Here is an 82,485-nt window from a genome sequence, read left to right on the forward strand (position 1 = left end):
GCGTGTTCACCGCCTGGTGATACGCCGCATAGACCTTGTGCGGATCGTGGCCGCCGCGGTTCAGGCGCCAGATGTCGTCGTCGGACAGGTTCGCGACCAGTTCGCGCGTCTCCGGATACTTGCCGAAGAAATGCTCGCGCGTGTAGGCGCCGCCGAACGCCTTGCAGTTCTGGTATTCGCCGTCGACGGTTTCCATCATCAGCTTGCGCAGCTTGCCGCTGGTGTCGCGCGCAAGCAGCGGATCCCAGTAGCTGCCCCAGACCAGCTTCAGCACGTTCCAACCAGCGCCGCGGAAGTTGCCTTCGAGTTCCTGGATGATCTTGCCGTTGCCGCGCACCGGACCATCGAGGCGCTGCAGGTTGCAGTTGATCACGAAGATCAGGTTGTCCAGACCCTCGCGCCCGGCCAGCGAGATCGCGCCGAGCGATTCGGGCTCGTCGGTTTCCCCGTCGCCGAGGAAACACCAGACCTTGCGATCGCTCTTCGGGATCAGGCCGCGATGTTCCAGGTACTTCATGAAGTGCGCCTGGTAGATCGCCTGCAACGGACCGAGGCCCATCGACACGGTCGGCACCTGCCAGTAGTCCGGCATCAACCATGGATGCGGATACGAGGACAAGCCCTTGCCGTGGCCGGCGACTTCCATGCGAAACAGATCGAGGCGGTCCTCGCCAATGCGGCCTTCGAGGAACGAGCGCGCGTAGATGCCTGGGCTCGAATGGCCCTGGTGGAACACGAGATCGCCCGGGTGCTCGGACGAAGGCGCGCGCCAGAAATGGTTGAAACCGACGTCGTACAGGGTCGCGCTCGAGGCGAAGCTCGCGATATGCCCGCCGAGTTCGCCCGGCTTGCGGTTCGCGCGCACGACCATCGCCATCGCGTTCCAGCGGATCAGGCAGCGGATGCGCCATTCCATGTTCGCATCGCCCGGCATGTGCGCTTCGCGCTGCGGCGGAATCGTGTTGACGTATTCGGTGGTCGGATCGAACGGCAGGTAGCCGCCGGCGCGGCGCGTCTCGCCGACCATGCGCTCGAGCAGGTAGTGCGCGCGATCCGTGCCATCGGCAGCGATCACGCCCTTGAGTGCATCGGTCCATTCCTGCGTCTCGACCGGGTCGAGGTCCTGGTCGAGGATGTCGTTGAGCTGGTTCATGCGATTCTCTCGATGGCGCCGCAGCTTGCCGCGACGCATTTTTGCGGCGACGTGCGGAGACGCCGTCGCGCGGAAGGGAGAGTTTAGTCGGCCCGCGCAATATCTGCATGTTGCACAGCCATGCCGGCACGGGATCCGCCCATTCCGGCATCGCCTCCGCGGGTCGCGCGATTGGGCATCGCTGGGCAAATCCGGCACGAATTCCCGTGTAGAGTCCGCGCCTCCGGGAGAAACGCCATGCGTGATTCGGTCATCGCCCTGCTCTGCGGAGCATCGCTGTCGGGTATCGCTTATGCGGCCGTCGCCGATAGCATTTTCGCGGATGGTTTCGAAGCGCGGCGCTGGGTTGCAGGCTACTACGTGGGTTACGAGCGCCAGCAGTACCCGATCGGCGAGGTGGATTTCTCCACGATCACGCATCTGATGGTCGGTCGCGCGCGACCGCTCGCGGACGGCAGCCTGACCACGGACTTCGACATCGATGCGGTCAACGGCCCGGCCTGGGCGCATACCAGCGTCGATGCCGCGCACGCGGCTGGCCGCAAAGCCGTGCTGATGATTGGGGGCGCTGGCGAGATCGCCGGCTGGCGGGGTGCTGCCAGCGCGGCGAACCGCGCGTCGTTCGTGACGAACCTGCTCGCCGCGGTCGACCAGTTCGGTTTTGATGGGCTGGATCTCGATTGGGAACCGCTCGAAACAAGTGATCGCGGGAATTTCCAGGCGCTGGCCACCGCTTTGCGCGCGGCCCGACCGGAGCTGATCCTCACCGTGCCGATCATCTGGATGAATTCAAATTTCGCCAATCCGCCCGATCCGTTCTGGGGCCAGATCGCGCCGCTGTTCGACCGCATCGACGTAATGACCTACGACATGGCCGGCCCGTGGAGCGGCTGGCAGAGCTGGCACAATTCCGCCCTGTACGGCGAAACCCCGACCACGCCATCCTCGGTCGCGAGCAGCGTCGCGTTCTATCTCGCCTCAGGCGTACCCGCGGCGAAGCTCGGCGTGGGGACCGCGTTCTATGGTTACTGCTGGCGGGGTGTCACCGGCCCGCATCAGATCGGCGGCACCCCCGCCGCCGGCGATGGCACGATGAGCTACGCGAACATCATCCAGAACTACTACACGCCGCCGGCGCACATCTGGGACGCCACCGCGCGCGTGCCGTACCTGTCGTCGGCGACGCCGCTCGGCAGTGCCGGCTGCACCTTCATCAGCTATGACGATGCGCAATCGATCACCGAGAAAGGTGCGTACGCGCGCGCGCAGGAACTCGGTGCGCTGATCATCTGGACGATCAGCCAGGGACACCTGGCAAGCGAGCCGGTCGGCCACCGCGATCCTCTGCTCGATGCGGTGCGCACGACATTTCTGGAGTAGCGCGCCGCTCACTGCCTGCGCGCAACGAACCGTTCCTATGAGAGCAATTTCGGCAATACGCCACCGCTTGCCGACCGCTACGCTGCGCCTTAAGATTTATATTTAATATTGTATACTTGTAAAAGTATTTTAAATATAAGTTTTCGCTCAATGACTCGTGTTCGACATCTGGCGGTCACCCTGATCGCTGATGGTATGTACCGAAACGCACTCGCGCCACGCTCCATGGAATGACTTGGGCGTCAATACATTCGGTCTCAAGGAGGATAGAACATGCAGACACCCAGATCCGCCGCGCCTGCCGCCGGAATCCGCTCCACGCTCCGTGGAATCATCCCAGTACTGTTCTTGCTTGCCACCTGCGCCGCCAACGCGGCATCCGTCGGGCAGGCGACCAGCGTCGGCGGCAACAACGAACAGGTCGTGGTCGTGAAGGGAGCCGTGATCAACACCGCCACGACCGGCGGCACCGCGCGGATCAATGTCGGATCAGTCGTGAACAGCCGCGTCGGTGGCAGCAACAAGCAGCACGTCGTCGTCGGCGGAGCGATCGTGAACAGCGCGAGCGGACCCGGCTCGAAATCCGAGATCAACATCGGTTCGGTGAGCACGGGCAAGGAGTAACACCACTCGTCAGCCTGAAACGACGGGTGTCCCCGGGGTGGACGCGCCGCGTCCGCCCTCAACGCAAGACGTGGTTCCACCAACAAGGAGTTGCACAAATGGTCAAGAGTGCGTTTGCCATCCTTGCAATCGGCGCCTTCGTGTTCTGCGGCTCGGCCATGGCCGAAGTCAAGATCAAGGGCAAGAACGATCAGAGCACGACCGTGCAGGGTGCGGTGCTCAACGCCGCGATCGGTCCGGGCGCTTCGGCGAAGCAGAACCTGTCCTCGAACAAGGGCAAGGTCAACATCGGCGGCGACAACAAGCAGTCGACGAAGGTGCAAGGCGCGGTGCTCAACGCCGCGATCGGCCCGGGCGCCAAGGCCGAGCAGAACCTGTCGTCGAACGACGGTAAGTGATCCGCGCTGTAGTCTCGTGTCGCGACCCGAAAGGGTCGCACACGCTGCGGGGGAGCTATCGGCTCCCCTGCTGTTTCATTCCCTGGAGAACAGTCATGAGCAAGCCGACGAACCGAGTTCTCGCCCTCGCCCTCGTCCCGCTGTTTTGTGGTTGTGCAGTGCCCGCATTCGCAGGCGGCGAGCTGGCTCAACGTCGCGACATGAGTCCGCTCGATCGCGCCAAGGTCTTGAACGTGGAGTCAAAGCGCTGGCTCGGCTACGGTTCGACGGGCCAGACAACGAGCACGACCATGGTGCCCTCGACCGTGGGTGCGCGCGTATGCACGACCAATGTCGGCGTTCCCGCGAATACCGCACCGGTCGGCCAGTACGGACCACAACAGAATGCTTACGGACCGCAGAGTCGCAAGGACAACATCGTCGTGGTGAGCGGCGACATCATCAGCCTTTGCAAGTAAGCACAGGCAAGCTGGCATCGCCGACACCGCAGCGCCCCGTACCCGCACGCGCTGCGATGCCGCGCCGCCGGACCGCGTGATTCCTGCGCGGCGCGGTCGCTCGCGCGACCGGCGCTCGTGACCAATCCAAAGGTTCGCAGCCACCCGGCAACTGCATTCATCCACGTGCAGGTACCGGACATCCCCCCACCCAGCCCCGACTGCTCATGACCAAATTTCTTTCGCTGCCGCCAATTCTGATCGTTGCCGGACTCACCCTGCTGGCGGGATGCACGCCGAATATCCGCCGCGACCGGCCCTACATCGAATCGTCGACCATCGAAAGCCGGCCGATCTCGGAACCGGTGCGCGCGATCAGCAGCTTCAGCGACGGCCTGTCCTGCATGGACGAGATGCTGAAGCAGAACCATGTGCCGACCACGCTGATCACCAGCAAGCTGATCGGCGATCCTTCCGGCAAGGCGTCGGTCGCGACCAAGGAAATAATCATCACCGCGCTGTCACAGATGTCGCGCACCAGCAACGCGTTCCGTGTCGTCGACTTCGAAATCGATCCGCTGCGTCAGGACACGGTGCAGACCCTGACCAGCCTGATGCTGCCGTCCGGGCAGATGGCGATTCCGAAGCCGGCCATCTATGTGTCCGGCGCGATTTCCTACGTCGACCAGAACGTGTTGATCCACAACGCCGGAATCGGCGCTTCGGCCAAGAACTGGGAGTTCGGCTATTCCGATGACCTCATCACGACCGTGCTCGGGCTCGAACTGCATCTCGGCGATTTCGGCACGCGCACGCTGCTCACCGGGGTCGACTCCGCCAACGAATTGGTCGCCGGCAACAAGGGCACCGGCCTCGATGCCGGCGCGCGCATCAAGAAGGCTGGCGTGCAGTTCACGTTGGGATCGACGTTGTCGCAGGGGGTGGGACCGGCGATCCGCACGCTCGTCGATCTGGGCATGATCGAACTCGCGGGGAAGTGGGCGCGCGTGCCGTACTGGCAATGCCTCGCGCTCGACCAGACGCATCCGGAATTCCAGCGCCAGCTGCGTGCGTGGTACGACGACATGGACGAGACCGAGCGCGTGCGCGTGTTCGAGACCGGCCTGCGCAGTCTCGGCTACTACAAGGGCGAGGTCGACGGACGCCCCTCTCCGGCATTGCACGATGCGCTGAGCCTGTATCAGGCCGATCACCTGGCCACCGCCTCCGGCAACCTCAATTTCGAAACCTACGAACGCCTGATGAAAAACTATGTTGCCAGCGACGGCAACAACCATTTCCTGCGCATCGGCTGGGGTGGTCCCGCGACGGCCGGCGCGCTTACAACGCAGCCGCGCAACGGCCAGGCAGAGTTCGCGACCGCCCAGGCCAAGCCGATCCGCGTCGACATCACGCTTGGCCGCAGGGAACCGAAGTTCACGCTCGGCGAAGCGCTCCTGCTCAACGTCAGCACGGATCAGTCCGCCTTTCTCTATTGCTACTACAGGGACGCCAAGGGTGCGCTGAGTCAGATCTATCCGAATCCGTTCCAGCACGCCGCAATAGTGCAGGCGCACCGCTCCGTGCTGATCCCGGACATCTCCAATCCGCAGAGCTTCACGATCGAGATGACCGCCGCTGGCAAGGAGAGCGCCTCCTGCTTCGCCGCAAGCAACGACATCACCAGCGAGTTGACCAAGGCATTGGGCGCGGGTCCATTGGAACGGATCAAGGGTGTCGCCGACATGGAAGCGCTGAAGCAACGCGTCCTCGCTGTCGCGCAGGATGCACACACCGGCACGCAGGCGCTGCAATGGGAAGTGATGCGATGACGCGGGGTCGCGCGCTCCCGATCGCTGTGCTCGACGCGGAACGCAGGACTGTCAGCCGCCCCGGCGCCGCCGTCCTTCAGCGCGCCGTGCTGCTTGCTCTGCTCGCCTGCGGCGCGTTGGCCCACGCCGAAGTGGTGCTGAAGCCGGCACCACCTCCCGCTGCGACGTCCACCGAGCCGGGAGCCGCAGCGACCGCACCGCTCGGGGATGCGCCCGTTGCGAAGAAACTCAGCGCGCGCATGCGTCAGCAGCTGGCCGCGCTGAGCCGCCAGGCAGACGCAGGGGACGTCGCAGCGATGCTGCGCCTGGGCTGGATCTACCATAACGGCGAAGACGTCGCGCGCAGTGACGGCGAGGCATATCGCCGCTTCCGCCAGGCCGCCGACCTCGGCGACCTGCGCGCGATGATGGCTGCGGGTTTCCTGCTAGCCAAGGGCTGGGGCGTTGCGCGCGATCCGAATCGCGCGCGCAGCTACTTCGACATCGCCCAGCAAGTCGGCTATGCGCGCGCGTTCTATCTGCAGAGCCTGCTCGAGGACGACATTGGCGGCGCGCGCGCGACGCAGGCCGCACGCGACCTGCTCGAACGAGCCGCCAGCGCGGGCGACCCGATCGCGGCGAATGCGCTCGGTGTCACCTACGAGCGCAACGGCCAGGCCGCCACAGCGCGGCTCTGGTACCAGCAGGCCGCAGCGCGCGGCAGCCGCGCCAGTACCCGTAATCTCGCGCACCTTGACGAGTCCGCGCAGGCGGCGCTGCAACGCGGCGATTCATTGCAGCGCCAGCGCGCCGATTCGGCGGCCGGCGACGCCGGCGCAACGTATGCGCTGGCCGGCCACTATCACCGCGGCGACGGCGTGCAGGTGGACTACGGCGAAGCCGTGCGGCTGTACCGGCTCGCCGCGCACCAGGGCAGCGCGCCGGCTCAACGCATGCTGTCGCTGATCCTGTCGCGCTCGACGCCGGCCGAGCCGATCAGCTCGGCGTGGATGCTCGAGTTGTCGCACATGGCATTGCCGCAGAACGACGGCGCGCTGCCCGATGCGGCAGGTTACGACGAAGCGCTGGACGGCTTGCTCGATCTCAAGCCACAGATTCCTGCCGGCGGCACCGCTGCGCCCGCACCACCCCAGCAACATGCCAGCGCACTCGCCGACCCACAGCTGACGATCGGGGCCGGTGCCTCCGTTGCGCCCTCTGCCGGAACGACCCCCGCCGCCCAGCCACCGGCCAATGCCGACGCGCTGCAACGAGCGCGCGGCCTGCGCGACCGCGGCAGCCACCTGCCTGATTGACCCATTGTTCCTGCTCGCAAACCCTAAAGGAGTGCTCGTCATGAAACTCAATACGATCCTCTTCGCGCTGATCGGCGCGGCACCGACCGTGATCAGTGCGCAATCCATCGAGGTGAACGGTGGCGACGTCAGCATCCAGGCCGGCGACACCGAGATCTCCAGCAAGGCTGGCGCGGCCAAGGTGATTACCGGCGATACGAATCACCAACCCGTGCGGCATCCCGCGCAGAAGCCGCATCGCGCGCCTTCGGGCAATACCCAAACGACCGTGGTGGACGGTACCGTGATCAACCATGCCGAGGGCGCGGGCGCGGTTTCCGAGCAGACGCTCGGCGCCGACACCACGGTTGTGCGTGACGAAACCGTGGTCACGCACAACGGCAAGACCACCGTGTACACGCACCCGAATGTCGCGTCGGGCACGAACACCTACGTCAATGCCGACCTGCAGGACACCGATTTCTCAGGCAAGCGCCTTCGCGGCATCGCCTTCACCAACGCGAATCTGGCCGGTGCGAATTTCAGCGCGACGGACTTGCGCAATGCCGACTTCACGAATGCAGACCTGAGCCGCGCACGCCTGCAGAGCGCGAACCTCGCCGGCGCCGACATCACCAACGCGCAATTCGACGACGCAGTGCTCGACGATGCGACCTGGGTCGACGGACGCATCTGCGCGAAGGGCTCGCGCGGCAACTGCCGCTGAGAACGGCACCCGCTCAGGCCGCCGAGCCGGCGGCCTGAGTGACGCGTGATCAGATCGCGATCGCGCCCAGCGCGGGCCGCATCACACCCCAGCGTGCGCGCGGATCTGCGCCTCGACGCATGCCAGCGCGGTCATGTTGAACACGCGGCGCACGGTCGCGGCCGGCGTCAGCACGTGCGCGGGTTTGGACAGGCCCATCAGGATCGGACCGATCACGACACCGTCGGTCATCACTCGCGTCATATTGAACGCGATGTTCGCGGCATCGAGGTTCGGGCAGACGAACACGTTCGCCGAACCGGTCAGGCGCGAGTTCGGGAACAGCTGGTCGCGCACGTCCGGGTTCATGGCGGTATCGGCGTGCATCTCGCCCTCGATCTCGACCCGCGGCAGATGCTCGCGCAGCAGTTCGACGACCTTGCGCATCTTCATGGCGCTCGGGTCCTCGTGGCTGCCGAAGTTCGAGTGCGAGAGGATCGCGACCTTCGGCGTGATGCCAAACAGCTTCAGGCGCAGGGTTGCCTGCGCGGTCGCCGCGGCGATGCGTTCGGCGTCCGGATCGAGCGCGACATGCGTGTCGAGGAAGAAGAACGCGCCGCGGTCGTTGAACACCACGCTCATCGCGGACGGCGCATCGACGCCTGGATCAAGAGGGATGATCCCGCGCAGATAGTTGAGCTTCTTGTGGTAGCGCCCGACCAGGCCGCAGATCAGCGCGTCGGCCTCGCCGCGGCGGACCATCAGCGCGGCGATCACGGTCGCACGCGAACGCACGATCGCCTTCGCGCTGTCCGGCGTGACGCCGCGGCGCTGCATCAGCTCGTGGTAGAGCGTCCAGTAGTCCTTGAAGCGCGGGTCGCTCTCGATGTTGCACAACTCGAAGTCGATGTCAGGCCGGAGGCGCAGGCTGAGGCGCTGGATGCGCGACTCGATGACCGCGGGGCGGCCGATCAGGATCGGTCTGGCGATGCCCTCGTCGACGACATGCTGCACCGCGCGCAGCACGGTTTCCTCCTCGCCTTCCGCGTAGACGACGCGTCTCGGATCGGCCTTCGCGCGCGCGAATACCGGCTTCATCAGCAAGGTGGTGCGGAATACGAATGCGCTGAGCTTTTCCGAGTACGCGCGCAGATCCGCAATCGGCCGCGTGGCGACGCCGGATTCCATCGCGGCCCTGGCGACCGCCGGCGCGAGCTGCACGATCAGGCGCGGATCGAACGGCTGCGGGATGATCGAATCGGGGCCGAACGATGTCGTCTTGCCGCCATACGCGCGCGCGGCGACGTCGCTGGCCTCGCGCCGCGCGAGTTCGGCGATCGCATGCACGCAGGCGACCTTCATCGCCTCGTTGATCACGGTAGCGCCGACATCGAGCGCGCCACGGAAGATGTATGGGAAACACAACGCGTTGTTGACCTGGTTCGGGTAGTCCGAACGGCCGGTCGCGATGATCGCATCGGGGCGCACCGCCTTGGCCTCTTCCGGCAGGATTTCCGGGGTCGGATTCGCCAGCGCGAGAATGATCGGCCGGTCGGCCATGCGCGCGACCATCGCCGGCTCCAATACGCCCGGCGCAGACAAGCCGAGGAAGATGTCCGCGCCGTCGATGATTTCGTCGAGCACGCGCGCGTTCGTGTCGCGCGCGTAGCGGCACTTGTTCGGATCCATCTCCTCCTTGCGGCCCTTCCAGACCACGCCGAGGCGGTCCGCGACCCAGATGTTCTCCGGTTTTACGCCGAGGCTGACCAGCATGTCCAGGCAGGCGATGCCCGCCGCGCCAGCGCCGGTCGAGACCAGCTTGATCTCACCGATGTCCTTGCCGGCCACGCGCAGCGCGTTGACGACCGCGGCGCCGACGATGATCGCAGTGCCGTGCTGGTCGTCGTGGAAGACCGGGATCTTCATGCGCTCGCGCAACTTGCGCTCGACTTCGAAGCACTCGGGCGCCTTGATGTCCTCGAGGTTGATGCCACCGAAGCTCGGCTCGAGGCTGGCGATGATCTCGACCAGCTTGTCCGGGTCGTTCTCGGCGATCTCGATGTCGAACACGTCGATGCCGGCGAACTTCTGGAACAGCACGCCCTTGCCTTCCATCACCGGCTTGGCCGCAAGCGGGCCGATGTTGCCGAGGCCGAGCACCGCAGTGCCGTTGGTGATCACCGCGACCAGGTTGCCACGCGCGGTCAGGTTGGCGACCTCCGCCGGATCGCGCACGATCTCCTCGCACGCGGCGGCGACACCGGGCGAATACGCGAGCGAGAGTTCGCGCTGGGTTACAACGGACTTGGTCGGGGTGACCTTGATCTTTCCGGCCGGCGCCCGACGGTGGTATTCGAGCGCGGCTATCTTGAGTTCTTCGATGGTCGACATGTTCGCTGCGACAGGGAAAAACGCCGCAGGCGACCGCATGCGGCAACGCGGGCGACTATAGCATCGCGCTTGCGCCGACCGGATGTTCCCTCGCCCTCGAAGGAGACGCGCTGACACGTGACCCGTGCGCGACGGTGTTGAGCGTTTCCCGCTTGCTATATTCCGCTCGCGGAGTCGTTCGACCCAACTGTTCCAATGGGGCCGCGAAGGGTCATTGCGACTCCCCTCAGCCTCGTGCGGCGTGTCAACCCAAGCCTCAGGCCCACTCAAGATGTTTCACGCAGAACTGACTTACACGCCATCACTGGTTGTCGGCGCGTGGTTCCTGTTTCCAGAAAATAGAGTCGGCGCCGTCTCGATTGCCGTGGTTATCGCTTATTCGGTTTCTGTCTGGCGATTGAGCCAAATGCATAGAAAGCATCAGCCCGGCAATTCGTCGAAGGCGACCGTCCTTGTCGGCCCATTGCCTTAGTTCAGGCGCTAGTCATCAGAAAATCTGTTTGCGAGGAGTAGTGTTATGAAAATCGGTGTGATCGGATCGGGCGACGTGGCCAAGGCACTGGCCAGTGGCTTTCTCAAACATGGCCATGACGTCGTGATCGGAACCCGCGATCCCGCGAAGCTGAAGGATTGGGCTGCGCAGAACTCAAAAGCTCGCGTCGGAAGCTTTGGCGATGCCGCAGACTATGGAGAAGTCGTCGTCTTGGCCGTCAAAGGCACGATCGCCGCAGATGCTCTGCGTATCGCTGGCGCGGCCAATCTGGCCGGCAAGCCCATCATTGATGCAACCAATCCCATGGCCGAAGCGCCTCCACACAATGGCGTGTTGAAGTTTTTCACCAACCTCGACGAATCCCTGATGGAACGGTTGCAGCGTGAGTTTCCAGATGCACACTTCGTGAAAGCTTTCAATTCCGTTGGCAACACGCGCATGGTGAATCCGACGTTCCAGGGCGGCAAACCCACGATGTTCATTTGCGGCGCCAATGAGACGGCGAAGAAAACCGTTGAAGGCATTCTGGATCAGTTTGGGTGGGAAACGGCGGACATGGGCAAGGTTGAGGCGGCCCGTGCAATCGAACCGCTGTGCATGCTGTGGTGCATCCCCGGCTTTCTACGCAACGAGTGGACGCATGCTTTCAAGTTGCTCAAGTAAAGCGGGTACCCGGCAAGTCGCTGCAGCCAGCAGTCCGGGAACCGCCTTGCATTGGCCGGGCCGTCAGCAAAGCGAGGTCGGCAGGCGCAGGACATGAAACGTCATGTCGCATTGCTACGCGGCATCAATGTTGGCCGAGCCAAGCGCGTGGCCATGGCTGATCTGCGCACGCTGCTCGGCTCGCTCGGTTACGCGAATGTGCGCACGCTACTGAACAGCGGCAACGCGGTGTTCGACTCGGCCTCGGGTTCGCCCAAGTCGCATGCGAATCGAATACACGAGGCTCTCGCCACGGAGTTGGACGTCAACGCGCAGGTCGTCGTCAAGTCGGCTACCGAGTTCGCCTCGGTAGCCTCCGGTAATCCACACGTGGACCTTGCTACGGATCCCTCTCGCCTTCTCGTCGTCTTCACTCAACAGAGTTCGGCGCTCTCCGCCCTGGCGGATTTCGCCAAGACGAGCTGGTTGCCTGAGGCGCTCGCCGTCGGGCAACACGCGGTCTACATGTGGTGCCCCAACGGCGTCATCGAAAGCAAGCTTGCCCAAGCAGTGCGTCGAAACTTGGGCGAACTCGGAACGGCACGCAACTGGTCCACTGTCGAAAAACTGAGCTTGCTGCTGCAGGACGACAGCGCCTGACGACACACCAAGGAAAGGACCTCAATCCGTTTTTGAGTGTACGTTTCCGTCCGGCTGCACATTCCGCGTCGATAGCACCTTCCGGCCGACCCGGCCGGAAGGTTGCGACAGGTCGGCACGAATCGCCCGAGCCGGCGGGTGTCCTCAGCCTGCGTAACCGAGGTAGTCGAGCGCCGCCTGCAACATCGACTCACTGCCGACTGCCAGAGCGCCCTCGTCCAGGAAGAACTTCGGCGAATGGTTGGTCGGTGCGATTGCCGGGTCCGTTCCGGGCAGTGTCGCGCCGACGAAGAAGTACACGCTCGGTGCCGGCACGCTCATGGCCAGCTGCGGGAAATCCTCCGACGCGGTCCAGCGCTGCGCCTCCTCGACATGTTCCTTGCCGAGCACCTTCTCGAGGCTGGCACGCACGCGCGCGGTCAGCGCCGGATCGTTGGTATTGACCGGATTGCTGCCCGGAGTCGGGATCTCGGTGTCGACCGTCGCGCCGTTCGCTGCAGCGACGTGCTCGGCGATGTTCTTCAGGCTCGCCAGGGTCTGCTTGCGCATGTCCTCGTCGAACGTGCGAACGGTACCCTCCAGGTGCACGGTATCGGGCACGATGTTGAAGCGCTGGCCGCCGTTGAAGATGCCGAAGGTGACGACCGCCGGGTCCTTGTTGATGTCGAGCTGCCGACTGACGATGGTTTGCGCGCTGGTCACGATCTCGGCGGCGACCACGATCGAGTCGACGCCCTTCCACGGCACCGCGCCGTGACTCTGCCTGCCGTGCACGGTGATGCGGAACGTGTCCGAACTCGCCATCGCACCGCCGGGCCGCAAAGCCACTACGCCCACCGGGAATGCGCTGACCACGTGCATGCCGAACACCGCATCCGGCTTGAAGTTCTTGAACACGCCGTCCTTGACCATCAGCGGCGCACCGCCCTCCTCGCCCGCGGGAGCCCCTTCCTCGGCCGGCTGGAAGATGAACATCACTTCGCCCGGCAAGTCCTTGCGGATCTTCGCCATCGCCGCGGCGATGCCGAGCGTCATCGCCGTGTGCGCGTCATGGCCACAGGCATGCATCACACCGACCTGCTTGCCGAGATACTCGCCCTTCGCCTTCGACGCGAACGGAAGGTCGACTTCCTCGGTCACCGGCAACGCGTCCATGTCGGCACGGATCGCGAGCTTCGGTCCCGGCTTGCCGCCCTTGAGGATGCCGACCACACCGGTGTGCGCGATGCCGGTATGCACCTCGAGGCCGAGCTTCTTCAACTCGTCGGCGACGACCTTCGAGGTGCGTACTTCGCGATTGCTGAGTTCGGGATGCTGGTGCAGATCGCGCCGCCAGGCGGTAATCCCGGGCAGCAGCGGCTGGATCATCTGCGGCGCGGTTTCAGCGGCATCGGCGCTCGCACCGGCGAGCGAGAGCAACATCGCGGCGGCGATCACATTCTTGCGCACGGGCAATTTCCTGTCGGAAGCGAAGGATGCATGGAAGCGCATCGCCGGCCACAGCGCAAGCGCTTAAACAACACTTCATGCGAAGCGTGCAAGGCGTCACAGGCCGAGCACGAGATCCTCCGCCTCGACGCGATCCAGCCGGATCCGGTTCGCGAACAGCGAGAATGCGAGGATGCCGGCGAGACCGTGCGCATGCTGCACCCACGGCGGCAGGTAGCGCGGCTGCGCGATGTAGCCATTGTCGAAATACGGTTCCAGCGCGATCACATCATGCAGCGCCAGCTTGCCGGCGAACAGATTGCGGCACAGCGCCATGCGCTGATTCTTGAGCGCCCAGCGGAAGAACGTGTGCACCGAGAGCAGGCCGTGCAGGTACACCGCATCCTTGGTGAATGCGGCGCCGCCGGTCACCGGCGCGCCACGGAACACGCGCTGCGCGGATGCGAAGCTGTCGGCCTCGTTCTGGCCCGAGTCCATGAAGAATCGGAACACGTCGATGAAGTCGGCGCCCCTGATCGCCATGTCGATGCCGAGGATGCGCAGGGAAATGCGCTTCATGCGCGAGATGTCGATGGAGCCGGACATCAGCTCGGCGAACACCGCGAGCCCTTCCTGCGTCGCAGTGATGCGTGGCGACGAGCGCGCCAGCGACTTCAGGTGCGGCTGCGCGCGCCCGTTCAACGCGGTCAGCGAATGCACGAAGGCCTCGTGTGCGAGCAGCTGGTCGCGGTCGTAGTCGGAGAAGTTCGTCGCCGAGCGCAGGCGGATCCGTGTCGCCCCGGCCGCGGCCTTCGCGATCAGGTCCGGATCGGTCTCGACCTTGACCACCGCCGCGCCGAAGAACGCGTCGAGCTTCTGCTGCAGTTCGCCCTGCAGCGATTCGGCCGGGATCTCCGCCTCGATCTCGTCAAGCGGCGCGCCGCTGTTGTACTCGTCGGCGATCGCGATGAAGTGGTGCGCGGCATCGAGATTGGTCAGCGTCGCGCCCGGCACGCGGTCATCGGGCCGACCGTACAGCTTCGCCGAGTGCTCGGTGATCCCCGACGTGCCCATCGCCTCGAGCAGTTCGGTCGCGATACGCCAGGATTCGGCGGTGCGCCGGATGTAGTCACCGAGCGGATGTGCGGGATCAGCGGCACCCGCAATCCCGTCGAGCGCCTCGCGCGTCGCCGCGTAGTCGCAGGCCGGATAGGTGATCTGCGGCAGGCTCGCGTTGCCCGCCTTCCACGCCGCGATGAACTCGAGCTCGGCCGATGCGGGCCAGCTCACCGACGCGAGCAGGCCGATGCCGCGCGTCGCCGCGACGAGGCGCTGGTCCAGCTCGGCATTGTGATCGGCGGATTCAGCGACGGGCATGCGCAAGTACGTTCGTGGCTGGGCACGACAATAGCAGAGCGATCGCGGCGATGGAGGATGTCGGCCCGCGCCCGCGCCCGTGTCGATCGCGGCGTTTGCATGTCACCAGCGATGCCGCGCACCACCACTGCTGGCCGGCGCATTCCGGGGAATTCGCCCAGATCCCATCACCGGAATCACCTGCATGTCGGCTTTCATCTGCTCTTCCCGTATGGGAAGGAACGACGGCCTGGTTCAAGAGCAACGCAGATCTCAGGCCGTTGTCTCTGTTTTCAGGCAAAGGAGAGGGCAATGCGATCTTCACGTGCAGCGATCTGGTTCGCCGCTGCGGCAGTCGGCCTCGGCAGCGCAGCGCCCGCGTTCGCGCAGGACGGCGGTTACGACGGAGGTTTCGGCGTCGGCGGACGTCTGCTGATCGATGTTTCGCCGGAAAGCAACGACAGGGCGGCCGTCATGCGGGTACTTCCGAACGGCTCCCTATTGATGGCCGGGACCTGCACGAAAGCCGAGCCCGACCCCAACGGAGGTACCTATTACGCACCGACGTTCTGCGCGACACAGCTCACACCCGATGGGAGTTACGACGGAAATTTCGGTCCGGGCGGAGTCGGCTATCTGCGCTTTGATCGCTTCAACGCGTGGCCCAACAACTCCAGGGTTGCGGACGTGCTGCGCCTCAACGATGGCCGCCTCCTTTTCATGGGCTCGGGAACCGATGGTCTCAAGGCATTTTTTGCATTGCTCACGGCGGACGGCAGTGCGCTGGACCCGTCGGTGGGCAGCGGTTATGGCTTCTTTGAATTCCAGTACAACGGCACCCGCAGTTCAGTCGTCAAAGGGTTGCAGCAGGCGGACGGGAAGATTCTGGTGGCGGGCAGCGCGATCGGCCCGAATGGCAATACGGATATGGCCGTGGCACGTTTTCTTGCCGATTTCAGCGCGCTCGATCCGGCGTTTGGAAACGGCGGTTACCAGACGGTCGCGTTCGATTTGGGCGGCCCTACCGGTGACAACAGCGACGCGGCTCTTTCGATGACGCTGCAGCGCGACGGCGCAATCGTTCTCGCCGGATACGCCGCAACCGGGACAACGGCCGCTCCCGCCGTCAATCTGGCAATCACCCGCCTGCGCCCCGATGGTCAACGCGACATCACATTCGGACCCGCGCACGATGGCCGCGTGCATTTGGCGCTCGCCCCCCAAAGCGCCGTCTATGACATCGTGGAGGACCGCCACGGCCGCCTCGTGATCGCAGGCGTCGCAACCGATCCGACCAACACAAAAGCGCTCTGGATGATGGACCGGCTATTGTCCGATGGCAGCCAGGATGCTGCTTTCAACAGCGGTGTCGCGCAGAAATTCTTGATTCTCGACGCGATTACGGGTGGTTCACAGGCCGCTACCCGGCTCGCCTTGCAATCGGACGGGCGCATCCTCGCCGGAGGCACGGTGGCAAGGGACAACAGCAACGGACCCAACCAGTTTTTCGGCGTCGCCCGACTCAACCAGGACGGCAGTTTCGATACCGGCTTCGGTGCCGGCAATGGCCGTTCGTACGGGTTGTTCGGATTCTCCAGCTACACCGACAACATGGTTGACATTGCGATCGCCAATGGCGGCCTGATGCTCGGCGGATGGGCCGGACAAACCCTTGGGAGCGGTGACGACAAGCGTTTCGGCCTGGTCAGGCTAAAGCTTGATCTCATTTTTCACGACGACTTCGAGTGACAACGCATCGCAGTGCTCGCCGATGACGTGTCTGCGGGGAGGACACGCCGCGGCGATGATGGGTCCGTCCCGGCAAATCCGTGACCCGTTCAGCGCTTGCCGTACTTCTCGCCGAGCCGCTTGCCCAGCGCCTTGGTCAGCACGCGCGATTCGCTCTTGCGCCGCATCTGCGCCTCCAGCGTGTCCGCGGCGGCGGCGAGTTCGTCGCGCAATTTCAGGTAGTTGCGCCAGCGCGCCGGGTCGAGGCGACCGTCGGCGAGCGCGGCCTGTACCGCGCAGCCCGGTTCGCTGACGTGGCCGCAGTCGCCGAAGCGGCAGGACTGCGCGAGTTCGTCGATGTCGGCGAACTGGCTCTGGTCGAGCTCCTCCTCGCCGGTAAGCTTGAGTTCGCGCATCCCGGGCGTGTCGATCAGGCAGCCGCCGGACGGCAGCGGGATCAGCGCGCGATGCGTGGTCGTGTGACGGCCACGGCTGTCGTGCTCGCGCACCGCCTTGGTGGCCTGGCGCTCCTGTCCAAGCAGGGTGTTGGTCAGGGTCGACTTGCCGACGCCGGATGAGCCGACCAGCACCGCGGTGTGGCCCGGTCCGAGCCACGCCAGCAGCGGCGCGACGCTGTCCGCGGATTTCGCGTTGATCGCGAACATTGCAACGCCAGGGATGCGCCGATGCAGCTCGGCCAGCGCGGTCTTCGCATCGGTCGCCTTGTCGGCCTTCGTCAGCACCAGCACCGGCGTCGCGCCGCTGCCCTGGATCAGCAGCAGGTAGCGCTCGATGCGCGCCGGATTGAAGTCGCCATCGAGGCCATTCAGCACGAGCACGGCGTCGATGTTCGCGGCGATGATCTGGCGCTGATGGCTCTCGCCAGCCGCACCTCGGCGCAGTTCCGTGCGGCGCGGCAGGATGCGCTCGATCGTCGGCGGCGTGCCGGGCGCGACCAGCACGAAATCGCCGACCGCAGGGCGTTCGGTCGGGTCGAGGTCGCGTTTCAGGAAGCGCGCGGCCGGCTGCGCATTGAACATCGCCGCGCCGTCGTGCAGCTGGTAGCCGGCGCGGTGCTGCGCGACCACGCGCGCGATCGCGAGATCCGCCTCGATATCGGAGGGCAACGGCTGCGCGCGCCAGCCGATGCGGGCAAGACGCGGTTCGAGGTCGGCGACGGGCGGCATCGGACGGATTCTAGCCGGCCCCGACGACCCGATGGGGGTGTGCGGATTCCGTGGCCGGGTCGCGTGCAGCGTCGCACGCGCGCTGCTAGCATCGCGCGAAATTTTGCGAGAAGCGTTTCATGCAGAACCAGGCCATCGCGGTCGGCCGCCGCCTCGATCAAGTGCGCTATGACATCCGGGGCCCGTTGAGCCGGCGCGCGCACGAGCTCGAGGCCGAAGGCCATTCGGTCCTGCGCCTCAACATCGGCAACCCCGGCCTGTTCGGCTTCCGTGTGCCGCAGCACCTGCGCGATGCGATCGCGAACGCATTGCCGAAGAGTGAGGCGTATTGCCACCAGCAAGGCCTCGTCGAGGCGCGCGAAGCAGTCGCTGCGCAGCATCGGCGCAACGGCGCCGCGGCCGTGGCCGAGCGCGTGTTCATCGGCAACGGCGTCAGCGAGCTGATCGACCTCAGCCTGCGCGCGCTGCTCGATCCCGGCGACGAGGTGCTGATCCCGGCGCCGGACTATCCGCTGTGGACCGCGGCGACGCGCCTCAATGGCGGCCAGCCGGTTCATTACCCGTGTCCGCCGGAGCGCGCGCATCTGCCCGATCCGGACGAAATCGCCGCGCTGGTCACGCCGCGCACCAAGGCGTTGGTGATCATCAATCCGAACAATCCGACCGGCGCGGTGTATCCGCGCGAGATCCTCGAAGCGCTGGTTGCGGTCGCGGCACGCCACGGACTGGTCCTGCTCTGCGACGAGATCTACGACAGCGTGCTCTACGACGGCGCGCACTTCGAACCGCTCGCACCGCTTGCGGGCGAGGTGCCCTGCATCAGCTACGGCGGCCTCTCGAAAGTGCACCTCGCCTGCGGCTACCGTGTCGGCTGGCTCTCGGTCACCGGCGCCGCGCGTCGCCTCGGCGATCTGCTGCATGCGCTCGACCTGCTCGCTTCCTTGCGCCTGTGCAGCAACGTCACCGCGCAGTGGGCGATCAAGCCTGCACTGGAAGGGCCGAACGAGATCGGCGCGCTGACCCAACCCGGCGGACGCCTGCACGCGGCGCGCGAGGCGATCTGCAACGGCGTCGCGCGCAGCGCGTTCCTCCAGCTGGTGCAGCCGCAAGGCGCGCTGTATGCGTTCCCGAGTGTCGATCCGGAGCGCTTCCCGGACTTCGACGACGAGGCGTTCGCGCTGGCGCTGCTCGAACACGAGCACATGATCCTGGTGCCTGGATCGAGCTTCAACATCGCCGCGCGCAATCATTTCCGCGTGACCCTGCTGCCGGAACCGGTGGTGCTCGACGACGCATTTGCACGCATCGAGCGCGAACTGGTGCTCACCGCGGAGCGCGCGGCTTCGAAGCGGCGCGTGGCCTGATCCACCGATGACGGATTGCCGCTTCCTCGCACTTGGTGATTCCTACACGATCGGCGAAGGTGTCGCGCCGCAAGAGCGCTGGCCGGTGCAACTCGCGCACCGGCTGCGCGCGGACGACATCGCGATCGGCGAGCCCGAGATCATCGCGAAAACCGGCTGGACCACTGACGAGCTGTCTGCCGCGATGGATGCCGCGGCGTTTTCGCCGCCGTACGCCTTGGTCACCTTGCTGATCGGCGTGAACAACCAGTACCGCGGCCGCGACCTCGACAACTACCGCGCGGAATTCGGTGCCTTGCTCGCTCGCGCGATCATGCTCGCGGGCGGTCGCGCCGATCGCATCCTCGTCGTCTCGATTCCGGACTGGGGCGTGACGCGGTTTGCGCGCGAGCCCGGGCGCGATCCGGAGCGGATCGCCGCACAGATCGACGCGTTCAACGCGGCCGCGCGCGCGATCGCCGCGGAACGCGAAGTTGCCTTCGTCGACGTGACCGGAATCTCGCGCGAAGCCGGCGACGCGGACGACCTGCTGGTCGGCGACGGCCTGCATCCGTCGGCGCTGCAGTACACACGCTGGACCGCGGCGATCCACGACGCGGCGAAGCGCTCGCTCGCCCCAGGCTGAGCGAGCCGCGCAGGATCCGCACCGCGCAACCCAAACCGGTAACTGGTTGAACTACAACGGCTTCAGGATACCGGCTGCCCGCCGCCAGCATAGCCGCGCGCGCGATTCCGTAACACGGTGCGCAGGCAGGACCGGTACCGAATCACAAATTCTCCCGAAATCAGCGCCGGCTTAACGCAAGCCAAACAACTCCCCAAAAATCCTTTGCTAAGTTCGCCGCTCCTCGAGGTCGGCCAGACAGCCGGCGGCCTCTTCGCGGTCCCAAAAGGGGAGCACCACCGATGCCATTCAAACGAATGACAGCCTTGTTTTTGCTCGCTTTTTTGGCGACTTGCAGTACATATTCGTTGGCCGTGCCCGCGTCAGGCGTCGATATTGGCGCTTGGGGAATGGATGCTTCGTCCGCGATCGCCTCGACCGCGATGCCGGCGTCCGGCGCATTCCTGCCTTCCGAGGAATCCGCGCAACCGGCGCAGGCCGCCACGGCGTCGACCGAGCCGGCTCCTGCCGGTACGCGCCTGCGCAAGCTGCTGACCGACTTCGCCGTGACGCTGCGCGACATCCGCTACCGCCGCGGCGGCCGCGAACCCTCGACCGGCTTCGATTGCAGCGGTTTCGTCCATTACGTGTTCCGGCACAGCGTCGGCCAGGACCTGCCGTCCGACTCGGCCAGCCAGTTCGCCGCCGGCGCCAAGGTCGACCGCGCCGACATGAAGACCGGCGACCTGGTGTTCTTCCATACGCGCGGCAAGCGCGTCTCGCACGTCGGCATCTATCTCGGTGACGGCCGTTTCATCCATTCGCCGTCGACCGGCAAGCGGGTCAGCATCGACCGCCTCGACGAGTCGTACTGGTCCCGGCGTTTCATCGGCGCGAAGCGGCCGAACGGGCTCTCTTAGAACCGGCGCTTCGGTTTCCATCCCCCCGGACGCGTTGCACGTCCGGGTGCGCGGGCGCTTTTGAGTTCATCGCACTGCCCGCATATTGAAGCGACCCCTCATGGGAGCATCGCGCGATGGGCAAGCATCACCTCGGCCGATCCGGCATTCCCGTGCAGCCACTTGCACTCGGCGGCAACGTGTTCGGCTGGAGTGCCGACGAGCCGACTTCGTTCGCGGTGCTCGATGCGTTCGTCGACACCGGCCTGAACCTGATCGACACCGCCGACGTCTACTCGGCCTGGATACCCGGCAACCACGGTGGCGAGTCCGAAACGATCCTCGGTAAATGGCTCGCAAGGAGCGGCAAGCGCGACCAGGTCGTGATCGCGACCAAGGTCGGCAAATGGCCGAAACATCGCGGTCTCTCGCCCGCGAACATCCAGGCAGCCGTCGACGAATCGCTGCAACGCCTGCGCACCGACATGATCGATCTCTACTTCGCGCATGAGGATGATCCCTCGGTGCCGCTCGCGGACACGCTCGGCGCGTTCGCGCGACTGATCGAACAGGGCAAGGTGCGCGCGATTGGTGCGTCGAACTACAGCGCCGCGCGGCTCTCCGAAGCGTTCGCGACCAGCGCAAAACACGGACTGCCGCGCTACGAAGTATTGCAGCCCGAATACAACCTGGTCGCTCGCAAGGACTACGAAAGCGAGCTGGAACCGCTGATCCGCAAGGAGCAGATCGGCGTGACCTGCTACTACGCGCTCGCGAGCGGCTTCCTGACCGGCAAATACCGCAGCGAGGCCGACCTCGGCAAGAGCGCTGCGCGCGCGAAGTCGGTCGGCAAGTATCTCAATGGCCACGGACTGCGCGTACTCGCCGCGCTCGACGATGTCGCGCGACGCCACGCGGCGACGCCAGCGCAGGTCGCGCTGGCCTGGCTGATCGCACGCCCCGGCATCAGTGCGCCGATCGCGAGCGCGACCAGCGTCGCCCAGGTCAAGGAACTCGCCGGTGCGACGAAACTGAAACTGGCGCCCGACGACATCGCACACCTCGACCAGGCGAGCGCCTGATCCGCAACGGCGCACCGCGCGCTCAACTCAACGGCTTGCGCCCGACGAAGCGGTAGTACGGCACGCGTGCAAGTGGCAGGTACGGCACCGGCGAACGCGCCTCAACGACTTCGCTTTGCGGCAGCATCGTCCGCAATGCCGGAAGATGCCCGGCGTCCAGGCGCACGCCGTCGTGCGCGAACCAGGCCGGCCAGAAGCGGCGCGTCAACGCACCGTGACGCACGCCATCACCGGCCTCGCGCGACGCCGGCGACACGTAGAAGTCGACGACGCCGAGTACGCCGCCGGGCTTGAGCATCGCAATGGCATTTGCGATCGCGCGGCGCCAGTCCGGGATCATCGTCAGCGCGTACGAGAGGATGACCGCATCGACCGGCTGCGCGGGTTGCCAGGTCGTGGCGTCGGCCTCGATCGCACACAGCTGCGGAATGTGGCGTGCACGCTCGCGCGCTCGGGCAAGCAGCGGCGCGCACAGGTCGACGATCGTGATCGATTCGATCTGCGCAAGCCGTTCGCCGAAGAACTCCGCGTTGCGGCCGGTGCCACCGCCGAGTTCGACGACGCGCGCGCGTTCCGGCAACGGCAGGCCGGCGATCAGTTCCGCGCGGCCTGCGAGCAGGCGTTCGCGAAAGCGGTCGTACTGGTCGGACTGCGGGCCGTAGAACGCGGACAGCGCCTGCGCATGCGAATCCCCGCGCGGCATCCCGCGCAGCAGGCGCGCCAGCACCGCGGCATCGCCGCGCAGAGCTTCAAGCCGGAACATCGGCGATCACGAACCCTGCGTAGGTATGCACACGATCGCGTGGCTGCAGCGAGTCGGCTTCGGCGTCCATGAAGCGGAACGCATCGCGCAGTCGCACGTGATCCAGACCGATGCGTATCTCATCGAGATACGTCGGCCGCGCCTGCGCACTGCGCAGCAGGATGCGTGCACCGGGCGCCGCGCGCGTGCGGATTGCTTCCCATTCCTCGACCAGTGCGGCCGGATGGTAGGAGCTCATCCAGTCCATGTGGTCGAGCAGCACGAAACGCGAGACCGGTTCGTCGTGCTCATGCAGGAATTCCGTCACCGTCGTCGTGTGCACCTCGATGCGATCGACCAGCCCTTCCTTCAACCGCGCAAAGTTCGCCTCCTTGAGATATTCGGGACAGCAATCGCGACGGTAACGGCCGGTCATGTAGACGTGCCAGAAATAGTTGTCGGCGAGCGGCAGCTGTCGGAATACGTATTGCACCGCGCTGCGGATGAAGCCGGAAACGCCATCGTCGTGCTGTGCTTCGACCAGCTTGCGCTGCGGATACGGCACGCCGAGCAGACTCATCACGAACTGTCGCGAGATCACCCAATTGACCGGCTTGCTCCAGAGCTGCGGCGCGATGCGCTCGTCATAGATCGCCTGCTGCTCGGCGACATCGCGCGCGCGAAACAGGTCCGCCATCGCGGTACGCAGGCGCGGACGCGTCGCGAAGTAGGCACGCACGCCGCGCGCGACCAATCCGGAGAGGCCATGAAAATAGAAACTGCCGCGCTTGCTGGTGAACCAGTTGCCGTGGCGGTCCCACCAGGTCTGCGCGAACTCCGACAGCTCGCTGCGCAGGTGCCCGCGATACAGCTCCGCGAAGCGCGCGTGATAGCCCTCGCCGAAGATCGCGAAATAGTCGTCGAACGCGAGCTTGCGGATGCCGGCGATCTTGAGTTCGAGCAGCGCGTTCTGGCGCGGGTTCGCGTCGACCGCATAAATGCGCCGCGGCGCTTCCAGTGCGTAGTCGAGCGCATTGCAGCCGGCACTGGTGATGACCAGCACGGTGTCGTCCGCACCGAGTGCGAGCGCGCGGCGATCGACCGCGGGATCTTCCCAGCAGGTGTTGTAGACCAGACTGCGCGAGTAGATCGCGTCGAAGATCTTCTGGTCGAGCTTGTCGCGCAGATTCGGAGTGGACATCGGTTGAGATTCGCGGCGATCCGAGGCGATCGTTCCCGTGCGGACGCTAGCCTTTGGATATGACAGCCATGTGTTCGACATACGCGCTTTCCCGAAGCGCCTGACTCGCGGCGACGTTGTCACCGTGATGCAACGCCAGCGCAACCGGGGCGAGATCGAAGTGACCTACGCTTAGGCAGGCTCCCAGCGAGGATGCGTGATGACGCGACTCTCGTTTCGCAGCGTGTTCGTTTCCGATGTACATCTCGGCCTCGCCGATTGCCAGGCCGTCTATCTGCTCGACTTCCTGCGCTCGATGCAGTGCGAACGCCTGTACCTGGTCGGCGACATCGTCGATCTCGAGAACATGGCGAAGCGGCCGTTCTGGCACGCCAGCCACAGTGCAGTCGTCGCCGAGATTCTCGCGATCGCCGCACGCGGTACCAAGGTCACCTATATCCCCGGCAATCACGACGCCGAACTGCGCCGTCTCGCCGGACAGCGCATCGCCGGCATCGAATTCGCGCTCGATGCGGTGCATGTCGGCGCAGACGGACGCCGCTACCGGGTCAGCCATGGCGATGAATACGACAGCAGCACCGCGACACCGGCGTGGCTGCTCAGGCTTGGCGACGTGCTGCAGGGCTTCATCTGCGCGACGAACCGGCGTTGCAACGCGCTGCTGCGCCGCTTCGGGCTGCGCTACCGGCCGCTGTCGATCATGATCAAGCGTCGCATCGCGACCGCGTGGCGCTTCATCCAGGGCTTCGAGACGAGGGTCGCCGAACACGCGCGCGCGAACGGCTTCGACGGCCATATCTGCGGGCACATCCACTACGCGCACATGCACGACCATGACGGCGTGCTCTACCTCAACGACGGCGACTGGGTCGAGCACTGCACGACCCTGGTCGAGCATCGCGATGGCGCGCTCGAACTGCTGCACTGGACGGAGCAGCGGCTGACGCTGGCGCACCGTGCGGCGGACATCCCGGCATCGATTGCGTTGCCGGTGGCGGCCTGAACGCGCTGAAGACGTGCGATCATGCGGGCCATGGAGGGCTCGCTCCCCAAGCAACCATGATCTGCGCGACTCCGCCGGACCCTCCCCCTCGTTCGACAGGCTCAGGACAGGCCAAGCCCTCTCCCCGAGGGAGAGGGGCTTTCAGGCATACGGCCTAAAACGGCGGCGGCAGTTCGTACACGTAGACCGAGACGGTTGCGGTCGCTGTGCCACCGCGACCGTCGGACACCGTGTACTCGAAGTAGTCCTGGCCGAACCAGCCGTGGATCGACTGGTAGTGCACGGTGCCGTCCGGATTGATGCTGACCGTGTTCACCGGGATCTGGCCGGTGTGCTTGACCGAGACCACCGTCAGCGGATCGCCGTCCGGATCGGACGCGGCCTGCAGCACCGGGATGTCGATCGACGAACCCTTGAGCACGCGTACCGACAGCGGACCGGCAACCGGTACCAGGTTCGGCGTGACCACCGTGATGTGGACCGTCGCGGTCGCGGTGCCGCCACGTCCGTCGCTGATCGTGTAGGTGAAGCTGTCCGCACCGAGATAGCCGGTGGCCGGCGTGTAGGTGACGCCGTTCGCGGCGACGGCTGCGCTGCCGTGCGCGGGCGTCGATACCGCGGTCACGGTCAGCGTATCGCCATCCGGATCGCTGTCGTTCGCAAGCACATTGATCGGGTTGTCGACCGAGTTCTGGTTGACCGTCGCGCTGTCGTCGCGCGCGACCGGCGGTTTGTTGAGGTACTGCTTCGGGCCGAGCGTGGTCGTGCGGGTGGTCTTCTCGAAGCGGTACACGTCGACCGTGCGCTTGTGCTCGGCCGGATTGCGCAGCGCACGCTCGATCCATGCCGGCGGCGCCTTGACCGGTTCCTTGACCCACTCCATGACCGATTTCGGCGGCGGCGCCGGTGGCGGCGTGGTCGTGGTTTCCTCGATGGTCAGGAACTCGATATCGACGCGGCGGTTCTTCTGCCGGTTCGCCGCGGTATCGTTCGGATAGGCGGGATGCAGCTTGCCCTCGCCACGCGCATCGATCTGGTCGGCTGCGATGCCATGCGCAACGAGATAACGCTTCGCACTGTCCGCGCGACGCTCGGACAGCTTCTGGTTGTACGCGACCGAACCGACCGAATCGGTGTGGCCGACCACGCCGACGCGGCTCACGCGGCTCGGCGATTTCAGCTTCGCGATCAATTCATCGAGTGCCGCGATCGCATCCGGCCTCAGGTTGGAGCGGTCGAAGTTGAAGAACGCGTCGCCGTCGAGTTTGACCTCGTTGCGCATGACCTGCGGTTCGGCCGGCACCGGCGCCGCGTCCGGCGCACGCCGTTCGACCTCGACCATCTTGTAGGGCTCACGCGGCCGGGCATTCTGGCCGATGTCATAGCGCAGCAGCAGCCAGCCGCGGGTGTCGTTCTTGTCGATCTCGAAATCGCCGCTCTTGTGCAGGCTCTCGCCGAGCAGCGACACGCTGAAGCCGCTGTTCGCGAAATACTTGTCGAGGCCGAGCGACAGCGTCCACTGGTCCGAGCTGTACTTGCCGCGCTCGTAGTCGAGGCCACCGCGCAGACGCAGCAGCGGTTCGTCGAAGTACTTGCCGAAGCGCGCGCCGATGCCGTTCTCGTACGGATGCTCGAACGCGCGGGTCAGCGTGTCGATGGTCTGCGTCTGCGTGTAGTCACCCTGCGCGTCGCTGCCGGTGAGCTGCGTGATGTCGGTGGTCAACCGCGTGTTGACCAGTCGCGTGCCCGACGTCGCATGCATCAGGTAGCCATCGACCGAGAAATCGTTCTTCTCCCAGCCCAAGCCTAGCGAAACCTTGCGGTCCTTCCAGGCGTTCTGGTCGAACGCGCCGAACACCTTCAGCACGCTGGGACGGTCGGGATGCTCGATCGCATCGTCGATGCTGCCGCGCAGCCAGTGATAGTCGACCTGCGCACCGCCGGCACCGCCCTGGCCGAGCCAGAGCTCACCCAGCCAGGCGTGCTCATCGGTCTTGCCGAAGATGCCGAGGACTTCACCGAGCACGTCGCCGTGCTGGTCGACGCCGAGCGAGACGCGCGCATTCGATCCGACATACGTGAGCGGAATCGTCGTATCGACGGGCGGTGGCGGTGCGCTCGATTGCGCGAATCCGGTGGACGACAACGCGAAGCCGATCGCGATCGGCAGCATTTTACGACGAGCCATGACACCCTCCCGAGCCAGTGCGGTCTTCCCTTCGCAAGCTTCCGGACAGGATCTGCGCCTTCGCCCAGCGGCAGCTCGGAATCGAGTGCCCCGGAATGCGTCCGCAGCGCTGGATTCCGGCATTCGCCGGATGACGGTCAGTTCGGAATTCCCCTTGCGCCGCGGATTATTGCCCATAACTCCTTGGCGACCAAATCCCGCCGCCGCCACTGCGGCGTATCATTCGCAATCCACCCCACGGAATCCGCCATGTCGCTTGCCCCCGCCACGCGCGCCCGCATCGAGGCGCTGCTCGCCAGCCACCGCGTCGTCCTGTTCATGAAAGGCTCGCGCGACGCGCCGCAATGCGGCTTCTCGGCGGCTGCAACGGACCGCTTGAACGCGCTGCTCGACGACTATGCGACGGTCGACGTGCTCGCCGACGAGGAAATTCGCGCCGGTATCAAGGAGTTCGGCAACTGGCCGACGATCCCGCAGCTCTATGTCGACGGCGAACTCGTCGGCGGCGCCGACATCGTGCAGTCGATGTTCGATTCCGGCGAGCTGCATCGCGTGCTCGGCGTCACCGAACCGGACCGCACGCCGCCGGCGATCACGATCTCGGACACTGCGGTCGCCAAGGTTCGCGCCGCGCTGGCCGACGCGGGCAAGCTGAAGCTGTTCCTCGTCGTCGACGGCCGCTTCCAGCCGCAGTTCCAGCTGCGCGAGCCGGGCGATCACGACATCATCGTCGTCGCGAACGGCCTCGAGATCCATTTCGACGTCGCCAGCGCGCAGCGTGCGCGCGGCGCCAGCATCGACTGGGCGAACACCCCGCACGGCGAGGGCCTTGCGATCCACCTGCCGGCCGCGCCGCAGGCGGTGAAGTCGCTCGACGTGCACGCGCTGAAGCGTCGCCTCGACTCCGGCGACGTCACTGTGATCGACGTGCGCCCGGATGCCGACCGCGCGCGCGCGCCGTTCGCGCAGGCGGAGGTGCTGACGCCGGACACGCACGCACGCCTGACCGCACTACCCAAGGACACCCCGCTCGCGTTCCTGTGCCACCACGGCAATTCCAGCCGCAGCGCGGCCGAGCACTTCCGCGAGCACGGCTTCACCGACCTGTACAACGTCGAGGGCGGTATCGAGGCGTGGGCGGTCGAGATCGATCCGTCGGTGCCGCGGTATTGATGCAGTAGCCCCATGCTTTCGCGCGCACGCTTTCGTAGGAGCGGCTTCAGCCGCGATGCTCTTCAAGCCCTCCCCTTCAAGGGGAGGGTTGGGTGGGGATGGTGTTCACCACGCTGCGTGAAGCATCGCGGCTGAAGCCGCTCCTACAGTTCCTTGCAAGCGCGCCCGGCGCTACTCGATGTCTTCCTCGAAGCGCAGATGCTTCACGCTGCGCCCGTTGCGGCGCACGAGTTTCAGCGCCTCGATGCCGACCTTGATGTGCGCCTCGACGAAGTTCGCGGTGATCGCACGGTCGCTGGCCTCGGTCTTCACGCCCTCCGGGATCATCGGCTGGTCGGACACCAGCAGCAGTGCGCCCGTCGGAATGTGGTTTGCGAAGCCGGCCGCGAAGATCGTCGCGGTTTCCATGTCGATCGCCATGCTGCGCGTCTTGCGCAAATACTCCTTGAATGCGCTGTCGTGCTCCCAGACGCGGCGGTTGGTCGTGTAGACCGTACCGGTCCAGTAGTCGTGGCCGAGGTCGCGGATCATCGTCGATATGACGCGCTGCAGCTGGAACGCGGGCAGCGCCGGTACCTCGGGCAGCAGGTAGTCGTTCGAGGTGCCCTCGCCGCGGATCGCCCCGATCGGCAGGATCAGGTCGCCGAGCTGGTTCTTCCTCTTGAGTCCGCCGCACTTGCCGAGGAACACGACCGCCTGCGGCGCGATCGCCGAAAGCAGGTCCATCGTGGTCGCCGCATTCGGGCTGCCCATGCCGAAGTTGATCATCGTGATGCCGTCGGCGGTCGCGTTCGGCATCGGCCGGTCGCGGCCCTGCACCGGCACACCGTGCCATTCGGCGAACAGATCCACGTAGTGGCCGAAGTTGGTCAACAGAATGTGCTGGCCGAATGCGTCGACGGGCGTGCCGGTATAGCGCGGCAACCAGTTCTGGACGATCTCGCTCTTGCCTTTCATGACGTCGATTTTCGCAGTTCGCCGGGCCAGCGCGCAATGCGAACCCGATCAGTGCGCGAACAAGGTCCACAGCGCCCACAGCACGAACGCGCCATAAACCACGGCACCGATCGAACCGAGCGTTCCCGCCGCCACCGACCAGCGCTCGTAGATGACGTCCGGCCGCGGTCGCAAACGCATCGCACGCCAGTCCGACAACGGCGCGCGCAGCGACCACGCGAGCGCAGCGAGGCCGAAGCAGGCAGCCAGCCACAGCAGCGAGCGCCACAACGGGAACGGTTGCACGTCGCCGCCAGCCGCGACGAGCACGCGCGCGCCGGCATTCAACGTACTGAGCAGCGCGAGCAGCACCGCGATCGCGAAGGAACGGCCGAGGCTGCCCGCGGTCACGCATACGCCTAGCGCGGCAAGCGCCCATGCGAACGTCGCACGCCAAAGGCCGGTGCGATCGAACATCTCGCGCGTGCAGGTGCCACGTTCGAAGCAGCTGCGCTCGCCTGCGCGATGACGCGCGAGTTCGGCGCCATGGTCGAGCTCCGGCGTGCGGTATTCGTTGCCGCCACGGCGTACGGCGAGGTCGAGCGCGGGGATCGCCAGCGAAGATTCCGCCGCGACGAGCTCGAGGCGATGGTCGTCGTTGCCGCGACCGCTGCGGATCCAATCGATCGGTTCCGCATCGGTCTTCCAGCCGAGATCGGCCATGCTCACGCACCATAGCGTCACCTCAATGCCCGGCTCGAAGCGGGAGCCGCCTCGGGACTCGCAACGCAAGCTCTTGTCGCGCTCGCCGTCCCAGGACATCACCAGTCGCACCGGCGCCAGTGCGGTCGAGGTGATCGTCGCGGAAGTGAGGTTGCGCACCTTCACCGCAGCCCTCAGGTCGTGGTAGCGGTCGATGTCGATGCTCCACAGGCCCGAGGCGACCGCGTTGAGCTTTCGCCCGCGCGACATGTCCTCGCCCGCGACGAACAGCTCGAGCATTGCCGGCGCCAACGCAGTGTCGATGCGCACGGCGACGGTTTTCGCGAGGACATCCGCACGCAGCGCGGCCAGCTCCGCCGCGTTGCCGCGGCCGGCTTCGATCGCCTCGCCAACGGTTGCGAGCGCCACGGGTTCGTCACGACCGAGGAAGCGGCGCCATGCACGCGCCTGCATCCAGCGTGCATAGGCGGCGGAGTCTTCCATCTGCTGCAACGCATAGAGCTCGGCGAACACATCCGCGTCGCCCGTATCGTCGCCGGGCAGCGGGCGCGCGCGCAGCGCACGCATGGCCGGGCTGTCGGCCGCGGCCGGCGGCACGTAACGCGGCCCTTCGTAACGCGCCGGCCAGAGCAGGCCCGCGCCGAAGTAGAGCGCCAAGCCCAGCAGCAGAACGGTGACGATGCGCATGCGATTCCCCTATCGACCAGCGCATTCTATCCGCGCGCTCATCCTCAGTGAGGGCGCGTAGCGGGCATAATCGGACACTCGACCGGAGGTGGCGACATGCCGTGGATCGTCCTGCTCCTTGCACTGGCGGTGTTTGCCGTGCTCGCGTTCCGCGGCCTCGGCTTCCTCGCCTGGGTCGCCGCCGCTGGCACGCTGCTGCTTGGCTGGCGGCTCGCCGGTGTCGCGCACCCGTACCTGTTCGGCGCGTGCGTAGTCGCCGCGATCGCGCTGGCGCTGCTGTCCGGCCTGCCGCCGCTGCGCAGACAACTGGTCTCGCGCTTCGTGATGCCAATGTTCGCGAAAGTGCTGCCGCGGCTCGGCGACACCGAGCGCATCGCGCTCGAGGCCGGCACCGTCTGGTGGGATGGCGACTTGTTCGGCGGCATGCCGGACTGGCAGAAGCTGCTCGATTTCCAGCCGCCGCCGCTCAGCGCCGAGGAGCAGGCGTTTCTCGACGGCCCGACCGAGGAACTGTGCCGGCGCATCAGCGACTGGGACATCTACCAGCAGCGCGATCTGCCAGCGCCGATCTGGGACTTCATCAAGGAACAGCGCTTCCTCGGCATGATCCTGCCGAAGGAACACGGCGGCCTCGGTTTCTCCGCGCTCGCGCATTCGCGAGTGGTCACGCGTATCGCGAGTCGCTCGGTCACCGCCGCAGTCACCGTAATGGTGCCGAACTCGCTCGGCCCCGGCGAACTGCTGCTGCATTACGGTACCGCTGCACAGAAACAGAAATATCTCTCGCGGCTCGCGCGCGGCGAGGAGATTCCGTGCTTCGCGCTGACCGGTCCCGAAGCCGGTTCCGACGCGGCCGCGACGCAGTCCGATGGCATCGTCGAGAAACGCACGATCGACGGCCAGGAAGTGCTGGGCCTGCGCCTGAACTGGAAGAAGCGCTACATCACGCTGGCGCCGGTCGCGACCTTGATCGGACTCGCGTTCCGCCTCAAGGACCCGAACAAGCTGATCGGCGACCGTGAGGACCGCGGCATCACCTGTGCACTGATCCCGCGCGCGACGCCGGGCGTCGAGATCGGCCTGCGCCACGATCCGATGGGCGTGCCGTTCCAGAACGGCCCAATCGTCGGCAAGGATGTGTTCGTGCCGCTCGACGAGGCGGTGATCGGCGGCCGCGAGCAGATCGGTCATGGCTGGCGCATGCTGATGGAATCGCTCGCCGCCGGGCGCTCGATCTCGCTGCCAGCGCTGTCGATCGGCGCCGCGCAGCTCGCGACGCGCATCTGCGGCGCCTACGCCACGGTACGTGAGCAGTTCGACACGCCGATCGGCCGCTTCGAGGGTATCGAGGAGCCGCTCGCGCGCATCGCCGGACTCACCTACGTGATGACCGCGACGCGAAATCTCACCTGCGGCGCGCTCGATGCCGGCGAGAAGCCTGCGGTAATCGGCAACATCGCGAAGGCGTACCTGACCGACGCGATGCGCCAAGTCATCAGCGATGCGATGGACATCCGTGCCGGCTCGGCGATCCAGCGCGGCCCGCGCAACACGCTCGCACGCGCCTGGGACGCGGTGCCGATCGGCATCACGGTCGAAGGCGCGAACATCCTCACGCGCTCGATGATCGTCTATGGCCAGGGCGCGATCCGCTGCCATCCGTTCGTGCAGAAGGAGATCGATGCGATCGCGAAGAACGATCTCGCCGCGTTCGACCGCGCGATCTTCGGCCACGTCAACCTGTTCGCGACGCGCGCGATCCGCGCCAAACTGCTCGCGTTGACCGGCTCGCGCCTGGCCGACGTGCCGCGAACCGAGGACACGCACCGCTACTATCAGCACCTGTCGCGCTTCTCGGCCGCATTCACCATCGTGTCGGACACCGCGATGGGCACGCTCGGCGGCTCGCTGAAGCGCCGCGAGAAATTGTCGGGCCGCCTCGCCGACGCGCTCGCGTACCTGTATCTGGCGAGCTGCGCGCTGAAGCGCTACCACGACGAACCGAAGACGCGTCCGAACCATGCGCTCGCGTGCTGGTCAGCGGAGCTGTGCTTGTACCGCATCCAGGAAGCACTGCTCGGGGTACTCGACAACCTGCCGGTGCGCTGGGCCGCGGTGCTGCTCAAGCTCGCGATCTTTCCGCTCGGTGCGCGCTTCCGGCCGCCCTCGGACCGGCTTGGCACGGAAGTCGCGCGCGATATCCTCGAGGACCGCGAGGCACGCCGCACGCTGACCGCCGACGTATTCGTGCCGCCGCCGGATGAACCGGGCCTCGGCGCTCTCGAGGCCGCACTCGACAAGGCGGTGCGCGCGATCCCGATCGAGACCAAGCTGCGCGACGCGGTGCGCGCCGGCCGACTCGACCGCGCGCCGGGCTACATGCTCGACGACCTCGGCGTCGCCGCGGGCGTGATCTCCGGTGTCGAATACGACCTGCTCAACGAGGCGCGCGACGCGCGTGACGAGGTGATCGCGGTCGACGCGTTCGATCCGGAGGTCTACAAGACATTGCATTGACCGGTGTGCAGGCGCGGACCCCGCAAGTACCGGCCAGGCATGCCGGCACAGCATGGCCGCCTCCATGTTCTTTCCGGCACCGAAATGCACGACGGTCGCGCCCCTGTGTCATGGCGCCGTACACAGGTGGAGTGAGCCGCCGCCACGATGCCCGATGAATCCCGGGTCGCACTATGCTGGTGCGCCCCTGACCTGCAGCCTTACGCCATGACCGCCACCTGGTATTTCGATTTCATCTCGCCGTTCGCGTACCTGCAGCTGCCGAAAGTGCTCGCGTTGCGTGCGCGTCTCGACATCACGCCGAAGCCGATCGTGTTCGGCGCGGTGCTGTCCCATCACGGTCAACTCGGCCCTGCCGAAATTCCCGGCAAACGCGAATTCACCTACCGCTTCGTGCAGTGGCAGGCGGACCACGACGGCGTGCCGCTGCGCTTTCCGCCTGCGCATCCATTCAATTCGCTGGCCGCGCTGCGGCTGTGCATCGCAGCCGGCGCGAGCTGGGACGCGGTCAGCGCGATCTTCGATCACCTCTGGCGCGACGGACACGGCGGCACGAACGCCGTTGAGCTCGCCAATGTCGGCCGCATGCTCGGCATCGGCGATGTCGCCGCGGCGATCGCCGACGAAGCGGTCAAATCCAGCCTGCGCGCGAATACCGACGCGGCGCTTGCCGCTGGCGTGTTCGGCGTACCGACCCTGCGCGTGGGCGGCGAGCTGTTCTGGGGCAACGATGCGAGCCCGATGATCGATGCGTTTCTCGACGACCCCGACCTGTTCCGGTCGGCAGCGTATCAACGTATCAACAGCCTGCCGACCGCTGTCAGCCGCACACGCTGACCGCAGCGCCTAATGCTCGGGAATCAGTGCTCCAGTAATTCCCGGATGCGTGCTGACCAAGTTGCGGCCACCCGATTTCGCGCGATACAGCGCGGCATCGGCGCATTCGATCAGGTCCTCGGGCGTCTGCATCCGGGCGTCGAGCGCGGCGACGCCGATGCTCGCGGTCAGCGCGATGTGCGTGTCGGAAACTTGCATGCGCATCTCCTGCAGGCGTTGACGGATGCGTTCGGCGACGACTTCCGCGTTCGCCGCGGCCGCGCCCGGCAGCACGACCAGGAACTCCTCGCCACCGTAGCGGCCGAGCGCGTCACCCTGGCGCAGCTCGCTCGCGATCGGAGCTATCACCGCGCGCAGGCACTGGTCGCCGGCCCGATGGCCGTGGCTGTCGTTGACGCACTTGAAATGGTCGAGGTCGAGGAACAGCAGCGACAGCGGCTCGTCGCTGTCGCGGGCGTGCAGGAACGTGGCACGCAGCCGTGCGAGGATCGCGCGCCGGTTCAGCGCGCCGGTCAGCGCATCGCGCTCGGCGAGCCGGTGCGCGAAATCGCGCTCGTGTCGCATCGCCAGCGTGTGATCGGCCAGGCCGAACGAGAGCACGATGCTCGCGAACGTGAACGCCGCGGGCAATCCGAACTCGAGCCACACCGGCAATGGCCAGTGCAGCAGCAACTGCAGCACGCGCACGATCACGAACGTCAACCCCGGAATCCAGGCGCACAGATAGAAGCCGCCGCGGCGGCTGCCATGCTGCCAGGCGAGCACACCGGCAACGGCCAGGAGCGGTGCCGCGACCAGCAGGATCAGCGCCAGCGCGTCCTCGACCCACCATCCTGGCGAGAACTTCGGAATTGCCGCGCAGATCGCCAATGCACCGAGCGGCCAGCACAGCGCGCCGAGGAACCGATTGAGCCGCGGCGCGAATTGCGCGAGATCCAGGAACACGCTCGAGAACAGGAACAACAGAATCGCCGCGAGCGATGCGGCCAGCCATGCCGGGCGCGCCTGCAGTGGCGCGAGCAGGTCGAACAGCGGCAGCTCGTAGCCGATGCCGAACGCATAGAGCTCGTAGAGCACAAGGAACAGGACGTGGCCGACGAAATACCCGTACATGCGTTCGCGCATGACGAGGAAGAAGCAGAGCATGACCAGCAGGGTCGCGAGCTGGATCGCCGGAAACAGCACGTCGAGCCGGCCATGCGCGAGGTCGACGATGCGCGCTTCGGTGATGTGATTGAGCTCGACGCGACGCGGAATCGCGCGTTCGGGTCCGACATGCAGATAGATCGGCGTGTTCGACTTCAGCTTCCGCGACAGCACGAACGCGAGTGCGTGCCGTGTGAAGCCGTTGTTTGCCTGCGTGTCGTAGATGCCGTACGTCACCGCCGCGTACCCCGGCGGTGCGTAGACGGTGACCTCGAGGCCCTGCGGATCGGCGATGCTGAGCAGGGCCGGACGATCGTCGTTCCAGTCCTCGGCCAGATTCAGGCGATACCAGATGTCACGGTCCCGCAAAGGCGTGATCACCGCATAAGGCTGGGGCACGAAGGTGTTCGCATAGGCACCCGCGATGATCTCCGCCGGGGCGATGGCAGGGCCGTCCGGAACGAAACGCCCGACCGCGAGCGGCACCCCTGGCGCGCGGGCGCACCCGCCCACCCATGCCAGCAACAGCAGGATTGTCACTCTCAACCAGGCGCGTTTTGCTGAATTCAGCCGCTTCACCGTGGTGATCCGGGACCTTCCCGCATGCAAAGCAAGTTGCGCGCCATGGCCGTTGCACTCGTCAAGACATGTTAAGCACGCGCTCCACGACCTCCGCCCAGGATCCGCAACGCGCGATCGATCGCCTGCGCATCGGCATCCAGATGCGTGACTGCACGCACGCGCGTCGCACCCATCTCGGTCATGCGCACGCCGCGCGTGGCGAGGTCGCGGACGAAGGTCGCTGCGTTCCGGCCCGTGCCGGCCACATCGAAATACACGAGGTTGGTCTCGACCTCGGCGACATCGATCGCGATGCCCGGCAATGCCGCGAGCCCTTGCGCCAGCCGGCGCGCATTCGCATGGTCATCGGCGAGCCTGGCGATGTGGTGGTCGAGCGCGTACTCGCAGGCCGCGGCGATGATGCCGCCCTGGCGCATCGCACCGCCCCAGCGCAACTTCAGCCGGAACGCTTCTTCGCAGAACGCGCGGGTACCGGCGAGCACCGCGCCGCCCGGTGCGCCGAGGCCCTTGCTGAAATCGATCCAGACCGAATCGAAACCGTGCGCGTAGTCGGCCGCGGAGAAGCCGCTGGCGACGCAGGCATTGAGCAGGCGCGCGCCATCCATATGCGTCGAGAGAGCGACCTCGCGCGCGACCGAAGCGACTTCATTCAGGACCGGCAATGGCCAAACCGCGCCGCCGCCGAGGTTCGAGGTCTGCTCGACGACGACCAGACGCTGACGCGGCGCGTAGGGCCGGTCCGTGCGGATCGCCGCGCGCAGCTGCACCGCGTCGAAGATGCCGCGGCGGCCGGCCAGCGGCTGGATCATCACGCCGGCGAGCGCGGCAGGGCCGCCGCCCTCGAAACCGATAATGTGCGAGGTCGCATCGCAGATCACTTCCTCGCCGGGCCGGCAGTGCACGGCGAGCGCGATCTCGTTCGCCATTGTGCCGGACGGCAGGAACACCGCGGCCTCCTTGCCGAGCAGCTCGGCACAGCGAACGAGCAGCCGATTGACGGTGGGGTCTTCGTGCGCGCGCTCGTCGCCAACTTCGGCGGCGGCCATGGTCGCGCGCATCGCTGCAGTGGGCCGTGTCTTGGTGTCGCTGGCGAGATCGATCAGCTCGGCCGGCATGCGCGGCGCCCCTGGAGTCTGTTGACCAGAGCGCATCGTAGCCCGCGCGGGGCGCGACGGGTGAAAGCCCGGCGGGCAGGTACGCCGAACGGCACGGCGCTTTGAACCTGCTTCAGTTCAAATGGGCATCGACCAGCACGCGTGCGGCTTTCGCGATCGCCGCGACCGGCCCCGTGTTGTTCGGAAAGGTCAATCGCGTCTGATAGCCGCCTTCCATCAGCAGCATCAGCGCGTCGCCGAGCGCTTCGGGCTCGCGCGCGCCGGCCTCGCGCGCCAGCTTGCGCAGACGCTTGCGGATCTCGGACTTGTAGCTGTGCACGATTTCACCGAGCGTCTGGTTGTCTTCAGGTATCTCGACCGCCGCATTGCCGAGCGGACAGCCGCGGCTTACCTTGCAGCCGCAATCGGATGACGCCCTGATTCGCGCGAGATCGAGGAACGCATCGAACAATGCCTCGATCTGCCGGCGCGGATGGCCCGCGTCGGCCACGACCGCTCCGTCCCACCAGGCCCAGTATTCCTTTTCCTGATCGCGCAGGTATTCGGCAACGAGGTCGTCCTTGGACGGGAAGCTCCGGTAGAAGCTCATCTTGTTCGTGCCCGCCTCGCTTGCGATCGCGTCGACGCCGACCGCACGGATGCCGTGGCGATAGAAAAGCTCGCAGGCCGTATCGAAGATGCGGTCGCGAACACGCGGTCTGCCCGGCACCGCGCCTTTCGCGGCGGGACCGGCGGAAACCCTGACGTTCATCGAAACCTCCTCTTGACACGTTACTTACCGGTAACTATTCTAATGTTACTGACCGGTAACGCACGCATTGTGCGGCAACCGCCATCAATGTCAAGCCGCAGTGCCGCACCGGATTCGCTGATGTCCAGCAACCGGAGCCGCTGCTCCACATCAAGAAGTCCAGGGACGCCATCATGCGCATCGAACGATATTCGGCCCTTCTCATCGTACTTATCGCCCTGCTTTCCGGCTGCGCGCGCTCCACGGCCACGCCGAACGCGGCCGCGGCGCCCGCTCCGGAGGTGTCGGTGGCGACCGTCATCTCGAAGCCGCTGCGCGACTGGGAGGAATTCAGCGGCCGGCTGCAGGCGGTGGACACCGTCGAGATCCGGCCGCGCGTCAGCGGCTTCATCGACTCGGTGAGCTTCACCGAGGGAGCGCGCGTCAAGAAAGGACAGTTGCTGTTCCGCATCGACCCACGCCCGTTCCGCGCCGAAGTGAATCGCCTCGCGGCCGCACTCAAGAGCGCGCGCGCGCAGCAGCAGCTCGCCGCCTCGAACCATGAGCGCGGCAAGCGCCTGCTCACCCAGCACTGGATCTCGCAGCAGGCGTTCGACCAGCTTGCGACGAGCGAGTCCACCAACTCCGATGACGTGGGCGCCGCCGCCGCCGCGCTCGAGGCGGCGCAGCTCAACCTCGAATTCACCGAGGTGCGCTCGCCGATCGAAGGCCGCGCATCGCGCGCGCTGATCACGCCCGGCAACCTCGTTTCCAACGCCAGTCTGCTGACGACCGTGGTCTCCGACGATCCGGTCTACGCCTACTTCGATGCCGACGAGCAGACCTACCTGAAGTTCGCGCGCGGCGCAGCGCGCGACGGCGATGCGCACCGCGCGCAGAGCCCGGTGTTCCTGGGCCTCGTCGACGAGCAAGGCTATCCGCATGAGGGTCGCCTCGATTTCCTCGACAACCAGGTCGATGCGCAAAGCGGCACGATCCGTGGCCGTGCGGTGTTCGACAATCGCGATGGGCGTTTCACGCCCGGCCTGTTCGCGCGGATCAAGCTGGTCGGCGGAGAAAGCCGCAACACCATCCTGATCGACGATCGCGCGGTCGGAACCGATCTCGGCAAGAAGTACGTGCTCGCGCTGAAAGCCGACAACACGCTCGAATACCGGCTCGTGCAACTGGGCGCGGCGATCGACGGCCTGCGCGTGGTCAAGGCCGGTCTCGCCGCGGGCGATGTGATCGTCGTGAACGGCCTGCAGCACGTGAAGCCCGGCATCGCGGTGACGCCGACCAAGGTCGAGATGGCAACGAACAACGTCGGCCTTGCGCAGATCGCCTCGCCGCAAGCGCCGGCCGCAGGCGCGCAGACCGCGTTGACGAACACCCACGCGCAGCGCTGATCACCCACAACAAGAAGAACGCCCCGAACGGAGGCACTCCATGAACCTCTCGCAATTCTTCATCACGCGCCCGGTATTCGCCGGCGTGCTATCGGCTCTGATCCTAATCCTGGGCCTGATCTCGATTCCGGCGCTGCCGATTTCCGAATACCCGGAAGTCGTGCCGCCGACCGTCGTCGTGCGCACGACGTATCCGGGTGCGAATCCGAAAGTCATTGCCGACACCGTCGCCGGCCCGCTCGAACAATCGATCACCGGCGTCGAGGACATGCTCTACCAGTTCTCGCAGGCGACCGCCGACGGCGTGATGACGCTGACCGTCACCTTCAAGCTGGGCACTGACGTCGACAAGGCGCAGGTGCTGGTGCAGAACCGTGTTGCGCAGGCGACACCAAAGCTGCCGCAGGACGTGCAGCGCATCGGCGTGACGGTGAACAAGTCCACGCCCGATATCACGATGGCCGTGTTCATCACCTCGCCGGACGGACGCTACGACCTGAACTACCTGTCCAATTTCATGGTGCTGCACATCAAGGACGAGCTCGCCAAGATCGACGGCGTCGGCGACGTGCAGCAGTTCGGCGGCGGCAACTATTCGATGCGCGTCTGGCTCGATCCGGACAAGGTCGCCGCGCGCGGCTTGACCGCCACCGACATCGCCAACGCGATCCGCGAACAGAACGTGCAGGTCGCCGCGGGCCAGCTCGGCTCGCCGTCGACGCCGACCACGACCGACGGATCGAACAAGCCGAACTTCCAGATCGCGGTGAACACCAAGGGTCGCCTGGTCGATGAGGAGGATTTCGCGAACATCATCATCAAGACCGGCAACGCGGGGCAGATCACGCGCCTGCGTGATGTCGCGCGGGTCGAACTGGGTTCGGACAACTATGCGCTGCGCGCGATGCTCAACAACAAGACCGCGGTCGGCGTCGGCATTTTCCAGCGCCCGGGCAGCAACGCGATCGCGATCTCCGATGCGGTACGCGCGAAGATGGCAGAGCTGAAGAAGTCCTTCCCCGACGGCATCGACTACGACCCCGCCTATGACCCGACCGTGTTCGTGCGAGGCTCGATCGAGGCCGTGTCGCACACACTGCTCGAAGCGATCCTGCTCGTCGTCATCGTCGTCATCGTGTTCCTGCAGACCTGGCGTGCCTCGATCATTCCGCTGCTCGCGGTGCCGGTTTCGCTGATCGGTACGCTGGGCTTCATGCACTTGTTCGGCTTCGGCCTGAACACCTTGTCGCTGTTCGGTCTCGTGCTCGCGATCGGCATCGTGGTCGACGATGCGATCGTTGTGGTCGAGAATGTCGAACGCAATATCAGCGAAGGCCTCGCGCCGGTCGCGGCGACGATGCAGGCGATGAAGGAAGTCACCGGCCCGATCGTCGCGACCGCCTTGGTGTTGTGCGCGGTGTTCCTGCCGACCGCGTTCATCAGTGGTCTCTCCGGCGAGTTCTACAAGCAGTTCGCGCTGACCATCGCGATCAGCACGGTGATCTCCGCGTTCAATTCGCTGACCTTGTCGCCGGCCTTGTCGGCCCTGCTGCTGAAAGCGCATGACACGCCGCCGGATCGGGCGACGCGCGTGCTGAACGCCTCGCTCGGCTGGTTCTTCCGCCCGTTCAACCGCTTCTTCACACGCGCCTCGAACGGCTACGTGCGCGGTGTCGGGCGCGTCCTGCGCGCGAGCTCGATCGCGTTGTTCATCTACGTCGGCCTGATCGGGCTGACCGCGTTCGGTTTCGCGCACACGCCGACCGGCTTCGTGCCGCCGCAGGACAAGCAATACCTGGTCGGCTTCGCGCAGTTGCCGGATGCGGCGACGCTCGACCGCACGACGGACGTGATCAAGCGCATGGGCGATATCGCGCTGAAGACACCGGGCGTCGAATCGGTGCCGGCGTTCCCTGGCCTGTCGATCAACGGTTTCACGAATGCTCCGAACATGGGCATCGCGTTCACGCCGCTGAAGCCGTTCGCCGAACGCCGCGATCCGTCGAAGTCGGCCGGCGGCATCGCGATGGCGATGAACGCACAGTTCGCGAAGATCCAGGATGCGTTCATCGCGATCTTCCCGCCACCGCCGGTACAGGGCCTGGGCACGATCGGCGGCTTCAAGCTGCAGATCGAGGATCGCGCCAACTTCGGCGCCGACGAGCTCTACAAGCAATTGCAGAACGTGATCGCGAAGGCGGGCAAGCGGCCAGAACTCGCCGCGGTGTTCTCGGGGTTCCAGGTCAACGTGCCGCAGATCGAAGTGGATGTCGATCGCGAGAAGGCGAAGTCGGCCGGCGTGCCGCTGCAGAACATCTACGACACGATGCAGATGTATCTGGGCGCGTTGTACGTGAACGACTTCAACCGCTTCGGCCGCACCTACCAGGTCAATGCGCAGGCCGAGCCGGGCTTCCGCCTGCATGCCGACGACATTGGCCGTCTGAAAACGCGCAATGCACGCGGCGACATGATCCCGCTGGCGAGCTTCGTGACCACGCGCGAGACCTCGGGTCCGGATCGCGTGCCGCACTACAACGGCTACCTCGCCGCCGAGATCAATGGCGCCGCCGCACCCGGCTACAGCAGCGGCCAGGCGCAGAAGGCGATCGAGGAAGTGCTCGCGCAGGAATTGCCGAACGGCATGGCCTACGAATGGACCGACCTGACCTACCAGGAATTCCTCGCCGGCAACACGATGGCCTGGATCTTCCCGCTGGTCGTGCTGCTGGTGTTCCTCGTGCTCGCCGCGCAGTACGAGAGCCTGTCGCTGCCGCTCGCGGTGATCCTGATCGTGCCGATGTGCCTGCTCTGTGCGCTCCTCGGTGTGACCGTTTCCGGCGGCGACAACAACATCTTCACGCAGATCGGCCTGATCGTGCTGGTCGGCCTCGCCTGCAAGAACGCGATCCTGATCGTCGAATTCGCACGTGATCGCGAAGCACTGGGCGAATCCGTCTGGCAAGCCGTGCTCGATGCCTGTCGCCTGCGCCTGCGCCCGATCCTGATGACCTCGCTCGCGTTCGTGATGGGCGTGATCCCGCTGGTCACCTCGAGCGGCGCCGGCTCCGAGATGCGTCGCGCGATGGGCGTGGCGGTGTTCTCCGGCATGCTCGGCGTGACCTTCTTCGGCCTGCTGCTGACGCCGGTGTTCTATCTGCTGCTGCGCGGACGCCGCCGCAAGGATGTACCAGCGCAGGACACGGAACGTCTTGCTATTCCCGCAACCCACCACTGATCCCTCGTTCCGGCCGATGCCGGAACGATCCCCCTTACAGGAGAACGCAAACATGACAAGCAAGATCGCTCTCGTCACCGGCGCCACGCGCGGCATCGGTCTCGAAACCGTACGCCAGCTCGCGCAGAACAACGTCCACGTCATCCTCGCCGCGCGCGATCACGGCAAGGGCGTCGCCGCCGCACAGGCGCTGCAAGGCGAAGGCTTGAAGGTCGAAGCGCTCGCGCTGGACGCAAGCGATGAGAAGAGCATCGCCGCAGCCGCGCAAGAAGTCGAAAAGAAGCACGGTCGCCTCGACATCCTCGTCAACAACGCCGGCGTCCTCTTCGACGACCTCGCGAAGAAGCCTTCCGAACAGACGCTCGATGTCTGGCGCAAGACGTTCGACACCAACGTGTTCGGCCTCGTTGCCGTCACCCAGGCGTTTCTGCCGTTGCTCAGGAAGGCGCCAGCCGCGCGCATCGTCAATGTGTCGAGCATCCTCGGCTCGGTCGCACTCAACGCCGACCCGACGTCGCCGATCTATGACTTCAAGGTGCCGGCGTACAACGTGTCCAAGAGCGCCGTGAACGCCTGGACCGTGCAGCTCGCCCACGAGTTGCGCGACAGCACGATCAAGGTCAACGCGATCCATCCGGGCTCGGTGAAGACCGACATGAACAGCCACGGCGATATCGACGTTGTCGAGGGCGCGAAGACCAGCGTCGAACTCGCCCTGATCGGCGCGGACGGCCCGAACGGCAGCTTCTCGCATCTCGGCCAGACCCTGCCCTGGTAAGCGCCGGAGGTCAATCGCAGCTTGCCGGCACGCGGCGTAGACTGCCGCAATGAGTCGAGCGGCGGTTTGCCTGGTTCTGTCGCTCGCCGCCGTCGGCGTTGCCGACGCGGCGAGCGCGTACAGGTGCGTCGGAGCCGACGGTGCGCTGAGTTTCCAGGATCGGCCCTGTCACGCCGGGCAGTCGCAACAACGCATGTACCTGCCCGACACACTGCCGGTCAACGCGACGATTCCGAAGCAGAATGCGGATGCGTCGCCCGCCGAGGAGCCCGTCGTATCTTCCGCACCGCAGGCTCCGCTCGTGTCGCCACCGAGCTTCTTCCTCTGCACGCGCTACGACGGCAGCCGCTATCTCAGCGACGACGGCATCGGCAGTCGCAGCGCGGTGCCGTACGGCATGCTCGGCGGATCGGGCCAGAGCCTGGCGCAGGCCTATGGCGGCCCCAATGGCATCGGCGTTTCCGCACCGGGGTTGCGAACGATTCCGGATATCCCTGCCGCGCAGGCTCCGCTCGCCGGTGCGTATGTCTGGGTCGACGATGAATGCCATCACGCCGATCCCCAGGAAGCGTGTGCCTACCTGCGCAGCCGGATCGACGACGTCGAACACAAGTTGAAGCGCGCATTCAGCGATACCGAAGCGCAACTCAAGGATGAGCGAACTGCGTTGCGCGAACGCATGCGCGGCTGTTGACAAACGCATCGCCACGCGCACGCGGACGCGTTGGCGAATTTCGCGCCAGGGTGCACGAAAGCCAGGCGTGGCGCGGTCTGCGCGACTTGCTCCACATACTTATCCCGAACTCTGTCCACAGCGACTGTGGATAACACGCATACCGCGCGCGTTGACAACCGACGCGCTCATGTTGCACGACGTGATGCGCGCAAATCGCGAGCGCAAAGTCGCAATCCGGGGTTGACGACTCTTCACGCGCATGATCCGCCACCGTGTTGGCAATCCTTGCAACAAAGCGTGCGAAAGCAAGGCGTGGCGCGGTCTGCACGGCTCGCTCCACAGACTTATCCCGCGAGATGTCCACAGGCGCTGTGGATAACGACGCGCGAAACGTGCACAAAACTTACGACAGTGCAAACGCGGGTCGCGGTGCATGTCGCCGCTCGTGCTCGAGCAGCCACTGCTTGGTCGGCAGGCCGCCACCGAAACCGGTCAGCTTGCCGTTTGCGCCGATCACGCGATGGCAGGGCACGATGATCGGCAACGGGTTCGCGCCGTTCGCGGCGCCGACCGCGCGGCTCGCGGAAGGATCACCGATGCGGCGCGCAAGTTCGCCGTAACTGATCGTCTCGCCATACGGAATCCGTGCGAGTTCGTTCCATACGCATCTGCGGAATTCGGTGCCACGCGCGGCCAGTGCGAGATCGAACGTGTGCAAGCGCCCGTCGAAGTACGCTTCGAGCTGCTCGATCGCCGCGCCGAGGTTGCGGCGATCGCGACGCCAATCACGCTTGATGCGCTCGCCCTGGTCTGCGCGAGGGAAATCGATATGGCGCAGGCCGTGTTCGTCCGCGACCAGCAGCAACGGACCGATCGGCGTGTCGAGGTAGTCGTAGTCCATCGCCCCGGAGTCGGTTTCATCAGCGGCAACGAAATCGAACGGCATCAGGGTGTCATGGGCACTCATGAACTTCTCCACAGCAGCATCACTGCGTACGCACGCCAGGGCCGCCATTCTTCGCTCAAGCCCTCGAGTTCGCGCGTGCCCAAGGTCCGTCCCTGCCCGGCCGCGCGGCGCAGGATCAGGTCCGCGGCAGGAAATGCGTCGGGTTGCGCGAGCGCGCGCATCGCGATGTAGTGCGCGGTCCACGGTCCGATGCCGGGCAGCGCGACCAGATCGCGTTCGAATGCAGCCAGTGGCTGCTCGGCGCGGAACTGCACACGGCCTTCCAGCACCGCTTGTGCAAGGCCGCGGATCGTCGCCGCGCGCGCGCGCGTGATGCCCTGTTGTTCAAGCGGCGCGTTCGCGAGCGCCTCCGGCGCCGGGAACAGCGCTGTCAATCCGACCGGCGTGCCTTCCGCGAATGGCGTTCCGTAAGTCGCGGCCACGCGCGCGGCCAGCGTGCGTGCGGCCGCGACGCTGACCTGCTGGCCGAGCACCGCGCGCACCGCGAGTTCGAAACCGTCCCAGGCGCCCGGCAGACGTTGACCGGGCCAGCGCCGGATCAGCGGCTTCATCAGCGCGCTGCGTTGGAACGCGGCCGTGAGGGCGCGCGGGTCCGCGTCGACATCGAACATGCGCTTCACGCGTGCTGCGATCGTGCCGAGCACGCTGCTTTTTGGATGATGCACACGCAACGCGAGCGCGGAGTCGCCCGCGAGCGGCGCGACCGCGAACCAGCCCGGCACGCCATCGATCACGACGCTGCGCCGATAGCCGTCCGCATCAACGACCTCGACGCCAGGAATCGTGCGCCGAGCATAGAATTCCAGTAGATGCACGAAATCGTAGGGCGCGCGATACGGCAGACGCAGCACGAGTTCGTCAGCGGAAGAAGCGGCCAAGGCGCGCCCGCGCCGGATCTCACGCGGCGGCTTGCCGTAGGCCTCGCTGAACGCCGCGTTGAAGCGACGCAGGCTCGCATAGCCGGACGCCTGCGCGATCGCGGTCATCGGCAGCGCGGTTTCGCCGAGCAACTGCTTCGCGAACAGCAGTCGACGCGTCGCCGCGACATCGAGCGGACTCGCGCCGAGTTCCTCGGCGAACACGCGACGCAGATGGCGCTCACCAACGCCCACGCGTGCGGCGAGCTCAGGCAATGACCCATTGTCCAGCGCACCCTGCTCGATCAGGCGCAACGCACCAGCGACCAGCTCGCTCTTCGCCCGATGCAGCGGCGAACCCGGCGCGGCCTCGGGCCGGCAGCGCAGGCACGGCCGGAAGCCTGCCGCGGACGCTGCCGCCGCGCTGTCGTAGTAGCGGATGTTCTGCTGCTTCGGTGACGGCGCGGGACACACTGGCCGGCAATAGATCCCGGTCGAGGTGACCGCGATGAAGAACAGTCCGTCGAAACGCGGATCGCGGGTCAGGCGCGCGCGGTCGCAGGCGCGGTGGTCGAGGTTGCTGGTGTGGGCGGATGGTTGCATGCGCACATGCTAACGCCGATCGAGGGCGCGGACTCGCCGTTTTCGGCTGTCGATGCATCGCCATCCCTGCGCAGGTGTTGGGAGTCGCCCCCGACGCGTGCTTCAAAACCCGTAACGCAAAAATCCGCCATCCACCGCAATGCACTCTCCCGTGATGTAGCTCGCCGCCGGCAGGCACAGGAACGCGACTGCTGACGCGACTTCCTCCGGCTCGCCGATGCGGCCGATCGGCGTGCGCTCCAGCACTTCCTCGAGATAGTCGGTGTCGGCGAGCGGGCCTTCGGTGCGCTGCGTGCGGATGTACCATGGCGCGACCGCGTTGACGCGGATGCCGTCGTCGGCCCATTCGCAGGCGAGATTGCGCGTGAGCTGGTGCAACGCGGCCTTGGCGAGGCCGTACGGCGCGCCGGTGCGCACGTGCGTGAGGCCCGACACCGAGCCGACGTTCACGATCGCCGCGTTGCCGTGTTCGGCGAGGGAGGCATGCGCGAGCCGACACATCTCGAACGCGCTGAGAACGTTCGTCTCGACCAGCGCGCGCACCTCATCAAGCGTGTAGTCGAGCGCCGGCTTCGAGATGTTGGCGCCGACGTTGTTGACCAGCAGCGAGAGTTCGACGTCGAGGTCGGCGATCCAATCGAATATTTCGAGGCGTTGCTCCTGCACGGCAAGGTCGGCATCACAGACGAAGATCTCGCGCTCGGGAAATTCCTCGACCAGTTCGACGCGCGCCTGTTCGAGATGGATTTCGTCGCGCGCTACCAGCAGCAGGTTCGCGCCGAGCGCGGCCAACTCACGCGCGCAGGCAAGGCCGATCCCTTTGCTCGCGCCGGTGACCAGCGCGGTCTTGCCATCGAGCCGCCAGCGTGACGGGTTCGTCATCAGCGCATCCTCCCGCTTGTTCCGATCGACTGTGCGGCGCAGACTTTAGCGGATACCGACGCGCCTGGAGCACGCCATGTTCCGTTCCACTCTGATCAAAGCGGGCTCGATCAAGGCCGGCCTCATTCTCGCCAGCCTGCTTGCGCTCGCCGCCTGCGGAAGCCACAAGGCGGCGGACACCGACGCGGCGAACCCCGCCCCTGCCGAACAGCCCGCACAGGCGAAGCAGAAGACCGTGTTCGATGACCAGCTGAAGGCGCTGGAAAAGGCGAAAGCGGTCGAGAAGCAGCTGCAGGAAGACAAGGAAAAGCGGGACAAGGCGATGCAGGAGCAAGGCGGTTAGCCATCTGCGCCGTCCCCACCCAGCCGTTCCTGGCAGGGGAGGACTTCAAGACAACGGCTGGTCGTAGGAGCGGCTTCAGCCGCGATGCCTTTGCATGACCTGCGCACGGTGTTGGCCGTAGAGAAAGAGCATCGCGGCTGAAGTCGCTCCTGCGGTTTCTCTTTTGGTGCAGTGCCCCTTTGCGTCGCGACGACGCAAGGACTAGGCTGGCAGGCAGCAGTTCCTTCGGTCTCAGCCAGGAGCCTGTAGTGCAGCCGACTGATATTCGCGATCCCGCGTATTTCCACAAAGTCGTCGATTGCCAGTGGGCCTGCCCGGCCCATACTCCGGTCCCCGAATACATCCGCCTGATAGCGGCCGGCCGCTATTCCGACGCGTACATGGTCAACTGGAAGTCGAACGTGTTCCCGGGAATCCTCGGGCGCACCTGCGATCGTCCCTGCGAGCCGGCCTGTCGGCGCGGTCGCGTCGAGGAAAGCGGCGGCAAACCCGAGCCGGTTGCGATCTGCCGACTGAAGCGCGTCGCGGCCGATCTCAAGGACGACATCCGCGATCGCCTGCCGAAACCGGCGACAACGAAGAACGGCAAGCGCGTTGCCTGCATCGGTGCCGGACCGGCTTCGCTGACCGTCGCGCGCGATCTCGCGCCGCTCGGCTACCAGGTCACCGTGTTCGAGGCCGATGCGAAGGCCGGCGGCTTCATGCGCACGCAGGTGCCGCGCTTCCGCCTGCCCGAGGAAGTCATCGACGAGGAAACCGGCTACATCCTCGATCTCGGCGTCGAGTTCGTCGGCGGACGCCGCATCGATTCGATGCGCGCGCTGCTCGCGGAGAACTACGACGCGGTGTTTGTCGGCTGCGGCGCACCGCGCGGGCGCGATCTCGATCTGCCAGGGCGCCAGGAAGCGGCCGAGCAGATCCATATCGGTCTCGACTGGCTCGCCTCGGTGTATTTCGAGCACGTCAAGAAAGTCGGCAAGCGCGTGATCGTGCTCGGCGGCGGCAATACCGCGATGGACTGTTGTCGTTCGGCGCGCCGGCTCGGTGGCGAGGACGTCAAGGTCATCGTGCGCTCGGGCTTTGAGGAAATGAAGGCCTCGCCGTGGGAGAAGGAGGATGCGATGCACGAAGGCATCCCGATCCTCAACTACATGGTGCCGAAGACTTACGTACACGAGAACGGCCGGTTGACCGGCATGACCTTCGAGCACGTGCGCGCCGAGCACGATGCGAACGGGCGGCGCTCGCTGGTGCCGACCGGCGAACCCGACACGCTGGTCGAATGCGACGAGGTGCTGATCGCGGTCGGCCAGGCGAATGCGTTTCCGTGGATCGAACGCGACCTCGGTATCGCGTTCGACGCGAAGTGGGACATGCCGGTGGTCGACAAGACCACGATGCAGTCGAGCCTGTCGAAGGTGTTCTTCGGTGGCGACGCCGCGTTCGGCCCTAAGAACATCATCTGGGCCGTCGCACACGGCCACGAAGCCGCGGTGTCGATCGACAAGCTGCTCAATGGCGAGGACGTGCACGACCGACCGCCGCCGATGACCAATCTGATTTCGCAGAAGATGGGCATCCACGAGTGGAGCTACGACAACGACATCGCGCCGGACCAGCGCTACAAGGTGCCGTGGGCCGACGCCGGCAAGACGCTGAAGAGCATCAAGCTCGAAGTCGAACTCGGCTTCGATGCGGAGACGGCGTGGAAGGAAGCGCAGCGCTGCCTGAACTGCGACGTGCAGACCGTGTTCACCGACAAGCTGTGCATCGAATGCGATGCCTGCGTCGACATCTGCCCGATGGACTGCATCACGTTCACGCAAAACGGCGACGAGGCGGACCTGCGCCAGCGCCTCTCCGCACAGGCGCTGAACGCGGAGCAGGATCTCTACGTGTCCGGCACGCTCAAGACCGGACGCATCATGGCCAAGGACGAGGACGTCTGCCTGCACTGCGGCCTGTGCGCCGAGCGCTGCCCGACCGGTGCCTGGGACATGCAGAAGTTCCTGCTCGAGATGACGGATGCAGGTCCGGCCTGTCACAAGGCCGTGGCGAGGACGAAGGCCGCATGAAGACGATCGCCGCCACCAACGACTTCGTCATCAAGTTCGCGAACGTCAACGGCTCGGGTTCGGCCTCGGCGAACGAGCTGTTCGCGAAGGCGATCCTGCGCATGGGCGTGCCGGTCAGTCCGCGCAACATCTTTCCGTCGAACATCCAGGGCCTGCCGACCTGGTACGAGGTGCGCGTCAACGAAAACGGCTGGCTCGGCCGGCGCGGCGGTGTCGACCTGATGGTCGCGATGAATCCGCAGACCTGGGACGCGGACCTCAAGGAAATCGAGCCAGGCGGCTACCTCTTCTACGATTCCACGCGGCCGCTGCCGAAATCGAAGTTCCGTGACGATGTGCAGGTCATCGGTGTGCCACTGACCGAAATCTGCAACCACACCTGGAGCGACCCTCGCCAGCGCCAGCTGTTCAAGAACATCATGTATGTCGGCGCCCTGTCGCTGCTGCTCGACATCGACATCGCGGTCATCGAGCAATTGATCGGCGAGCAGTACAAGGGCAAGGAGAAATTGCTCGACGCGAACAAGCAGGCGCTGCATCTCGGCCGCGACTATGTGCAGTCGCGGCTCGCGCATCCACTCGGGTTGCGCGTTCGCAGGGCGGACGCGGTCGGCGACCGCATCTTCGTCGACGGCAACAGCGCTGCCGCGCTCGGCTGCGTGTACGGCGGTGCGACCGTGTGCGCCTGGTATCCGATCACACCGTCCTCGTCGCTGGCCGAAGCGTTCCAGAAGTACTGCATGAAGTATCGCGTCGAGCCCGGGACGGGTCCGAACGAGCACGCCGCGAACAAATTCGCGGTCGTGCAGGCCGAAGACGAGATCGCCTCGATCGGCATGGTTGTCGGCGCCGGTTGGAATGGCGCGCGCGCGTTCACCACGACCGCGGGGCCGGGCATCTCGTTGATGACCGAATTCATCGGCCTCGCCTATTTCGCCGAGATCCCAGCCACGATCATCAATGTGCAGCGCGGCGGTCCGTCGACCGGCATGCCGACGCGCACCCAGCAGTCGGATCTGATCGCCTGCGCCTACGCCTCGCACGGCGACACCAAGCATGTGCTGCTGTTCCCCGAAGATCCGCACGAGTGCTTCGAGTTCGCCGCGCAGGCGCTCGATCTCGCCGACCGGCTGCAGACGCCGATCTTCGTGATGAGCGATCTCGATATCGGCATGAACCAGCGCCTGTGCGCGCCATTCACGTGGGACGACACGCGCCAGTACGATCGCGGCAAGGTGATGAGCGCCATTGAGCTTGAGGCCGGCAAGGACTTCGGCCGCTACAAGGACGTCGACGGCGACGGTATCCCGTACCGCACCTACCCGGGCGCGCACCCGAGCCGCGGCGCGTATTTCACGCGCGGCACCTCGCGCGATCCGTACGCGCGCTATTCCGAGCGCGGTTCGGACTACGTCTACAACATGCAGCGCCTGCTGACGAAGTTCGACAGCGCGAAGGCAATGGTTCCGCAGCCGCTGCTGCGCGAAGCGAAGCACAAGACCCGCTACGGCGCGATCCATTTCGGCTCGACCGGGCCGGCAATGGACGAGGCGATCACCGTGCTGGAAGCCAGCGGCATGCATTTGGACACGCTGCGCATCCGCGCATTTCCGTTCGCCGATTCCGTCGCGGGCTTTGTTGCCGCACATGAGCGCGTATTCGTCGTCGAGCAGAACCGCGACAGCCAGTTGCGCTCGATGCTGGTCAACGAGTTCGGCATCGATCCTGCGCGACTGGTGCCGATCCTGCACTACGACGGCACGCCGATCACCGCGCGCTTCATCGCGGGCGCAATCGGCGCGCACATGCGCGCGCCTCACGTCGAATCGATCCAGCCAGGCAAGGTGGCGCACGCATGACCTACATTGCCAAACCCAAGCTGCACCATCCGAACCTCGGCTGCAACGCAATCGGTTTCACGCGCCGCGACTACGAGGGCAAGATCTCGACGCTGTGCGCCGGCTGCGGCCACGACTCGATCTCGGCCGCGATCATCCACGCCTGCTGGGAGCTTTCGATCGAGCCGCATCGCATTGCCAAACTGTCCGGCATCGGCTGCAGCTCGAAGACGCCGGATTACTTCCTCGGCCAGTCGCACGGTTTCAACACCGTGCACGGGCGCATGCCTTCGGTCTTGACCGGCGCGAGCCTCGCGAACCGCGATCTGGTCTACCTCGGCGTGTCCGGTGACGGCGATTCTGCGTCGATCGGCATCGGCCAGTTCGTGCACGCGATCCGGCGCGGCGTGAACATGGTCTACATCGTCGAGAACAACGGCGTGTACGGGCTGACCAAGGGCCAGTTCTCCGCGACCGCTGACCAGGGTTCGATGTCGAAGAAAGGCGTCGCCAACACCGATGCGCCGATCGACCTGGTCGGCCTGGCGATGCAGCTCGGCGCAAGCTTCGTCGCGCGCGGCTTCTCGGGCGACAAGCAGCAGCTGGTGCCGCTGATCAAGGCCGCGATCGCGCACCAAGGCGCCGCGTTCCTCGACGTGATCAGCCCCTGCGTCGCGTTCAACAACCACGCCGGCAGCACCAAGAGCTACGAATACGTGCGCGAGCACAACGACGCGGTCAACCAGCTCGACTACATCGCGCCGCGCGCGGAAATCAGCATCGACTACGCGCCGGGCGAGGTCGTCGAGGTCGAACAGCACGATGGCAGCGTGCTGCGCCTGCGCAAGCTTGACGCCGCCTACGACCCTGGCGACCGCATCGCCGCGATGAACTACGTGCATGCGCACCAGGCGCGCGGCGAGGTCGTCACCGGCCTGCTCTACGTCGACAAGGACCCGCACGACCTGCACCAGCACCTCAACACGGTCGCGACGCCGTTCAATGCGCTGTCGGCGAAGGAGCTCTGTCCGGGCAAGGCAACGCTGGACAAGATCAACTCGGCTCTGCGCTGACAAAAAATTTATTTATCGATGTCCTTCTTCCCTCCGCCAATCGAACCATTGCCGGCTGGATTTCTGCTTCCTGCGTTCGATGCTGTCGGCAATCCAGTTCGAGCCGGTCAGTTGGTGCGCATTCCCATGATCCCTGAGTCGTTGATACGCGATCTGCCAGCGCAAGATGTCTCTCGGCTCAAAGTCGTCGAGGGCAAGGCGATGCCTATACTGGAACTGGATGACTACGGCTACGTCTGGTTCGGCGAGGATGGGCCTTGGTTCTGCGTTCGCCCATGCGAGGTGGTCGCGGTCCAAACTGACCAGCAGACGCTTGATGCTTAGTCCGCCGTCCCGGCGAAAGCCGGGACCCAGCGTCTCGGCGTTTTTGTTGGAGCCACTGAACCCCTTTCGCCGGGATGACGACCCATCTTGTTTGGCGCGCGCCGATGTACTCAGCGCAACTCGCAGAAACAATGCGCAAACGCGCCATAGCGCTTGCCATGCAATGACTCGACGACGCCGGCGACCTGCTTCACATCCGCGCTGTCGAACACGCCGGCCGGCAGCGTGAAACCGGCCCAGCGCGCGACGCGCACCATCGCGTCGCTGTTGCTGAAGCTCAGCGCGAGGCGTTCCCAGGTGCTGAGTTCGCGTTCGACGTAGCGCACCTGGTAGTCCTTGCCGAGCTTCGCGCGAGCGGCGGCGGCGGCGATCGCGTCGTTGAGGCCACCGAGCTTGTCGACGAGTCCGCGTTCCTTGGCCTGGCTGCCGTCCCAGACGCGCCCTTGCGCGATCGTGTCGATCTGTTCCGGTGTCTTGCCGCGTGCCTTCGCGACCTTGCCGATGAATTCGCTGTAGCCGCGCCGGATCACGCTGGTCAGGATCGCCTCCAGCTGCGGCGACAGCGGGCGGCGGATATCGAGCGTGCCGGCCAGCGGCGTGGTGCCGACGCCGTCAGTGTGGATGCCGAGTTTCGCCAGCGTATCCGGCACGGTCACGAACAGGCCGAAGATGCCGATCGAACCGGTAATCGTGGTCGGCTGCGCCCAGATCTCGTCGCTGTCCATCGAGATCCAGTAGCCGCCGCTCGCGGCGACATCGCCCATCGAGACGATGACCGGCTTGTTCGCCTCGCGCGCCTGCGCGAGTTCGCGTCGAATCAGTTCCGACGAGTACGCATCACCACCGGGCGAGTTCACGCGCAGCACGATCGCCTTGACCTTGTTGTCCTCGCGCGCGGCGCGCACCAGCTGCGCGGTCGACTTGCCACCGATCAGACCGGGCGGCTGCTCGCCGGGCACGATCTCGCCCTGCGCGACGACGACCGCGACCTGCGAACCGTGCAGCGGCAGGCCGTCGATGCCGAGCGTCGCGAGATATTTCTTGTAGTCGACCTGGCGGAAACTGTCGCTGCCCTCGGCGACGCCCTGGGCGCGCAGCAGCGCGCGCGCCTCGGCGCGCGTCGCGAGCTGGTCGACCAGCTTCTGATCGAGCGCCAGCTGGGCCAGATCGCCCTGATGCGTGGCGACGCGCTCGTCGTAGTGTGCAATGTCGTCGCTGATCGTCGCCGCGTCGATCTTGCGCAAGGAGGCGATCTCGGCGAGGTATTCCTGCCACAGCCCGCCCATCCAGTAGCTGTCGGCTTCCTTCGCGGCGTCCGAGGCCTGGTTGAGGATGTACGGTTCGGCCGCGGACTTGAACGTGCCGACCTTGATCAGGTGCACCTGCACGCCGAGCTTGTCAAGCGCGTCCTTGAAGTAGCTGCGGTAGTTCGCGAAACCTTCGAGCAGCACCGCGCCGTCCGGATCGAGCAGGATGCGGTTTGCATGCGCGGCGAGGAAATACTGGTTCTGTCCCATGCCGCCGGAGACCGCGACGATCTCCTTGCCGGTCGCACGGAAGCGATCCAGCGCGGCGCCAAGGTCACGCAAGGTCGACAGACCCGCGCCATCGATCTCGTCCGGCACCAGCACGATGCGCTCGATGCGTGCGTCCTTCGCGGCGGCGTCGATCACGCGCAGCAGGTCGCGCAGCTGCACTTCCTTGACCTCGTTGCCGGCCAGGTTCGTCAACGCACGCTGCGCCGGATCGCTGCTGTACTGCTCGACGATCAAACCGATCGGATCGAGCACCAGTGCGGTGCGCGGCGCCAGTGTCGGGCGTCCGGCGAAGAATGCGCCGATAAACCCGATCAGCAGGAGCAGGAAGATCAGGTTGAAGACGAGCCGGCGTGTGAAGTTCAGCGCATTCCACAAGCCGTGGAAGAAGCGGCGGATCACGCCAGGTTGTTCGGTGGACATCATGGGTTCCTCGGCGCTGGTGCGCCGCGATTCATTGCGGATCAGCGTACTCGAAATTGCCGGTATGCGGCATCCGGCTTTGGTCATGCCCGCGCGGGCGTGGACGGCAGTCGTGCGAGTTTCCAGAACCGTCGCGACAGCAGCACAGCGGCCATGCTGAGACCGGCGATCAGCCCCATCCACATACCGCGTGCGCCGAGCCCGTGCGGGAACGCGAGCCACCAGCCGACCGGCATGCCGACGCCCCAGTACGCGAACGTGGTGATGACCATCGGGATGCGCGTGTCCTTGAGACCGCGCAGCGCGCCGTTCGCGGCGACCTGGATGCCGTCGGAGAACTGGAACAAACCGGCCAGTACGAGCAACTGCGCGGCCAGCGCGGCGACGTCTGCGTCGGTGGTGTACAGCGCGGCGATCCGGTGCGGCACCAGCAGCATCAGGCCAGCGGACACGCTTTGCGCGACCAAGGTCAGACCGATGCCGACGAGCCCGGCATCGCGCACGCCCTGTGCGTCGCCGCGGCCGACCGCGTGGCCGACACGAACGGTGGTCGCCATCGCGACTCCGAGCGGCACCATGAACGCGACCGAGGCGACGTTCAATGCGACCTGGTGGCCGGCGACGACATCGGTGCCGAGCGTGCCGATGATCAGTGCGACCGCGACGAACAGGCCGGCTTCCATGAGCAGGGTCACGCCCATCGGCACGCCGATGTGCAGCAGGCCAGCGAGCGCGCGCAGGTCCGGTTTCTCGAAATGCGCGAACAGGTGCAGGTCGCGATAGTGGCGGCGCCGGGCGACATAGCCGAGGAACGCGAGCATCTGCAGCCACAGCACCAGCGCGGTCGCGCTGCCGCTGCCGAACGCGCCGAGCCGCGGCACGCCAAGCCGGCCGTACATCAGCGCGTAACCGATCGGTCCGAGCAGGGCCAGACCGAACACGCTGAAGTACATCGTCGGCCGGGTCAGGCCGATGCCCTCGCCGAGTCCGCGCAGGGCAAAGAACATGGTCAGTGCCGGCGCTCCGAACGCAACCGCGTGCAGGAAGCGGATCACATCCGGCACCAGTTGCGGGTCGATGCCGATCTCCGCGACCAGCAGCGCGCCGCCGAAGCGCACCACGAGACCGAGCACGAGGCCGAGGCCCAGCGCGAGCCACAACGCCTGGCGGAACAACGGACCGATCGCGTCGCGCCGGCCGGCGCCGTTGAGCTGCGCGACCGACGGCGGCAACGCCATCATCACGCCAATGATGGTGACGATCGCCAGCGACCACACGCTGGTGCCGATCGCGACCGCGCCGAGCGTGTGCGCATCGAGGTGGCCGGCGAGCAGCGCGTCGATCACGTTCATGCCGACCGCGGACAGCTGGCCGAGCACGAGCGGCACCGCGAGGCGCAGCGTTTCTTGCAGCTCGCGCGCGAGACGCGGCTGTCGGCTATGTAGAATGAGGGACATTCGGGGGGACCTGTGTGCGGAATCTTATCCGAGCACCGCGACCTCGCGCACGATGGAGCCGCACTCATCGCATGACCAGCGAATCTGCCCAGCCTGCCACCGCAACCGAAGCGCCCACTGCTCCACCCGCCACCGCCCGCGCCACGAAAGCCTGCGCGAACTGCGGCGCGCCGATGCACGGCCCGTTCTGCTATGCCTGCGGTCAGCCCGAGAAGGGCATGATCCGCCACCTGGCGAGCGTGCTGGCCGATGCCGCGGACACGATCTTCAACGTCGATTCGCGCATCTTCCGCAGCATCTTTCCGCTGTATTTCCAGCCCGGCTACTTGACCACCGAGTACTTCGTCGGGCGGCGCACGCGCTACGTGACGCCGTTCCGGTTGTTCTTTTTCCTCTGCGTGATCTCGTTCTTCGCGATCCAAGCCAGCCTCAACGTCGGCGACTTCCATTTCAATCTTGGTGACGACGAAGGCAGCATCGACCACGCTCAGAACGAAGCCGACCTGCAGAAACGCACGCAAAAGGCGTTGGAGGGCATCGAAAGCGCGAAGAGCGCGCCGAACATGCCGGCCTCCGCGCAGGCCGGGCTGCAGAAGGCCATCGACGCGGTGCGCAGGAAATCCGACAAGCGCCTCGCCTACCTGAAGGCGAGCGACGAGGCCAAGGCCAAGGGTCTGACGCCGCCACCGGACCCGAACGACGACGAAACGCTCTCGTTCGACGGCAAGCCTTGGGATCCCGTCGCGCACCCGGTCCGCGTCGCCTGGTTGCCGGTGTTCGCGAACACCAAGCTCAACGAGGCCATCGGCCACGCCAAGGACAACATCATCGCGGCCAAGCGCGACCCGCGCCATCTGGTCGCCGGCGTGTTCTCGGTGCTGCCGCAAACGTTGTTCGCGCTGATGCCGCTGTTCGCGGTGCTGTTGAAGATCGCCTACCTCTTCAAGCGACGGCTCTACATGGAACACCTGATGGTGGCGCTGCACAGCCATGCGTTCATCTGCCTGTCGCTGCTACTGGTCGCGATCGCGCAGCTGCTGCTCGGCTGGGCCGCGACCGACGCGCAATGGCTGCTGTCCCCGCTGCGGCTCGCGCGTGGCCTGATATGGACCTGGATTCCGATCTATCTGTTGCTGATGCAGAAGCGCGTCTACAAGCAGGGCTGGTTCATGACTACGCTGAAATACGGCTTCGTCGGCTTCTGCTATGTGATGATGCTCGCTTGGGGACTCGCAGCCGCGCTCGTCGTCAGCCTCGCGATCACCTGAGCCTCGGGCTGGAGAGCGAAACCTTGCTCACCGCGCGGGATCAGGGACACGGCAATCAGCAAGGTCGCCGCGCAGCCTGTCACTTCGACCGCGCAGGCTTGCCGGTCGCGGCACCGCTGCGCGGCGGCGTTGAACGCGGATGCGGCCGCTGTGCCGGTGGCACCCGCTCGTAGCGCTGGCGCAGGGCCTGACGCTGCGCCGGTGGCAAGGATTGGAAACGCTGCGCCGCGCGGCGCAATTCCTGCTGGCGGTCCGGCGGCAGGGCACGGAATTCATCGGAGCGCGCACTGAATGCGGCGCGCTGTTCCGGGGTCATCGAAGCCAGGCGTCCCAACCGTTCCTGGATCGCCTGACGCTGCGGTGGCGGCGCGGACTGCCAGCGCGCCGCCACCTGGCGGAAGCGCTGCTGCTGCGACGGCGGCCATTGCGCCCATTGCTCGCGCAATGGCGCCAACGCCTGTTGCTCCTGCGGCGAAAGCTGCGACCAGGCGATGTGCGGCGGCTGTGCCGTAGCAGCGGGTGGCGTCGAATTCTGTGCAAACGACGGCACCGCGTACGCCAGCACGCAAACGAACAGCGCGACGCATGGCCTCGACAGCAGCCGTGCCTGGCGCGTCGTCACGCGGTTAGTCATTACCGTTCGGTTGTTCGGCATCGAGCCAGACATAGAAATCGAGATTCTCATACAGATCGAGATTGTCATCGGTCGCGAGCGCGTCTGCATCGGCGCCCTGTTCGACCGCCGCAGGGTTCAACATATGCTGTGGCGCGACGCGATGGCCGATCCCGAGCGCGATCAGCAGCGCCAGCGCGGCGCCGGCGAAACCGCTGCCGATGACCCAGCCGCGCCAAGCGACATGGCGCTGCGCCAGCGCGGCCTGGCGCGCGCGGTTCAGACGTGACAGCGTGGCCGCGTCGAGCGATTCGGTGGACTTGTCGAGCAGCGTGACCGCACGCTCGATCCACGGTTCTTTCTGTGAAGTGTTCATCGATGCGCCTCCAGATGACTGCGCAGGTTCGTCAAAGCGCGCGACAGATGGGTCTTTACGCTGCCCTCACTGCAGCGCATTGCCGCGGCGGTCGCGGCGACGTCGAGGCCTTCCCACATACGCAGCAGGAAGGCCTGGCGCTGGCGCAGCGGCAGTGCGCGCAGCGCGACGTCGAGCGCCGCGGTCGCCTCGCCGTCGGCCAGACGTGCCAGCGGGCCGGGTTCGCCGGGGTCCGCGACGGCCGCGATCGGATCCTCGTCATCCGCGCTGTCACCACGCTCGAACCAGCCCAGCCAGCGGCCGCGCACGTTGCGGCGACGATGCCAGTCGTTGATGCGGCTGTCGAGCACGCGCCAGAACAGCGGCGACCATTCGCCCGGCGTGCGCGCGCCATAGTGGCGCACGAAACCGAACATCGCGTCCTGAACCAGGTCCAGCGCCTCGTCGCGGTTGGCGGTCGCGAATTCCGCCATGCGCAACGCGCGCCGCTCGACTTCGCGCAGGAAACGCTCGATCGCGTGCGTGCTGTCGCTGGACGTCGCTATCGCCGCGGACATGCGCTCGGGGCTGCTCATGGAACAGGAATCGGCAAGCATTCGGTATCCGCCTTTCGAGGGTCTTTCGCTGCGGGATAACGCGCTGGAACGGTGCCGGTTGACGCGTTGGCCGCGCCAGCACTGGAGGAACGAGCCGGCATGCTCCTGTCAAGCGGTTGTGCACAGACAGGCGACGCCTCGTACAGCGGGCCGTGATGACGGTCGAAACAGCGCCCCAGGCGCCGCCGTCGCATCGCAACTATCTGAAATATAAAGTCATTACAGATTGATTAAACATTCGCCAACACAAGCGAAGCGGCCCAACGATGCGCCCCGCGGGCGCCCCGACAGGCAGTGATCCACAGAGTTATCCACAACTACTGTGGATAAGCGGAAATTCCCCAGCAGATTGGGCAGTTAACCCACCTTCCTGATGGTTTCCTGAGAAACCGTCGGCAAGCCCCGCCAGCGGGCCGGCGATGCGCCGGCTACACTCGGCAACGCGCGGGTTTGCGCGAACCATCCGCCATGACGTCGATCCTGCGCCTCGCCCTTCCGGTCCCCCTGAACACGCTGTTCGACTACCGCGCGCCGGAAGCTGTCGTGGCGGCGCCGGGCTGTCGTGTGCTGGTGCCATTCGGTCGCCGCCAGGTCGTCGGCGTCGTCGTCGAGCGCGCTACCGATTCGGAACTCGACGACAACAAGCTCAAGCCGATCGAACGCGTGCTGGATGCCGCGCCCCTGCTCACCCCGGAGCTGCTGGCGACGCTGCGCTGGGCCGCACGCTACTACCAGCACCCGCTCGGCGAGGTCGTACAGGCGGCGCTGCCGGTCGCGTTGCGCTCGGCGCGTGGGTTGCCGGAGAGCGGGGTTCCAGCATTGCGGCTGACCGCGGCAGGCCATGCGGCGCGGGGCGATCCGCAGCGTCGTCGCGGCACGCGCCTCGATGCGCTGCTCGACGCGCTCGCGATCGGGCCGTTGTCGGGCGCCGACCTCGAGACACGCGTCGCCGGTTTTGCCAGCGCCGTCCGCACCGCGCTGGCACGGGGCTGGATCGAACGCGTACGCGTCGCCTCCGCCACGCGTCCGCACGCGGCGAATGCCGGACCGCCACTCAACGAGGAGCAGCGCCAGGCCGCCGATGCGGTGATCGCGGCCAGCGAAGGTTTCGCGCCGTTCCTGCTCGACGGCGTGACCGGCAGCGGCAAGACCGAGGTCTACCTGGAGATCATCCGCGACTGTCTCGCGCGTGGTCGCCAGGCGCTGGTGCTGGTGCCGGAGATCGCGCTGACGCCGCAGGCGCTGCGCCGCTTCCGCGAGCGACTCGGCGTCGACATCGCCGCGCTGCACTCCGGTCTCGGCGAGAGCGAACGCGCACGTGCCTGGCTCGCCGCCGCGCGCGGCGAGGCGCCGGTGATCCTCGGCACGCGCTCGGCGCTGTTCGTGCCATTGCCGAATCCAGGCGTCATCGTCATCGACGAGGAGCACGACACCTCGTACAAGCAGCAGGAAGGTTTCCGCTACCACGCGCGCGACCTCGCGGTGATGCGCGCGAAGGCGCTCGGCATTCCAGTCCTGCTGGGCTCGGCGACGCCATCGCTGGAAAGCCTCGCGAACGTCGGAGCCGGGCGTTATCGATCGTTACCCCTGAGGCACCGCGCCGGTCTCGCCACACCACCGGCGTTGCATGTCGTCGACCTGCGCCGGCAGCGCCTGCAGCATGGGCTCGCAGCATCCACCCTGGATGCGATCGCGGCCTGCCTCGCGAAAGGCGAACAGGTGCTGGTGTTCAAGAACCGGCGCGGCTACGCGCCGGTGCTGCTCTGCCACGACTGCGGCTGGAGCGCGCAATGCCCCGAGTGCGAGCGCGCGCTGACGCTGCACCGCCATGCCGGCCGCCTGCGCTGCCACCACTGCGGTTTCGAGCAGGCGATCCCGCGCGCGTGTCCGTCCTGCGGCGGCCTCGCGCTGCATCCGCTCGGCGAGGGCACCGAACGGCTCGAAGAAGCGCTCAGCGCGCGCTTTCCGGACGTGCCGATCGTGCGCGTCGACCGCGACACCACGCGCGGCCGACGCATGCGCGATGCCTTGTTCGACAGCCTGCCGGACGCCGGCGCGCGCATCCTGATCGGCACGCAGATGCTGGCCAAGGGCCATGACCTGCCGCACCTGACCCTGGTCGTGGTGGTCGGCGTCGACGAGGGCCTGTACAGCATCGACTTCCGCGCCAGTGAACGGCTCGGCCAGTTGGTCGTGCAGGTCGCCGGCCGCGCCAGCCGCGCCGAGCGACCGGGCGCGGTGATCCTGCAGACGCATGATCCTGCGCATCCGCTGCTGGGTGTGCTGCTCAACGGCGGCTATCGAGCGCTCGCGGCGCAGCTGCTGGAGGATCGCCACAACGCGGGACTGCCACCGTTCGCGCACTTCGCGCTGCTGCGTGCCGAGGTCAAGCAGAGGGACGTCCTCGATGCGTTCCTCGCTGTCGCTGCAACCGCCGCGAACGATCCTGCGATCATCACGCATGGCCCGCTCGCCGCACCGATGCCGCGCCGTGCCGGCGTGTTTCGCGGCCAGGTGCTGATCGAGGCAGCCGACCGCGCGGCCTTGCAGGGGTTCCTGCCGACGTGGCTGGATGCGGTGCGCGCGCTGCCCGGCGAGCGCAAGCTACGCTGGTCGGTCGATGTCGATCCGGTGGACCTGTACTAGCGGCGAATCTTGCTGTGCGGGAGGACGCAAAGCACGACGGCCCCGCATGGGGGCCGTCGGAAACTCGATGCGACAGCGATCGTCAGGCGACGAACAGCGCGCGCATCTTCTTCATCGCGTTCGCTTCGATCTGGCGGATGCGCTCGGCGGACACGCCGTATTCGTCGGCGAGTTCCTGCAAGGTCGCCTTCTCGCTATCCTTGAGCCAGCGGCGCTGGATGATGTCGCGCGAGCGCTCGTCGAGCTTGACCAGACCGCGATGCAGTGTATCGAGACTGGATTCCTCCTCGGATTCCGCCTCGACCGTCGCGTACGGATCGGCCGCATGGTCGATCAGGAACGCAGCGGGTGACGGACGCTCGTCCTCGTCGGCATCGACCGGCGTGTCGAACGCGACGTCGCGGCCGTTGAGGCGCGCTTCCATCTCCATCACGGTCGCAGCCGGCACGCCAAGTTCGCGCGCGATGGTGTTGACCTCTTCCGCGTTCATCCAGCCAAGACGCTTCTTCGACTTGCGCAGGTTGAAGAACAGCTTGCGCTGCGCCTTGGTCGTCGCGACCTTGACGATGCGCCAGTTGCGCAGGATGAACTCGTGCATCTCGGCGCGGATCCAATGCACCGCGAACGACACCAGGCGCACGCCGTGTTCCGGATCGAAGCGCTTGACTGCCTTCATCAGGCCGATGTTGCCTTCCTGGATCAGGTCACCGATCTGCAGGCCGTAACCCGAATAACCGCGCGCGACATGCACCACGAAACGCAGGTGCGACAGCACCATCTGCTTGGCAGCGTCGAGATCGCTCTCGTCGATGAAGCGCCGCGCCAGATCCTGCTCCTCGGCCTGGGTCAACATCGGAATCTGGTGGACCGCGTTCACATACGCGTCGAGGCTGCCGACCGCGCTCGGAACCGGGAAATTGCTGGCGACCAAGGCATTGCTCATTCGTCTGGACCCCTCATCTTGTGAAGCACTTTAGCACTCGGCTCCTTTGAGTGCTAAACCTGTCGAGAGTTCCCGCTGCCTGTCCCTGCGGGATCAATAACTGAACTTGCCAGTATTGTACTCCCAAGTTCGATAAATTGGCAGGCTCCGACACGTGGCGCAAACGGGCGAGGAAGAAAGCTCCAAAGGATTGTCTGAAAAGGATTTTTGCAGCACGGGGCCACGAGCCGGAGGACAAGTTGCTCCAAGTATTCTACGGACACGAGCTTAATCAGGGCTCAATTCCGCCCGCGGCGGCAGCCGCCAGTCGATCGGTGCGGCACCGCGCTCGCGCAGGTACTCGTTCGCACGCGAGAAGTGCCCGCAGCCGATAAAGCCACGATGCGCGGACAGGGGCGAGGGATGCGGCGCCTTCAGCACGCGATGGCGGCGCGTGTCGATCAGCTTGCCCTTGGCCTGCGCATAGCTGCCCCAGAGCAGGAACACGAGCCCCTCGCGCTCGCGGTTCAGCGCATCGACGCAGGCATCGGTGAACCCCTCCCAGCCCTTGCCCTGATGCGAACCGGCGAGTCCGCGCTCGACCGTCAGCACCGCGTTCAGCAGCAATACGCCCTGTCGTGCCCACGGGATCAGGCAGCCGTGGTCCGGACGCGGGATCGAGAGGTCGCGTTCGATCTCCTTGAAGATGTTCTCCAGCGACGGCGGTGACGGCATGCCGGGCAGCACCGAGAAGCACAGTCCGTGCGCCTGGTTCGGACCGTGGTACGGATCCTGGCCGAGGATCACGACTTTGACCGCCTCGAACGGCGTGGTGTCGAGCGCCGCGAAGATCCTCGGCCCCGCCGGATAGATCACCTTACCGGCGCGCTTCTCCGCGCGCAGGAACTCGGCGAGCGCCTGCATCTGCGGCCGTTCGAATTCGCCGCCGACGCGCGCCTTCCAGGACGGCTCAAGCTTGACTCGGTCTTCGGTCACGCGCTCACCCGCGCCCGCTCGCGCAGGTGGCGCGCGACGCGTAGCTGAAACTGCAGCTTGGTGATCAGCAGGCGCTCCTCGATCGGCTTGTGCACCAGATCGTTCGCGCCAGCGCGCAGCAGCGCGGCCTGGTTGCTCGCGTTGTCGTCGCCGGTCATCACCAGCACCGGCAGCTCACCTTTTGCATAACCGAAGTGGCGACGGATGCGTTCGAGCAGGTCACCGCCGCTGAGATCGCCCTTGAGATTGACGTCGGTCAGCACGAGCTCGGTGCCCGGCGCGCGGCCCTCGTTGCGCGCGGCCTCGAGAATGTCGAGTGCGGCTTCGACGCTGACCACATGGGTCACCTTGAAGCCGAACTTCTGCATCATGCGCGTCGTCGCCAGCGCGACCACGCGGCTGTCCTCGACATACAGCACGTCGCCGCTGATCGATTCGGTCGGATGCACATAGCCGCGGATGAACGCGGCCAGTGCCTCGAAGCCGAGCGACTTGTCGAAGTAGTCGGTGACATGGCTCGACAAGGTGCGCGCGACCAGGCGCTCCTGCACGTCGCCGGAAACGACCACGATCGGGATGTACGCCTGCGCGCTTTCGCGGAGCTGCCGCGCGAGTTCGAGTCCGTCCATGTCCGGCAGACGCAGCGCGGTCGTGACCAGGTCGATCACGCCCCCGTCCAGATGCGCGCGCGCTTCAGCGCCGCTGCCACAGCCAATGACCACCGAGTTCGGCAACTCGGCCTTGAGCACGCGCTCGATCAGCTGGCGTACCACGCGCGAACCGTCGACGACGAGCACACGCGGCTGGTCGCTGGAGATGTGCCGCGTCAGCGAGATGTCGCTCATTGCGGCTGCCCCGCGGCGAGGTGACGCGCGGTCGCGAAGAATGCGCCGAGCCAACCGAGCAGCGCGCTGAAGGCGACCACGCTCGACGCGGCGAACACGCCGATGCCGTGCAACGAAAACCGATGCGCGTAGCTGTCGAGCAGGCGCCCGACCGGCTCGGCCAGCGCGATTTCCACCGCGGCGACGATAGCGAGCGCGAGCACACTGCCGAGCAGGCCGTACCACAGACCCGAATAGAGGAACGGACGACGCACGAAGCCATCGCTTGCGCCGATCAACTGCATCACGGAAATCTCCTCGGAACGGGCCTGGACATCCATGCGCACGGTATTGCCGATCACCAGCAGCGTGGCCAGCGCGAGCAGCGCCGCGATCACCGCGACCACACGCTCGCCGAAGTGGAGAATGTCGGAAAGCCTGCGCCGCCACGCTGCGTCGTACTGTACGAGATCGACGCGCGCATCCGCCTTGAGCTCGCCGATCAGCGCCGGATTGTCCATATCGGCGACGGCCCGCGGCGTGACCACGAGCACGCTCGGCAGCGGATTGCCCTGCAGCGCATCCAGCGCCTCGGCGAAACCGGACAACTGGCGGAACTCCGCGAGCCCCTGTTCCGGCGTGCGCACCAGTACCGCGGCGACATCGGCGCGCTGGCGCAGCTCGCCGGCGAGCGCATCCGCGCTGTTCGCATCGAGCGCCGGCTTCAGGAACACGGTGACTTCGCGGGCTTCGCGCAGGCCACCGGACAGCTCGCGCGCGTTGTCGTAGACGAGGAAGAACAGCAGCGGCAGTGCCAGCGCGAACCCGAGCACGAGCACGGTCAGCGCGGTCGCCCACGGCCGTGCGGCGAGACGGCCGAGACTGGAGAACAGGCCGTGGAAATGCTGATCGCGCCACGCTGCGATGCGCAGACGCCACGGCACGCGCGGCCGGCGTGGCCGCGCGCTCTTCGCCGACGCAGGCGCGGGTGTGGGCTTGCGCACATTGCGCTCGGCCTGACGGCTCATGGCGCCTTCCCCTGCGGACGGAAATCATCGACCAGACGGCCATGGTCGAGCACCAGCGCGCGCTTGCCGAGTCGCTTGATCAGCAGGAGGTCGTGGCTCGCGACCAGCACGGTGGTGCCGACTGCACCGAACTCCGCGAACAGGCCCATGATCTCGAGCGACAACTGCGGATCGAGGTTGCCGGTCGGTTCGTCGGCGATGATCATCGGCGGCTTGGCGACGATTGCGCGCGCGATGCCAACGCGCTGCTGCTCACCGGTCGACAAGGTCAGCGGATGGGCCTTCTCCCGCGCCAGCAGGCCGACCTTGTCGAGCGCCGCGCGCACGCGCTTGCCGATCTCGTCGCGCGCGGCGCCGGCGATCAGCAGCGGCAGCGCGACGTTGTCGAACACGCTGCGGTCCATCAGCAGGCGATGATCCTGGAACACCATGCCGATGCCACGCCGCAGGTGGGCGATGCCACGGCGGCGCACGCGACCAAGCTCGGCGTGGTTGACCACGATCTGCCCACGCGTCGGCCGCTCGACCAGACTGATCAGCTTCAGCAAGGTGCTCTTGCCAGCACCCGAGTGGCCGGTCACGAACACCATCTCGCCTGCTTCGATCTCGAAGCTGACTTCGGCCAGGGCGTCGAGTCCCGTGAGGTAGCGCTTGCTGACGTTGTCGAAACGGATCATTCGAGCCGGGTGTCGGAATACGGGAATGGTAGAAGACCACAAACGGGCCGGTGCGTGCTGTTTCGATTCTCTATTCCCTATTCTCCATTCCCTCTACTTGACCATCTGGTTCAAATTGAAGATCGGCAGCAGGATCGCGAGCACGATGAACAGCACCATCGCGCCGACGCCGAGGATCACGGCCGGCCCCAGCACCGCAGTCAACGCGGTCAGCCAGCGATCGAGTTCGCGCTGCTGCTGTGCGGCCGCCTCACCGAGCATGCGCGGCAGTTCGCCGGAACGCTCGCCGCTCGCGATCAGGCGCAGCGCAACCGGCGGGAACTGGCCGCTCTCGCCGAGCGCACGCGAGAACGCGCTGCCCTCACGCACCTTGAACGCCGCGCGCCGGAGTGCCTCACGCATCGGCAGGCTCGGTACCACCTGCGCGGCGATGCCGAGCGCATCGAGCAAGGGCACCGCGCTCCCGGCAAGCAGCGCCAGCGTACGCGTCGCGCGTGCGGTGTTCGCCGCGCGCGCGAGCCGGCCGGCCAGCGGCAAACGCAGCACGAACGCGTGCCAGCGATAACGCATCGCCTCGTCGCGCAGGGCGATGCGCACCCCGATCGCAGCGGCGATCAGCACGAGCAGGATCAGCCAGCCCCAGCCGCGCAGGAATGACGACAACGCGATCAGCGCGCGCGTCGCCAGCGGCAGAGTCTGATGCAGGTTCTGGAACACACCGACGATCTGCGGCACGACCCAGGTCAAGAGGCCCGCGACGACCGCGACCGCAACCACGGTCAGCAACAGCGGATACGCGAGCGCGGCGAGGATCTTCTGCTTCAGCGCGTCGCGCGCCTCGGCGTAGTCGGCGAGCTTTTCGAGCACGTTCTCGAGCCGGCCGGACTGCTCGCCGGCCGCGACCGTCGCGCGGAAGATTTCCGGAAAGCTGTCCGGAAACTCCGCCATCGCCTGCGCCAGGCTCGCGCCCTCCATGACGCGCGCGCGCAAGCTGACGGTCAGCGCGCGCTGACGCTCGTTCTCGGCCTGCTCGGACAACGCACCGAGCGCCTCGTCGATCGGCAGCCCGGCACCGATCAGCGTCGCGAGCTGACGCGTCAGCAGCGCGAGCTGCGCGCCGCCGAGGCCGCGGCGGGCGAACGGGTTCGCATCCTTCGCGACGCCCTCGCGCACCTCGTCGACCGCGAGCGGATTCAGTCCGCGCTCGCGCAGCGCGCCGCGCACCGCGCGGGCGGTGTCGCCTTGCAGGATGCCGCGCAGGGTCTTGCCGGCGGCGTCGAGCGCTTGGTACGCGAAGGCGGGCATCTAGTCGGTTATCAGAAGATTCGTGAACGGCTGCGTATTCTTCCAGCGATAGCCTTGGAAGTCGCGCAGATCGGTGGAGAGGATACGTCCTTCGCCAAGGTCCTCGGCGAGAACCACCAGCGAGGCGTCGGCCAGATCCATCGGCAGGTCGCGATAGCGGCTCATCAGCGCATGCGCGCGTAGCAGTGCATCGTCTGGGGGAGCGGGAATCTCGCAGGCGCCGCGCGCGATGCTCTCGATGAAGGCGACAGCCTGCGCCACGCCGACGCGCGCCGCGAGCAGGTGCGTGACCTCGGTCAACACCGGCCAAGTGCTGGCGAAGCCCTCCTTCGCCCAGTGCTCCAGCGCCGCGCGCGCCGACGCGTGATGGCGGTCACGACGATTGCCGAGCGCGATCCAGAAACCGCTGTCAGCGAGGATCACTTGCGATCGCCGTCCTGCACGCGCAGCGGCAGTTTCCGTTCGAGCGCATCGCCGAGGTAATCCTTGTAGCGCGTCGACAGGTCGGCAGGCCCCTCGCCGCCGCCGATGAAGCCGGACGCGGTCAACAGCTTCAACGCGTTCACGCGCGGCTTGCTACGCGCCGCGTGGTATTCGCGTAGCGCCTCGCGCAGCAGATCGGACGCCGACAGGCCTTCGCGGCGCTGCAGCTCCTGGAAGTGCCTAGCGTCCTCGCCGACGAGGCGGGCGTTGATGCGGATTTCGGCGGTCACGGCTTAGGCTCTCAACGATTGTCATAACTGTATGACGTCATCTCCCGGATTGCAAGGTGCAGTCGCTTTGGACCCATTCAGGTCGCGCCACCACGCATCGATCGCTCGCCAGCACTCGGCTGGCGCCGCCTGCAGGAGAAAATGCGGGCCGTCGATCGTGCGCCGTTCCACCGTCGTGCAATCACGGAACGCATCGCCGCATTCGATCACAAGGCGATCCTGCGCGGCTGCCAGCCAAAGTGCCGGCACCCTCATCGCACGCAGGTCTCCACGCACATCCAAACCGCGCAGGATTCCCAGACGCGCTCGCAGCACATCGACTGGAAGTCCGCGGACGATGTCCAGGAGTATGTCAACGCGATCACGAGGCGAACGCCAGCCGAGGCAAGCGAGGCGCAACAGCACTCTCGATGAACCGATGCCTCGCATTGCCCGGGCCCATTTCATCGGAATCATCCGCAGCAGCGGATGCGGACATGCGACGAAACTGGCAACGAGGACGATGGCGACAACCGACGCGATCTGTCGCGACAGTCGCAATGCAATTGGTCCGGAGAACGATTCCGCGATCAGCACGCAGCGGCGGTCGCGCGGCAGCAACGAACGCACGTGGGCCGCATAGTCATCAATCTGCCAATCTGCCGATTTCGGGTAGCGGACGACGACCACATGCTCACCCGGAATCTCGGTGCGGAACCAACAAAACAATTCGCCGGAACCGTCGAGCCCGGGCAAGAGTACCCAGCAGATGTCGTTCAGCACTGGCGACATGCGCGCCGGGTATCAGTAATCGGCCGGACCCGCATCACTCCTCGCGCGTCACGCGCAGCACTTCCTCGGTCGAGGTGATGCCCGCGACACACTTGCGCCAGCCATCTTCGAGGATGGAGCCCGAGCGCGTGCGTGCGTGGCGCTCGAGGTCGGCTTCGGAAGCGCCTTCGTGGATCAGGCGGCGCATCGTCTCGTCGATCGCGATCAGTTCGTAGATGCCGGTGCGGCCTTTGTAGCCGGCATGGCGGCCGGCGCTCTGCGCCGCATTCGTTGCCGCGTTCGGGCGGTACAGCGTGACCTCGAGATCAGCCGGCTTGCCGAATGCGGCGAGTTCGGACGGTGTCGCCTTGTATGCCTCGCGCGTCGCCGGGTCGAGCACGCGCACCAGGCGCTGCGCGAGCACGCCGATCAATGACGACGACAGCAGGAATGGTTCGACGCCCATGTCGCGCAGGCGCGTGACCACGCCGACCGCGGAATTCGTGTGCAGGGTGGACAGCACCAGATGACCGGTCAGCGAGGCCTGCACCGCGATTTCGGCCGTTTCGAGATCACGGATCTCGCCGACCATGACGACATCGGGGTCTTGTCGAAGAATCGCGCGCAGACCGCGTGCGAACGTCATGTCGACACGCGTGTTGACCTGGGTCTGGCCGACGCCATCGATGTAGTACTCGATCGGGTCCTCGACGGTCATGATGTTGCGCGAGGCGTCGTTGAGCTTGAGCAGCGCGCCGTACAAGGTTGTCGTCTTACCCGAACCGGTCGGGCCGGTGACCAGCAGGATCCCGTGCGGCCGCGAAATCAGGTCTTCCAGCCGCGCACGAGCGCCGTCGTCCATGCCGAGATGCACGAGATCGAGCTTGCCGGCCTGCTTGTCGAGCAGGCGCAGCACGACTCTCTCGCCGCGCCCGGCCGGGATCGTCGAGACGCGCACGTCGACCGGGCGACCGGCGATGCGCAGGCCGATGCGGCCGTCCTGCGGCAGGCGGCGCTCGGCGATGTCGAGCTTGGCCATGACCTTGATGCGGCTGACCACCGCGTTCGCAATCGCCTTCTGCGGCGCCAGCACCTCGCGCAACACGCCGTCGATGCGGAAGCGCACGACCAGACGGTTCTCGTAGGGCTCGATATGGATGTCCGAAGCACCTTCCTTCACCGCTTCGGTCAGCAGCGCGTTGATCAGCCGGATGATCGGCGCATCGTCGTCGCTTTCGAGCAGATCCTCAGGCTCGGGCAGTTCGTCGGCAAGCGTCTTCAAGTCGAGACGTTCGTCGAAATCCGAGACCATCGCACGCGCGTCGTCACCCTGCTCGTAGAGATCGCGCAGCAGGCGCTCGAACTCGTTCGGCGCGAACGTCGTGAAATGCAGCGGTGCGCCGAGATGGCGACGCAGTTCGGCGAGCACGTCCGCACGTACGCCGGCGCGGCAGGCGATCTCGGCCACTTCGCCCTGCCAGCCGGTCAGCGCGACACCGTGGCGCTTCGCATAGCCGAAGCCGGGCCGGGCCGGGCGCGACTCGGTCACGACGCGCCTCCGAGCCGTTTGCGCACCGTCGTCACGAAGCGCTCGCGCTGCGCCGGCGAAACCACGACGCAGCCGCTGTCACCGCGCATCACGACGAGGCAGTCCAGGTCCGTGACCCAAAGCCGGCACGAGCCGTACTTGCGCAGCCGGAACCAGCCATTGAACGAGAACAGCCCGCCGTTGCCGAAGGTGCGGATCGCGCCTTCCAGCGCTGAATCGTCGGCAGCGATGTCGGTGATGCGCGCGGCGATCCGCTTGGGTCCGATCGGCCGCGCGACGTACACGCCGCTGGCAGCGACCTCGTAGCCGCGCACGGCGAACAGGAATGTCGTGACCAGGATCGCGAGCGGCAGACCGACCATGCCGGCCAGCGCGAAAGGTTCGTGGCGGCCGGTCACAAGTCCGATGCCGGGTACCACGAGCAGGATCAAACCCGCGACTGTCGTCATGATCTTCAGCAGTCGACCGTAGCGCACGCCAAAAAACACCGGCGCGTCGTCCTCGATGCTCATTGCCGCGGCTCCGCGGACTTCGACGGCTGCCGCATGCCTGGATCGCCGTCGAGCGTCGGGCTGGCGAGGAAGTCGTGCACTTCCGGCAGCATCGGCCGCTGCGAGCGCGGCGTGATCGGCCAGTCCTCCTGGCGCATCTGCAGCTGCTCGGTGCGCATGTAGTTGTACTTCTCGCTCGAAACCGCCGCCTCGGTCGCCGCATCGCGCAGGATCTTCGGATGCAGGAACACCATCAGATCGCTCTTGGTGTGGCTGTTCGTGCGGTAGCGGAACAGGTTGCCGAGCAACGGAATGTCGCCGAGCGCCGGCACCTTCTGCACATTGTCCTTGGCCTGGTTGTCGATCAGGCCACCGAGCACGAGCAGCGAGTCGTCCTTGACCAGCACGCTGGTGGTCAGCTCGCGCTTGTTGGTGACCAGGTCCACCGCGCCGCTCACGGTCGGCGCGATCGACGAGACTTCCTGGTGGATGTCGAGGCGCACCGATTCGCCCTCGTTGATCTGCGGCTTCACCTTCAGCACGAGGCCGACGTCCTTGCGCTCGATGGTCTGGAACGGGTTGGTGATGCCGTTCGTGGGCGTGGTGCTGCCGCTCGCCGTCGCCGATGCATTCGTCGTGTACTGGCCGGTCAGGAACGGCACTTCCTGCGCGACCTTGATCTGCGCTTCCTGGTTGTCCAGGGTCAGCACCGACGGTGTGGACAGGATGTTCGATTTGCCGTCGCCACGCAGCGCGCTGACCAGCGCGCCGAGTTGCGCGATCGGCTTGCCGTCCGGCCCGGTGATCGTGCCGGCCAAGTAGCCGAGATTGAAGCCGTTGCCGACGCCGAACGGCTTCTGTGATGCGCTGAGGATATTGTTGCCGGGCGAATTGCTGCTGCTGAAGTTGGTGCCGCCGATGACGTGGCGGTTGCCGGATACCTGCCACTGCACGCCGAGTTCGCTCGCGGTCTGGTCCGAGACCTCGGCGATCACCGCCTCGATCAGCACCTGGTTGCGGCGGATGTCGAGCTGGCGCACCACCGCGGCCAGCGAGCGGAAGATCGCCGGCGGGGCACTGATGACCAGCGCATTCGTCTCCGCGTGCGCCTGGATCGTCGCCGGCGACACGCTGCCGCCACCGGCACCCTCGCCGGCCTTCGTCGCGGTCGGCGGTGCGACGCCGGACAGGGTCGAGGCGACGCCTTGCAGGATCGGCACCAGATCCTTCGCATTCGCGTAGTGCAGATAGATGACCTGGGTGTCGCCACCGCTTTCGATCGGCGTGTCGAGGTGCGCGATCAGCGCGCGCATCCGGAGCCGGCCGTTCTTCGCGCCCGCCAGCAGGATCGAATTGGTGCGCGTGTCCGCGAACACGCGCGCGGCCTCGCCGTTCGCCTGTGCAGTCTTGTCGTCGGCGAGCATCGTCAGCGTGCGCGCCATCTCGGCCGCGCTGGCGTGCACCAGCGGGATCACCTCGACTTGCGCATCCGAGACGGTGTCGATGCGCTGGATGATGCCGACCAGGCGCTCGACATTGCCGGCACGGTCCGACACAACCAGCGAATTCGACGACGCGTGCGCGATCAACTGGCCGCCCTGTGGCATCAGCGGACGCAGGATCGGCACCAGTTCGGCGGCCGAGACGTGCTTGACCGGCACGATCTGCGTGACGAGTTCATCGGCCGCGCTGGCACGCGTGGTGCCGACGCCGGTGCCGCCATCCTGCTGCGCCATCGCCTCGGGCACGATCTTGACCATGCTGCCGGACGGCACGGCGGCGAAGCCGTGCACACGCAGCACCGACAGGAACACGTCGTAGATCTCGTCCGGTCGCATCGGCCGCGCCGAGATCACGGTGACCTTGCCCGCCACGTTCGGGCCGACGATGAAGTTCTTGCCGGTGATCTCGCTGACCGTCGCGATCAGCGCCTGGATGTCGGCATCCTTCATGTTCAGCGTGTGGCGACCGTCCGCAGTCGTGGCATGGCCAGGCGGCTGCGCGTCCGGCGCGGTTGCGGTCTGCGCGGAAGCGGTTGCGCAGCAAGCCACACACAGAGCACCGAAGATGATCGGCTGGAAGCTACGGCGCATCGCGGAAAGTCCCCTGTTGTGAAGATGGCTCATTGCAGGCCGACCGTGAGCTCGGTCGGTTTTCCGTCGCGCAGCACGGTCACGCGGACCGAACTCGCGCTGCCGAGACTCGACAGGATCTGCTGGCCCCGAGCGAACGAATCGACCGGCATGCCATTGACCGCGGTCACCACGTCGCCGGGCCGCAGGCCGATCTGGCTGATCAGCGCGGCGTCGGCGCCGGCCGAGAGCCGCACGCCAGTCAGCTTGCCGCCATCGAGCACCGGAACCACCTGCACGCGCTTCATGAGTTCGTCGGGATTCTGCCGCAAGCGCGCGACGGTCTGCTGCCAATCACTCGGCGCTTTGACGGCCTGTGGCGCGCCGGCCGGCACGGCCGATCCGGTTTGCACCGGCGCGTCGGCGCGCGGGTTGGGCGCGCTCCGGCTGGTCGCGGACGCCGGGGTCGGCCGCACGATGTCGGCTGGCGCGAGGTTCTGGTCGCGCGGAAGCTTCAGCGTTTCCTCGGCACCATCGTGGATCAGCACGATGTGGTCGGGATAGACGCCGCCGAGACGCACGCCCGGCGCAACCTCCTCGCCGACGCGCCAGGCGCGCTCACCGTTGCCGGCATCGGCGATGACCGCGACGCCGAGCTTCGGATCGCCGTCGGCGACCGTACCGCGCAGGATCAGCGACAGTGTCGTCGCCGGCGCGCTGCCACCCGCGCCGGGCCGCAGCGGCGTATTGCCGAACAGATGCCAGCTCGCGATCGATTGCGCCGGCGCCGCACCGGCTGTGTCGCTGCCGATCCGCACCGGCGCGCTATCGAAGGCTGCATCGCCGCGCGGCACCAGCGTCCAGATCATGCGCACGAGCAGCCACAGCGCGAGCGCGGCGAGCACCGCGCAGCACAGCAGCGCGGCCGTTTCGGCACGGCGACCGCGATCGATTCCGGACAGGCGCCCCAGCATGCGCGAGCAATCCCATGAGCATCAAGACGCGCAAGCGTAGCAAAGCCGGGCTGCGGAATGGCGGCACACGCCGATACGGGCTTCCGGCAGCGGTGCGTCGGGGCTCGGTCTGGCGTGCGCCGAGCCACGGGAAGCGGATTCGCTGGAAAGCGTGCTCAGTGCAGGCCGAACAGCTGCCCGATGCGACGGAAGAAGCCGGGCTTGGGCACGTGCGCCTTCGGGTCGACCGACTGCGCATGGCCGGGTGCGGGCGGACGTTCGGTCGGGATCGAATGCGCGTGATCGCGGCGCGGCTTGCGCTCCGCGCCGCGCGGCGTGGCGGCGCTGCCGTTCGCCGGTTGCATGGTCGTCTGGCTCGTCGCCTCGCCGCCCTCGCGGCGATTGCGTCCGCGACCGCCGCGACGACGCCGCTTGCGCGGCGCATCGGCCGACGCCGGCGTGGCGGCGGGGCTCGCCGCGCCACTGGCGACGGCTGGGGAGGCGGTGGTCGACGCCGTGGCCTGTGCAGGCGCACGGGACGCACCACCGGTATCGCGTCGGCCACGACCGCGCTCACCACCGCGTTCGCCGCGCCCGTGCGGCGCGTGCGCGCGTGGCGGTCCGCTCTTCGGCGCCCCGGCGGTGTTGCGGGCATCATCGGCCGCATCGTCGAGCGACGCCGCGCCGGCCGTCGTCGCGCGAGCGCGCGGCGGCGGTGCGGTCAGCATATCGGGCGTGATCGGCGCGGTCGGGATCTTCTGCTCGATATAGGCCTCGATGTCCGGCAGGCCCATCGCGTAGAGGTCGCAGGCGAAGCTGATCGCGTCACCTTCGGCGCCGAGCCGAGCGGTGCGGCCGATGCGGTGCACGTAGTCCTCGGCGTCGTGCGGAATGTCGTAGTTGAAGACGTGGCTGACGTCCGGGATATGCAGGCCGCGCGCCGCGACGTCGGTCGCAACCAGCACTTCGATCTCGCCTTTCTGGAACTTGCCGAGCAGGCGCTCGCGCTTGGCCTGCGGCACGTCGCCGGACAAGGTGGCGACGGTGAAACCCTGGCGCTCCAGCGTGCGGGTGACCTTCTCGGCGGCCATCTTGGTGTTGACGAAGACGATGCTGCGGTGTGCGTCCACCCGCGACAACAGGTTGATCAGCAGCGGCTGCTTCTCCTCCTTGGCCGGGAAGTAGACGATCTGGCGCACGCGGTCGGCGGTGACGTTGTCCGTCTCCACGGTCAGTTTTTCCGGACTGTTCATGTGCTCGTAGGCGAGCTCGAGCACGCGATGGCTCAAGGTCGCCGAGAACAGCATGCTCTGGCGCTGCTCGCGCGGCGGCATGCGCCGGAACAGGAAGCGGATGTCCTTGATGAAGCCGAGGTCGAACATGCGGTCGGCTTCGTCGAGCACGACGGCCTCGATCGCATTGAACGAGAACACGTGCTGCTTGAGGTAGTCGATCAGGCGGCCCGGCGTGGCGATGATCAGGTCACAGCCGGCCTTCAGGGAATCGCGCTGCTTCTCGTAGTCGACGCCGCCGTAGATCAGCGCCGAGGTCAGGCCGGTGTCGCGGCCGATGTTGCGGAAGTCCTTGTCGATCTGGATCGCCAGCTCACGGGTCGGCGCGATGATGATCGCGCGCGGGTCGGTGAGCTTGCGGTCGGCGACTGCGGGTTTCGTCAGCAGGCGATTCAGCACCGCGACGAGGAACGCGCCGGTCTTGCCGGTGCCGGTCTGCGCCTGGCCGGCGACGTCGCGGCCGATGAGCGCGATCGGCAGGGTCAGCGCCTGGATCGGCGTGCAGCGCGTGAACCCCGCGGCGTGCAGGCCCGACAGGATGCGCGGATGGAGATCGAAACTCTCGAAGGTGATATCGGTAAGCGGATGCTGGGACATTGCGGTTCTGCGTGATTTCCATGAGGGCGTCGCGGTCGATGCCGGAAGCCGGTTTGCGGAGCGTCACCGGCCGGAGCTGCCCGGGATGTGCGCCAGATGGCGGCGCGACGCGGCTCTTGCAATGCGGGGCAGTGCCCCCAGCTTGCGCCTGTCGACCGTTTGGGCTGAAATGGGATGTGCTTTTCGCACCCCTTTTCTGCGCCGCCTGCACCGTCGAAACCGCATGAGTGTAGCGGAAGCCCGCCAGCGGCGCGCGGTCGCCCGCCATCCAAGTCATCAGCCATACCGGAGAAAACCCCGTGAGCGAACATATTTCGCACGTCAGCGACGACCAGTTCGAAGAGCACGTGCTCAAGTCATCCGACCCGGTGCTGGTCGATTTCTGGGCCGAATGGTGCGGCCCGTGCAAGATGATCGCCCCGCTACTCGACGACCTCGCCGCCACCTACCAGGGCAAGCTGAAGGTCGCCAAGATCAACATCGATCACAACCAGAAGACCCCGCGCAACTACAACGTGCGCGGCATCCCGACCCTGATGATCTTCAAGGACGGCAAGGTCGAGGCGACCCAGATCGGCGCGGTCAGCAAGACCCAGCTGGCGCAGATGATCGACAAGGCGATTGCCTGAAGACCCGGAATTCGGGAATGGGGAATCGGGAATCGAAAGAGCCCGGTTTCCACCATTCCCGGTGCCCCATGGGGCGTCACTGCTGGACGCCCGCAACTGGCGGTGCTAACGTAGCTCAAGCGCCCGGCGCCATGCCGCTCCGCCCGCCTCTCCCAGATCCTTCCCTCCTTTAGTTCCATCAACGGCGCCCAGCGAGGATTGCCCGTGTCCGAAAACGAAACGAACGATAGCGGCCAAGGCGCCGCTGCCGAAGGCCGTCCCGAGCCCCGGCAAAGAACCCCGCGTGGCCAGCAGGCGCAGGCGCCGCAGGACAGCGCGCCCGTGGCCGCGGAAGCGCGCCATGAAAGCACCGAATCCCCGGCCGGCGACAATGTCGACGGCAACGCCGCGCCCGCGCAGCCCGGCGGCCAGCAACAGGGCCAAGGCCAGAACCAGGGTCAAGGCCAGGCGCGTCGCGGCCGACGCGACCGCCGTGGCGGCCGCCATGGCGGCGGCGGCAACCCGCAGGGCAACCGCGGCAACTTCGACGACGAGGAATACGACGAGTCGAAGAACGGCGGCGGCAACGGCCCGCTGATCGACCTCAACGACCTCAAGCGCAAGAACGCGGCTGAGCTGCTCGCGCTCGCCGAAACCCTCGGCGTGCAGGAAGGCGTCGCACGTGCGCGCAAGCAGGACATCGTCTTCTACATCCTGAAGGCGCATGCGCGCGCCGGCGGCGGCATCTACGGCGAGGGCGTGCTGGAGATCCTGCAGGACGGCTTCGGCTTCCTGCGCGGCTTCGACGAGTCCTATCTCGCCGGCCCGGACGACATCTACGTCTCGCCGTCGCAGATCCGCCGCTTCAACCTGCGCACCGGCGACTACATCACCGGCCGCATCCGGCCGCCGAAGGAAGGCGAGCGCTACTTTGCGCTGCTCAAGGTCGACCACATCAACGGCGAACCGCCGGAAGCGTCCAAGAACAAGGTCCTGTTCGAGAACCTGACCCCGCTGTTCCCGCGCAAGGCGTTCCACCTCGAACGCGGCAACGGCTCCAGCGAGGACATCACCGGCCGCATCCTCGATCTGGTCGCGCCGATCGGCCGCGGCCAGCGCGGCCTGATCGTCAGCCAGCCGAAGGCCGGCAAGACGATGATGCTGCAGAATGTCGCCCAGGCGATCGTGTACAACCATCCGGATGCGCACCTGATCATCCTGCTGATCGACGAGCGCCCCGAGGAAGTCACCGAGATGCGCCGCGGCGTGCGCGCCGAGGTGATCTCCTCGACGTTCGATGAACCGGCCGTGCGCCACGTGCAGGTCGCCGAGATGGTGATCGAGCGCGCCAAGCGCCTGGTCGAGCACAAGAAGGACGTGGTGATCCTGCTCGACTCGATCACCCGCCTCGCACGTGCCTACAACACCGTGGTGCCGAGCTCCGGCAAGGTGCTGACCGGCGGCGTCGACGCGAACGCGCTGCAGCGCCCGAAGCGCTTCTTCGGCGCCGCGCGCAACGTCGAGGAAGGCGGCTCGCTGACCATCATCGCGACCGCGCTGATCGATACCGGCTCGAAGATGGACGAGGTGATCTACGAGGAGTTCAAGGGCACCGGCAACATGGAAGTGCACCTGAACCGGCGCATCTCCGAGAAGCGCGTGTACCCGTCGATCGACATCAACCGCTCCGGCACGCGCCGCGAGGAACTGCTGATCGACCCGGACCAGTTGCAGAAGATCTGGATCCTGCGCAAGCTGCTGCATCCGATGGACGAGCTCGCTGCGATGGAGTTCATGCTCGACAAGATGAAGAACACGAAGACCAACGACGAGTTCTTCGGGTCGATGAAACGCGGCTGATCCTCGCTCCGCTTGACACGTTCAAAACGAAGGCCGGCATATGCCGGCCTTCGTCATTGCGACCATCGGATGCGGTTACTGCGTGGCGATGCAATCGTCGTTCTGGGCAGCCGCACTACTGTACTTGCCGCTCTGGGTATTGACTGCGGCGCGTGACGGCGCGCTCGCCGGGTGTAGTTACGCTCGCACGCGAGCGTGAACGCATGCCTCGCCGCTTTCGCTACGAGTGAGGGGACAAGCAACGGCTTGTATCGTCGATGCGACGCTCATGCCTCAACCGGAAAAATGAACCTGACCCGTTTCCCCAACCGCATGACGCGATGCGGTTGAGCCGATCACGCCGGAGTCACGGCGGACAATGCAAATCGGGCCGGCTCAAAGTCGCAAGGCGCTCAAGCGTGGAATGACCGCAACCGCGATGGCATCAAGACCCGAGATAGTGCCCAACCGCGGCAGAACCTCAAAACCATCGGCGAAAATCACGTCGCGTATGACCTCGATCACGAGCAAGCGCTCGGAAACCGCGCTGCCCGAGGCTCCCCGCACCGTCAGCCGCACCGTGTACAGGCCGGATTGCGAATAGGCGTGGCTCGGCTCGCGCTCGCTGCTGACATTGCCGTCACCGAAATCCCAGGACCAGCTCGACACGTCACCCGCACTCAGGTCGATGAAGTTGACCGGCTCGCCGAGTTTGGCGCGCAAGCGATCTGCGGTGTAGTGCGCGGAAAGGGCGCGCGCCTCGATGCGCGGCGTGGACCCTGTCACGACTCTCACCCGACCGGGGTCAGACAACGGCAAACCATCCAGCAGCAGCGTTCCCTGATTGACCGCGGTGAGATTAGTGACAGGCGTCTGCAGATCGGTGTTGGCGAAGCGTAGCGTACCGCGGCCCAGATCCTGGCGGCCTTTCGGCGAGCTGGTCGCGGACGGACGCCCCGCATCCGCAACCATGGCCGCACTGACCACGTCGAGCCGCGCCCGGTCGTAGACCTGGCAGAGATTGCAGACGAGCTGCGTCTGCGTGGTGACGCCAGGGCGTCCCACCGGACGTCCCACGATCAGTTCGCTGCCCTCTTCTGCATTAGCCTCGTTGACCTTGCTGTTCTGAACCAGCACGCGGTCGGTACCTCGGGTGTAGATATTGAGCATCGAGACCTGCGTATTCTCGATGCTGATGGACGAACCGAAGTCGTTGAGAAGTGCGCTGTAGGGGCCGATTCCGGTGATGCGATCGAGGATGCGCAAGCGACCGTCCAAGGTGCCGGGGGTGTGGATGCTGAGTACGGCGTCACTGCAATTGCGCAAGATGACGCTGGCGTTGGGCAGCACATCGACTTGATAGCCGACGACGTTGGCGTTGGTCAGCTGGAGGCGCCAGCCGCCGGAGGACGTGAATGGGCGCGTTACCGTACCGCTGGCAAGTCCATCGAGGGTGGTCGTGGTGTTCTGCTCGAAGAAGAACACCGGATAAAGCGACGCGTTCGTCACGCTCGCTTGAGCGCGGCCGTGCATTTGGAGTTCTTCGATGTCGCCGCCAGTGACGTCGATACGCGCATCATCGAAGAGGCCGATGCCCGTGTGGTTGGTGATCTTGCTGGTGCCGGAAACCAACATGCGTGGCGCTGCGGCGCCGACGTTGGCGAGGTTGATCGAGTATTGGCCGCCGACACTCTCGATGAGGCTCGACCGCACATCCAGCGTGGAGTTGCCGCTGATCTCGATGTGCCTGTGCTCGTCGTAATCGAGGTTCAGGCGCAAGGTGGCGTTGTCGAGGATCAGCTTGCCGCCGTTGATCACATACACGCCGTCGACGTCGCGCAAGCCGCTGATCGTCTCCGTTGTGCCGTCCACCACCAGATCGGCCGCCGCCGCCGGCAGAGCCGCGGCCGTGAACACCGCGCCGAGCGCAAGCAGCGCGCACAGACGGGGCGTGGAAGTGGCCCGAATATCCGGGCGCTGGTGAATACGCATGCATCTTCCTTACTGGTTGCGCGGACAGGGACCGCGGGGAAGATCCTAGGCTGCACGCCCTTATGCGAAGCTTACGGTGACGGCCGTAGCCAAGGTGAATTCAGGCCCTGGGATCGGATGAACCCATCCGAGCGTCCGCGATCCAGTGGACCGCTCGCCAGGGCAACTGTGTCGACGAGTCTGAAGAAGTTGAAGGTGGACTTATCCAGACTGTTCCTGGATTATCCGGGCCGATCGCACGTTGGCACTTTTGCCCGCGATGAACGTTGAGAATGCGCTTACTCGTCATCGAAGACTCCAAGATCTTGCGCGAAAGCCTCGTAGTCGGCCTGCGCGACGCCGGCTATGCGGTCGATAGCGCGGCGGACGGCGAAGAAGGGTTGTGGGCGGCACGCGAGATCGACTACGACGTGCTCATCGTCGATGCCATGCTGCCCAAGCGCCATGGTTTCGAGGTCGTTCGCGAGGTGCGCGCCAGCGGGCGGCCCGGTGCGATCCTCATGCTCACCGCGCTGCAAGCGATCCACGACCGCATCGACGCGCTCGACCTTGGCGCCGACGACTATCTGACCAAGCCGTTCGACTTCGGCGAGCTGCTGGCGCGCGTGCGCGCTCTGTTGCGCCGGTGCTACGGGCAAAGCAGCGAGAAGATCGCGATCGGCCCGTTCGTCCTCGACACCGCGCGCAAACGCGTCACGCGCGACGGCGCGAATATCCCGCTGCGACCGCGTGAATACGCCGTGTTCGAGTATCTCGCGCGCCGTCGCGGCGACGTGGTGAGCGCGAGTGATCTCGAAACGCATCTGTACGATGAAAGCACCGAGCTTTCCAGCAATACCATCGAAGCCGCCATATCGATGCTGCGCAAGAATCTCGATCGACCTGGCGAATCTTCTTTGATTCGCACGCGACGCGGCATGGGCTACGAGCTGATCTGCGAATGAGCACGCTGCGTGCCGGCGTGGCCCGCCGCGTCGCCCTTTCGGTGGGTGCCAGCGCCGCGCTCGTTTTGTTGCTGCTCTACCTGCTGCTGCGTCAGCAGTTGATCATGCAGTTCGACGACGAGTTGCGCGCCGACCTGCGCATGATCGCCAATATCACCAACGTCTACCGCAATGGCGACCTCTACGTGAACCTCGATGCCGACGTACAGGTCGACTACGGCGAGCACGGTGACAAGCTGTACGAAGTGCTGGACAGCGATTCCACCGAAGTGGTCGATTCGTCGCCTCTGCTGGAAGAGAAGGGCTGGCGCGTCACCTTCCCGCACCCTCGCGATCAGGTTGCGATTCTGGAGCACACGCTGACGGATGGCCGTGTGTTTCGTCTGGCCGGGCGACGCATGGAGGCGCAATGGGGCGGGGACGAAAACACCTCGCCCCCGAAGGATTTGAAGGAAGTTGAAGTCATCGTCATTGCCGGCCGCGACCGTGCACCGCTGGATACAGCGCTGTGGCGCCTCGCGTCGACGTTCATTGCGGCAGAGCTCGTATTTGCGCTGGCGGCGGGATTCGGCGCTTTCCACGCCGCAAGCAAGGGCTTGACCCCGTTGTCGACGCTGACCGCCGAATTGGACAAGAGTCCGATCGAAGTGCGAGCGCGGCCTTTCGCGGAGGCGGGTCCCGCCGAGATAGGTTCGGTCGCGCGCGCGCTCAACCGGCTGCTCGGTCGAATCAACATGACAATGGCGCGCGAGCGACGCTTCCTTGCCGATGCCGCGCACGAACTCAATACCCCGCTCGCCGAGTTGCGCACGGTCAACGATGTCGCCTTGCTGCGCTCCGATAGCATCGAGCGTTTGCATCACGCGGCAACGGTCAGCCGCGATGTCGCCGCGAAACTCGGCGAAACGCTGAAAACCCTGTTCGCGCTGTCGCGTGGCGAAGCGGGAATCGAGCCGTCACGCGCCATCGCGATAGGCAATCTGCTGCGCGAGCTTTGGGCCAATGCGCAGGCGCGATTGCCACAACGCAGGCTGGTATTGGAAGCCTCAGCTTCCTGCGATGTCGAATGGTATCTGCCGCCCACCGCGATGCGCGGGCTCATCAAGAACCTGATCGACAACGCCGTGGCGCATGCGCCGAGTGGCAGCACCGTGCGAGCGAGCGCACTCGAAAAGCGCGACGCGAAAATCCTGATTCTGGAAAACGCAGCACCTGATCTCGATGCGGAAGACATTTCGCGCTTGTTCGAGCCGTTCTGGCGCAAGGAAGCAGCGCATACGGATCGTGGCCACGCAGGTCTGGGGCTCACCCTCGCGCAGGACTATGCCGAAGCGATGCGCGCCTCGATCGTCGCCGTGCTCACACCCGAGCATATCCTGCGGTTCACTTTGCGCTGGCCGCTGTACGTCGTCGATTAGCAGGCCGTTGAGGCGAGTCGAGCGATGCGCGGAGCGGATGTGCAGCAGCTGGGGATGTATGCTTTAGCAGCCTGGCCTGAGCAGAAACCGCTGGGTCATTACATACAGGCCATCCGTGCGCACGTCCAGCAGCAACGCGTGCTCGGCACGTCGCGTTTCCAGGCCTCGATCCAGGAGATGAGCGGGCGCTGTGCCTCTGTCCGCCCACGCGGGCGGCCGACGCGCAACCCTGAAAAATGAACCTGAAAACTCATGCCGCCGCCGCCTGTGCGTGGCGGTAAGTTCGCGACCGCGACGTCCGAACACCCGCAACGCGACAG

69 protein-coding genes (1 of these 69 cut by a window edge) are annotated in these 82,485 nt (G+C 66.0%); 33 read left to right on the forward strand and 36 right to left on the reverse strand.

Features of this window, described 5'->3' with window-relative positions; genetic code table 11:
• Window positions 1–1,153: the beginning of a pyruvate dehydrogenase (acetyl-transferring), homodimeric type gene (aceE, locus tag ABD002_RS19105; protein ID WP_343794117.1), read on the reverse strand. It extends 1,541 nt beyond the left edge of the window; the window shows 1,153 of its 2,694 coding nt (coding positions 1–1,153); it begins with the start codon at window positions 1,151–1,153; its stop codon lies off the left edge, out of view.
• A gap of 237 nt (window positions 1,154–1,390) precedes the next feature.
• Between aceE and ABD002_RS19110 the strand changes: the two genes are divergently transcribed.
• From ABD002_RS19110 to ABD002_RS19140, 7 genes are all read left to right on the forward strand, one after another.
• Complete coding sequence (locus ABD002_RS19110) at window positions 1,391–2,533, forward strand: glycoside hydrolase family 18 protein (protein WP_343794119.1); 1,143 nt, start codon at window positions 1,391–1,393, stop codon at window positions 2,531–2,533.
• 273 nt (window positions 2,534–2,806) lie between these two features.
• Window positions 2,807–3,157 (forward strand): hypothetical protein, encoded by a 351-nt coding sequence (locus tag ABD002_RS19115; protein WP_343794121.1) that lies wholly within the window; start codon window positions 2,807–2,809, stop codon window positions 3,155–3,157.
• A 98-nt stretch (window positions 3,158–3,255) separates the two neighbouring features.
• On the forward strand, window positions 3,256–3,555 hold the full coding sequence (locus ABD002_RS19120) for a hypothetical protein (RefSeq protein WP_343794123.1): 300 nt from the start codon (window positions 3,256–3,258) through the stop codon (window positions 3,553–3,555).
• A 95-nt stretch (window positions 3,556–3,650) separates the two neighbouring features.
• Window positions 3,651–4,013, forward strand: a complete 363-nt coding sequence (locus ABD002_RS19125) for a hypothetical protein (protein WP_343794125.1) — start codon at window positions 3,651–3,653, stop codon at window positions 4,011–4,013.
• A gap of 206 nt (window positions 4,014–4,219) precedes the next feature.
• The gene (locus ABD002_RS19130) at window positions 4,220–5,824 is read left to right on the forward strand and encodes a DUF4384 domain-containing protein (protein WP_343794127.1); all 1,605 of its coding nucleotides are present in this window, start codon (window positions 4,220–4,222) and stop codon (window positions 5,822–5,824) included.
• Window positions 5,821–7,119 (forward strand): tetratricopeptide repeat protein, encoded by a 1,299-nt coding sequence (locus tag ABD002_RS19135; RefSeq protein WP_343794129.1) that lies wholly within the window; start codon window positions 5,821–5,823, stop codon window positions 7,117–7,119. Before ABD002_RS19130 ends, ABD002_RS19135 begins: the two co-directional genes overlap by 4 nt.
• A gap of 40 nt (window positions 7,120–7,159) precedes the next feature.
• Window positions 7,160–7,825 carry a pentapeptide repeat-containing protein gene (locus ABD002_RS19140; RefSeq protein ID WP_343794131.1) on the forward strand — a complete coding sequence of 222 codons (666 nt, stop codon included), beginning with the start codon at window positions 7,160–7,162 and terminating at the stop codon, window positions 7,823–7,825.
• Window positions 7,826–7,906: 81 nt separating this feature from the next.
• On the opposite strand, the gene ABD002_RS19145 is transcribed toward ABD002_RS19140, so the two are convergent.
• Entirely contained in the window at window positions 7,907–10,195 is a 2,289-nt protein-coding gene (locus ABD002_RS19145; protein WP_343794133.1) for an NADP-dependent malic enzyme, read from the reverse strand.
• A gap of 517 nt (window positions 10,196–10,712) precedes the next feature.
• Here ABD002_RS19145 and ABD002_RS19150 point away from each other — a divergent pair.
• Both ABD002_RS19150 and ABD002_RS19155 read left to right on the forward strand, forming a co-directional pair.
• Window positions 10,713–11,351, forward strand: a complete 639-nt coding sequence (locus ABD002_RS19150; RefSeq protein WP_343794135.1) for an NADPH-dependent F420 reductase — start codon at window positions 10,713–10,715, stop codon at window positions 11,349–11,351.
• 93 nt (window positions 11,352–11,444) lie between these two features.
• Entirely contained in the window at window positions 11,445–11,990 is a 546-nt protein-coding gene (locus tag ABD002_RS19155; protein WP_343794137.1) for a DUF1697 domain-containing protein, read from the forward strand.
• Between the two features lie 144 nt (window positions 11,991–12,134).
• Here ABD002_RS19155 and ABD002_RS19160 read toward each other — a convergent pair whose 3' ends face one another.
• Entirely contained in the window at window positions 12,135–13,481 is a 1,347-nt protein-coding gene (locus tag ABD002_RS19160; protein ID WP_379989296.1) for an amidohydrolase, read from the reverse strand.
• A 54-nt stretch (window positions 13,482–13,535) separates the two neighbouring features.
• Window positions 13,536–14,795, reverse strand: a complete 1,260-nt coding sequence (locus ABD002_RS19165; RefSeq protein ID WP_343794141.1) for a peptidase MATCAP family protein — start codon at window positions 14,793–14,795, stop codon at window positions 13,536–13,538.
• 111 nt (window positions 14,796–14,906) lie between these two features.
• Here ABD002_RS19165 and ABD002_RS19170 point away from each other — a divergent pair, with 111 nt between their 5' ends.
• Window positions 14,907–16,523 (forward strand): hypothetical protein, encoded by a 1,617-nt coding sequence (locus ABD002_RS19170; RefSeq protein WP_343794143.1) that lies wholly within the window; start codon window positions 14,907–14,909, stop codon window positions 16,521–16,523.
• 89 nt (window positions 16,524–16,612) lie between these two features.
• On the opposite strand, the gene rsgA is transcribed toward ABD002_RS19170, so the two are convergent.
• Complete coding sequence (gene rsgA / locus ABD002_RS19175; RefSeq protein WP_343794144.1) at window positions 16,613–17,689, reverse strand: ribosome small subunit-dependent GTPase A; 1,077 nt, start codon at window positions 17,687–17,689, stop codon at window positions 16,613–16,615.
• Window positions 17,690–17,808: 119 nt separating this feature from the next.
• Here rsgA and ABD002_RS19180 point away from each other — a divergent pair, with 119 nt between their 5' ends.
• The 4 genes from ABD002_RS19180 to ABD002_RS19195 all read left to right on the forward strand — a co-directional run bounded on the left by ABD002_RS19180 (window position 17,809) and on the right by ABD002_RS19195 (window position 21,638).
• Window positions 17,809–19,053 (forward strand): aminotransferase class I/II-fold pyridoxal phosphate-dependent enzyme, encoded by a 1,245-nt coding sequence (locus ABD002_RS19180; protein ID WP_343794146.1) that lies wholly within the window; start codon window positions 17,809–17,811, stop codon window positions 19,051–19,053.
• Window positions 19,054–19,060: 7 nt separating this feature from the next.
• Window positions 19,061–19,678 (forward strand): SGNH/GDSL hydrolase family protein, encoded by a 618-nt coding sequence (locus tag ABD002_RS19185; protein ID WP_343794148.1) that lies wholly within the window; start codon window positions 19,061–19,063, stop codon window positions 19,676–19,678.
• 389 nt (window positions 19,679–20,067) lie between these two features.
• On the forward strand, window positions 20,068–20,577 hold the full coding sequence (locus tag ABD002_RS19190; RefSeq protein WP_343794150.1) for a C40 family peptidase: 510 nt from the start codon (window positions 20,068–20,070) through the stop codon (window positions 20,575–20,577).
• Window positions 20,578–20,693: 116 nt separating this feature from the next.
• Window positions 20,694–21,638: an aldo/keto reductase gene (locus ABD002_RS19195; RefSeq protein WP_343794152.1), complete on the forward strand. Its 945-nt coding sequence runs from the start codon at window positions 20,694–20,696 to the stop codon at window positions 21,636–21,638.
• Window positions 21,639–21,660: 22 nt separating this feature from the next.
• On the opposite strand, the gene ABD002_RS19200 is transcribed toward ABD002_RS19195, so the two are convergent.
• Window positions 21,661–22,401 carry a class I SAM-dependent methyltransferase gene (locus tag ABD002_RS19200; RefSeq protein WP_343794154.1) on the reverse strand — a complete coding sequence of 247 codons (741 nt, stop codon included), beginning with the start codon at window positions 22,399–22,401 and terminating at the stop codon, window positions 21,661–21,663.
• Window positions 22,388–23,581, reverse strand: coding sequence for a BtaA family protein (locus ABD002_RS19205; protein WP_343794156.1), 1,194 nt, complete (start codon window positions 23,579–23,581; stop codon window positions 22,388–22,390). The genes ABD002_RS19200 and ABD002_RS19205 overlap by 14 nt, the downstream gene beginning before the upstream one ends.
• A 199-nt stretch (window positions 23,582–23,780) precedes the next feature.
• Between ABD002_RS19205 and ABD002_RS19210 the strand changes: the two genes are divergently transcribed.
• Complete coding sequence (locus ABD002_RS19210; RefSeq protein WP_343794158.1) at window positions 23,781–24,584, forward strand: UDP-2,3-diacylglucosamine diphosphatase; 804 nt, start codon at window positions 23,781–23,783, stop codon at window positions 24,582–24,584.
• 154 nt (window positions 24,585–24,738) lie between these two features.
• Here the strand turns inward: ABD002_RS19210 and ABD002_RS19215 are convergent, their stop codons facing one another.
• On the reverse strand, window positions 24,739–26,772 hold the full coding sequence (locus ABD002_RS19215) for an Ig-like domain-containing protein (RefSeq protein ID WP_343794160.1): 2,034 nt from the start codon (window positions 26,770–26,772) through the stop codon (window positions 24,739–24,741).
• Window positions 26,773–27,021: 249 nt separating this feature from the next.
• Between ABD002_RS19215 and grxD the strand changes: the two genes are divergently transcribed.
• Complete coding sequence (gene grxD, locus ABD002_RS19220) at window positions 27,022–27,945, forward strand: Grx4 family monothiol glutaredoxin (RefSeq protein ID WP_343794162.1); 924 nt, start codon at window positions 27,022–27,024, stop codon at window positions 27,943–27,945.
• Window positions 27,946–28,116: 171 nt separating this feature from the next.
• On the opposite strand, the gene ABD002_RS19225 is transcribed toward grxD, so the two are convergent.
• Both ABD002_RS19225 and ABD002_RS19230 read right to left on the reverse strand, forming a co-directional pair.
• Window positions 28,117–28,902: an AMP nucleosidase gene (locus ABD002_RS19225; protein ID WP_343794164.1), complete on the reverse strand. Its 786-nt coding sequence runs from the start codon at window positions 28,900–28,902 to the stop codon at window positions 28,117–28,119.
• Window positions 28,903–28,950: 48 nt separating this feature from the next.
• Entirely contained in the window at window positions 28,951–30,291 is a 1,341-nt protein-coding gene (locus ABD002_RS19230; protein WP_343794166.1) for a hypothetical protein, read from the reverse strand.
• 96 nt (window positions 30,292–30,387) lie between these two features.
• Here ABD002_RS19230 and ABD002_RS19235 point away from each other — a divergent pair, with 96 nt between their 5' ends.
• Both ABD002_RS19235 and ABD002_RS19240 read left to right on the forward strand, forming a co-directional pair.
• Window positions 30,388–32,808: an acyl-CoA dehydrogenase gene (locus ABD002_RS19235; protein WP_343794168.1), complete on the forward strand. Its 2,421-nt coding sequence runs from the start codon at window positions 30,388–30,390 to the stop codon at window positions 32,806–32,808.
• Window positions 32,809–33,015: 207 nt separating this feature from the next.
• Window positions 33,016–33,645 (forward strand): 2-hydroxychromene-2-carboxylate isomerase, encoded by a 630-nt coding sequence (locus ABD002_RS19240; RefSeq protein ID WP_343794170.1) that lies wholly within the window; start codon window positions 33,016–33,018, stop codon window positions 33,643–33,645.
• Window positions 33,646–33,654: 9 nt separating this feature from the next.
• On the opposite strand, the gene ABD002_RS19245 is transcribed toward ABD002_RS19240, so the two are convergent.
• The 3 genes from ABD002_RS19245 to ABD002_RS19255 all read right to left on the reverse strand — a co-directional run bounded on the left by ABD002_RS19245 (window position 33,655) and on the right by ABD002_RS19255 (window position 37,239).
• Window positions 33,655–35,370 carry a sensor domain-containing diguanylate cyclase gene (locus tag ABD002_RS19245; RefSeq protein WP_343794172.1) on the reverse strand — a complete coding sequence of 572 codons (1,716 nt, stop codon included), beginning with the start codon at window positions 35,368–35,370 and terminating at the stop codon, window positions 33,655–33,657.
• Between the two features lie 71 nt (window positions 35,371–35,441).
• Window positions 35,442–36,488: a threonine aldolase family protein gene (locus tag ABD002_RS19250; protein ID WP_343794174.1), complete on the reverse strand. Its 1,047-nt coding sequence runs from the start codon at window positions 36,486–36,488 to the stop codon at window positions 35,442–35,444.
• A 112-nt stretch (window positions 36,489–36,600) separates the two neighbouring features.
• Window positions 36,601–37,239 carry a TetR/AcrR family transcriptional regulator gene (locus tag ABD002_RS19255; RefSeq protein ID WP_343794176.1) on the reverse strand — a complete coding sequence of 213 codons (639 nt, stop codon included), beginning with the start codon at window positions 37,237–37,239 and terminating at the stop codon, window positions 36,601–36,603.
• Between the two features lie 173 nt (window positions 37,240–37,412).
• Between ABD002_RS19255 and ABD002_RS19260 the strand changes: the two genes are divergently transcribed.
• Genes ABD002_RS19260 through ABD002_RS19275 form a run of 4 tightly spaced genes read left to right on the forward strand, consistent with a single transcriptional unit; the run spans window position 37,413 to window position 43,337 of the window.
• Complete coding sequence (locus ABD002_RS19260; RefSeq protein ID WP_343794178.1) at window positions 37,413–38,627, forward strand: efflux RND transporter periplasmic adaptor subunit; 1,215 nt, start codon at window positions 37,413–37,415, stop codon at window positions 38,625–38,627.
• Between the two features lie 40 nt (window positions 38,628–38,667).
• On the forward strand, window positions 38,668–41,865 hold the full coding sequence (locus ABD002_RS19265) for an efflux RND transporter permease subunit (RefSeq protein ID WP_343794180.1): 3,198 nt from the start codon (window positions 38,668–38,670) through the stop codon (window positions 41,863–41,865).
• A gap of 52 nt (window positions 41,866–41,917) precedes the next feature.
• The gene (locus tag ABD002_RS19270; protein ID WP_343794182.1) at window positions 41,918–42,643 is read left to right on the forward strand and encodes an SDR family oxidoreductase; all 726 of its coding nucleotides are present in this window, start codon (window positions 41,918–41,920) and stop codon (window positions 42,641–42,643) included.
• A 49-nt stretch (window positions 42,644–42,692) separates the two neighbouring features.
• A complete protein-coding gene (locus ABD002_RS19275) occupies window positions 42,693–43,337 on the forward strand; it encodes a hypothetical protein (protein WP_343794184.1) in 645 nt (214 codons plus the stop codon).
• Window positions 43,338–43,722: 385 nt separating this feature from the next.
• On the opposite strand, the gene ABD002_RS19280 is transcribed toward ABD002_RS19275, so the two are convergent.
• The 3 genes from ABD002_RS19280 to ABD002_RS19290 form a co-directional block, all read right to left on the reverse strand.
• Window positions 43,723–44,220, reverse strand: a complete 498-nt coding sequence (locus ABD002_RS19280) for a methylated-DNA--[protein]-cysteine S-methyltransferase (RefSeq protein ID WP_343794250.1) — start codon at window positions 44,218–44,220, stop codon at window positions 43,723–43,725.
• A 62-nt stretch (window positions 44,221–44,282) separates the two neighbouring features.
• Window positions 44,283–45,746: an AlkA N-terminal domain-containing protein gene (locus ABD002_RS19285; RefSeq protein WP_343794186.1), complete on the reverse strand. Its 1,464-nt coding sequence runs from the start codon at window positions 45,744–45,746 to the stop codon at window positions 44,283–44,285.
• Between the two features lie 102 nt (window positions 45,747–45,848).
• Complete coding sequence (locus ABD002_RS19290; protein WP_343794188.1) at window positions 45,849–46,628, reverse strand: SDR family oxidoreductase; 780 nt, start codon at window positions 46,626–46,628, stop codon at window positions 45,849–45,851.
• A 76-nt stretch (window positions 46,629–46,704) separates the two neighbouring features.
• Here ABD002_RS19290 and ABD002_RS19295 point away from each other — a divergent pair, with 76 nt between their 5' ends.
• The 5 genes from ABD002_RS19295 (at window position 46,705) to ABD002_RS19315 (ending at window position 52,281) form a co-directional block, all read left to right on the forward strand.
• Window positions 46,705–46,971 carry a hypothetical protein gene (locus tag ABD002_RS19295; RefSeq protein WP_343794190.1) on the forward strand — a complete coding sequence of 89 codons (267 nt, stop codon included), beginning with the start codon at window positions 46,705–46,707 and terminating at the stop codon, window positions 46,969–46,971.
• A gap of 248 nt (window positions 46,972–47,219) precedes the next feature.
• Window positions 47,220–49,046, forward strand: a complete 1,827-nt coding sequence (locus ABD002_RS19300) for an FAD-dependent oxidoreductase (RefSeq protein ID WP_343794192.1) — start codon at window positions 47,220–47,222, stop codon at window positions 49,044–49,046.
• Entirely contained in the window at window positions 49,043–50,905 is a 1,863-nt protein-coding gene (locus tag ABD002_RS19305; RefSeq protein ID WP_343794194.1) for a 2-oxoacid:acceptor oxidoreductase subunit alpha, read from the forward strand. Before ABD002_RS19300 ends, ABD002_RS19305 begins: the two co-directional genes overlap by 4 nt.
• Window positions 50,902–51,957, forward strand: a complete 1,056-nt coding sequence (locus tag ABD002_RS19310) for a 2-oxoacid:ferredoxin oxidoreductase subunit beta (protein ID WP_343794196.1) — start codon at window positions 50,902–50,904, stop codon at window positions 51,955–51,957. The genes ABD002_RS19305 and ABD002_RS19310 overlap by 4 nt, the downstream gene beginning before the upstream one ends.
• Before the next feature lie 18 nt (window positions 51,958–51,975).
• The gene (locus ABD002_RS19315; RefSeq protein WP_343794198.1) at window positions 51,976–52,281 is read left to right on the forward strand and encodes a hypothetical protein; all 306 of its coding nucleotides are present in this window, start codon (window positions 51,976–51,978) and stop codon (window positions 52,279–52,281) included.
• Between the two features lie 110 nt (window positions 52,282–52,391).
• Here ABD002_RS19315 and sppA read toward each other — a convergent pair whose 3' ends face one another.
• Together sppA and ABD002_RS19325 are read right to left on the reverse strand one after the other, a co-directional pair.
• Window positions 52,392–54,242: a signal peptide peptidase SppA gene (gene sppA / locus ABD002_RS19320; protein ID WP_343794200.1), complete on the reverse strand. Its 1,851-nt coding sequence runs from the start codon at window positions 54,240–54,242 to the stop codon at window positions 52,392–52,394.
• Between the two features lie 80 nt (window positions 54,243–54,322).
• On the reverse strand, window positions 54,323–55,696 hold the full coding sequence (locus ABD002_RS19325) for an MATE family efflux transporter (RefSeq protein ID WP_343794202.1): 1,374 nt from the start codon (window positions 55,694–55,696) through the stop codon (window positions 54,323–54,325).
• A 71-nt stretch (window positions 55,697–55,767) separates the two neighbouring features.
• On the opposite strand from ABD002_RS19325, the gene ABD002_RS19330 reads away from it, so the two are divergent.
• Window positions 55,768–56,964, forward strand: coding sequence for a DUF3667 domain-containing protein (locus ABD002_RS19330; protein ID WP_343794204.1), 1,197 nt, complete (start codon window positions 55,768–55,770; stop codon window positions 56,962–56,964).
• A gap of 79 nt (window positions 56,965–57,043) precedes the next feature.
• Here the strand turns inward: ABD002_RS19330 and ABD002_RS19335 are convergent, their stop codons facing one another.
• Genes ABD002_RS19335 through ABD002_RS19345 form a run of 3 tightly spaced genes read right to left on the reverse strand, consistent with a single transcriptional unit; the run spans window position 57,044 to window position 58,528 of the window.
• Complete coding sequence (locus tag ABD002_RS19335) at window positions 57,044–57,598, reverse strand: DUF3106 domain-containing protein (RefSeq protein WP_343794206.1); 555 nt, start codon at window positions 57,596–57,598, stop codon at window positions 57,044–57,046.
• Window positions 57,591–57,953 carry a hypothetical protein gene (locus ABD002_RS19340; protein WP_343794208.1) on the reverse strand — a complete coding sequence of 121 codons (363 nt, stop codon included), beginning with the start codon at window positions 57,951–57,953 and terminating at the stop codon, window positions 57,591–57,593. Before ABD002_RS19340 ends, ABD002_RS19335 begins: the two co-directional genes overlap by 8 nt.
• Window positions 57,950–58,528: an RNA polymerase sigma factor gene (locus ABD002_RS19345; RefSeq protein ID WP_343794210.1), complete on the reverse strand. Its 579-nt coding sequence runs from the start codon at window positions 58,526–58,528 to the stop codon at window positions 57,950–57,952. Before ABD002_RS19345 ends, ABD002_RS19340 begins: the two co-directional genes overlap by 4 nt.
• Window positions 58,529–59,017: 489 nt before the next feature.
• On the opposite strand from ABD002_RS19345, the gene ABD002_RS19350 reads away from it, so the two are divergent.
• On the forward strand, window positions 59,018–61,195 hold the full coding sequence (locus tag ABD002_RS19350; protein ID WP_343794212.1) for a primosomal protein N': 2,178 nt from the start codon (window positions 59,018–59,020) through the stop codon (window positions 61,193–61,195).
• 82 nt (window positions 61,196–61,277) lie between these two features.
• Here the strand turns inward: ABD002_RS19350 and rpoH are convergent, their stop codons facing one another.
• From rpoH to ABD002_RS19420, 14 genes are all read right to left on the reverse strand, one after another.
• Window positions 61,278–62,138 (reverse strand): RNA polymerase sigma factor RpoH, encoded by an 861-nt coding sequence (gene rpoH, locus ABD002_RS19355; RefSeq protein ID WP_343794214.1) that lies wholly within the window; start codon window positions 62,136–62,138, stop codon window positions 61,278–61,280.
• 267 nt (window positions 62,139–62,405) lie between these two features.
• Window positions 62,406–63,113, reverse strand: a complete 708-nt coding sequence (ung, locus tag ABD002_RS19360; RefSeq protein ID WP_343794216.1) for a uracil-DNA glycosylase — start codon at window positions 63,111–63,113, stop codon at window positions 62,406–62,408.
• Entirely contained in the window at window positions 63,110–63,958 is an 849-nt protein-coding gene (locus ABD002_RS19365; RefSeq protein ID WP_343794218.1) for a response regulator, read from the reverse strand. Before ABD002_RS19365 ends, ung begins: the two co-directional genes overlap by 4 nt.
• Entirely contained in the window at window positions 63,955–64,965 is a 1,011-nt protein-coding gene (ftsX, locus tag ABD002_RS19370; protein ID WP_343794220.1) for a permease-like cell division protein FtsX, read from the reverse strand. Before ftsX ends, ABD002_RS19365 begins: the two co-directional genes overlap by 4 nt.
• Window positions 64,962–65,642 carry a cell division ATP-binding protein FtsE gene (gene ftsE, locus ABD002_RS19375; protein WP_343794221.1) on the reverse strand — a complete coding sequence of 227 codons (681 nt, stop codon included), beginning with the start codon at window positions 65,640–65,642 and terminating at the stop codon, window positions 64,962–64,964. The genes ftsX and ftsE overlap by 4 nt, the downstream gene beginning before the upstream one ends.
• A 93-nt stretch (window positions 65,643–65,735) precedes the next feature.
• Entirely contained in the window at window positions 65,736–66,947 is a 1,212-nt protein-coding gene (gene gspF, locus ABD002_RS19380) for a type II secretion system inner membrane protein GspF (protein ID WP_343794223.1), read from the reverse strand.
• Entirely contained in the window at window positions 66,948–67,370 is a 423-nt protein-coding gene (locus ABD002_RS19385) for a type II toxin-antitoxin system VapC family toxin (RefSeq protein ID WP_343794225.1), read from the reverse strand.
• Window positions 67,367–67,660 (reverse strand): ribbon-helix-helix protein, CopG family, encoded by a 294-nt coding sequence (locus tag ABD002_RS19390; RefSeq protein WP_343794227.1) that lies wholly within the window; start codon window positions 67,658–67,660, stop codon window positions 67,367–67,369. Before ABD002_RS19390 ends, ABD002_RS19385 begins: the two co-directional genes overlap by 4 nt.
• 21 nt (window positions 67,661–67,681) lie before the next feature.
• Window positions 67,682–68,422 (reverse strand): alpha/beta fold hydrolase, encoded by a 741-nt coding sequence (locus tag ABD002_RS19395; protein WP_343794229.1) that lies wholly within the window; start codon window positions 68,420–68,422, stop codon window positions 67,682–67,684.
• Between the two features lie 43 nt (window positions 68,423–68,465).
• Window positions 68,466–69,959, reverse strand: coding sequence for a type II secretion system ATPase GspE (gene gspE / locus ABD002_RS19400; RefSeq protein WP_343794231.1), 1,494 nt, complete (start codon window positions 69,957–69,959; stop codon window positions 68,466–68,468).
• The gene (locus ABD002_RS19405) at window positions 69,956–70,471 is read right to left on the reverse strand and encodes a PH domain-containing protein (RefSeq protein ID WP_343794233.1); all 516 of its coding nucleotides are present in this window, start codon (window positions 70,469–70,471) and stop codon (window positions 69,956–69,958) included. The genes gspE and ABD002_RS19405 overlap by 4 nt, the downstream gene beginning before the upstream one ends.
• Entirely contained in the window at window positions 70,468–72,543 is a 2,076-nt protein-coding gene (gene gspD / locus ABD002_RS19410) for a type II secretion system secretin GspD (protein ID WP_343794235.1), read from the reverse strand. The genes ABD002_RS19405 and gspD overlap by 4 nt, the downstream gene beginning before the upstream one ends.
• A gap of 29 nt (window positions 72,544–72,572) precedes the next feature.
• Complete coding sequence (locus tag ABD002_RS19415; protein ID WP_343794236.1) at window positions 72,573–73,496, reverse strand: type II secretion system protein N; 924 nt, start codon at window positions 73,494–73,496, stop codon at window positions 72,573–72,575.
• 155 nt (window positions 73,497–73,651) lie between these two features.
• Entirely contained in the window at window positions 73,652–75,364 is a 1,713-nt protein-coding gene (locus tag ABD002_RS19420; protein ID WP_343794238.1) for a DEAD/DEAH box helicase, read from the reverse strand.
• A gap of 299 nt (window positions 75,365–75,663) precedes the next feature.
• Here ABD002_RS19420 and trxA point away from each other — a divergent pair, with 299 nt between their 5' ends.
• Window positions 75,664–75,993, forward strand: coding sequence for a thioredoxin TrxA (gene trxA, locus ABD002_RS19425; RefSeq protein WP_343794240.1), 330 nt, complete (start codon window positions 75,664–75,666; stop codon window positions 75,991–75,993).
• Window positions 75,994–76,149: 156 nt separating this feature from the next.
• Window positions 76,150–77,832: a transcription termination factor Rho gene (rho, locus tag ABD002_RS19430; protein ID WP_379989310.1), complete on the forward strand. Its 1,683-nt coding sequence runs from the start codon at window positions 76,150–76,152 to the stop codon at window positions 77,830–77,832.
• A gap of 375 nt (window positions 77,833–78,207) precedes the next feature.
• Here the strand turns inward: rho and ABD002_RS19435 are convergent, their stop codons facing one another.
• Entirely contained in the window at window positions 78,208–79,803 is a 1,596-nt protein-coding gene (locus tag ABD002_RS19435) for a PKD domain-containing protein (protein WP_343794244.1), read from the reverse strand.
• A gap of 272 nt (window positions 79,804–80,075) precedes the next feature.
• Between ABD002_RS19435 and ABD002_RS19440 the strand changes: the two genes are divergently transcribed.
• A complete protein-coding gene (locus tag ABD002_RS19440) occupies window positions 80,076–80,747 on the forward strand; it encodes a response regulator transcription factor (protein WP_343794246.1) in 672 nt (223 codons plus the stop codon).
• Window positions 80,744–82,165: a sensor histidine kinase gene (locus ABD002_RS19445; RefSeq protein WP_343794248.1), complete on the forward strand. Its 1,422-nt coding sequence runs from the start codon at window positions 80,744–80,746 to the stop codon at window positions 82,163–82,165. Before ABD002_RS19440 ends, ABD002_RS19445 begins: the two co-directional genes overlap by 4 nt.
• The last annotated feature ends 320 nt before the right edge of the window (window positions 82,166–82,485 follow it).

It is taken from the genome of Dokdonella soli (genome assembly GCF_039523175.1).
Classification (GTDB): Bacteria; Pseudomonadota; Gammaproteobacteria; order Xanthomonadales; family Rhodanobacteraceae; genus Dokdonella_A; species Dokdonella_A soli.

What these genes read in the sequence shown, in the direction of transcription:
- ftsE (WP_343794221.1), bottom strand. Translation starts at nt 65,642, where the DNA reads ATGATCCGTTTCGACAACGTCAGCAAGCGCTACCTCACGGGACTCGAC.
- ABD002_RS19250 (WP_343794174.1), bottom strand. Translation starts at nt 36,488, where the DNA reads ATGCCGGCCGAGCTGATCGATCTCGCCAGCGACACCAAGACACGGCCC.
- ABD002_RS19270 (WP_343794182.1), top strand. Translation starts at nt 41,918, where the DNA reads ATGACAAGCAAGATCGCTCTCGTCACCGGCGCCACGCGCGGCATCGGT.
- ABD002_RS19335 (WP_343794206.1), bottom strand. Translation starts at nt 57,598, where the DNA reads ATGACTAACCGCGTGACGACGCGCCAGGCACGGCTGCTGTCGAGGCCA.
- ABD002_RS19340 (WP_343794208.1), bottom strand. Translation starts at nt 57,953, where the DNA reads ATGAACACTTCACAGAAAGAACCGTGGATCGAGCGTGCGGTCACGCTG.
- ABD002_RS19305 (WP_343794194.1), top strand. Translation starts at nt 49,043, where the DNA reads ATGAAGACGATCGCCGCCACCAACGACTTCGTCATCAAGTTCGCGAAC.
- ABD002_RS19205 (WP_343794156.1), bottom strand. Translation starts at nt 23,581, where the DNA reads ATGTCCACTCCGAATCTGCGCGACAAGCTCGACCAGAAGATCTTCGAC.
- ABD002_RS19115 (WP_343794121.1), top strand. Translation starts at nt 2,807, where the DNA reads ATGCAGACACCCAGATCCGCCGCGCCTGCCGCCGGAATCCGCTCCACG.
- ABD002_RS19135 (WP_343794129.1), top strand. Translation starts at nt 5,821, where the DNA reads ATGACGCGGGGTCGCGCGCTCCCGATCGCTGTGCTCGACGCGGAACGC.
- ABD002_RS19110 (WP_343794119.1), top strand. Translation starts at nt 1,391, where the DNA reads ATGCGTGATTCGGTCATCGCCCTGCTCTGCGGAGCATCGCTGTCGGGT.
- ABD002_RS19235 (WP_343794168.1), top strand. Translation starts at nt 30,388, where the DNA reads ATGCCGTGGATCGTCCTGCTCCTTGCACTGGCGGTGTTTGCCGTGCTC.
- ABD002_RS19230 (WP_343794166.1), bottom strand. Translation starts at nt 30,291, where the DNA reads ATGCGCATCGTCACCGTTCTGCTGCTGGGCTTGGCGCTCTACTTCGGC.
- rpoH (WP_343794214.1), bottom strand. Translation starts at nt 62,138, where the DNA reads ATGAGCAATGCCTTGGTCGCCAGCAATTTCCCGGTTCCGAGCGCGGTC.
- ABD002_RS19195 (WP_343794152.1), top strand. Translation starts at nt 20,694, where the DNA reads ATGGGCAAGCATCACCTCGGCCGATCCGGCATTCCCGTGCAGCCACTT.
- ABD002_RS19365 (WP_343794218.1), bottom strand. Translation starts at nt 63,958, where the DNA reads ATGAGCGACATCTCGCTGACGCGGCACATCTCCAGCGACCAGCCGCGT.
- ABD002_RS19255 (WP_343794176.1), bottom strand. Translation starts at nt 37,239, where the DNA reads ATGAACGTCAGGGTTTCCGCCGGTCCCGCCGCGAAAGGCGCGGTGCCG.
- ABD002_RS19295 (WP_343794190.1), top strand. Translation starts at nt 46,705, where the DNA reads ATGTTCCGTTCCACTCTGATCAAAGCGGGCTCGATCAAGGCCGGCCTC.
- ABD002_RS19325 (WP_343794202.1), bottom strand. Translation starts at nt 55,696, where the DNA reads ATGTCCCTCATTCTACATAGCCGACAGCCGCGTCTCGCGCGCGAGCTG.
- ABD002_RS19130 (WP_343794127.1), top strand. Translation starts at nt 4,220, where the DNA reads ATGACCAAATTTCTTTCGCTGCCGCCAATTCTGATCGTTGCCGGACTC.
- ABD002_RS19150 (WP_343794135.1), top strand. Translation starts at nt 10,713, where the DNA reads ATGAAAATCGGTGTGATCGGATCGGGCGACGTGGCCAAGGCACTGGCC.
- grxD (WP_343794162.1), top strand. Translation starts at nt 27,022, where the DNA reads ATGTCGCTTGCCCCCGCCACGCGCGCCCGCATCGAGGCGCTGCTCGCC.
- ABD002_RS19120 (WP_343794123.1), top strand. Translation starts at nt 3,256, where the DNA reads ATGGTCAAGAGTGCGTTTGCCATCCTTGCAATCGGCGCCTTCGTGTTC.
- ABD002_RS19180 (WP_343794146.1), top strand. Translation starts at nt 17,809, where the DNA reads ATGCAGAACCAGGCCATCGCGGTCGGCCGCCGCCTCGATCAAGTGCGC.
- ABD002_RS19190 (WP_343794150.1), top strand. Translation starts at nt 20,068, where the DNA reads ATGGATGCTTCGTCCGCGATCGCCTCGACCGCGATGCCGGCGTCCGGC.
- ABD002_RS19440 (WP_343794246.1), top strand. Translation starts at nt 80,076, where the DNA reads ATGCGCTTACTCGTCATCGAAGACTCCAAGATCTTGCGCGAAAGCCTC.
- ABD002_RS19260 (WP_343794178.1), top strand. Translation starts at nt 37,413, where the DNA reads ATGCGCATCGAACGATATTCGGCCCTTCTCATCGTACTTATCGCCCTG.
- ABD002_RS19170 (WP_343794143.1), top strand. Translation starts at nt 14,907, where the DNA reads ATGCCGCGCACCACCACTGCTGGCCGGCGCATTCCGGGGAATTCGCCC.
- ABD002_RS19415 (WP_343794236.1), bottom strand. Translation starts at nt 73,496, where the DNA reads ATGCTGGGGCGCCTGTCCGGAATCGATCGCGGTCGCCGTGCCGAAACG.
- ABD002_RS19275 (WP_343794184.1), top strand. Translation starts at nt 42,693, where the DNA reads ATGAGTCGAGCGGCGGTTTGCCTGGTTCTGTCGCTCGCCGCCGTCGGC.
- ABD002_RS19405 (WP_343794233.1), bottom strand. Translation starts at nt 70,471, where the DNA reads ATGAGCATCGAGGACGACGCGCCGGTGTTTTTTGGCGTGCGCTACGGT.
- ftsX (WP_343794220.1), bottom strand. Translation starts at nt 64,965, where the DNA reads ATGAGCCGTCAGGCCGAGCGCAATGTGCGCAAGCCCACACCCGCGCCT.
- sppA (WP_343794200.1), bottom strand. Translation starts at nt 54,242, where the DNA reads ATGATGTCCACCGAACAACCTGGCGTGATCCGCCGCTTCTTCCACGGC.
- ABD002_RS19145 (WP_343794133.1), bottom strand. Translation starts at nt 10,195, where the DNA reads ATGTCGACCATCGAAGAACTCAAGATAGCCGCGCTCGAATACCACCGT.
- ABD002_RS19240 (WP_343794170.1), top strand. Translation starts at nt 33,016, where the DNA reads ATGACCGCCACCTGGTATTTCGATTTCATCTCGCCGTTCGCGTACCTG.
- ABD002_RS19160 (WP_379989296.1), bottom strand. Translation starts at nt 13,481, where the DNA reads ATGCGCTTCCATGCATCCTTCGCTTCCGACAGGAAATTGCCCGTGCGC.
- ABD002_RS19435 (WP_343794244.1), bottom strand. Translation starts at nt 79,803, where the DNA reads ATGCGTATTCACCAGCGCCCGGATATTCGGGCCACTTCCACGCCCCGT.
- ABD002_RS19125 (WP_343794125.1), top strand. Translation starts at nt 3,651, where the DNA reads ATGAGCAAGCCGACGAACCGAGTTCTCGCCCTCGCCCTCGTCCCGCTG.
- ABD002_RS19185 (WP_343794148.1), top strand. Translation starts at nt 19,061, where the DNA reads ATGACGGATTGCCGCTTCCTCGCACTTGGTGATTCCTACACGATCGGC.
- ABD002_RS19165 (WP_343794141.1), bottom strand. Translation starts at nt 14,795, where the DNA reads ATGCCCGTCGCTGAATCCGCCGATCACAATGCCGAGCTGGACCAGCGC.
- ABD002_RS19420 (WP_343794238.1), bottom strand. Translation starts at nt 75,364, where the DNA reads ATGTCCCAGCATCCGCTTACCGATATCACCTTCGAGAGTTTCGATCTC.
- gspD (WP_343794235.1), bottom strand. Translation starts at nt 72,543, where the DNA reads ATGCGCCGTAGCTTCCAGCCGATCATCTTCGGTGCTCTGTGTGTGGCT.
- ABD002_RS19140 (WP_343794131.1), top strand. Translation starts at nt 7,160, where the DNA reads ATGAAACTCAATACGATCCTCTTCGCGCTGATCGGCGCGGCACCGACC.
- ABD002_RS19290 (WP_343794188.1), bottom strand. Translation starts at nt 46,628, where the DNA reads ATGACGAACCCGTCACGCTGGCGGCTCGATGGCAAGACCGCGCTGGTC.
- ABD002_RS19280 (WP_343794250.1), bottom strand. Translation starts at nt 44,220, where the DNA reads ATGGACTACGACTACCTCGACACGCCGATCGGTCCGTTGCTGCTGGTC.
- rsgA (WP_343794144.1), bottom strand. Translation starts at nt 17,689, where the DNA reads ATGCCGCCCGTCGCCGACCTCGAACCGCGTCTTGCCCGCATCGGCTGG.
- ABD002_RS19265 (WP_343794180.1), top strand. Translation starts at nt 38,668, where the DNA reads ATGAACCTCTCGCAATTCTTCATCACGCGCCCGGTATTCGCCGGCGTG.
- ABD002_RS19225 (WP_343794164.1), bottom strand. Translation starts at nt 28,902, where the DNA reads ATGAAAGGCAAGAGCGAGATCGTCCAGAACTGGTTGCCGCGCTATACC.
- ABD002_RS19310 (WP_343794196.1), top strand. Translation starts at nt 50,902, where the DNA reads ATGACCTACATTGCCAAACCCAAGCTGCACCATCCGAACCTCGGCTGC.
- ABD002_RS19155 (WP_343794137.1), top strand. Translation starts at nt 11,445, where the DNA reads ATGAAACGTCATGTCGCATTGCTACGCGGCATCAATGTTGGCCGAGCC.
- ABD002_RS19445 (WP_343794248.1), top strand. Translation starts at nt 80,744, where the DNA reads ATGAGCACGCTGCGTGCCGGCGTGGCCCGCCGCGTCGCCCTTTCGGTG.
- ABD002_RS19210 (WP_343794158.1), top strand. Translation starts at nt 23,781, where the DNA reads ATGACGCGACTCTCGTTTCGCAGCGTGTTCGTTTCCGATGTACATCTC.
- ABD002_RS19285 (WP_343794186.1), bottom strand. Translation starts at nt 45,746, where the DNA reads ATGCAACCATCCGCCCACACCAGCAACCTCGACCACCGCGCCTGCGAC.
- gspF (WP_343794223.1), bottom strand. Translation starts at nt 66,947, where the DNA reads ATGCCCGCCTTCGCGTACCAAGCGCTCGACGCCGCCGGCAAGACCCTG.
- ABD002_RS19215 (WP_343794160.1), bottom strand. Translation starts at nt 26,772, where the DNA reads ATGGCTCGTCGTAAAATGCTGCCGATCGCGATCGGCTTCGCGTTGTCG.
- ABD002_RS19350 (WP_343794212.1), top strand. Translation starts at nt 59,018, where the DNA reads ATGACGTCGATCCTGCGCCTCGCCCTTCCGGTCCCCCTGAACACGCTG.
- ABD002_RS19345 (WP_343794210.1), bottom strand. Translation starts at nt 58,528, where the DNA reads ATGAGCAGCCCCGAGCGCATGTCCGCGGCGATAGCGACGTCCAGCGAC.
- ABD002_RS19315 (WP_343794198.1), top strand. Translation starts at nt 51,976, where the DNA reads ATGTCCTTCTTCCCTCCGCCAATCGAACCATTGCCGGCTGGATTTCTG.
- ABD002_RS19200 (WP_343794154.1), bottom strand. Translation starts at nt 22,401, where the DNA reads ATGTTCCGGCTTGAAGCTCTGCGCGGCGATGCCGCGGTGCTGGCGCGC.
- ABD002_RS19330 (WP_343794204.1), top strand. Translation starts at nt 55,768, where the DNA reads ATGACCAGCGAATCTGCCCAGCCTGCCACCGCAACCGAAGCGCCCACT.